The organism is Streptomyces sp. NPDC048434, from assembly GCF_043200375.1.
Classification (GTDB): domain Bacteria; phylum Actinomycetota; class Actinomycetes; order Streptomycetales; family Streptomycetaceae; genus Streptomyces.
Map to the genome: position 1 here is coordinate 1 of NZ_JBICXQ010000009.1, position 112,111 is coordinate 112,111.

The 112,111-nt window shown below is 70.5% G+C and carries 105 protein-coding genes, 1 pseudogene and 1 riboswitch (1 of these 107 cut by a window edge); of the genes and pseudogenes, 41 read left to right on the forward strand and 65 right to left on the reverse strand.

Features of this window, described 5'->3' with window-relative positions; all coding sequences use genetic code 11:
• Positions 1-391: 391 nt before the first annotated feature.
• From ACGFWI_RS12700 to ACGFWI_RS12715, 4 genes are all read right to left on the reverse strand, one after another.
• Positions 392-1,426: an NUDIX domain-containing protein gene (locus tag ACGFWI_RS12700; RefSeq protein ID WP_393905968.1), complete on the reverse strand. Its 1,035-nt coding sequence runs from the start codon at positions 1,424-1,426 to the stop codon at positions 392-394.
• 352 nt (positions 1,427-1,778) lie between these two features.
• Positions 1,779-2,696, reverse strand: a complete 918-nt coding sequence (locus tag ACGFWI_RS12705) for a carbohydrate ABC transporter permease (RefSeq protein ID WP_393905969.1) — start codon at positions 2,694-2,696, stop codon at positions 1,779-1,781.
• Entirely contained in the window at positions 2,693-3,604 is a 912-nt protein-coding gene (locus tag ACGFWI_RS12710) for a carbohydrate ABC transporter permease (protein ID WP_393905970.1), read from the reverse strand. Before ACGFWI_RS12710 ends, ACGFWI_RS12705 begins: the two co-directional genes overlap by 4 nt.
• 43 nt (positions 3,605-3,647) lie before the next feature.
• Positions 3,648-4,904: an ABC transporter substrate-binding protein gene (locus ACGFWI_RS12715; RefSeq protein ID WP_393906162.1), complete on the reverse strand. Its 1,257-nt coding sequence runs from the start codon at positions 4,902-4,904 to the stop codon at positions 3,648-3,650.
• 269 nt (positions 4,905-5,173) lie between these two features.
• On the opposite strand from ACGFWI_RS12715, the gene ACGFWI_RS12720 reads away from it, so the two are divergent.
• Positions 5,174-7,231, forward strand: a complete 2,058-nt coding sequence (locus ACGFWI_RS12720; RefSeq protein ID WP_393905971.1) for an NPCBM/NEW2 domain-containing protein — start codon at positions 5,174-5,176, stop codon at positions 7,229-7,231.
• Between the two features lie 83 nt (positions 7,232-7,314).
• Here ACGFWI_RS12720 and ACGFWI_RS12725 read toward each other — a convergent pair whose 3' ends face one another.
• Together ACGFWI_RS12725 and ACGFWI_RS12730 are read right to left on the reverse strand one after the other, a co-directional pair.
• The gene (locus ACGFWI_RS12725; protein WP_393905972.1) at positions 7,315-9,621 is read right to left on the reverse strand and encodes a protein kinase; all 2,307 of its coding nucleotides are present in this window, start codon (positions 9,619-9,621) and stop codon (positions 7,315-7,317) included.
• Positions 9,622-9,729: 108 nt separating this feature from the next.
• Entirely contained in the window at positions 9,730-10,686 is a 957-nt protein-coding gene (locus tag ACGFWI_RS12730; RefSeq protein WP_393905973.1) for an ROK family protein, read from the reverse strand.
• A gap of 141 nt (positions 10,687-10,827) precedes the next feature.
• On the opposite strand from ACGFWI_RS12730, the gene ACGFWI_RS12735 reads away from it, so the two are divergent.
• Positions 10,828-11,868: a LacI family DNA-binding transcriptional regulator gene (locus ACGFWI_RS12735; protein ID WP_393905974.1), complete on the forward strand. Its 1,041-nt coding sequence runs from the start codon at positions 10,828-10,830 to the stop codon at positions 11,866-11,868.
• A gap of 65 nt (positions 11,869-11,933) precedes the next feature.
• Here ACGFWI_RS12735 and ACGFWI_RS12740 read toward each other — a convergent pair whose 3' ends face one another.
• Together ACGFWI_RS12740 and ACGFWI_RS12745 are read right to left on the reverse strand one after the other, a co-directional pair.
• A complete protein-coding gene (locus tag ACGFWI_RS12740) occupies positions 11,934-12,158 on the reverse strand; it encodes a hypothetical protein (protein ID WP_393905975.1) in 225 nt (74 codons plus the stop codon).
• Positions 12,155-12,481, reverse strand: coding sequence for a hypothetical protein (locus tag ACGFWI_RS12745; protein ID WP_393905976.1), 327 nt, complete (start codon positions 12,479-12,481; stop codon positions 12,155-12,157). The genes ACGFWI_RS12740 and ACGFWI_RS12745 overlap by 4 nt, the downstream gene beginning before the upstream one ends.
• A 72-nt stretch (positions 12,482-12,553) precedes the next feature.
• Here ACGFWI_RS12745 and ACGFWI_RS12750 point away from each other — a divergent pair, with 72 nt between their 5' ends.
• A complete protein-coding gene (locus tag ACGFWI_RS12750) occupies positions 12,554-13,180 on the forward strand; it encodes a TetR/AcrR family transcriptional regulator (protein WP_393905977.1) in 627 nt (208 codons plus the stop codon).
• Between the two features lie 119 nt (positions 13,181-13,299).
• On the opposite strand, the gene ACGFWI_RS12755 is transcribed toward ACGFWI_RS12750, so the two are convergent.
• Positions 13,300-14,610, reverse strand: a complete 1,311-nt coding sequence (locus ACGFWI_RS12755; RefSeq protein WP_393905978.1) for a DUF6986 family protein — start codon at positions 14,608-14,610, stop codon at positions 13,300-13,302.
• Positions 14,611-14,806: 196 nt separating this feature from the next.
• Here ACGFWI_RS12755 and ACGFWI_RS12760 point away from each other — a divergent pair, with 196 nt between their 5' ends.
• Positions 14,807-15,325: a DinB family protein gene (locus ACGFWI_RS12760; protein ID WP_393905979.1), complete on the forward strand. Its 519-nt coding sequence runs from the start codon at positions 14,807-14,809 to the stop codon at positions 15,323-15,325.
• Positions 15,326-15,430: 105 nt separating this feature from the next.
• Here the strand turns inward: ACGFWI_RS12760 and ACGFWI_RS12765 are convergent, their stop codons facing one another.
• The 4 genes from ACGFWI_RS12765 to ACGFWI_RS12780 form a co-directional block, all read right to left on the reverse strand.
• The gene (locus ACGFWI_RS12765; RefSeq protein WP_393905980.1) at positions 15,431-16,393 is read right to left on the reverse strand and encodes an electron transfer flavoprotein subunit alpha/FixB family protein; all 963 of its coding nucleotides are present in this window, start codon (positions 16,391-16,393) and stop codon (positions 15,431-15,433) included.
• Positions 16,394-16,442: 49 nt separating this feature from the next.
• Positions 16,443-17,228: an electron transfer flavoprotein subunit beta/FixA family protein gene (locus tag ACGFWI_RS12770; protein ID WP_393905981.1), complete on the reverse strand. Its 786-nt coding sequence runs from the start codon at positions 17,226-17,228 to the stop codon at positions 16,443-16,445.
• 212 nt (positions 17,229-17,440) lie between these two features.
• Positions 17,441-17,947 (reverse strand): flavin reductase family protein, encoded by a 507-nt coding sequence (locus ACGFWI_RS12775; RefSeq protein WP_393905982.1) that lies wholly within the window; start codon positions 17,945-17,947, stop codon positions 17,441-17,443.
• Between the two features lie 224 nt (positions 17,948-18,171).
• Entirely contained in the window at positions 18,172-18,591 is a 420-nt protein-coding gene (locus ACGFWI_RS12780) for a TlpA family protein disulfide reductase (RefSeq protein WP_393905983.1), read from the reverse strand.
• A gap of 75 nt (positions 18,592-18,666) precedes the next feature.
• On the opposite strand from ACGFWI_RS12780, the gene ACGFWI_RS12785 reads away from it, so the two are divergent.
• Positions 18,667-19,083 (forward strand): DUF4395 domain-containing protein, encoded by a 417-nt coding sequence (locus ACGFWI_RS12785; protein ID WP_393905984.1) that lies wholly within the window; start codon positions 18,667-18,669, stop codon positions 19,081-19,083.
• A 158-nt stretch (positions 19,084-19,241) separates the two neighbouring features.
• A complete protein-coding gene (locus ACGFWI_RS12790) occupies positions 19,242-19,958 on the forward strand; it encodes a lysophospholipid acyltransferase family protein (protein WP_393905985.1) in 717 nt (238 codons plus the stop codon).
• Between the two features lie 59 nt (positions 19,959-20,017).
• On the opposite strand, the gene ACGFWI_RS12795 is transcribed toward ACGFWI_RS12790, so the two are convergent.
• From ACGFWI_RS12795 to ACGFWI_RS12815, 5 genes are all read right to left on the reverse strand, one after another.
• Positions 20,018-20,743, reverse strand: coding sequence for a B3/4 domain-containing protein (locus tag ACGFWI_RS12795; protein WP_393905986.1), 726 nt, complete (start codon positions 20,741-20,743; stop codon positions 20,018-20,020).
• Positions 20,744-20,755: 12 nt separating this feature from the next.
• Positions 20,756-21,334 (reverse strand): transglutaminase family protein, encoded by a 579-nt coding sequence (locus ACGFWI_RS12800; protein WP_393905987.1) that lies wholly within the window; start codon positions 21,332-21,334, stop codon positions 20,756-20,758.
• Between the two features lie 77 nt (positions 21,335-21,411).
• A complete protein-coding gene (locus tag ACGFWI_RS12805) occupies positions 21,412-22,500 on the reverse strand; it encodes a threonine aldolase family protein (protein ID WP_393905988.1) in 1,089 nt (362 codons plus the stop codon).
• On the reverse strand, positions 22,479-23,303 hold the full coding sequence (locus ACGFWI_RS12810) for an SDR family NAD(P)-dependent oxidoreductase (protein ID WP_393905989.1): 825 nt from the start codon (positions 23,301-23,303) through the stop codon (positions 22,479-22,481). Before ACGFWI_RS12810 ends, ACGFWI_RS12805 begins: the two co-directional genes overlap by 22 nt.
• Complete coding sequence (locus ACGFWI_RS12815) at positions 23,300-24,697, reverse strand: DUF6421 family protein (RefSeq protein WP_393905990.1); 1,398 nt, start codon at positions 24,695-24,697, stop codon at positions 23,300-23,302. Before ACGFWI_RS12815 ends, ACGFWI_RS12810 begins: the two co-directional genes overlap by 4 nt.
• A gap of 509 nt (positions 24,698-25,206) precedes the next feature.
• On the opposite strand from ACGFWI_RS12815, the gene ACGFWI_RS12820 reads away from it, so the two are divergent.
• The 4 genes from ACGFWI_RS12820 to ACGFWI_RS12835 all read left to right on the forward strand — a co-directional run bounded on the left by ACGFWI_RS12820 (position 25,207) and on the right by ACGFWI_RS12835 (position 28,644).
• Entirely contained in the window at positions 25,207-25,890 is a 684-nt protein-coding gene (locus tag ACGFWI_RS12820; RefSeq protein WP_393905991.1) for a glycerophosphodiester phosphodiesterase, read from the forward strand.
• A 164-nt stretch (positions 25,891-26,054) separates the two neighbouring features.
• On the forward strand, positions 26,055-26,936 hold the full coding sequence (locus tag ACGFWI_RS12825; protein WP_393905992.1) for an ABC transporter substrate-binding protein: 882 nt from the start codon (positions 26,055-26,057) through the stop codon (positions 26,934-26,936).
• Positions 26,933-27,835, forward strand: a complete 903-nt coding sequence (locus tag ACGFWI_RS12830) for an amino acid ABC transporter permease (protein WP_393905993.1) — start codon at positions 26,933-26,935, stop codon at positions 27,833-27,835. Before ACGFWI_RS12825 ends, ACGFWI_RS12830 begins: the two co-directional genes overlap by 4 nt.
• Positions 27,832-28,644 carry an amino acid ABC transporter ATP-binding protein gene (locus ACGFWI_RS12835; RefSeq protein ID WP_393905994.1) on the forward strand — a complete coding sequence of 271 codons (813 nt, stop codon included), beginning with the start codon at positions 27,832-27,834 and terminating at the stop codon, positions 28,642-28,644. The genes ACGFWI_RS12830 and ACGFWI_RS12835 overlap by 4 nt, the downstream gene beginning before the upstream one ends.
• 76 nt (positions 28,645-28,720) lie before the next feature.
• Here ACGFWI_RS12835 and ACGFWI_RS12840 read toward each other — a convergent pair whose 3' ends face one another.
• Together ACGFWI_RS12840 and ACGFWI_RS12845 are read right to left on the reverse strand one after the other, a co-directional pair.
• Positions 28,721-29,158, reverse strand: coding sequence for a VOC family protein (locus tag ACGFWI_RS12840; protein ID WP_393905995.1), 438 nt, complete (start codon positions 29,156-29,158; stop codon positions 28,721-28,723).
• A 1-nt stretch (position 29,159) separates the two neighbouring features.
• Positions 29,160-29,741 (reverse strand): DinB family protein, encoded by a 582-nt coding sequence (locus ACGFWI_RS12845; RefSeq protein ID WP_393905996.1) that lies wholly within the window; start codon positions 29,739-29,741, stop codon positions 29,160-29,162.
• 61 nt (positions 29,742-29,802) lie between these two features.
• Between ACGFWI_RS12845 and ACGFWI_RS12850 the strand changes: the two genes are divergently transcribed.
• The 5 genes from ACGFWI_RS12850 (at position 29,803) to ACGFWI_RS12870 (ending at position 33,478) form a co-directional block, all read left to right on the forward strand.
• The gene (locus ACGFWI_RS12850) at positions 29,803-30,762 is read left to right on the forward strand and encodes a helix-turn-helix transcriptional regulator (protein ID WP_393905997.1); all 960 of its coding nucleotides are present in this window, start codon (positions 29,803-29,805) and stop codon (positions 30,760-30,762) included.
• A 16-nt stretch (positions 30,763-30,778) separates the two neighbouring features.
• Positions 30,779-31,591: a TetR/AcrR family transcriptional regulator gene (locus ACGFWI_RS12855; RefSeq protein ID WP_393905998.1), complete on the forward strand. Its 813-nt coding sequence runs from the start codon at positions 30,779-30,781 to the stop codon at positions 31,589-31,591.
• 91 nt (positions 31,592-31,682) lie between these two features.
• Positions 31,683-32,306, forward strand: a complete 624-nt coding sequence (locus ACGFWI_RS12860) for a VC0807 family protein (RefSeq protein ID WP_393906163.1) — start codon at positions 31,683-31,685, stop codon at positions 32,304-32,306.
• Complete coding sequence (locus ACGFWI_RS12865; protein ID WP_393905999.1) at positions 32,303-32,725, forward strand: SDR family NAD(P)-dependent oxidoreductase; 423 nt, start codon at positions 32,303-32,305, stop codon at positions 32,723-32,725. Before ACGFWI_RS12860 ends, ACGFWI_RS12865 begins: the two co-directional genes overlap by 4 nt.
• A gap of 276 nt (positions 32,726-33,001) precedes the next feature.
• Complete coding sequence (locus ACGFWI_RS12870; RefSeq protein ID WP_393906000.1) at positions 33,002-33,478, forward strand: polyketide cyclase; 477 nt, start codon at positions 33,002-33,004, stop codon at positions 33,476-33,478.
• A 249-nt stretch (positions 33,479-33,727) separates the two neighbouring features.
• On the opposite strand, the gene ACGFWI_RS12875 is transcribed toward ACGFWI_RS12870, so the two are convergent.
• A complete protein-coding gene (locus ACGFWI_RS12875; RefSeq protein ID WP_393906001.1) occupies positions 33,728-34,279 on the reverse strand; it encodes a GNAT family N-acetyltransferase in 552 nt (183 codons plus the stop codon).
• Positions 34,280-34,455: 176 nt separating this feature from the next.
• Between ACGFWI_RS12875 and ACGFWI_RS12880 the strand changes: the two genes are divergently transcribed.
• From ACGFWI_RS12880 to ACGFWI_RS12900, 5 genes are all read left to right on the forward strand, one after another.
• Positions 34,456-34,842 (forward strand): VOC family protein, encoded by a 387-nt coding sequence (locus ACGFWI_RS12880; RefSeq protein ID WP_393906002.1) that lies wholly within the window; start codon positions 34,456-34,458, stop codon positions 34,840-34,842.
• Between the two features lie 234 nt (positions 34,843-35,076).
• A complete protein-coding gene (locus ACGFWI_RS12885; RefSeq protein ID WP_393906003.1) occupies positions 35,077-35,712 on the forward strand; it encodes a DUF5134 domain-containing protein in 636 nt (211 codons plus the stop codon).
• Between the two features lie 139 nt (positions 35,713-35,851).
• Entirely contained in the window at positions 35,852-36,787 is a 936-nt protein-coding gene (locus tag ACGFWI_RS12890) for a M56 family metallopeptidase (protein WP_393906004.1), read from the forward strand.
• A gap of 97 nt (positions 36,788-36,884) precedes the next feature.
• Complete coding sequence (locus tag ACGFWI_RS12895) at positions 36,885-37,628, forward strand: phosphatase PAP2 family protein (RefSeq protein ID WP_393906005.1); 744 nt, start codon at positions 36,885-36,887, stop codon at positions 37,626-37,628.
• A complete protein-coding gene (locus tag ACGFWI_RS12900; protein ID WP_393906006.1) occupies positions 37,625-38,323 on the forward strand; it encodes an HAD family hydrolase in 699 nt (232 codons plus the stop codon). The genes ACGFWI_RS12895 and ACGFWI_RS12900 overlap by 4 nt, the downstream gene beginning before the upstream one ends.
• A gap of 15 nt (positions 38,324-38,338) precedes the next feature.
• Here the strand turns inward: ACGFWI_RS12900 and ACGFWI_RS12905 are convergent, their stop codons facing one another.
• The 6 genes from ACGFWI_RS12905 to ACGFWI_RS12930 form a co-directional block, all read right to left on the reverse strand.
• Positions 38,339-38,737: a VOC family protein gene (locus ACGFWI_RS12905; protein WP_393906007.1), complete on the reverse strand. Its 399-nt coding sequence runs from the start codon at positions 38,735-38,737 to the stop codon at positions 38,339-38,341.
• A 51-nt stretch (positions 38,738-38,788) separates the two neighbouring features.
• On the reverse strand, positions 38,789-39,319 hold the full coding sequence (locus ACGFWI_RS12910) for an HAD domain-containing protein (RefSeq protein WP_393906008.1): 531 nt from the start codon (positions 39,317-39,319) through the stop codon (positions 38,789-38,791).
• 183 nt (positions 39,320-39,502) lie between these two features.
• Positions 39,503-41,722: an NADP-dependent isocitrate dehydrogenase gene (locus ACGFWI_RS12915; RefSeq protein WP_393906009.1), complete on the reverse strand. Its 2,220-nt coding sequence runs from the start codon at positions 41,720-41,722 to the stop codon at positions 39,503-39,505.
• 777 nt (positions 41,723-42,499) lie between these two features.
• A complete protein-coding gene (locus ACGFWI_RS12920; protein ID WP_393906010.1) occupies positions 42,500-43,048 on the reverse strand; it encodes a hypothetical protein in 549 nt (182 codons plus the stop codon).
• Positions 43,049-43,316: 268 nt separating this feature from the next.
• The gene (locus tag ACGFWI_RS12925) at positions 43,317-44,141 is read right to left on the reverse strand and encodes a DUF3761 domain-containing protein (protein ID WP_393906011.1); all 825 of its coding nucleotides are present in this window, start codon (positions 44,139-44,141) and stop codon (positions 43,317-43,319) included.
• Between the two features lie 364 nt (positions 44,142-44,505).
• Positions 44,506-45,093: a hypothetical protein gene (locus ACGFWI_RS12930; RefSeq protein ID WP_393906012.1), complete on the reverse strand. Its 588-nt coding sequence runs from the start codon at positions 45,091-45,093 to the stop codon at positions 44,506-44,508.
• A gap of 374 nt (positions 45,094-45,467) precedes the next feature.
• Between ACGFWI_RS12930 and ACGFWI_RS12935 the strand changes: the two genes are divergently transcribed.
• From ACGFWI_RS12935 to ACGFWI_RS12965, 7 genes are all read left to right on the forward strand, one after another.
• Entirely contained in the window at positions 45,468-47,000 is a 1,533-nt protein-coding gene (locus ACGFWI_RS12935) for a hypothetical protein (protein WP_393906013.1), read from the forward strand.
• A gap of 1,124 nt (positions 47,001-48,124) precedes the next feature.
• Positions 48,125-49,069 (forward strand): hypothetical protein, encoded by a 945-nt coding sequence (locus tag ACGFWI_RS12940; protein ID WP_393906014.1) that lies wholly within the window; start codon positions 48,125-48,127, stop codon positions 49,067-49,069.
• A gap of 72 nt (positions 49,070-49,141) precedes the next feature.
• A complete protein-coding gene (locus ACGFWI_RS12945) occupies positions 49,142-50,680 on the forward strand; it encodes an amino acid permease (RefSeq protein ID WP_393906015.1) in 1,539 nt (512 codons plus the stop codon).
• 585 nt (positions 50,681-51,265) lie between these two features.
• Positions 51,266-52,945 (forward strand): nucleic acid/nucleotide deaminase domain-containing protein, encoded by a 1,680-nt coding sequence (locus ACGFWI_RS12950; RefSeq protein ID WP_393906016.1) that lies wholly within the window; start codon positions 51,266-51,268, stop codon positions 52,943-52,945.
• Between the two features lie 70 nt (positions 52,946-53,015).
• On the forward strand, positions 53,016-53,645 hold the full coding sequence (locus tag ACGFWI_RS12955; RefSeq protein WP_393906017.1) for an SUKH-4 family immunity protein: 630 nt from the start codon (positions 53,016-53,018) through the stop codon (positions 53,643-53,645).
• A 12-nt stretch (positions 53,646-53,657) separates the two neighbouring features.
• Positions 53,658-54,497 (forward strand): nucleic acid/nucleotide deaminase domain-containing protein, encoded by an 840-nt coding sequence (locus tag ACGFWI_RS12960; protein WP_393906018.1) that lies wholly within the window; start codon positions 53,658-53,660, stop codon positions 54,495-54,497.
• A 36-nt stretch (positions 54,498-54,533) separates the two neighbouring features.
• Positions 54,534-56,294 (forward strand): hypothetical protein, encoded by a 1,761-nt coding sequence (locus ACGFWI_RS12965; protein ID WP_393906019.1) that lies wholly within the window; start codon positions 54,534-54,536, stop codon positions 56,292-56,294.
• Positions 56,295-56,634: 340 nt separating this feature from the next.
• Here ACGFWI_RS12965 and ACGFWI_RS12970 read toward each other — a convergent pair whose 3' ends face one another.
• Positions 56,635-58,680 (reverse strand): FAD-dependent oxidoreductase, encoded by a 2,046-nt coding sequence (locus ACGFWI_RS12970; protein WP_393906020.1) that lies wholly within the window; start codon positions 58,678-58,680, stop codon positions 56,635-56,637.
• 1,055 nt (positions 58,681-59,735) lie between these two features.
• Here ACGFWI_RS12970 and ACGFWI_RS12975 point away from each other — a divergent pair.
• Both ACGFWI_RS12975 and ACGFWI_RS12980 read left to right on the forward strand, forming a co-directional pair.
• The gene (locus tag ACGFWI_RS12975; protein WP_393906021.1) at positions 59,736-60,482 is read left to right on the forward strand and encodes a class I SAM-dependent methyltransferase; all 747 of its coding nucleotides are present in this window, start codon (positions 59,736-59,738) and stop codon (positions 60,480-60,482) included.
• The gene (locus tag ACGFWI_RS12980) at positions 60,479-61,009 is read left to right on the forward strand and encodes a DedA family protein (RefSeq protein WP_393906022.1); all 531 of its coding nucleotides are present in this window, start codon (positions 60,479-60,481) and stop codon (positions 61,007-61,009) included. Before ACGFWI_RS12975 ends, ACGFWI_RS12980 begins: the two co-directional genes overlap by 4 nt.
• Positions 61,010-61,654: 645 nt before the next feature.
• Here the strand turns inward: ACGFWI_RS12980 and ACGFWI_RS12985 are convergent.
• Positions 61,655-62,077, reverse strand: a complete 423-nt coding sequence (locus ACGFWI_RS12985) for a hypothetical protein (RefSeq protein WP_393906023.1) — start codon at positions 62,075-62,077, stop codon at positions 61,655-61,657.
• A 180-nt stretch (positions 62,078-62,257) separates the two neighbouring features.
• Positions 62,258-62,611, reverse strand: a complete 354-nt coding sequence (locus tag ACGFWI_RS12990; protein ID WP_393906024.1) for a hypothetical protein — start codon at positions 62,609-62,611, stop codon at positions 62,258-62,260.
• On the opposite strand from ACGFWI_RS12990, the pseudogene ACGFWI_RS12995 reads away from it, so the two are divergent.
• Positions 62,591-62,806, forward strand: a pseudogene (locus ACGFWI_RS12995) (hypothetical protein); the annotation flags it as partial. The gene ACGFWI_RS12990 and the pseudogene ACGFWI_RS12995 overlap by 21 nt on opposite strands.
• Before the next feature lie 186 nt (positions 62,807-62,992).
• On the opposite strand, the gene ACGFWI_RS13000 reads toward ACGFWI_RS12995, so the two are convergent.
• On the reverse strand, positions 62,993-64,396 hold the full coding sequence (locus tag ACGFWI_RS13000) for a peptidase C39 family protein (protein WP_393906025.1): 1,404 nt from the start codon (positions 64,394-64,396) through the stop codon (positions 62,993-62,995).
• Between the two features lie 204 nt (positions 64,397-64,600).
• Here ACGFWI_RS13000 and ACGFWI_RS13005 point away from each other — a divergent pair, with 204 nt between their 5' ends.
• Both ACGFWI_RS13005 and ACGFWI_RS13010 read left to right on the forward strand, forming a co-directional pair.
• Positions 64,601-65,185, forward strand: a complete 585-nt coding sequence (locus ACGFWI_RS13005) for a uridine kinase (protein WP_393906026.1) — start codon at positions 64,601-64,603, stop codon at positions 65,183-65,185.
• Between the two features lie 476 nt (positions 65,186-65,661).
• Positions 65,662-67,557 carry an AAA family ATPase gene (locus ACGFWI_RS13010; RefSeq protein ID WP_393906027.1) on the forward strand — a complete coding sequence of 632 codons (1,896 nt, stop codon included), beginning with the start codon at positions 65,662-65,664 and terminating at the stop codon, positions 67,555-67,557.
• Between the two features lie 76 nt (positions 67,558-67,633).
• On the opposite strand, the gene ACGFWI_RS13015 is transcribed toward ACGFWI_RS13010, so the two are convergent.
• From ACGFWI_RS13015 to ribD, 10 genes are all read right to left on the reverse strand, one after another.
• Entirely contained in the window at positions 67,634-68,761 is a 1,128-nt protein-coding gene (locus ACGFWI_RS13015) for a hemolysin family protein (RefSeq protein WP_393906028.1), read from the reverse strand.
• Entirely contained in the window at positions 68,758-70,131 is a 1,374-nt protein-coding gene (locus ACGFWI_RS13020; protein WP_393906029.1) for a hemolysin family protein, read from the reverse strand. Before ACGFWI_RS13020 ends, ACGFWI_RS13015 begins: the two co-directional genes overlap by 4 nt.
• A 174-nt stretch (positions 70,132-70,305) precedes the next feature.
• Positions 70,306-70,758, reverse strand: a complete 453-nt coding sequence (locus tag ACGFWI_RS13025) for a PH domain-containing protein (protein WP_393906030.1) — start codon at positions 70,756-70,758, stop codon at positions 70,306-70,308.
• 58 nt (positions 70,759-70,816) lie between these two features.
• The gene (gene hisG, locus ACGFWI_RS13030; RefSeq protein WP_393906031.1) at positions 70,817-71,665 is read right to left on the reverse strand and encodes an ATP phosphoribosyltransferase; all 849 of its coding nucleotides are present in this window, start codon (positions 71,663-71,665) and stop codon (positions 70,817-70,819) included.
• Positions 71,666-71,718: 53 nt separating this feature from the next.
• Positions 71,719-71,991 carry a phosphoribosyl-ATP diphosphatase gene (locus tag ACGFWI_RS13035; protein ID WP_086720687.1) on the reverse strand — a complete coding sequence of 91 codons (273 nt, stop codon included), beginning with the start codon at positions 71,989-71,991 and terminating at the stop codon, positions 71,719-71,721.
• A 34-nt stretch (positions 71,992-72,025) separates the two neighbouring features.
• Positions 72,026-72,511 (reverse strand): 6,7-dimethyl-8-ribityllumazine synthase, encoded by a 486-nt coding sequence (gene ribH / locus ACGFWI_RS13040; RefSeq protein ID WP_393906032.1) that lies wholly within the window; start codon positions 72,509-72,511, stop codon positions 72,026-72,028.
• A gap of 62 nt (positions 72,512-72,573) precedes the next feature.
• Complete coding sequence (locus ACGFWI_RS13045) at positions 72,574-73,947, reverse strand: bifunctional 3,4-dihydroxy-2-butanone-4-phosphate synthase/GTP cyclohydrolase II (protein WP_393906033.1); 1,374 nt, start codon at positions 73,945-73,947, stop codon at positions 72,574-72,576.
• Entirely contained in the window at positions 73,944-74,597 is a 654-nt protein-coding gene (locus ACGFWI_RS13050; RefSeq protein ID WP_393906034.1) for a nicotinamide riboside transporter PnuC, read from the reverse strand. Before ACGFWI_RS13050 ends, ACGFWI_RS13045 begins: the two co-directional genes overlap by 4 nt.
• Positions 74,594-75,229: a riboflavin synthase gene (locus ACGFWI_RS13055; protein ID WP_393906035.1), complete on the reverse strand. Its 636-nt coding sequence runs from the start codon at positions 75,227-75,229 to the stop codon at positions 74,594-74,596. The genes ACGFWI_RS13050 and ACGFWI_RS13055 overlap by 4 nt, the downstream gene beginning before the upstream one ends.
• A gap of 1 nt (position 75,230) precedes the next feature.
• Positions 75,231-76,325 carry a bifunctional diaminohydroxyphosphoribosylaminopyrimidine deaminase/5-amino-6-(5-phosphoribosylamino)uracil reductase RibD gene (ribD, locus tag ACGFWI_RS13060; protein ID WP_393906164.1) on the reverse strand — a complete coding sequence of 365 codons (1,095 nt, stop codon included), beginning with the start codon at positions 76,323-76,325 and terminating at the stop codon, positions 75,231-75,233.
• Positions 76,326-76,510: 185 nt separating this feature from the next.
• Positions 76,511-76,641: riboswitch (FMN riboswitch) on the reverse strand.
• Positions 76,642-76,812: 171 nt separating this feature from the next.
• Between ribD and ACGFWI_RS13065 the strand changes: the two genes are divergently transcribed.
• Positions 76,813-77,592 carry an SDR family oxidoreductase gene (locus ACGFWI_RS13065; protein ID WP_393906036.1) on the forward strand — a complete coding sequence of 260 codons (780 nt, stop codon included), beginning with the start codon at positions 76,813-76,815 and terminating at the stop codon, positions 77,590-77,592.
• Between the two features lie 168 nt (positions 77,593-77,760).
• Here the strand turns inward: ACGFWI_RS13065 and ACGFWI_RS13070 are convergent, their stop codons facing one another.
• The gene (locus ACGFWI_RS13070) at positions 77,761-78,993 is read right to left on the reverse strand and encodes an ROK family transcriptional regulator (RefSeq protein WP_393906037.1); all 1,233 of its coding nucleotides are present in this window, start codon (positions 78,991-78,993) and stop codon (positions 77,761-77,763) included.
• Positions 78,994-79,063: 70 nt separating this feature from the next.
• Here ACGFWI_RS13070 and ACGFWI_RS13075 point away from each other — a divergent pair, with 70 nt between their 5' ends.
• Entirely contained in the window at positions 79,064-80,293 is a 1,230-nt protein-coding gene (locus ACGFWI_RS13075; protein WP_393906038.1) for an MFS transporter, read from the forward strand.
• Positions 80,294-80,320: 27 nt separating this feature from the next.
• Here ACGFWI_RS13075 and ACGFWI_RS13080 read toward each other — a convergent pair whose 3' ends face one another.
• The gene (locus tag ACGFWI_RS13080) at positions 80,321-80,809 is read right to left on the reverse strand and encodes an acyl-CoA thioesterase (protein WP_393906039.1); all 489 of its coding nucleotides are present in this window, start codon (positions 80,807-80,809) and stop codon (positions 80,321-80,323) included.
• Positions 80,810-81,097: 288 nt separating this feature from the next.
• On the opposite strand from ACGFWI_RS13080, the gene ACGFWI_RS13085 reads away from it, so the two are divergent.
• The 3 genes from ACGFWI_RS13085 (at position 81,098) to ACGFWI_RS13095 (ending at position 84,411) form a co-directional block, all read left to right on the forward strand.
• The gene (locus tag ACGFWI_RS13085) at positions 81,098-82,471 is read left to right on the forward strand and encodes a uracil-xanthine permease family protein (RefSeq protein ID WP_393906040.1); all 1,374 of its coding nucleotides are present in this window, start codon (positions 81,098-81,100) and stop codon (positions 82,469-82,471) included.
• 257 nt (positions 82,472-82,728) lie between these two features.
• On the forward strand, positions 82,729-83,364 hold the full coding sequence (locus ACGFWI_RS13090; RefSeq protein ID WP_393906165.1) for a DUF5995 family protein: 636 nt from the start codon (positions 82,729-82,731) through the stop codon (positions 83,362-83,364).
• A gap of 99 nt (positions 83,365-83,463) precedes the next feature.
• Complete coding sequence (locus tag ACGFWI_RS13095; RefSeq protein ID WP_393906041.1) at positions 83,464-84,411, forward strand: TIGR03619 family F420-dependent LLM class oxidoreductase; 948 nt, start codon at positions 83,464-83,466, stop codon at positions 84,409-84,411.
• Here ACGFWI_RS13095 and ACGFWI_RS13100 read toward each other — a convergent pair.
• From ACGFWI_RS13100 to ACGFWI_RS13110, 3 genes are all read right to left on the reverse strand, one after another.
• Complete coding sequence (locus tag ACGFWI_RS13100; RefSeq protein WP_393906042.1) at positions 84,299-85,999, reverse strand: flavin monoamine oxidase family protein; 1,701 nt, start codon at positions 85,997-85,999, stop codon at positions 84,299-84,301. The genes ACGFWI_RS13095 and ACGFWI_RS13100 overlap by 113 nt on opposite strands.
• Positions 86,000-86,098: 99 nt before the next feature.
• On the reverse strand, positions 86,099-86,914 hold the full coding sequence (locus tag ACGFWI_RS13105) for a carbon-nitrogen hydrolase family protein (RefSeq protein WP_393906043.1): 816 nt from the start codon (positions 86,912-86,914) through the stop codon (positions 86,099-86,101).
• 256 nt (positions 86,915-87,170) lie between these two features.
• Entirely contained in the window at positions 87,171-87,596 is a 426-nt protein-coding gene (locus ACGFWI_RS13110) for a MarR family winged helix-turn-helix transcriptional regulator (protein ID WP_393906044.1), read from the reverse strand.
• A gap of 117 nt (positions 87,597-87,713) precedes the next feature.
• Between ACGFWI_RS13110 and ACGFWI_RS13115 the strand changes: the two genes are divergently transcribed.
• Positions 87,714-88,226 (forward strand): MarR family winged helix-turn-helix transcriptional regulator, encoded by a 513-nt coding sequence (locus ACGFWI_RS13115; RefSeq protein WP_393906045.1) that lies wholly within the window; start codon positions 87,714-87,716, stop codon positions 88,224-88,226.
• A 32-nt stretch (positions 88,227-88,258) separates the two neighbouring features.
• Here ACGFWI_RS13115 and ACGFWI_RS13120 read toward each other — a convergent pair whose 3' ends face one another.
• A complete protein-coding gene (locus ACGFWI_RS13120) occupies positions 88,259-89,194 on the reverse strand; it encodes a LysR family transcriptional regulator (protein ID WP_393906046.1) in 936 nt (311 codons plus the stop codon).
• 54 nt (positions 89,195-89,248) lie between these two features.
• On the opposite strand from ACGFWI_RS13120, the gene ACGFWI_RS13125 reads away from it, so the two are divergent.
• Both ACGFWI_RS13125 and ACGFWI_RS13130 read left to right on the forward strand, forming a co-directional pair.
• Complete coding sequence (locus ACGFWI_RS13125) at positions 89,249-90,715, forward strand: MFS transporter (RefSeq protein ID WP_393906047.1); 1,467 nt, start codon at positions 89,249-89,251, stop codon at positions 90,713-90,715.
• A gap of 18 nt (positions 90,716-90,733) precedes the next feature.
• Entirely contained in the window at positions 90,734-91,207 is a 474-nt protein-coding gene (locus ACGFWI_RS13130) for a nuclear transport factor 2 family protein (RefSeq protein ID WP_393906048.1), read from the forward strand.
• A 38-nt stretch (positions 91,208-91,245) separates the two neighbouring features.
• On the opposite strand, the gene ACGFWI_RS13135 is transcribed toward ACGFWI_RS13130, so the two are convergent.
• The 9 genes from ACGFWI_RS13135 to fmt form a co-directional block, all read right to left on the reverse strand.
• Complete coding sequence (locus ACGFWI_RS13135) at positions 91,246-91,701, reverse strand: Lrp/AsnC family transcriptional regulator (RefSeq protein WP_393906049.1); 456 nt, start codon at positions 91,699-91,701, stop codon at positions 91,246-91,248.
• A 10-nt stretch (positions 91,702-91,711) separates the two neighbouring features.
• Positions 91,712-93,184 (reverse strand): amino acid permease, encoded by a 1,473-nt coding sequence (locus ACGFWI_RS13140; RefSeq protein ID WP_393906050.1) that lies wholly within the window; start codon positions 93,182-93,184, stop codon positions 91,712-91,714.
• Positions 93,185-93,563: 379 nt separating this feature from the next.
• The gene (locus ACGFWI_RS13145) at positions 93,564-95,027 is read right to left on the reverse strand and encodes a GuaB1 family IMP dehydrogenase-related protein (RefSeq protein WP_393906051.1); all 1,464 of its coding nucleotides are present in this window, start codon (positions 95,025-95,027) and stop codon (positions 93,564-93,566) included.
• A 177-nt stretch (positions 95,028-95,204) separates the two neighbouring features.
• Positions 95,205-95,648: a barstar family protein gene (locus ACGFWI_RS13150; RefSeq protein WP_393906052.1), complete on the reverse strand. Its 444-nt coding sequence runs from the start codon at positions 95,646-95,648 to the stop codon at positions 95,205-95,207.
• The gene (locus ACGFWI_RS13155) at positions 95,645-96,112 is read right to left on the reverse strand and encodes a ribonuclease domain-containing protein (protein WP_393906053.1); all 468 of its coding nucleotides are present in this window, start codon (positions 96,110-96,112) and stop codon (positions 95,645-95,647) included. Before ACGFWI_RS13155 ends, ACGFWI_RS13150 begins: the two co-directional genes overlap by 4 nt.
• A 120-nt stretch (positions 96,113-96,232) precedes the next feature.
• Positions 96,233-97,249: a sugar-binding transcriptional regulator gene (locus ACGFWI_RS13160; RefSeq protein ID WP_393906054.1), complete on the reverse strand. Its 1,017-nt coding sequence runs from the start codon at positions 97,247-97,249 to the stop codon at positions 96,233-96,235.
• A 212-nt stretch (positions 97,250-97,461) separates the two neighbouring features.
• Complete coding sequence (gene rpe, locus ACGFWI_RS13165; RefSeq protein WP_393906055.1) at positions 97,462-98,145, reverse strand: ribulose-phosphate 3-epimerase; 684 nt, start codon at positions 98,143-98,145, stop codon at positions 97,462-97,464.
• Between the two features lie 632 nt (positions 98,146-98,777).
• Positions 98,778-100,211 carry an RsmB/NOP family class I SAM-dependent RNA methyltransferase gene (locus ACGFWI_RS13170; protein WP_393906056.1) on the reverse strand — a complete coding sequence of 478 codons (1,434 nt, stop codon included), beginning with the start codon at positions 100,209-100,211 and terminating at the stop codon, positions 98,778-98,780.
• A gap of 151 nt (positions 100,212-100,362) precedes the next feature.
• On the reverse strand, positions 100,363-101,301 hold the full coding sequence (fmt, locus tag ACGFWI_RS13175) for a methionyl-tRNA formyltransferase (RefSeq protein WP_393906057.1): 939 nt from the start codon (positions 101,299-101,301) through the stop codon (positions 100,363-100,365).
• 250 nt (positions 101,302-101,551) lie between these two features.
• On the opposite strand from fmt, the gene ACGFWI_RS13180 reads away from it, so the two are divergent.
• Entirely contained in the window at positions 101,552-102,106 is a 555-nt protein-coding gene (locus ACGFWI_RS13180) for a hypothetical protein (RefSeq protein ID WP_393906058.1), read from the forward strand.
• A 311-nt stretch (positions 102,107-102,417) separates the two neighbouring features.
• Here ACGFWI_RS13180 and ACGFWI_RS13185 read toward each other — a convergent pair whose 3' ends face one another.
• From ACGFWI_RS13185 to carB, 9 genes are all read right to left on the reverse strand, one after another.
• The gene (locus ACGFWI_RS13185) at positions 102,418-104,556 is read right to left on the reverse strand and encodes a primosomal protein N' (protein ID WP_393906059.1); all 2,139 of its coding nucleotides are present in this window, start codon (positions 104,554-104,556) and stop codon (positions 102,418-102,420) included.
• A gap of 111 nt (positions 104,557-104,667) precedes the next feature.
• Positions 104,668-105,876 (reverse strand): methionine adenosyltransferase, encoded by a 1,209-nt coding sequence (gene metK / locus ACGFWI_RS13190; RefSeq protein ID WP_093644722.1) that lies wholly within the window; start codon positions 105,874-105,876, stop codon positions 104,668-104,670.
• A 253-nt stretch (positions 105,877-106,129) separates the two neighbouring features.
• Complete coding sequence (gene coaBC / locus ACGFWI_RS13195) at positions 106,130-107,365, reverse strand: bifunctional phosphopantothenoylcysteine decarboxylase/phosphopantothenate--cysteine ligase CoaBC (RefSeq protein WP_393906060.1); 1,236 nt, start codon at positions 107,363-107,365, stop codon at positions 106,130-106,132.
• Between the two features lie 101 nt (positions 107,366-107,466).
• Positions 107,467-107,739: a DNA-directed RNA polymerase subunit omega gene (gene rpoZ, locus ACGFWI_RS13200; protein ID WP_005319902.1), complete on the reverse strand. Its 273-nt coding sequence runs from the start codon at positions 107,737-107,739 to the stop codon at positions 107,467-107,469.
• Positions 107,740-107,811: 72 nt separating this feature from the next.
• On the reverse strand, positions 107,812-108,432 hold the full coding sequence (gmk, locus tag ACGFWI_RS13205; protein ID WP_393906061.1) for a guanylate kinase: 621 nt from the start codon (positions 108,430-108,432) through the stop codon (positions 107,812-107,814).
• A gap of 38 nt (positions 108,433-108,470) precedes the next feature.
• Positions 108,471-108,794: an integration host factor gene (locus ACGFWI_RS13210; protein ID WP_006607450.1), complete on the reverse strand. Its 324-nt coding sequence runs from the start codon at positions 108,792-108,794 to the stop codon at positions 108,471-108,473.
• Positions 108,795-109,009: 215 nt separating this feature from the next.
• Entirely contained in the window at positions 109,010-109,843 is an 834-nt protein-coding gene (pyrF, locus tag ACGFWI_RS13215; RefSeq protein ID WP_393906062.1) for an orotidine-5'-phosphate decarboxylase, read from the reverse strand.
• Complete coding sequence (locus ACGFWI_RS13220) at positions 109,840-110,949, reverse strand: quinone-dependent dihydroorotate dehydrogenase (protein ID WP_393906063.1); 1,110 nt, start codon at positions 110,947-110,949, stop codon at positions 109,840-109,842. Before ACGFWI_RS13220 ends, pyrF begins: the two co-directional genes overlap by 4 nt.
• A gap of 79 nt (positions 110,950-111,028) precedes the next feature.
• Positions 111,029-112,111, reverse strand: the final stretch of a protein-coding gene (carB, locus tag ACGFWI_RS13225; RefSeq protein WP_393906064.1) for a carbamoyl-phosphate synthase large subunit. 2,229 nt of this gene lie beyond the right edge of the window; the window shows 1,083 of its 3,312 coding nt (coding positions 2,230-3,312); the start codon falls outside the window, past its right edge; the stop codon is at positions 111,029-111,031.

A 112,111-nucleotide genomic window follows, 5' to 3' on the forward strand; every position in this document is an offset into this window, starting at 1 on the left:
CCGCGGGGGGGGGTTGTGTGGACTGGGGCGTTTTCGCCCCACACCCCGGCCCCCTCCGGCCCGTCCCCTCCCGTGAGTGGGTGGGTGAAACGTGGGTGGGGGCGGGCGTTCGCCGCTGGGTTGCGTGTGAGACACAAAGGCGCACCGGACCACCTGCCGGCACCCCCACCGATGTTTCTTCCCTCCCTCAACGGGAGGGGACGGGCCGGAGGGGCAGGGGTGTGGGACGTAAAGCGCAACAGTCCCACACCCCTGCCCCGGAGGACCGTCACCGCACCCCGACAGCCCCGCGCAGCGGACCGGCCCGCCGCCAGGCGCAACGGCGAGACGAACCACGGCGGGACAGCCGACAACGTGGGCCGGGCCGCAAAGCGCAGCGGAGAGGTGGGCCTCACCCCACGGGAACCCCCGCCTCCAGGTGCAGCGGACAGCCCCGTTCACGGGCGCGCAGCGCCCAACGCAGGCGGTTGAAGCGCACCGGGGGCAGCATCTTCTCGGCCTCGGCCTCGGTGGCGAAGCGCCAGTCGCGCAGTTCGGCGCCGGGCAGCAGCAGTTTGCTGATCCGGTCGTCGGTCAGGGTGCCGCCGTCGTAGAGCAGCCGCAGACCGCCGAAGCCGGGCGGTTTGGGTGCCTCCCAGTCCAGCACCAGGAGCCGGGGCGCACGGGGCAGTTCGATGCCCAGCTCCTCGGCGACCTCCCGTATGCCGGCATGGACGGGCGCCTCGCCGCGTTCCACGATGCCGCCGGGGAATTCCCAGCCGGCCTTGTAGGTCGGGTCGACGAGCAGCACCCGGTCCTGGTCGTCGAAGAGCAGTACGCCGGCGGCGAGCGTCTCGGCGGTCGGTTCGGGTGTCTGCACGATGTCGCAGGCGCCGGCGCCGGTGCGGAGGGCCTCGGCGACCCGCTCGGCGCTCTGCCGGGGCGTGAGCCGGGTGGTGTCCACGACGTGCGCATCGCCCTTGAGCCACGGCAGCGCTTCGGCGTACGGCCCCAGGTGTTCCAGGCTCCACCGGCGCACGGACGCGGTGGCCCCGTCGTCTGCGGAGGTCTCTTCGCGGTGGGCTATGCGTGCCCGCAGGATCGTTTCGTCTGCGTGCAGCAGGACGTGCCGTACGGGTATCCGGCGGGCGGCGAGGGAGCCGAAGATCTCGTCGCGGTACTCCTGGCGCAGCAGCGCCATCGGTGTCACCAGCGGACCCGGGACTTCGGTCAGCAGTGCCGCGGCGGTGTCGACGACCATCCGCCGCCAGGCCGGCAGGTCCTGATAGTCGTCGATCTCCTCGAACCGCTTGGCCGGCAGCATCAACCGCAGTCCGCTGCCGAGGAGTTCGGGGTCGTAGAGCGTGCTTCCGGGAAGCAGGTCGAGCAATTCATGAGCCGTAGTGGTCTTGCCCGCACCGAACGTGCCGTTCAGCCAGACGATCACGGTTTCCCCTCTTCCCTAGACCCAGGTGAGTTGCCCGCCACACCCTGCCACCGAAACGCTCGGGGCCACGGGCCGCGCGCACGACCGGGAACGTTGCTCATTCGACCATCGGCGCGGCCAGGGAGGTTTCACACACCCGGGGACACGCCGGTCGCGAATTGCCTCGCGCGGAGGATGTCGGTCACCGCATCCGCCGCCGCGAAGCCCCCGGCAAACAAGCGCTCCCCCGCCCCTCCAGTACCGAAACCCTCACCCGCATACCGAGTTCCCGGGCCGCCGCCGGCCCGGGAGACGCCGCATATGACGGCGGCCCATCATGCGGCCGCCGGCATGTTCCGCGCGGCCCGGTCCGCTACCCCTTGCTCGCGCCGAGGGTCAGTCCGGCGATGAAATGCCGCTGGAGGAGCAGGAAGACCACAATCGTGGGCAGCGCGACGAGGACGGAGCCCGCGGCGAGCAGGTTGTAGTCCGTGAAGAATTGGCCGCGCAGATTGTTCAGGGCCGAGGTGACGGGGAGTTTGTCGCCGTCGGAGAGGAAGACCAGGCCCCAGAGGAAGTCGTTGTACATCCAGGTGAATTGCAGGGTGCCCAGGGCCGCGAGCGCGGGTCGGCACAGGGGAAGGGTGACCCGCCAGTACTGCGCCCAGACGCCCGCTCCGTCGACGATCGCGGCCTCCAGGATTTCCCGCGGCAGGGTGCGCATGAAGTTGGCCAGAACGAAGACACAGAAGCCGAGTTGGAATGCGGTCTGCACGGCGATGACGGCCCAGAGGGAGTCGTACATCGTCAGGGAGTCGGACATCCAGTACGGCAGTGGAATCTTGTTGAACAGCACATAGAGCGGGGTGACGATCACCTGCTGGGGCAGCAGGTTTCCGGCGGTGAAGAACATCAACAGGACGATGCCGCCGCGGATCCGCAGCCGGGAAACGGCGAAGGCCACGAACGAGGCCAGAAAAAGGGTGAGCAGCACACCGGGGACGGCGATGATGAGCGAGTTGAGAAAGTACTTGCTCATCCCGGAGTCGGCGAAGGCCTGTTGGTAGTAGTCGAAGGAGAGATGGCGCGGAAGGGAGAAGTAGCCGTATTTCGCGGTCTCTTCGTAAGGGCGCAGTGAGGCGTAGACGGCCAGCAGCAGCGGGGCGAGGAAGGCGAGCGAGACGGCGGAAAGGAAGAGGTGGACGCCGAACCGGCCGCGGCGGCGGGCCGGGCCCCTCGGCGCGGGTGCCTGGCGCGGGGCGGGCCGCGCGGTGGCGGCGGGTGCGGTCATCGCTGCTGCTCCCCTCGGAGTTCCTGGACGAGGTAGGTCACGATGAATCCCAGCGAGACCAGCAGCAGGACGACGGCGATGGCCGAGCCGAATCCGATCCGGCTCGCCTCACCGATGATGTTGTCGGTGACCAGCACGGACAGCAGCTCCAGGCCGTTGCGGCCCTTGTTGATGGCGTAGACGATGTCGAAGGCGCGCAGCGATTCGATGACGGTGATGACGCCGACGATGACATTCACCGGGCGCAGGGTGGGCAGCACGACCCGGAAGAAGGTTTGCCGTTCGCTGGCGCCGTCGAGGGCGGCGGCCTCTTTGAGACCGGGGTCGACGGATTTCAGTCCGGCGAGATAGAGGATCATGACATAGCCGGTGTGCCGCCAGCAGGCGGCCAGCAGCACCATCCAGATATTGAGTCCGGGATTTCCCAGCCAGTCGGTGGGATTCCTGCCGCCGATGACGGCGTTCAGTGCGCCCTGGTCCCGGGAGAGGACCAGTTGGGCGATAAAGCCGACGACGGCGAGCGAGAGCACCACCGGCATATAGAGCGTCGACTGGTAGAAGCGGCTGAAGCGGACACCGCGGTCGATGAGGACGGCGAGCAGCAGGCCGAAGGGGGCGGCGACCAGCCCGAGGAAGACCAGCCACAACAGGTTGTGGCGGACCGCCGGCCAGAACTGCGGGTAGTCGGTGAAGAGGTTGTCGTAATTCTTGAGGCCGGCCCACCGGATATCGCCGATGCCGTCCCAGGTGGTGAAGGACAGCCCCACGGAGGCCAGCGTCGGACCCCAGATCAGGGCGAGGTCGAGCAGGATGGGTATGCCCAGCAGCACGCCGAGGACGACGAGGTCACGGCGGGTGTGGCGCCGCGGACCCGGTCGTCCGGCGCGCCGTGCGCGGGTGTTCGGCACGGCGGTTCGCTCCCCGTCTTTCACAGCGGACTTCTGACGGCGCTCACTTGGCGGAAAAGATCTGCTTCTTCTGGCGTTCGATGTCATTGACCAGGCCGTCGATGTCATCCGGTTTGCTCAGGAACTGCTGGATCGCCTGGATCATCACGGTCGAGGCGAAATCGGGCCGGGTGTCGCGGTCCATGAACTGCGATATCTGCTTGGCGCCCGAGACGAGCTGGACGGCCTTCTTCTGCAGCGGGGTGTAGGCGGCGGTGTCCGCGCCGCTGTTGACCGCGACGTTGTTGGGGTCGGACTTCAGATAGATGTCCTCCGCCTTGGGCGTGGCGAGGAACTTCAGCAGATCCTTCGCACCGTCCTTGTCCTTGGCCTTCTTCGACATCAGAAATCCGTCGATCGGCGCCTCGACCGCGTCCTGGCCGTGGGCCGGGTCGATTTCCGGGAAGGGGAAGAAGTCCAGGTCCGCACGGTCGGCGGCGCTGAACTGCTGGCCGGGGTGCGGAAGTCCGAGCACGGTCATTCCGGCCTTCTTCTGTGCGAGGGTCTGTGCGGCCTCCTGCCAGGTGCGGCCGTTGGCGCCTTTTTGGTGATAGGGCATCAGTCCGCGCCAGAGGTCGAAAACATGCTTGACCTGCGGACTGTTCCAGGCCTTCTGGCCGCTCATCAGCGCGATGTGGAAGTCGTAGCCATTGGCGCGCATATTGAGGTAGTCGAAGGTGCCCATCGCCGGCCAGCCGTCCTTGTCGCCGAAGGCGAACGGCACCAGGCCGTCCTTCTGCATCTGCCGGGCGAGCGCGCGGTACTGGTCGAAGGTCTTGGGGATGTCGTACCCCTTCTCCTGGAACACGCTCTTCCGGTGGAAGACGGCCCACGGATAGTAGTAGTACGGCACCAGGTACTGCTTGCCGTCCAGACCCGTCGACTGCTTCTTCAGCGCCTCGGAGAACCCGTCGAAGCCCCGCCACAGATCGCTGATGTCGGAGAGCAGGCCCTTCTGCGCGAAGTACTGCATACGGTTGCCGGCGAACCACATGAAGACATCGTCCGGAGAGCCCTGGAGATAGCGGTTGATGTTCTCCTGGAAGTTCTCGTGATTGACGGTGTTGACCGTCACCGTCTTCTTCGACTTCTTCTCATAGGCCTTGAAGGCCTCGGCGAAGGCCTTCTTCGGAACGGTGTCCGAGGCATTCGAACCCATCGTGATGCCCTTCGGACCGCCGCTGCAGGCGGCGAGCAGGGACGGGAGGGCCACGGCCCCCGCGCCGAGCGCCGCGCTCCTCAGCAGCGTCCGGCGGGACATCCGACGTCCTGCCGCTTCCCCGTACGTATCCGAGCCGCCGAACGATGACTGGACCATGTCCCCCTCCTCAGGGGTGGAACCAAACAGAACCGAACGCGAGTGGTGGGATCTCACTCCGAACGGCAGGTCGAGTCAAGGGTTTTGGCAGGCAAAACAGGAACCGTTACCGCTCCTCTTCCAACAGACTCCAACAAGCCCTACCGTAAACACTCGCACGCGACCGGTACACGCCCCCACCACACCTCTCGCGAAGACGGAGGACGCGAATCATGCGCGTTCATATCCGCACCATCCACCGGCGAGGCCACCGAAGAATCGTCGGAGCGCTTTCCGCCGCCCTGTTGTGTACGGCAGGAGTGACCGCCCTGCCCGCCGCGGCCCGTACCCCCGACGCCCCGGGCGCCGGCACCGCCCGCACCACCCCCGCACCCCGGCTCCCCGACGGGCTCGCCAAGACGCCCCCGATGGGCTTCAACAACTGGAACTCCACCAACTGCCGGGCCGAGTTCAACGAGGAGATGGTCAAGGGCATCGCCGATCTCTTCGTCGCCAAGGGCCTCAAGGACGCCGGCTATCAGTACGTCAATCTCGACGACTGCTGGGCGCTGCCGGCCCGCGACGGGAACGGCAAGCTCGTACCGGATCCGCAGCGCTTCCCCCACGGCATCAAGGCGGTGGCCGACTATGTCCACTCCAAGGGACTGAAATTCGGCATCTACACGAGCGCCGGAATCAAGACCTGCAACCCGGCCGGATTCCCCGGCGGCCTGGGCCATGAGAAGTCCGACGCCCAGCAGTTCGCCGACTGGGGCGTGGACTACCTCAAGTACGACAACTGCAATAACCTCGGCGTGGACGCCAAGCAGCGGTACCGCACGATGCGGGACGCGCTCAAGGCCACCGGGCGGCCCATCGTCTACAGCATCTGCGAATGGGGCGAGAACAAGCCCTGGGAGTGGGCGTCGGACGTAGGGCATCTGTGGCGCACCACCGGCGACATCAGCGACTCCTGGTCGAGCATGCTCGGGATCGCCAAGCAGAATCTGCCGCTCGCCCCGCACGCCGGACCCGGGCACTGGAACGACCCGGACATGCTGGAGGTCGGCAACGGCGGCATGACCGACACCGAGTACCGCAGCCACTTCTCCCTGTGGTCGATGATGGCCGCCCCGCTGCTGATCGGCTCCGATCTGCGCAAGGCCACCCCGGAGACGTTCGAGATCCTGGCCAACAAGGACCTCATCGCCGTCGACCAGGACCCGCTGGGCAAGCAGGCCACGGTGCTGAAGTCCGAGTCCGGCCGCTGGACGCTGGTCAGACAACTGGCCGACGGCGCCCGCGCGGTGGCGCTGTTCAACGAGACCGGACAGCCGCAGCGGATCTCCACCACCGCCAAGGACCTGGGCCTCCCGCAGGCCGACGGCTACCGGCTGCGTGATCTGTGGCGGCACCAGGACACCCACACCACGGGCACCGTCTCCGCGACCGTCCCGGCACACGGCACCACCGTCTACCGCGTCTCCGCCGACAAGCGCTGGGCCACCTACCCACCGGCCGTCGAGACCGGCACCGACCGTACGCCGCTGGTCGAGGCCGGCTCCCCCGCCGGCCTCCGCTCCACCGTCCGCAACCTGGGCGGCACCCCCGCCAAGAACGTCACCGTGTCGCTGCAGGCCCCGCACGGGTGGCAGGCCAGCGCCACCTCCCCGGCGACGGCCCGCGCACTCCCGGGCGGCCGGACCCTCACCACCGGCTGGAAGATCACCGCACCGGCCGGTACCGAGCCCGGCGCCTACGATCTGCCGCTCACCGCCGACTACCGCTCACCCCGCGGCGAGCGGATCACCACCACGCTGCCCGGCACCGCCCATGTCGTGGTGCCACCGCCGTCCGGGACCGCGTACGCCGCCGAACTCCCCTGGCTCACCGCCGCCAACGGCTGGGGCCCGGTCGAGAAGAACACCAGCGTCGGGGAGAGCGACGCCGGGGACGGCAGGCCGATCGGCATCGGCGGCACCGGCTTCGAGAAGGGCCTCGGGGTGCATGCACCCAGCGAGGTGAGCTTCTATACCGGCGGGCGGTGCTCCGTGTTCACGGCCCAGGTCGGCATCGACGACGAGTCCGGCGACCGCGGGTCGGTGGACTTCGAGGTGTGGGCCGACGGCAAACGGGTCGCCGTGAGCCCCTCGGTGACCGGGACGGATGCCGCCGAGGCCGTCAGCGCCCCGGTCGCCGGAGCGCAGACCGTCCGGCTCGTCGTGACCGACGGCGGGGACGGTATCGACTACGATCACGCCGACTGGGCGGACGCCAAGTTCCAGTGCTGAACGTCAACCACCGCTCCTCGAAAGAGAGTTGATGACACCGGGCGGGCCCTCCGCCCGCCCGGACCCAGCACCCGGGAGGAGCGTCAGCAGGTGGGCAGCCCGGGGACGGGCTGGTCGTTCGCCCCGCCCTTGAGGTAGACCACGCTGATGTAGACACCGGAGTTGCCGCTGTCGTCATCGGTCTTGGCCCACCAGACGTTCGTCCACTTCCCGTACGTCTCCCGGTGACCCAGCTTCGCCTGGCAGTAGAAGTAGTTGGTACCCGAGTTGAGGGTGCCGACCTGCTGGAAGGACGGGGTGTACGAGCTCGCGCTGCGCCACACCTCGCAGTTGGCCTTACCGCCGCCGATGGACGCGCACGACGGCCCCTGGGTCGGGTCACCGCCGGCACCGCCCCCGCCGCCCTGGGCGCCGCCCGCACCGCTGCCACCGCCGTCGGTGCCGCCCTGACCACCACCGGTCCCACCTGAACTCCCGCCCGCACCACCGGGCTTGGGGTCCTTGGGCGAACCACCGGCCGAGGGCCGGTCCGAAGCGGACGGCGCCGCGCTCTTCCCGCCGTCCTGGCCCTTGTCCTTGTCCTTGGCGTCGGCCTTTCCGTCGGCCTTTCCGTCGGCCTTTCCGTCGGCCTTGTCGCCGTCCTTGCCGGCGGACGCGCTCGGTGTGCCCGGCCCGTCCGCTGCCCCGGCCGGCGGAGCCGACTGCCGCCCACCGCCCGCAGTTGTATCGCTCGGGCCCCCGCCCACCAGCGCATAGGTCACACCGCCGCCGGCCGCGAGCACGGCGAGCGCCGCCGCCACGGCCAGCACCACCCGACGCCGCCCGCGGGCGGGCAGCCGTTCGGTGTCCCGCTCCCCCGGGCTTCCCGGGTACGGAGGGGCGCCCGTACCGCCCACGGGCGGACCGGCCGTCACACCGGGCGGATCGCACACGGGGCCCGGGGTCGGGAACGTGAACCCGGGTCCTTGGTTCCCGGCGCCGCCCTGAGGGTGCTGCGACGCCGGGGGCGCGGGATGCCCGGCGGGCGCGGGCGGCGGCGTCGATGCCGGTGACGGTGACGGTGGTGACAGCGGCGTGGGTTGGGTCACCGGCGAGCCCTGGGCCCCGGGACCGGAAAGCCAACTGGCCGGCGCCGCAGCCGGGTTGACCGGACGGGCCGCACCCGGGTTGACCGGACGGGCCGCACCCGGGTTGACCGCGTCGCCGGGACCGGACGCCACCGCGCCCGGCTCACCCGGCTCACCCTGCCCGCCGTCGCCCGCCCCCGGGCCGGTCTCCGGCGCCGCGGACGGCGGGGCGACCGCCCGTACATCCGTCGCCGTGGGCAGATACGACGCACCGGGCGTGGGCATCGGCGCGGGTTCGCGGCCCTCCGCGACCGCTTCCAGCAGGCTCCGGGCCTCGGCGGCGGAGGGCCGGTCGGCCGGGTTCTTGGCCATCAGGGCGTGCAGCACGGGGGTGAGCGGCCCGGCCCGCCGGGGCTCGGGGAGCACCTCGGTGACGATCGCGGTGAGTGTCGACCACACCGACGTACGACGGAACGGGGCACTGCCGCCCTCGACGGCCGCATACAGGGTCATCCCGAGGGACCAGATGTCCGAGGCCGGGGTGGGGTCCAGGCCCTGCGCCCGCTCGGGCGGCAAGTAGTCGAGCGAGCCGACCAGTTCGCCGCTGCGGGTGATGTTGGTGGTCGCGCCGTCGCCCGGTGCCTCGATACTGGCGATGCCGAAGTCGGTGAGCACCACCCGGCCTCCCCCAGTGCCTGAACGGCCTGGGCGGTGCCCCCAGCCGTCCAGCAGCACATTCCCGGGCTTCACATCGCGGTGCAGCACACCCACCTGGTGGGCGGCGTCCAGGGCATCCATCACCCGGGCGCCGATCCGGGCGATCTCCCTCGGATCGAGGGGGCCCCGCTGGTCGACGGCGTCGTCCAGCGAGGGTCCGTCCACCAGCTCCATGACGATGACGGGGCGCCCGTCCTCGTCGATGACGTCATGGACGGTGACCACACCGGAGTGCCGGATACGGGCCGCGGCCCGCGCCTCGCGCTGCATACGGGTGCGCAGATCGGCCAGCTCCGGGGCGGAGGCATCGGTGTAGGCGCGCAGGACCTTGACGGCGACCTCGCGCCCCAGCACCTCGTCGACGGCGCGGCAGACCACACCCATGCCGCCGCGCCCGATCCGGCCGGTCACCCGGTACCTGCCGCCCAGCAACTGCCCGGTCAGATCGGCGTCGTTGCCCCGCCGGGGCCCGCTCGCGGCGGCGGCACCCGGCACACCGTGCCCCGCATCGCCGCCGGCGTTCCGCGGGGTGGCACCAGTCGAGCCGGACCCGCCCGCCCCAGGTGCCTCGTCCGCTCCGCCCTGCTCCCGCTCCCCCGGTGTCACCGTCGCCGATCCCCTCGATACCCGTGCCTGTGGCCATCCGCCGTGTACGCCACGGCGCACGTCGCGGTCGGCAACAGACTAAGGGGCGCACGGGGGCTCGTGGTGGCGTCAGGGCGTAGGGACGAAGGCATCGAGACGGGACCGTTGCCCGGCGGCGGCAGCAGCGCCCACCACCCCCGCATCGGTCCCCATTTGGGCCGGTACGACCGTCAGGCCCGACACGAACGACAGCGTCGCATAGTCCCGCAGGGCCGCACGCAACGGGGCGAAGAGGACGTCTCCCGCGCCCGCAACTCCCCCGCCGATGACCGCGATATCGATCTCCACGAGCGTGGCGGTGGCGGCGATCCCGGCGGCCAGCGCCTGGGCGGCTCGCTCGAAGGAGCGGATGGCGACGGGGTCACCGGCGTGCGCGGCGGCGGCGACGGCCGCCGCACTGGTGTCACCGTCGGGACCGGGCAGCCAGCCGTTGGCGAGCGCCCGGCGGGCGATGTTGGGGCCGCTGGCGATCCGTTCGACACAGCCACGGGCCCCGCACGGGCAGGGGTCACCGTCGACATCGACGCTGATGTGACCGATGTGCCCGGCGTTCCCCGTGGGGCCCGGGTGCAACCGGCCGTTGAGGACGAGTCCGCCGCCGACGCCGGTGGAGACCACCATGCACAGCGCATTGGCGTGGCCGCGCGCCGCCCCCTGCCAGTGCTCGGCCGCGGTCATCGCGACACCGTCGCCGACCAGCACGACCGGGCGCTCCCCGACGAGCGCCCGCACTCCGGCGACGAGCGGGAAGTCGCGCCAGCCGGGGATGTTGACCGGGCTGACGGTGCCGGACGAGGCGTCGACCGGGCCCGCGCTGCCGATGCCGACGGCCGCCACCCGCGCCCAGCCGGGCTCCGCGGCCAGCTCGGCGACCACTTCGGCCACCGCACGCATCACCGTCGCCCCGTCCTTGTCGGCGGGGGTGGGCCGGGCGGCCCGTGCGACCAGTCTGCCGTGGGCGTCCACCAGAGCGCCGGCGATCTTGGTGCCGCCAATGTCCAACGCTGCGCTGAGGTCCGTCTGCATCGGTGTGGAATCTCCTGGTGGGCCCGGGGGCCGAGCGTACCGGCCCGGCGTGAGAACGCCAGTCTTCCCTCGATTGACAACGTTGTCTAGAGGCTATGCTCGACGCCACACCTGACGCCGACAGAATCAGGACCGCACACCGTGACCGACACCGCGCGGGGCACCTCCCGCCGCTATGGCACCCGGCCCACGATGAAGGATGTCGCGGCGCGCGCCGGGGTCGGCCTCAAGACGGTCTCCCGGGTGGTCAACGGCGAACCGGGCGTCACCCCGGACACCGAACGACGTGTCCAGGAATCCATCACCGCTCTGGGGTTCCGCCGTAACGACTCCGCCCGGATCCTGCGCAAGGGACGTACGGCCAGCATCGGCCTGGTGCTGGAGGATCTCGCCGATCCGTTCTACGGCCCGCTCAACCGCGCCGTCGAGGAAGTCGCCCGCATCCACGGCGCGCTGCTGATCAACGGCTCCAGCGCCGAGGATCCGGCCCGCGAACAGGAGTTGGTGCTGGCGCTGTGCGCACGGCGGGTGGACGGGCTGGTCATCATCCCGGCCGCCGACGACCACCGCTATCTGGAACCGGAGATCACGGCCGGGATAGCGACCGTGTTCGTGGACCGCCCGCCCGGCCGGATCGACGCGGATGTCGTGGTCTCCGACAACTTCGGCGGCGCCCAGGACGCGGTGGCTCATCTCATCGCGCACGGCCACCGCCGGATCGGCTTCATCGGTGACCAGCCGCGGATCCACACCGCACGCGAGCGGCTGCGCGGCTATCGCACCGCCATGGCCGCCGCCGGCCTGCCCGTCGACGACTCCTGGGTGTCACTGGGTTCCACGGCGCCCGAGTGCGTACGCGCCGCCGCCACCACCATGCTGGACGCCCCCACGCCGGTCACCGCGCTCTTCGCGGGCAACAACCGGGTCACCGTCACCGCCGTACGCATCCTCGGCGAACGCCCGCGCCCGGTCGCGCTGGTGGGGTTCGACGACTTCGAGCTGGCCGATCTCGTCCGGCCGGCGATCACGGTCGTCGCCCAGGACCCGGCACGGATGGGCCGGACGGCCGCCGGTCTGCTCTTCCGTCGCCTGGAGGGCATCGAGGACCCGCCGCAGCGCAGGGAGATCCCCACCCGTCTGATCGCCCGTGGCTCGGGCGAGATCCGCCCTTCGGAGAGCTGAACTCCCCCCGGAGGCGCCGGAGACCCCCGGACCGGCGCGGCTCCGGGGAGTTCCGGGCGGGGTGATCACCGGTCGTCGCGATGCGGGGCGCGGCCGGCCTTCTTCCAGATGAGCACCATCCCCAGCACGAGCACGATCAGCGCGACGATCACGATGACACCCTTGATCGCGGCGTCGGCCAGCAGGTGCTGGACGAGTTCCGACCCGTCGCTCCCGTCGCCCCCGGCTCCGCCCCGGGCGAGGACCTCATACGCCGGGCCGTTGCCGGCCGTCGGACCGCCGCCGGTCATCGGGCCTCACCCCGTCCCGGCTCCCGTTCGCGCTGCCGTTGCCCGCGCCCGTCGTCGTCCAGGTGCCGGGCCGCGGCCCGCACCACCGCACCAGCCACCGACCCGCGTCCCCGGGACGCCCCACCACGGCCCCGCGCGGCGCCCCGGTCGTCCAGATAGCGGCTCACGGCATGAGCGGCGGGTGCCGCATACCGCCGGGCCGCACCGAGCTTCCCCCGGCGCTTGAGGACGAGCGCCACGGCGAAGACCAGCAGGGCCAGCACCACCAGGCCGCCCGCGATCACGCCGAACCGGATGAGAAGAAGGTTCAGGACATGCTCCACGATCACCCCTCCAATCGTTGTATCACAGGTGTGATACAAAACAATTTATCACAGCCGTGATACAAAGGGGCCATGCCCAAGCAGGTGGACCGAGAAGCCCGACGCCGCGACGTCGTCGACGCCCTCTTCCGCGTCGCCGTACGAGACGGCCTCCAGCGCGCCTCCCTGCGCGCCGTCGCCGACGAGGCCCGGCTCAACATCGGTTCGGTCCGGCACTACTTCGCCGGCCAGGAAGAGCTGATGCGCTTTGCGATGCGGTCGATGCTCGACCGGGTCGGCGACCGACTCCAGCGCCGCGTCGACGAGTTGGGCGATCTGGACGGACTTCCCGCGGCGCAGATCCGCCGCTGCGCGGTCGAGCTGCTCTCCGAGCTGCTGCCCCTGGACGACAGCCGGCGTGCCGAGGTCACCGTCCTCGTCGACTTCTCCACCGCCGCCCGGACCCATCCCGCGATCGACGACCTCGCCCAGGAGACCGCCACCGGCACCCGGACCCTCGTCCGCCGCATCCTCACCCGCCTCGACACCGCGGGCGGGCTGCGGCCGGGGCTCACCGTCGACACCGAGACCGAGCGGCTGACCTCCCTCCTGGACGGTCTCGCCTTCACCGCCGTACTGCGGCCCGACGTCCTGGACGCACAGACCTGCGCCACGGTCCTGCGTGCCCATATCGACGACCTCGGGCCGGCAACGGACTGAAGTACGAAGCCCCCGCCGGATCGGCGGGGGCTTCGTGGGGCCTACCTGACCGGTAAGCGGTCACGGCGGCCAACTTCCCGTGCTGCGCGGCACGTTGTACCGAACGGGCCGCTGCGCCCTCAGCCCGTGGAGGCCGGGCGGCCCGCGAGTGCGTCCAGGTCGGCGCGGGTCAGCCCGGTCAGCCGGGCGACCTCGGCGGTGTCCACGGCGCCGCAGTCCAGACCGCGCAGCAGATAGCCGCTGAGTGCCTTGGCGGTGGCGGGCTCGTCCATGACGTCGCCGCCGGCCTTGGCGACGTACGCCGCGAGCCGGGCCGCGGCCTGCTCCAGGCCCTCGCGGTAGAAGGTGTAGACCGCCGCGTAACGGGTGGGCAGATGGGCCGGGTGCATGTCCCAGCCCTGGTAGTACGCGCGGGCCAGCGAGCGGCGGACCAGGCCGTGGTGCAGCCGCCAGGCGGCGTGCACCCGGTCCGTCGCGCCGACCGGCAGGACATTCGTCGAGCCGTCGGAGAGACGGACGCCGGTGCCCGCGGCGGCGACCTGCATCACGGCCTTGGCGTGGTCGGCCACGGGGTGGTCGAGGGACTGGTGGGCGGCGCTGACGCCACAGGAGGCGCTGTAGTCGAAGGTGCCGTAGTGCAGGGACGTGGCACGGCCCTCGGCGGCCTCGATCATGCGGGCGACGGTGGCGCGGCCGTCGGCGCCCAGGATCGACTGGGTGGTCTCGATCTGGATCTCGAAACCGATCCGGCCGCTCTCCAGGCCGTGCGCCTTCTCGAAGGCCTCCAGCAGCCGGACCATGGCGGTGACCTGCTCGGCGTAGGTCACCTTCGGGAGCGTCAGCACCAGTCCGTCGGGCAGACCGCCGGCCGCCATGAGGCCGGTGAGGAAGATGTCGAGGGTGCGGATACCGCGGTCGCGGACGGCGGCCTCCATGCACTTCATCCGGATGCCCATGTACGGGGCCGCGGTGCCTCCCCCAGCCTCCGGCCGGGAGGTGCCCCCACGGTACGCGGCGGCGACCAGGGCGGCGGCACGGGCCGCGGCCTCGTCCTCCTCGGCATCCGGGCGGGGGCCGTAGCCGTCCTCGAAGTCGATGCGCAGATCCTCGACGGGCTCACGGGTCAGCTTGGCCCGGACGCGGTCGTGGACGTCCACGGCGAGTGCGTCGGGGATACCGAGGACGGCGGCGAGCGCCCCGGCGTCGGGGGCATGCTCATCGAGGGCGGCGAGCGCCTGGTCGCCCCAGGAGCGCAGGGTGCCGGCGGCGAAGACATCGCCGGGGACGTAGACCGTGTGGACCGGCTGGCGGGTGCCGGGGTCGCCCGGGTAGCGCCGCGCCAGATCCGCGTCGACCTGGGCGAGAGCGGCTCCGATTCCCTCGCGTACGGTGTCCGCGAGGCTCGTCGCCACGGTCTCCTGCTGCCCCATTCGATACCCTCCCGGTGCGCACGCCCGCCGATCGAGCGCTTTCCGCTTAACGGAATCAACAATCCGTATAGCGAAGTTATCGGCGTCGGTTGCCGAGGTCAACACCCTCACCCGCGGCGGCGCAGGTCACGGGCGTACGGCCGGACTTCGGAAACCCCGTGGCGGGGTCCACCGCGGCGCCGTCAGACTCACCCTCATGACTTGGACCGCACCTTCCATAGAACGCAGAGAACTCCCGACCGTGGCCGGCGAACGGGAGATGCTGCAGGGCTGGCTCGACTTCCACCGTGACACCCTGCTCGCCAAGTGCACGGGGCTGACGCCCGCCCAGCTCGTCGAGGCGAGCGCCGCACCGTCCACCCTCACGCTGCTCGGCCTGGTGCGCCACATGGCAGACGTCGAACGCACCTGGTTCCGGCTGCGCTTCCTCGGCCAGCGGATCAGCGATCTCTACTCCACCGAGGACAACCCGGACGCCGATTTCGACGACGCCGACCCGGCCGCCGCCGAGCGGGACTTCGCGGCGTTCCGGGCCGAGATCGAGTCCTGTGACAAGGCCGTGGCGAACCGCGGACTGGACGAGATCTTCGTGGGGCGCCGGGGGCGCACCCTGAGCCTGCGCTGGATCTACGTGCACATGATCGAGGAGTACGCCCGGCACAACGGCCACGCGGATCTGCTGCGCGAGGGGATCGACGGGGCGACGGGCGCCTGACGGCGCGGCACCCGGCCGGCCCTGCCGCCACAGCACGAGGCCCCGTACACACCGCGCGTACGGGGCCTCGTGCAAGGCCGGAGCCGGGCTCCGGCGGGACGGCGGTCAGCCCTTGCGGGTCTTGACCTCGTCGGTGAGGGCGGGGACGACATCGAAGAGGTCGCCGACCACGCCGTAGTCGACCAGGTCGAAGATCGGCGCCTCGGAGTCCTTGTTGATGGCGACGATGGTCTTCGAGGTCTGCATACCGGCGCGGTGCTGGATCGCACCGGAGATGCCCGCCGCGATGTACAGCTGCGGCGAGACCGACTTACCGGTCTGGCCGACCTGGTTGGTGTGCGGGTACCAGCCGGCGTCCACCGCGGCACGCGAGGCGCCGACGGCCGCACCGAGCGAGTCGGCGAGCGCCTCGATGACCGGGAAGTTCTCGGCACCGTTGACGCCACGGCCACCGGAGACCACGATCGCGGCCTCGGTCAGGTCCGGGCGGCCGGTCGACTCGCGCGGGGTGCGCGAGACGATCTTGGTGGCCTTGGAGGAGTCGGCGACGGTCACCGCGAGCTGCTCGACGGCACCGGCGGCCGGGGCGGCCTCCGGAGCGGCGGAGTTGGGCTTGACGGTGATGACCGGGGTGCCCTTGGTGATGCGGGACTTGGTGGTGAACGAGGCCGCGAAGACGGACTGGGTGGCCACCGGGCCCTCATCGCCGGCCTCGACGTCGACGGCGTCGGTGATGATGCCGGAGCCGATGCGCAGCGCGAGACGGGCGCCGATCTCCTTGCCCTCCGCGGAGGACGGCAGCAGCACGGCGGCCGGGGAGACCGCGTCGTAGGCGGCCTGCAGCGCGTCGACCTTGGGGGCGACCAGGTACTCGGCGAACTCGGGCGCGTCGGCGGCCAGTACCTTCACGGCGCCGTACTCACCGAGGATCTTCGCGGCGTCCTCGGCGTTCGCACCGAGGTGAACGGCTACCGGCTCGCCGATGCGGCGGGCGAGGGTGAGCAGTTCGAGGGTGGGCTTGCGGACGGCACCGTCCACGTGGTCGACGTAGACAAGGACTTCAGCCATGGGATTGCTCTCCTGCGGGAAGAATGAGGGCGGTGGAAAGGGCTGCGGCTCAGATGAACTTCTGGCCCGCGAGGAACTCGGCGAGCTGCTTGCCGCCCTCGCCCTCGTCCTTGACGATCGTGCCCGCGGTGCGGGCCGGACGCTCGGCGGCGCCGTCGACCTTGGTCCAGGCGCCCTCGAGGCCGACCTCGTCCGCCTCGATCTCCAGGTCCTCCAGGTCCAGGGACTCCACCGGCTTCTTCTTGGCGGCCATGATGCCCTTGAAGGAGGGGTAACGCGCCTCGCCCGACTGGTCGGTGACGGACACGACGGCCGGCAGCGCGGCCTCCAGCTGCTCACTGGCGGTGTCGCCGTCCCGGCGGCCGGTGACCTTGCCGTCGGCGACCGAAACCTCGGACAGCTGGGTGACCTGAGGGATGTTCAGCCGCTCGGCGAGCAGCGCGGGCAGCACACCCATCGTGCCGTCGGTGGAGGCCATACCGCAGACGACGAGGTCGTAGCCGGTCTTCTCGATGGCCTTGGCGAGCACGAGCGAGGTGCCGAGCGCGTCGGTGCCGTGCAGGTCGTCGTCCTCGACGTGGACGGCCTTGTCGGCGCCCATCGACAGCGCCTTGCGCAGCGCGTCGTTGGCGTCCTCGGGGCCGACGGTGAGGACCGTGATCTCCGCGTCGTCGGCGGCTTCCTTGATCTGCAGGGCCTGCTCGACGGCGTACTCGTCGAGCTCCGAGAGCAGACCGTCCACATCGTCACGGTCGACGGTCAGGTCCTCGGCGAAGTGCCGGTCGCCGGTGGCGTCGGGCACGTACTTCACACAGACAACGATCCTCAGGCTCACGCCGGCTCTCCTACCTGCTTCGTCTCTTCAGAACTGCCTTGTGCTGGCAGCATAGGCGCCTGTCGGGGCGGCTCCCGGTCGGATGCGGTTCCCCACGCCGACCGCCATATTACTCGCCAGTACATCGACTCTCGTGCCCCGAATCAAGGCCGCTGAAATGTGACCTTGCCAACGGCCCCGACCGGGAAACGACGAACGGCAGCGGGAACCCGTCAGTCCCGCAGCGCGTTGAAGCGGCCTTGGTGATACAGCAGCGGACGGCCGGGCCCCGCGGGGTCGCCGACGACGGGCTGGGCGAGCACGATGCGGTGGTCGCCGGCCGGCACCCGCGCCACGACCTTGCACACCAGCCAGGCCAGTACGCCGTCCAGGAGGGGCACGCCCTCGGGGCCGGTGCGCCAGGACGTGGCGGGGCCGAAGCGGTCGGCGCCGCTGCGCGCGAAGGTGGCGGCCAGCTCCTGCTGGTGCTCGCCGAGTATGTGGACGCCGATGTGCTCGGCCTCCGAGACGGCCGGCCAACTGGAGGCGCCGGTACCGATGCCGAACGAGAGCAGCGGCGGGTCGGCGGCGACGGAGGTCAGGGAGGTGGCGGTGAAACCGACGGGGCGGGAGCCGTGCGCGGTGATCACCGCAACGCCGGCGGCGTGCTGCCGGAAGACCGAGCGCAGCAGCTCGGGGGAGGCGGTGCGGGGCGTGCCGAGGCCGGGCGAGGCCGTCATGGAGTTGTCCTTCTGGTGTGGTGTACGAGCCCGGGCGGAGCCGCCGACGGCCGTGCGGCAGCCGGCAGCAAGGTGTCGTCGCTGCTCACGCACCCGGACAGCGGGCGCTGGCAGTCCGCAGAAGGTCGACGTGGGCGCGTCCGTACAGAAGGGTTCCTGGCCGCATCACGTCAGAGTGACGATTCGTGACCCACAGCGTCAAGGGGCGCCCGCCATCTGGGAGATCAATCACGGACGGCCGCACCCAGCGCAGCGATGACATCGGCCTTCCGGGGCTGTCCGGAGGCGCGGCGCACGATCGCGCCGTCCGCGTCGAGCACCAGCACCGTGGGCGTGCGCAGCACATTGAGGTGGCGTACGAGGTCCAGATGGTCCTCCGCGTCGATCTCGACATGGGCCACCCCCTCGACCATGCCGACGACCTCGGCCAAGGTGCGCCGGGTGGCCCGGCAGGGCTGGCAGAAGGCGCTGGAGAACTGCAGCAGGGTGGCCCGCTCCCCCAGCTCCGCGCCGATCTCGGCGGCGCCCAGCCGCGCCCCGTCGTCCCGCTTGCGCACCGTCGGCCTCCCCTTACGGCGTCGGTGCCACACTCCGAAAGCGCTCGCCGCCGCGAGCACCGCGATGCACACCATGAGTCCAGTCATCGAGGGATGCAGCGTTCACGAGACCGCAAAGATTCCCGGGGCCCTGTGCGACCCGGTCTGCGGGAGAGTGGGGACATGCCTGTCGACACCATTGACGTACGGGGCCCGAGGTTCGGGGCGACGCTGACGACCGTCGTGCTGGCGGCCGTGCTGATCACCGGGAGCGGTCCGCTGCTGGCCTTCCAGACGCTGGTCTTCGCCCTCGGGGCGCTGGCGGGTGTCCAGCACTCGCCCTATGCCTGGCTGTTCAGGGTGGCGGTGCGCCCGCGGCTGTCCGCACCGACCGAGTTCGAGGACGCCGCGCCGCCGCGCTTCGCGCAGAGCGTCGGGCTGTTCTTCGCGGTGGTGGGACTGGCCGGTTACTTCGTAGGGCCGCAGTGGCTGGGGCTCGCGGCCACCGGCTGTGCGCTCGCGGCGGCCTTTCTCAATGCTGCGTTCGGGTACTGCTTGGGGTGCGAGATGTACCTTGTGCTGCGGAGGGCGACCGGCTGAGCCACCCTTCACGTGACAAGAATCTCCCGGCCATGGCGGCCGGCGCGCTGGCCGCCACGGCCGACTTCGGGCACGATCTCCCGAAAGTCGCAGCTACGGCTGCGTAGGTTTCCGCCGGGAGAACCCTCCCCAGGCGTGGAAAAGGGGTCCTCCGGACAATGGCAGAGCTCGTCTATCCGCCGGTGATCGGCGCCGCCCGCACCCTCTTCAAGGCGCTCGATCTGAAATTCGACATCGCCGGGACGGATCACATTCCCCGCCGCGGCGGGGCGGTGCTGGTGAGCAATCACATCGGTTACCTGGACTTCGTCTTCGCCGGACTGACGGCGCGCCCGGCCAAGCGTCTGGTGCGCTTCATGGCGAAGGAGGCGGTGTTCCGGCACAAGGTGTCCGGACCGCTGATGCGCGCGATGAAGCACATCCCCGTGGACCGTGCGCAGGGCATGCACGCCTACAAGCACGCGCTGTCCGCACTGCGCTCGGGTGAAATCATCGGGGTCTTCCCCGAGGCGACGATCTCCGAATCCTTCACCCTGAAGACCTTCAAGTCGGGTGCGGTACGGCTGGCCCAGGAGGCCGGGGTGCCGCTGCTGCCGGTGGCTCTGTGGGGCACCCAGCGGCTGTGGACCAAGGGCCACAAGCGCGATCTGGGCCGTAACCACCTGCCGATAACGATCCGGGTGGGCGAGCCGATGGAGGCCGACCCGGCCGAGCAGGCCGAGAAGATCACCGACCGGCTGCGGGCCCGCGTGCAGGATCTGCTGGAGGCGGCACAGCGCGCCTACCCCGTACGCCCCAAGGGCCCCGAGGACACCTGGTGGATCCCGGCCCACCTCGGCGGCACGGCGCCCGCCGCGCCCGGGAGCGCCCGATAGCGGACCCGGAGGCCGGAGCGCGCCGTCGCCGTCGTGGCGGCGCGCTCCGGCGGCCCCGCTCACGGGGTCCAGATGTCGCCGATCTCGATGCGGGCGTCCGGGCAGGCCTTGTGCAGCGCCTCGGCCAGCTCGGCGCCCGCGGCGGTCAGCTCGTCGAGCGTCATGGGAGCCATCCGCTCCAGCAGGAAGAGGGCGCTGACCGATTCCTCGGTGAGGCGGGTGCGCACCCCCTGCCGCCAGTTCCAGCGGCGGCAGGTGACGCCCTCGTCGTCACACCAGATCACCTCGCCCGCGTCGGGGTGCTCGATGATTTCGGCGCCGCCGGCCGCGGTCACGAACGGTTCGTCGCCGGTGGCCCGTACGAGCCGCATGCCGCCCTGGATACGGTTCAGGTCCTCGCCGCCCACGGGGATGAGGTGGGCGACGCTGAGGGCGTTGTAGAGGTCGACGAGGCGGTTGATGCGCGGCAGCCCGCCGTCCGCGAGTGCCCGCCTGGCCAGGGCCTCGGCGGAGTTGCGGGTGCGCGACGGCTTGCTGCCGAATGCGGTGTACGCGGCGCGCCAGGCGGCGAGGTGCGGATCGTCCTGCGGGGCACGTCCGTCCAGACGCTCGGTGAGGCGGCGGGTCGCCTCGTCCAGGAGCGCCGCGCCGGCCTCGTCGCTGGGCCCGTTGGTCAGGCCGTGGGCCTCCACGGCGAGGTAGCCGAAGCCGGGCGCCAGGGCGCGCACCTCGTCGGAGACATACAGGCCACAGGTCGTGCCGGAGACATGCGAAGAGCTGGGCATCGGAGCCGTTCCTCAGAGATCGGTGGGGAGCATCTGCCAGAGGTGAGGCCGGTCGACGGCCTTCTGGAGGCATTGGAGCACGGCCGGGTGTGGTTCAGCAAACAGCACCGGTAGGTCCAGTTCGTTGTACTCAGGTCGCGCCGTGAAGGCGAGTTGTTCGCGGTCGAGGCGGAACTGTGCGTCGACGCCCGGCTTGTTGCCCCGTGGATCCTGCCGCGCCCAGCGCTCCTCGCCCGGCAGTTTGACGGCGATCAGCCCGTGGACGGTGTCGAGCTTCTGGTAGCACAGCCCGGCGGGGATGCCCTCCGCTCGCAGCAGGGCCACGAGTGCGTGCGCCTTGGCGTAGCAGATTCCGGTGCGCTGCGCGAGCACGTCCGAGGCGCGCCAGGTGACCCGCGGGTCCTCGGCGTCCGCGCTGTGCGGGATGGCGTCGCGGACGAATTCGAAGGCGGCCTTGGCGTATGCATATGCATCGGAAGCATCAACGGCGAGGGTGGCTGCGATGGCCCGGACGCGTGGATGCTCGTGGTCGATGACCTCGTCGGCCGCCAAGTAGGCGGAGATCTCCGGGGTGTTCTGGATCAGCTCCATACCCGGGGAGCGTAGCGATGCGCCCGGCCGCAAGTCAATGACTTTTCGGCCGAGCGCATAGCTATGCAGGCGTGGAGCTAGCGGCCGATCTCCTCGCGGAGTGCGGCGAGGAAGCCGTCGACGTCCTCCTCGGCGGTGTCGAACGCACACATCCAGCGCACCACACCGTCCGACTCGTCCCAGAAGTAGAAGCGGTAGCGCTTCTGCAGCCGCTCGCTGACGTCGTGCGGAAGGCGGGCGAACACACCGTTGGCCTGCACGGGGTAGAGGATCTCCACCCCGGCGATCTCCCGTACCCCGGCCGCCAGCCGCTGCGCCATGGTGTTGGCATGGCGGGCGTTGCGCAGCCACAGGTCCTTGGCGAGCAGCGCCTCCAGCTGGACGGAGACGAAGCGCATCTTGGAGGCCAGCTGCATGGACAGCTTGCGCAGATGCTTCATCGCGCGCACCCGGTCGGGGTTGAGCACGACCACGGCCTCGCCGAAGACCGCACCGTTCTTCGTGCCGCCGAAGGAGAGGATGTCGACGCCCACCGCGTTGGTGAAGGCCCGCATCGGGACATCGAGCGTCGCCGCGGCGTTGGCTATCCGCGAGCCGTCGAGGTGCACCACCATGTTGCGCTCATGGGCGTGTTCGCAGATCGCCCGGATCTCTTCGGGCGTGTAGACCGTGCCGAGCTCCGTGCTCTGGGTGATCGAAACGACCTGCGGCATGGCACGGTGCTCGTCGTCCCAGCCGTACGCCTGGCGGTCGATCAGCTCGGGGGTGAGCTTGCCGTCCTCGGTGGGCACGGTCAGCAGCTTGAGCCCGCCGATCCGCTCGGGCGCACCGCACTCGTCGACGTGGATGTGCGCGGACTCGGCGGCGATCACCGCACCCCAGCGGTCGGTCACGGCCTGCAGCGCGACGACATTGGCGCCGGTGCCGTTGAACACCGGGAACGCCTCGGCGCGCTGCCCGAAGTGGCTGCGGAAGACGCGCTGCAGGTGTGCGGTGTAGTCGTCCTCGCCGTAGGCGACCTGATGGCCGCCGTTGGCGAGGGCGATCGCGGCGAGCACCTCGGGGTGGGCGCCCGCGTAGTTGTCGCTGGCGAAGCCGCGTATCTCGGGGTCGTGGTGCTGCCGGGCGTCGGTCTTCGCTCCGGTCACGGCTCGGGGGTCAGCCACAGACGCTGTCCATTCACTTCCTGGGCGGGCCGGCTCCAGACCCCGGCGATGGCCTCGGCCAGCTCCGTGACATCCGTGAAGCCCGCGAACTTGGCGTTCGGTCGCTCGGCACGCATCTGGTCGTTGACGAGCGCCTTCACGATCAGGATGGCAGCCGCGGCGCGCGGCCCCTGCTCACCCCCCGACTTGCGGAAACCGTCCGCCATGGCGAGCGTCCAGGCCTCGGCAGCGGCCTTGGAGGCGGCGTAGGCGGCGTTGCCCCCGGTGGGCTTGCTGGCGCCGGCCGCGCTGGTGAGGAGGAAGCGGCCGTTGCCGCTGCGTTCGAGCGCTTCGTGGAAGGCGAGGGAGGTGTGCTGGACGGTGCGGACCAGCAGCTTGTGCAGCAGGGTCCAGTCGGCCAGGTCGGTCTCCGCGAAGGTCGAGGAGCCGCGCCAGCCGCCGACGAGGTGCACCAGGCCGTCGATCCGGCCGAACTCCTTCTCCGTACGGGCCGCCCATTCACGGGTCTGGTCGAGGTCGAGGAGGTCCACGGTGTCCCCTATCACCGTGGCGCCGCCGTGGGCGTAGCGGGCCGCGTCCACGGCCTCCGCCAGCCGCTCGGGGTTGGAGTCCGAGCCGACGACGACTGCACCCGCTTCGGCCAGTCGCAGCAGGGTCGCGCGGCCGGCCGGCCCGGCCGCCCCCGCCACCGCGATGACCGCACCCTCCAGCGGCCCCTGGCCGCCCGTCGAAGTAACCATCTCCGTCGCCTCCTCGTCCTGCTCCTGGACGGCCGTCCGCCGGGTGTTCCGGTCGGTCCTCATGCCGCCGCCAATTCATCGCTGTGGGCCGTGATGCCCTTGGTGGATGCGATCACAGTGCGCAGCTTCTTGGCGAGCGCCTCGTAGAACATGCTCAGCGGGAACTCGTCGGGGAGCACGTCGTCCACGAGTTTGCGCGGCGGCTGGTCGAGGTCGAGGGCGTCGGGTCCCTTGGCCCAGACCGAACCCGGGTGCGGTGCGAGGTAGGTCGAGACGAGGTCGTACGCGGCGAACCAGTGGACCAGCTTGGGCCGGTCGATGCCGTCGCGGTAGAGCTTTTCGATCTCGCCGCACAGCTGGTTGGTGACCTTGGGCGCCCGCTCCCAGTCGATGTGCAGTGTGTTGTCCGTCCAGCGTACGACGTCGTGCTTGTGGAGGTACGCGAAAAGCAGCTGTCCGCCCAGGCCGTCGTAGTTGCGGACCCGGTCGCCGGTGACGGGGAACCGGAACATCCGGTCGAAGATCACGGCGAACTGCACATCGCGGGCCTGGGAGTACCCCTCGGCCTCCAGCTTCACGGCCTCCTTGAAGGCGGTGAGGTCGCAGCGCAGCTCCTCCAGGCCGTACATCCAGAACGGCTGGCGCTGCTTGATCATGAACGGGTCGAACGGCAGGTCACCGTGGCTGTGGGTGCGGTCGTGCACCATGTCCCACAGGACGAACGCCTCCTGGCAGCGCTCCTGGTCGGCGAGCATCTCGCGGACGTCCGCGGGGAGTTCGACGCCGAGGGTCTCGATGGCGGCCTCGCTGACCCGGCGGAAGCGGGCGGCCTCGCGGTCGCAGAAGATGCCGCCCCAGCTGAAGCGGTCGGGGGCCTCGCGCACGGCGATGGTCTCCGGGAAGAGCACGGCGGAGTTGGTGTCGTAGCCGGCCGTGAAGTCCTCGAAGGTGATGCCGCAGAAGAGCGCGTTGTCGTAGCGGGTGCGCTCCAGCTCGGCGAGCCAGTCCGGCCAGACCATCCGCAGGACGACGGCCTCGAAGTTGCGGTTCGGGTTGCCGTTCTGGGTGTACATGGGGAACAGCACAAGGTGCTGGAGGCCGTCGGCGCGCTGCCGGGCGGGCTCGAAGGCGAGCAGGGAGTCCAGGAAGTCCGGCACACCGAAGCCGCCGTCGGCCCAGCGGCGCAGGTCGGCGACGACCGCCCGGTGGTAGGCGGCGTCGTGCGGCAGCAACGGGGCGAGCTCCCCGACGGCCGCCGTCACCCGGTCGACCTCAGCGCGGACCGCATCGGCGGTGGGCGCGCCCTCCGCCTCCAGGTCTATGGAACCGTCCTTGGACTGCCAGGGGCGGATGGCCTCGACCGCGCCCTTGAGTACGGGCCACGCCGGGTGCTCGACCACACGCTCTGCGGTCGTGGTGGCCTCCCGGACACCCACAGGCGAAAGAATTTCCGTCATGACTGCCCTCCGGCGATAGATCGTGCTGTCAGGCCACGGTAACCAGCCGGGGATCTCCCGCTCAAGTGCGGTCGCTGAAAATTATTCTGCCGATACCCCGCGCTCACGCATATTTTTCCTGTCAGTAGCGGCTTGGGCAACACTTCCTGCCAGCAGTACCAAGGGTTTCCGCGGTTCCTCCGGGCCGGCGGGGGCCTGGACAACCCCCTGCCGGTGTGGCATATGCCATACCGGCAGGGGGTCGGGCCGGTACCGGCCCGCTGCGGCACACCGTCAGCGCGGCAAGGACTCGCCCACGCGAGGGTGAGGCGGTCTGAAGCCGGATATGGCGGGTACCCGTACTGGACACACCGCCGTCCCGTCCGGCAGCCCTTTTTCCGCCGGTCGGTCCCGTTAGGCTGTGCGCCATTTCGTAGCGCCGTTGCCGACAGTCGACGGCCGTCACTTGTACAGAGCCGACACTTGTACCGAGCCGACAACAGCACCGAGCCGACAGAAGCGAGGCAGCCTTGTCCTTTCTCACCATCGGACACCGCGGGATCATGGGCGTGGAGCCGGAGAACACCCTGCGGTCCTTCGTGCGCGCCGAGCACGAAGGCCTCGACGTCATCGAACTGGATCTGCATCTGAGCAAGGACGGCGCGCTCGTGGTGATGCACGACGCGGATGTGGACCGGACCACCGACGGCGCCGGTCCGATCGCCGAGCGCACCCTCGCCGAGCTCCGCGAGCTCGATGCCGGCCGGGGCGAGCGGATCCCCGTCTTCGAGGAGGTCGTGGAGGCGGTCACGGCGCCGCTGCAGGCCGAGATCAAGAACGTGGCGGCCGCCCAGGCGCTGGCCGAGGTGATGCGGTCGCGCGATCTGACCGGCCGGGTCGATGTCATCTCCTTCCATGACGAGGCACTGGCCGCGATCCGGACCCTGCTGCCCGGCGTACGGACCGCACTGGTCGGCAGCCGTTACGGCGCGGACGTCGTCGACCGTGCGCAGACCGTCGGCGCGACGATGCTCTCGCTGAACATCCGACGGCTCACCCTGGAACTGGTCGAGCGGGCGCATGCCGCGCATCTGAAGGTCGTGGGCTGGACGGTCAACACCCACGATCAGCTGCGCCTCGCGCGCGGGCTCGGTCTGGACGGTGTGGTGACCGACCAGCCGGAGATCCGGCGGGCGGTCCGCTTCACGGCGTGAGGCGGCGGGTGACGAGATGAGCCGGGTGGGGCGTGCCCACCCTTGGGGCCCGCCCCGGGCAACCGGGAAATGCGCAGTTCACAGCGGTGCAATGTGCTTCCACCATGCGGACGTTTCCCCCGGTGATTTCGACAGAAGGCCTCGCGCACTGCCACTCTCCCGCCATGCGCCTCGCCAACCGCCCCCTCCGCCTTGCCGCTTGCGCCACCGTCACGCTGCTCGCCGCGGCCGTCGGCTGTGCCCCACAGGACGAGTCCCCCGGTGGTCCGCGGGCCACCGGGGCGGGCGAACAGAGCTGTGACCGCGGCAAACTGGCCACCGTGGCGGACGGCAGGCTCACGGTCGGCACCGACAGGCCCGCCTACGCACCCTGGTTCCACGACGACGACCCGGCCGGCGGCAAGGGTTTCGAATCGGCCGTCGCCTACGCCGTCGCCCGGCAACTGGGCTACGACAAGGGCGCGGTGCGCTGGCAGACCGTGCCGTTCAACAACGCCTTCGCGCCCGGCGAGAAGAAGTTCGACTTCGATATCAACCAGATCTCCATCAGCGCCACACGCAAGCGGGCCGTCGCCTTCTCCTCCGGCTACTACGACGTGCGCCAGGCGGTCGTCGCGCTGAAGGGCTCCCGGGCCGCGCAGGCGAAGAGCATCGCCGACCTGCGGAAGGTCAAGCTCGGGGCGCAGGTCGGCAGCACCAGCCTGGATGTCGTCAATGACACCGTCCGGCCGGCCCGGCCCCCTGCCGTCTTCCAGAAGAACGACTTCGCCAAGTCCGCGCTGAAGAACGGTCAGGTCGACGCGATCCTCACCGATCTGCCGACGGCCTTCTACATCACCTCGGCGGAGGTGAAGGACGCCGAGGTGGTCGGGCAGTTCGCGGCCACCGGCGCCGCCGAGGAGCAGTTCGGTCTGGTCCTGGACAAGGAGAGCCGGATCACCGGGTGTGTGACGGCCGCGGTGGATGCGCTGCGCAAAAACGGCACCCTCGCCGCGCTGGAGAAGAAGTGGCTGACCGACGCCGTTTCGGTCCCGGTGCTCAAGTGACCTACGAAGAAGGCAAGTTGAAGACCCGTGCGGCACAGGACGGGGCCGACGGCGGATATGTGCCCTCGTCGCGGCGGATCGAGCGGGAGCGTTTCCGGCGGGCCAGGGCCCGGCGCGCCACCGCCGTCGCCGCGCTGAGCACCCTGGTCACCGCCGTCGTCCTCTACCTCGTCATCACCCGCTCCCCCGGCTGGCCGCGCACCCAAGAGACGTTCTTCAGCGCCGAATACGCCCGCAAGGCGCTGCCGAAGGTGCTGGAGGGGCTGCTGCTGAATCTGCGGCTGCTGGTGGTGTGCGGGGCGGCGGTGCTGGTGCTCGGGCTGCTGCTGGCGGTGGCCCGGACGCTGCGCGGCCCGGTGTTCTTCCCGCTGCGCGCCCTGGCCACCGCGTACACCGACTTCTTCCGCGGACTGCCGCTGATCATCTGTCTGCTGATGGTGGTCTTCGGGGTGCCGGCGCTGCGACTGCAGGGCGTGACCACCGATCCCGTGCTGCTCGGCGGCTCGGCGCTGGTGCTGACGTATGCGGCGTATGTGGCCGAGGTCTTCCGGGCGGGCATCGAATCGGTGCACCCCTCACAGCGGGCCGCGGCCCGGTCGCTGGGCCTGACCAGCGGACAGGCGCTGCGCTTCGTGGTGCTGCCGCAGGCGGTGCGGCGGGTGGTGCCGCCGCTGTTGAACGATCTGGTCTCGCTGCAGAAGGACACCGGACTGGTGTCCATCGCGGGTGCGGTGGACGCGGTCTACGCGGCGCAGATCATGGCCGGCAAGGACTTCAACTTCACGCCGTACGTCGTGGCCGGGCTCGTGTTCGTGGCGCTGACGATCCCCATGACGCGGTGCACGGACTGGGTCACGGCCCGCATGGACCGCAGGCGCGCCCAGGGAGGACTCGTATGAGCACGACGGACGACACCCCGCGCCCGGCCGACGAGACGGCCGGGGAGGCGGCGCCCGGCGACGGCCCGGTGCTGCGGCTGGAGTCCGTACGCAAGACGTACGGCCGCGGCACGGTCGTCCTGCGGGAGGTGGATCTGGCGGTCCCGCCGCACACCGTGACGACGCTGATCGGCGCGTCGGGGTCGGGCAAGTCCACGCTGCTGCGCTGCGCGAATCTGCTGGAGGAGATCGACGACGGCGCGATCTTCCTGGACGGCGCGGAGATCACCGATCCGCGGGCCGACGTGGACGCGGTGCGCCGCCGGATCGGTGTGGTCTTCCAGGCCTACAACCTCTTCCCGCACATGACCGTGCTGGACAACATCACGCTGGCGCCCCGCCGGGTGCACGGGGTGCCGCGCGCCGAGGCGGAGGCGCGGGCCCGCGAGCTGCTGGAGCGGCTCGGGCTCGGCGGGCGGGCCGGGGAGTACCCGGACCGGCTCAGCGGCGGCCAGCAGCAGCGGGTCGCGATCGTCCGGGCGCTGGCCGGCCGGCCCCGGCTGCTGCTGCTCGACGAGATCACCGCGGCGCTCGACCCCGAGCTGGTCGGTGAGGTGCTCGGCGTGGTCCGCGATCTCAAGGAGGAGGGCATGACGATGGTCATCGCCACCCATGAGATGGGCTTTGCCCGGGAGGTCGCCGACCAGGTGTGCTTCCTGGACGGCGGGGTGGTGCTGGAACGCGGCACCCCCGAGCAGGTCTTCGGCGATCCGCAGCACGACCGCACCCGGCAGTTCCTGCAGCGGATCATCCAGGCCGGACGACTCTGAGCGCCGGCGCGCGCCCTGACCCGAGAAATCTCGGCCCGGACCGCGCCGATGTCGCCGGCCCCAGCCGTGCGGCCGATCAGTCGAGGCAGAACTCATTGCCCTCGGGGTCGGCCATCACGAGGTGACCGGCGCCGAGCGGCGGAGCGGGCTCGTAGCGTCTGAGCCGGGTGGCGCCGTGGGAGGCGAGCCGCTCGGCCTCCGCTTCCAGGGCGGTCATCCGCGCGTCGCCCTTGAGCCCGGGGGCGGCTCGCACATCGAGGTGCACGCGGTTCTTGGCCTGCTTGTCCCCCGGCACCCGCTGGAAGAACAGCCGCGGCCCGGAGCCTTCGGGGTCGACCACCGCCGAGGCGTCGTTGCGGCGCTCGGGCGGCACGCCCATCGCCTCCAGGGCCTGCTCCCACGACTCGAAGCCCTCGGGCGGGTCCTGCAGCCGGTGGCCGAGGGCCTCGGCCCAGAACGCCGCCAACCCGGCGGGGTCGGCGCAGTCGAAAGTGATCTGGACGTCGCGGGCCATCTCAGCTCGCCTCCCGCCGGGTCCGGTGGGTGTGCAGATGGAGGTCGCGGAGCAGGCACACCTCGGCCAGATGATGGATCAGCTCGCGGTTGATGTGCAGCACCAGCGTTGCCAGAGGCTGCTCGGCGTACGGGCCCTCCGCCTCCCCGCACGGGCGCGCGAGGTCGGTTTCGCCGAGGGACTCGACGCCGGCCAGCCACGTGGCGTACTCCGCGTCGAGCTGGGCCAGCGCCCCGTCCGCGGTCGTGGCGTACTCGAACGACCCGTAGTCGGTGGGCGTGCGACCGAAGTGCGAGGCGTTGCGCATCGCGAGCACGCCGACGATCACGTGCCCGAGCCGCCAGGCGATCGTCGCGAACGGTGGCGGGTCGGGCTCCGGCATCGCGAAGTCGATGGTCATCGCGCCGGACCCGGCCTGCATCGGTGCGGTGCCGGTGCCGCGCGGGCGCACGTTCCAGCAGCCGGGCACCGGCTCCCAGAAGTACTCGTCATCGGTGAGTCCGTCGAGGCGATCGCGCAGCTGGTGGTTCCAGTGCCAGGCGAGCTGGTCTCGGAGCAGGGGGTTCCAGGTCTGGTCGGTCATGGTCCCAGCCTTCCGCATATAGCGGACAGGATCGTTCCGTGTTCTGTGGAACGATGAGCGGGTGACCGTCGAGGCGACGACCGAGCGGGTGCTGCGACTGCTGGCGCTGCTGCAGCGGCGGCCGTCCTGGACCGCCGCCGAGCTCGCCGCCGAGCTGGGGGTCACCGACCGCTCGGTGCGCCGCGACGTGGAGCGGCTGCGCGCGGTCGGCTACCCCGTGCACGCGACGGCGGGCGTCGGCGGCGGCTACCAGCTCGGCGCGGGCACCCGGCTGCCGCCGCTGCTCCTCGACGACGAGGAGGCGATCGCGACAGCGGTTTCCCTGCTGCTGGCATCGGGGGGCACGGTCGCCGGGGCGGGCGAGGCGGCACTGCGGGCGCTCGCGAAGCTCGACCAGGTGATGCCGCCCCGGCTGCGCGCCGAGGTACGGGCGGTGCACGGCGCCACCGAGACTCTCGTCGGCCCCGGGGTCGAGATCGACGCGGAGGTGCTGGTGACACTCGCGCGGGCCTGTCGCGACGCCGTGCGGGTGCGGTTCCGGTACGCCGGCCGCGACGCCGGAGAGCGCGAGCGCACGGTCGAGCCGGTGCGGATGGTCACCACCGGCCGCCGCTGGTATCTGATGGCCCGGGACCTCGACCGCGACGACTGGCGCACCTTCCGGCTGGACCGGATGCGCGAGGTGGTGGCGACGACCTGGCGCTTCCGGGCGAGGGAGCATCCGGACCCGGTCGCCTACGTGCAGCGGTCCGTGGCCGAGGCGCCCTACCGGTATCTCGCCCGGGTGCGGTTGCACGCCCGACCCGACCGCGTACGGGAGCTGGTGCCGCCCCAGGTGGGGCGCGTCGAGGACGATCGCGACGGGTGGTGCGTGCTCGTCGTCGGCGGCGAGGACCTGGACTGGCTCGCCGCGCACGTGGCCCGGCTGGGCTTCGAGGCGGAGGTGCTGGAGCCCCCGGAACTGCGGGAGGCCGCCGCCCTGCTCGCCCGCCGCCTCGCGGCGATGGCCGGGGCCGGCTGACGGACCCCGTCAGCCCTTGCCCGACACCGTGCCGGGCGTCGCGGGCCGGCGCCGATACCCCACCGAGCGAGCCCTTGCCGAGACGGGCGGCCCGGCCGTCGGTCCTTTGACCCGCGGCCGGGCGCTGGGCGATCGAACGGGACGGACCCGGTTGTTCCCGGAGACCGCGAGCGCACAGATTGATTCATGTACGGTAACTTTGATTCGGATGGATAAAAACGAGGGCGGGGTCATGGAGCGGACGTTCACCAATGCCGCGCGGCGAGCGCAGATCGTGCAGGCAGCGATCGACACGATTGCCGAACTCGGCTACGCCAAAGCCTCGTTCGCGCGGATCACCGAACGAGCCGGGCTGCGCAGCCCGCGGATGATCTCGTACCACTTCACCGACAAGGACGACCTGATCCACCAGATCGTGAAGGAGGTGTTCGAGGCCGGAGCCCGGTTCATCGTTGCCCGCATGCAGGAGGAGGACACGACGGCCGGCAAGCTGCGCGCCTACCTGGAGGCCAACCTGCAGTTCCTGCGCGAGCACCCGCAGGAAGTGGTGGCGCTCACCGAAATCGGCCCTCATGTGCGCGACGAGAGCGGTCAGCCGTACACGTCGCAGAGCGCACAGGAGCCGGGTGTGCGGGGACTGGAGGCGCTGCTGGCCGAGGGGCAACGCAGCGGCGAGTTCCGCGACTTCGACATCCGGTCGATGGGAGTGATCATCCGCGGTGCGATCGACGCCGCCGCGCAGCGGCTGCGCGGTGAACCAGGTCTGGACTTCGACGCCTACACCCGCGAGCTCGTCGCCACGTTCGCGCACGCCACCCGGTCGTGCTGAGTCCCACTCCCAGGAGGGTTCGGAAGTGACAGAGAGTTTGGGTGCACAACATCCCGCGCAGGCCCGCGGAAGGTTCAGCCGTGTGCTGCTGATGGACGTGGTCGCCCCGCTGGCCTTGTTCTACGGTCTGCGCTGGCTGGGGGTGAACCAGTTCCTCGCGCTGCTGGCCGGCGCCGCCATCCCCGCGGTCGAGGCGGTGCACGGCGTCGTCACCCGGCGACGGATCGGCGGGGTGCAGCTCTTCATGCTCGGCACCATGGCCCTGACCGTCGCCATGTCGTTCGTCACCGGCAGCCCGCGCATGCTGCTCATCCGCAACGGCTGGGGAATGGCCGCACTCGGAGTCTGGATGCTGCTCACCCTGCTCTCCAGGCGACCGTTCCTCTACGAAGCCGCCCGGGTCGTGCTGGACGAACCCAAGCAGCGGGACTGGGAGCTGAGTTGGGACCGCCACCCGCCGTTCCGTCGTCTGCTGTGGATCTGCAGTGCGTTCTGGGGGATCGCCTGCCTGCTCGACGCCGGCCTGCGGGTCGTGATGGCGATGACCATGCCGATCGACCAGGTGCCGGCCCTTGACGACGCCCTGCTGGCCGTCACCCTCGCGGTGATCCTGCTCTTTCAGCGCTTCTACGGACGCTCCTACCTGCGCCGTAACGGGCTGCGCAGGGACGGCGTGCAGATCTCATCCGTCTCTGCCGGGGAGCCGGCCCGATGACCGGCCGCGTCGCACTGGTCACCGGTGGCGCGGGCGGAATCGGCGAGGCGACCGTAAGACGCCTGGCTGCCCAAGGGGCCCACGTCGTCATCGCCGACCTCGATGCCGCTCGCGGCACCCTCCTCGCCCGGGAGTGCGGAGGGCTGTTCGTCCGGACCGACGTTGCCGTCGTGCGGGACAACGAGCGAGCGGCGGCACAGGCCGTCGCGGAGTACGGCCGGCTGGACATCGTCGTGCTCAACGCAGGCATCGCCGGCCGGTGCGGACTGAGCGATTTCACCCCGCAGCGCTACCGGGCCACCATGGGGACCAACCTCGACGGTGTCGTCTACGGCATCCACGCCGGGCAGCCCGCCGCCCCGGTTGACCACCCCGACGTCCCGCTCGTACGGCACGACCCCCAGGACAGCACGGTCTGAATCCCCGGGCCGGACCGCCTCATCAGGCTTAGCCCGCCTTACGGCCCTGAACACCGGCATCGTGATCGCCCGGACAGGGCCCAGGCCGAAGGCCGAAAGAGACTGTCTCCCCGGCCCTCGAAACTTGACCCTTACGAGCCCGCCACGGGTGGCACGGGTGCGGGTTCGGCCCACACGACCGATGAGTTCCGCCCCGCCGCGTCGTCTCCATGGGGAAACGTCCCCCCGCCGCGCCTGCGGGAGGCCCGAGATGAGATGACAAGGAGCGTGTACGCCGTGGACCAGGAAAAGGTGAGCGCCACCCTGACTGTCGCCGTGCCCGCCGCGAGGGTGTTCGCGGTGCTGGCGGATCCGACGGCCCATTCTGCGATCGATGGCACCGGCTGGGTTCAGGAAGCTGTCGACCGGGCGCCGCTGACCGAGGTGGGGCAGGTCTTCCGGATGGGCATGTACCACGCCAACCATCCAGACGGTGACTACCAGGTGGCCAACAAGGTCCAGGTGCTCGACCCGCCGCGCGCCATCGGCTGGCTGACGGGGGAGGAGAAGGGCGACGGTCACCTGGAGTTCGGCGGCTGGATCTGGCGTTACGACCTTGCGCCGCTCGGTCCGTCGGAGACCGAGGTCACGCTCACCTACGACTGGTCGGCGGTGCCGCAGTTCATCCGGGAGTACATCCAGTTCCCGCCGTTCGGCCCTGAGCATCTCACCAACTCGCTGCACCACCTTGCCGGGCTGGTCTCCGATAGGTGATGTCGTCGACCGAGATGACCGTCAGTACCGGAGACCTCGGATGCAGACGAACGGGCCGGCGCCCTCTTTGATCCGACCGACGCCCGGTGGGCGGTGCTCGAACCGCTGCGGCCGGTCACGCGCGGTCACGCGGTCGACTGCGGGATCGACATACTCAAGCGACACCGCGCGGTGGCCACGAGGTACGACAAGCCGTCCGCTACGGGGCCTCCACCGGCAGATCGCCGCCCTCATTGACCGGTGAGGACGTCACTGTGCAGACACGGCCTGGGCGAGCGGCTTGACCAGCAGCTCGAACTCCAGGTCGGCGCGCTGCGGAATGCCGAACCGCTCATCGCCGTACGGGAACGGGGTGAACTGCCCGGTGCGCCGGTAGCCACGGCGCTCGTACCAGGCGATCAGCTCCGCGCGCTGCCGGATGACGGTCATCCGCATCTCGCGGGCGCCCCAGAGGTCCTGGGCGGTCCGCTCGGCCTCCGCGATGATCACCTTGCCGAAGCCGCCGCCCTGGAGCTCCGGGCGCACCGCGAACATCCCGAAGTACGCATGATCCCCGCGGTGTTCGAGCTGGCAGCAGGCGATCATGCTGCCGTCCCGCTCGGCGATGAGCAGCCGTCCGGTCTCGTTGCGGACCACGGCGGCGACGCCGTCCGGGTCGGTGCGCCGGCCGTCCAGCAGGTCCGCCTCCGTCGTCCAGCCGACCCGGCTCGCGTCCCCCCGGTACGCCGACTCGATGAGCTCGACGAGCCCGGGGATGTCGGCGTCGTGGGCGGTACGGAAGGTCAGCTCGCTGGTGGGCATGGTGCGCGGAGTCCTCTCGGTGCCGGATGAATGGCTGGAAGGAGGCTAACAAGCGGTATGTACGCCCTGTCAGGGCCATGCGTCACGGAAACGGCACGACCTACGGCACGGTCCTGTGTCAGGGGCATCCGACGTGGCCTTTCGGCGGCGGGGAGCCCACGGCGTAGGGTCCTGGCATGGTGCACGTACTGAGCAGCAGGGTGCTGTTGCGGCCGTCCGACCCCGAGCGGTCGCGGGCGTTCTACGGCACGGCGCTGGGTCTGGAGATCTACCGGGAATTCGGTACGGGACCCGAGCGCGGCACGGTCTACTTCCTCGGCGGCGGCTTCCTGGAAGTCTCCGGCCGCGCCACGGCTCCGGCCACCGACACCCTCCAGCTGTGGCTCCAGGTGGCGGACGCGGCAGCGGCGCACGAGGAGCTGCTGGCACACGGGGTGGAGGTGCTGCGGCCGCCCGTGCAGGAGCCGTGGGGGCTCATCGAGATGTGGATCGCCGACCCGGACGGCCATCGGATCGTGCTGACGGAGGTTCCGGCGGACCATCCGCTGCGCTACCGGGCCTGAGGAACCTCCCGCCCCGCGGCCGTCGGCGATCCGGCCGGCGAAGGGGGACGCGCCTCGGGCGTCCCCGGCACCGGCCGGGTCCCGGCGACCGGCCACGCCGCGTCCGCCGGTCCGGCGGTTCCGGCGCACCGCCCGCGCTCCCCCTCCGTGCGTCCGTGCGCTCCCGTGTGCCGGGTCCCGGCCGGGCATTCTGCACCCGATCCGTGCGACAGGCGGTACTCGGGGAGGTGCGCCGTGCACGAACCACCGTTGGTCGGCTGGCTGCTGGTGCTGCTGTGTGCCGCGGCCGCCACGTACTGCCTCGTCCGGGCGCGTACCTGCCCGGCCGCGCACCGGGGGGACGCCCGCGGCGAGGGGCTGATGGCTCTGGGCATGGCGGCGATGGCGCTGCCCGCGTCCGCCGTGACTCCGCCTCAGTGGTCGCCCTGGCTGTTCACCGCGGCCTTCGGAACGGCCGGCGTCTGGGCGCTGGCGCGGCGGCATCTGCATCACGCGGTGGGCACGTTCGCCATGGTGTACATGGCGCTCGCGATGGCCGTGCCGTCGGATCACATGAACCCGACGGGCTCGGCGAGGCCCTCGGGTTCGCTGAGCTCGATGAGTTCGATGGGGCCGACGGGCTCGATGGATGCGATGGAGCACGCCGGGCCCGGCGGGGTGCCGCTGCTGACGGGCCTGTTGCTCGCCTACTACACGGTGTACGTGATCGCCGCCGGGATCCGGCTGGTGCCGGCGAGCGGAGGGGCGGCGGGCCCCGTGACGGAGGGGACGGCGGCGGACGAGCCCGCGGACGCCGGGCCGCCCGGCGTGCTGCGAGCCTGCCGGGTGGCGATGGGTATCGGCATGCTGGCGATGCTGCTGACGCTGTGAGCTGCGGCGATGCACTTCCGCACGGGTCCGCGCCGTCGGCCCGCTGCGGCAGCGGGTCACACCTGCGACGAGGGTGCTATACGTCACATCCGACTCCCGGCCGTACCAACGAGTAGCGGTGCGCTCATAGGCTGACGGCATGATGGTCCCTCTCGCGCTGATGATTCTCGGCGTGCTGGCCGCGGCAATGGCGCCACGGCTGATGGCCCGTTCCGACTGGCCCGACCGTGAACCGGTGCTCGCCCTGTGGGTGTGGCAGTGCGTGGTAGCCGGTGTTCTGCTGTGCTGTGTGCTTGCGATGTCGCTGAGCGCGTCCGCCGCCTGGGAAACCGTCCGCAGCCCGGTGTTCGGCTTCGCCCCCCGGGTCGTCGTCGAGGCGTATGCGCTCAAGGGGTACGGGCCGTGGGCCGGGGTGCTGGCCCTGCTCCTGGCGGGCGGCGGCGCCTGGACGGCCGTCACGCTGACCCGCGAGGTACGGGCGGCGCGCGCCCGCCGTCGGCAGCGTCGGGCCGAACTCCTGCGTCGCGCACCGCTGTTGCCCGGCGAGGAGCCCCTCGGAGAGCGCCTGGTCGTCCTGGAGGGTGACCGCCCGGAGGCCTGGTGGCTGCAGCACACCTCGCCGCAACTGGTCATCACGACCTCGGCGTTGCGGCGCCTGAAGGGGCGTCAGCTCGATGCGCTGATCGCACACGAGCAGGGCCATGCGCGGGCCCGGCACGACCTCCTGCTGTACAGCGCCTCCGCGCTTGCCGTCGGCTTTCCCCAGATCCCGGTCTTCGCCGCGTTCCGCGATCAGGTGCACCGGCTGGTCGAACTGGCCGCCGACGATGTGGCCTCGCGCCGCTTCGGCCGGCTGACGATCGCCCTGGCCCTGGTCGAACTCAACGAGGATCGCGGGGTGTTCGGCCCCTGCCCGGCGCAGCTCGCCGAGGTTCCGCAGCGGGTGGACCGGCTGCTGTCCCCCGCGCCCCGCTTCACCCCCGGCCGCCGGCTCCGGATGACGGCGGTGGCGGCGCTGGTGCCGGCCGTGCCGCTGCTGGTCACCTTCATCCCGGGGCTGAGGGCACTGGCCTAGGGCGTGTCTTCCGGCCGGGCCCCGGCCATGATCCATCGGACAGGCCCCGGGGCGCGGCTCCTCGCCCGGGACGCCATTCGTGGGTAAGGATCGCCCCATGCCATCGACGCCGCTCCCCACCACCCGTACATCCGCCGTGGACGACGACAGCCGCCGGGCATCGGCCCCTCTTCTCCCCTCCCTCTCCTGTGCCTTGCTGTGCACGCTCCTCTTCGGATTGCTGCTCACCCTCGTCGTCGTGCGCTGGGGCCCCTTGGTGTCCCTGGACACCGACCTCGCCGGCACACTGCACCGGACGGCCGTCGCCGCGCCCGGCTGGACCCGGCTCAACCGGGTGCTCACCGACTGGGTATGGGACCCGTGGACGATGCGCGCGGTGCTCGCGGTGACGGTCTTGCTGCTCGTACGGCGTGGTGAACGCCGGCTCGCCCTCTGGGTGGCGGCCACCGCGCTCATCGGTACGGGGCTGCAGCAGGCGGTGAAGGCGCTGGTCGGCAGGGCCCGCCCCGTCTGGCCGGATCCGGTGGCCTCCGCGCACTACGCGGCGTTCCCCTCCGGGCATGCGCTGTCCGTACTGGTCGCTGGGGCCCTGGTCCTGTGGCTGCTGCGGCTGGTCGGGGCGCGTCCCCTGTGGCGCCGGACGGCCGGGACGGTGGTGGTGGTCTCGGTGGTCGGTGTCAGCTTCACCCGGCTCTACCTCGGCGTGCACTGGCTGTCGGATGTCATCGGGGGCTGGCTGCTGGGCGGGGCCCTGGTGGCCGGGTCGGCGGCGGTGTACGGCGCCTGCGCGTCCCGGCTGGATTGGCCCGCTGCCGCGCGGCGGACAGGATGGCGGTCATGACGGTGATCAAGGGTGTGCTGTTCGACTTCTCCGGAACACTGCTGCGCATCGAGTCGGCCGAGTCATGGCTGCGCGCGGCGGTCGCCGCGTCCGGCACGGTCATGGACGACGCCGAACTCGCCCGCTCGGCAGCCGCACTGGAACGGGCCGGCGCACTGCCCGGCGGCTCCTCGCCCGTCGAGATCCCCGCCGATCTGGCCGCTCTCTGGGAGATCCGCGACCGCGACGCCCGCCACCACCGCGCGTTGTACATCGGACTCGGCCGCCAAGTCCCGCTCCCCGACCAGCAGTTGTACGAGGCGCTCTACGACCGCTCCAGGGCGGCGGAGGCCTGGCAGCCCTACCCCGACGCCGCCGAGGTGCTCGCGGAGCTGCACCGGCGCGGCATCCGGATCGGCGTACTGAGCAACATCGGCTGGGATCTGCGGCCGGTGCTGCGCGCCCACGGCCTGGACCGCTATGTCGACAGCTATGTGCTGTCCTACGAGCACGGCCTTCAGAAGCCGGACCCGCGGCTCTTCGCCCTCGGCTGCCGGGAGTTGGGGCTCGACCCGGCGGCCGTCCTGATGGTGGGCGACGACCGCACGGCGGACGGCGGCGCCACGGCGCTGGGTTGCTCCTTCATGCCGGTGGACCATCTGCCGGTGGACCGGCGCCCGGCCGGGCTGCGGCCGGTGCTGGATCTCGTGCGCTGAGGACCCACGGCGGGGTCAGACCGTTTCGCGCAGCTCCAGCCACTGCTGGAGCTCGACGATGTTCCCGTCGGGGTCCTTGAGGTGGGCGACCCGCATCCGGTCCGTCATCGCAGCCGGGCCGTGGACGAGGACGGCGCCCCGCCCGATGATCTCCGCGCAGCAGCCGTCGAGGTCATCGACCCGCAGGACGACCAGGGACCGGTATCCGTCCGGCGCCGTCCCCAGCTCGCCGAGGACCTCGGCCAGCTGTGCGCGTTCCTGCAGCGCGAGGCCCGCCGAGCCGCCGTCGAAGCTGAACTTGGCGTACGGACCGTCCGGGGCCTCGAACTGCGGGTCGAGGCCCAGCACCTGCCGGTAGAAGCGGTAACAGCCGCGGAAGTCCGTGACGAGCAGGCGGACTTGGGCGAACTCCATCGATACCCCCGTGAGCGATCGTCAGTCAGCGTGCAGGCCGACGCTACCCCTTCACGGGGCTCCGCCCTCCAGCAGGCCCGCTGCCCACTGCCGCAGCGTCGTGAAGTCCTCCGGGAGCAGCCCCTTCGCCGGATCGACGCGGTGCGGGAGGGCCCGGCCCCGGTGGTGGCGGGCGATCCATGCGTGGTCCCGGGGGCCGATTTCGTCGTCCACCCAGGCGAACGGCCGGCCGGCCGCGGAGGCGACGAGGTGGCGGGTCTTCCAGTGCACGCCCTCCGGATCGAGGTGGTGCATCCGCGGCCACTCCAGTGCGGGCAGCTCCGGCAGGCCCAGCACGGGGGCGATCCAGGTGTTGGCCTCCGTCTTCCATGTCGTCGCCCAGACGATCCGGAAGCCCAGGCCCAGCAGGAGCGGGCCGTGGGCGGGATTGAGCCATACCCGCAGGGCCGGGCGCGGCGGCTCCCAGCCCGTGGGCCGCATCCGCAGCGTGGTGTAGCCCTCGGGGCGTCGCTGCGGCTTCGCCCGCCAGGGGTTGAGCGGGCCGTCGACGTCGAGGAAGAGGAGAGGCACGGTGGGTTCCACGGCGTCATGATGCCGCGCCCGGCGCCGGAGCAATCGCTTCCGACCGGCGGAAATCGAAGAATGGCGCCACGGCCCGTCGCCGCACCTCCGCCGCGGGCGCGGGGCGGCACGGCCCGTGAAAACGGAACCGCCCCGGCCGGCAGGGCGCCGGCCGGGGCGGAAGGGCCTTCCGCGGTGATCGCCTCAGCTGAGGGTGGCGAGGGCCTGGTTGAGGGCCGTCGACGGGCGCATGACCGCCGAGGCCTTCGACACGGACGGCTGGAAGTAGCCGCCGATGTCGGCCGGCGAGCCCTGCACCGCGATCAGCTCGTCGACGATGGTCTGCTCCTGCTCGGTCAGCGTCTTGGCGAGTGCCGCGAACGCCTCCGCGAGCTGTGCATCGTCGGTCTGCTTCGCCAGCTCCTGCGCCCAGTAGAGCGCCAGGTAGAAGTGGCTGCCGCGGTTGTCGATGCCACCCAGCTTGCGGCTGGGCGACTTGTTCTCGTTGAGGAACGTGCCGGTGGCGCGGTCGAGGGTGTCGGCGAGCACCTGGGCGCGCGCGTTGCCGGTCGTCTGCGCGAGGTGCTCGAAGCTGACCGCGAGCGCGAGGAACTCGCCCAGGCTGTCCCAGCGCAGGTAGTTCTCCTTGACCAGCTGCTGGACGTGCTTGGGCGCGGAGCCGCCGGCACCGGTCTCGAACAGCCCGCCGCCGTTCATCAGCGGGACGACCGAGAGCATCTTCGCGCTGGTGCCCAGCTCGAGGATCGGGAACAGGTCGGTCAGGTAGTCACGCAGCACATTGCCGGTGACCGAGATCGTGTCCTCGCCGCGGCGGATGCGGTCGAGGGAGAACGTGATCGCGTCGACCGGCGACAGGATCTCGATCTGCAGGCCCTCGGTGTCGTGCTCGGGGAGGTAGGCCTTGACCTTCTCGATCAGCTGCGCGTCGTGCGCACGACCCTCGTCCAGCCAGAACACCGCCGGGTCGCCGGTCGCGCGGGCGCGGGTGACGGCGAGCTTGACCCAGTCACGGATCGGCGCGTCCTTGGTCTGGCACATACGGAAGATGTCACCGGCGCCGACGACCTGCTCGAGCACGGCGTTGCCGCTCTCGTCGAGGACCCGCACGGTGCCCGTGACCGGGATCTCGAAGGTCTTGTCGTGGCTGCCGTACTCCTCGGCCTTCTGCGCCATCAGACCGACGTTCGGCACCGAACCCATCGTCGACGGGTCGTAGGCGCCGTTCGCGCGGCAGTCGTCAATGACGGCCTGGTAGATGCCGGCGTAGCTGCTGTCCGGGAGGACCGCGAGGGTGTCGGCCTCCCCACCGTCCGGGCCCCACATGTGACCGGAGGTGCGGATCATGGCCGGCATGGAGGCGTCGACGATGACATCGCTCGGCACGTGCAGGTTGGAGATGCCGCGGTCGGAGTCGACCATGGCGAGCTCCGGGCCCTCGGCGAGCTCGGCGTCGAAGGACGCCTTGATCTCCGCGCCGTCGGCCAGCGACTCAAGGCCCTTGTAGATGCCGCCGAGGCCGTCGTTCGGGGTCAGGCCCGCGGCGGCGAGCGACTCGCCGTACTGGGCGAACGTCTTCGGGAAGAAGGCGCGGACCACGTGACCGAAGATGATCGGGTCGGAGACCTTCATCATCGTGGCCTTCAGGTGCACCGAGAACAGCACGCCCTCGGCCTTGGCGCGGGCGACCTGCGCCGTGAGGAACTCACGCAGCGCGGCCACGCGCATCACGGAGGCGTCGACGACCTCGCCCGCGAGGACCGGTACCGACTCACGCAGGACGGTGGTGGAGCCGTCGTCGCCCGACAGCTCGATGCGCAGCGAACCGTCCCGGTCGATGACCGCGGACTTCTCGGTGGCGCGGAAGTCGTCGACGCCCATGGTGGCGACGTTCGTCTTCGACTCGCCCGTCCAGGCGCCCATGCGGTGCGGGTGCGCCTTGGCGTAGTTCTTCACCGACGCCGGGGCCCGGCGGTCGGAGTTGCCCTCACGCAGGACGGGGTTGACGGCGCTGCCCTTGATCTTGTCGTAACGGGCGCGGGTGTCCCGCTCCTCGTCGGTCTTCGGGTCGTCCGGGTAGTCCGGCAGCGCGTAGCCCTGCACCTGCAGCTCGGCGATCGCGGCCTTGAGCTGCGGGATCGAGGCCGAGATGTTCGGCAGCTTGATGATGTTCGCGCCGGGAGTCCTGGCCAGCTGACCGAGCTCGGCGAGGGCGTCATCGATGCGCTGGCCCTCTTCCAGGCGCTCGGGGAAGCTAGCGATGATGCGCCCGGCCAGGGAGATGTCACGGGTCTCCACGCTGACGCCGGCCGTCGACGCGTATGCCTGGATCACAGGCAAGAACGAATACGTCGCCAGGGCCGGGGCCTCGTCAGTGTGGGTGTAGATGATGGTCGAGTCAGTCACCGGGTGCTCCGCTCCACGTCTGCAACATTGCTCGACATCAAGATATCTCGTGACCGGCCCCCGCTCGACAGGACCCCGCCCCGGACAAAAGCGGAGGAACTAGTTCCGACCGTTTTCGACCGGGAAAAACGGCTACCGGTTCGGGCGGGGGGCAGCTCGGCTTCCTGGCCTGTTCTCGGCCTGGTCCCGGCCTGGGCTCGATCCCTGACTTGTCCCCGGCCTGTTCTCGGCCTGTTCCCCATCCCCCTGGCCCGTTCCTGGTCTGCTCCCGACACCCCGGAGAAGCGGCTGGGCGGGCAGGAGTGCACGTCGACCGGTTTCAGTCGGTCCACGGCGAGATCCCGCTGCCGACGGCGGACGGACCGTATCGACTTCATGACAAGCGGTATCCGGTGGCTTCGTGACCAGTGGCACCGGCCGGCTCCGCGACCAGTGGCGTCCGGCGGCTCATGGCCGGTGGTATCCGCCGGCTCCGCGACCAGTGATATCCGCCGGGCTTCGTGACGAGCGGCGGTTTGCGCCGGCGGCCGTTCGACGGGATTACCGGGCGCCTGTGCCGAGCATGATCGTCCCGGTGGGCGCCCCGGAGGACGGTGGATTCTCGGTGACGTGACGGCCGGCGGGGCCGGGGCCGAGGCCGGACGATCGGAGCCGCGAGGCGCGGCGACCGGCGCGGCCTGACGACCGGCCGGACGACCACCTCGGCGCGGCGGCCGGCGCGACCAGGCAGCTGACGGGGCGACCGCAGAAGGCAGGCGCCCGCGGATGCGCGGTCGGTCAGCCGACCTTCACCCAATCCCTGCAGCCGTTCGTCTCGAACGTCTCCCCCTTGTTGACGGTGACGCGGGCCGGGCCCTGGGGCGTGCCGTTGGCGATGATGCTGTCCATCTCACCGCTGGAGTCCTTGGCGCGCGCCCAGTAGCACAGCGGCACATCGGATGCGGCGGGACCGCGGGTCTTGTAGGTGCCGGCGGCGATGTCCTCCCCCACGAGGTAGCTGCCCTGGCCGACCGTGGCGTCCGGCCCCGCGGGCACCCCCGTCTTCTCCACGGGCTTCGCACCGCCCTTCGGCTTCTCCAGCTTGGCCTTGGCGGCCTTGGCGGTGACGGTGACCGTGATGGCGGGGGCAGGCTTCGCCTCGGCCTTCTTGGTGCCGTCACTGCCGCTTCCGACCGCGGCTCCGAGCCCGAAGACGATGAGCGCACAGACCACACCCACGGCGATCCTGAGTGCGGGGTGCTTCTTCCTCGGCGGCTGCGCGGCCGGGGGCGGCGCGTACGGAGGGGGCTGCTGACCGAACGGCGCGGGCTGCTGCGAGTGCGACATGAAGAGTCCCCCATGCGTCTGTGATGGTGTCGTGAAGACTGCCCAATGCTGTTGAAGGTTGTACGGCCATGTGCATCCCAGTGCCACGCGACCCGCCCCCCGGAGCGGCGCACGCCAAAGGGTCCCGGCCGCCGCCCGCCCGGGACCCTCCTGTCCGATACCTCCAGAGGTTCTTCCGTCAGCCCGCGCCCGATCAACGGGAAGCGCAGTTCGGCCCCTTGTTGCCCTGCTGCCCTTACGCCCTGTCGGTCGCCGGCCGGGCGGTCGCTCAGGCCGGGAGGCTCCTCAGCCAGACGGCAACCCCGTGGTGATGGCTGCAGGTACCTCGTCGGTGCTGGCTGTAGCTGTACGTCCCGTCAGTGCATTGCGCGGAGGCGCCTGCCGGAGCCTGCTCCTGCTCTCCGCCACCACGCGTAGAACTACTGCCGCCCCCGGAGTCCGCCCCTCCGGAAGAGCTGGAACCGCCGGAAGAGCCATCCTCGTCCCCACCGGAACCGCCGGAAGAGCCCCCTTCGTCCCCACCGGAACCACCGGAGGAACCGCCCTCGTCCCCACCGGAACCACCGGACGTCGCGGAACCGCCGGAGGATGCCGAACCACCGGAGGACGCGGAACCGTCACTGGTGGCCGAGCTGTCGGCGTCGGTCGGCTCATCCGTGGGCTCGGACGCTCCGTCGTCGCTTACGAACCCGGTCGCGTCAGGTTCGTCGCAGCTCTCCTCGGTCTTCACGACGGCGAACGTCAGGGTTTCGGTGTCCTGCATGACGGACCCGGCAGCCGGCTCCTGATCGCAGACCTGCCAGTTGCGGTCCCACACCTGCATGCGTTGCTGATCGGACAGATCCCGGCTCTTCAGCAGGTGGATGCCCTTACGTTGCGCTGCGTCCTGCGCTTCCTGGAGATTCTCGCCGGTGTAGTCCGGCACCGTGATGCTGTCACTCCGGCTGTCGGACGCGTCGGAGACGGACGTGGAGGCGGCCGACTTCGTCTCGTCGTCGCCATTCATCAGGTTGACGCACCCACCGACGAGCAGCACGAAGACGGCAACGACCGCACAGCCGAGCCTGGTGTTCTTCTTGTCCTGCGGCGACATCGGCCCTTGGTTTCCAGGCACGTGACCCCCCTGCCTTGCGACTGCATACTCCCCTGCATGCATGGCCCTGCCCACGGTCGCGAGCCGCCGCCCGGCTGACCCCGGAGAGGCAAGTGGTGTAAGCGTGAAGCGAGGTAAGCGTGAGCCGGCCGGCTGCCGGACGAAGAGGCGTCGAACCCGGCCACGCGGCTGACCGAACGACCGGGGCCGAGAGTCCACCGCGCCGCCCCGAACTCCTCCCTGAGACAGCCCAGTTGCGGTTCAAAAACCGCCGGCGCGCCCGGCGCCCGTCAACCACCGACGACAGGGCCCCGCCGCTCGTCGGCCGCGATGAAGCCCTCCCGCCGCTTCGGACTCAGGCCGGTCAGAAGTTGCCGTTGGCGAGGATCTCGCCCTTGGCGTCATAGATGGTGACGAGGCCGTTCTTGGAATCCTTCCAGTCGGCGAAGGCGGAGGCGATCAGCTTGCCTTCGCTCTGGTGGGGGCCCAGCAGACCGCCGGTGAAGTCGGTGTAGATGTCGACCGAGTCGAGGATGTCGTTCTGCTCTTCGGCGCCTTGGACTTTGGTGACGTGCCCGATGGCGGCCTTCTCGTTGGCACTTCCGCTTTTCGCGACGAAGGCCTTGAACCGGTCGGCCGGTGACTTGGGTGCAGCCGCCTTGGGCTTCACTTTCGGCTTGTCCTCAGCCGGTTTGGCGTCGCCCTTCGCCCTCTCCTTCACCGGGGCGGCGGCGGCTTTGCTGGGCTTGTCGGGCTTGTCGGCCTGGCTTGTGGTGTCACTGCCGCTCATTGCGGCAGCGATGACGCCGATGAGGACGAGCGCACCGAAGGCGCCGCCGCATCCGATGCCGACCTTTGCGCCGGCGCCCAACTTCTTCGGCGGCGGTGCGTACATACCGGATGGCGTCGGCGGCTGCTGGCCGGGCTGGGCCGGGAACTGCTGATACGTCATGATCCCCCCAAGGTGTCCAGGGCAGGGAGAGTATCGAGTGGTTGAACATCAAAGTAGATGAAGTGAAGAACCTGTGATGATGTCGTGACCGAAGTGCGTTGGCCGAGCCTCCGGAGCGCATGGCCAGGACTTGGCGGCGCGACCGTATCCGGCTGAGAACCGCCTTCGCTCCGCCCGGCGGCAGAACGCAAGTTGCGCCGCTCCCCCACCGCTTGGGCCGAAGCCGCTGCCGGCCGGCCCGGCCTGCTCGCCGGTGCGTACGAGGGCCCGGGTGCGGACCTCAACTACGGCTGCGAGCTGGGGAGTTCAGTGCCTCATCAGCTCACCGACCGAACGAAACGGCCGCTGTCAGTGGGCGCCCCTACAGTGACCGTATGGCCCCTGAGACACAGCCGCAGAACTCCCCGCAGCAGCTGCTCGAGACGTGGATCGGCGATCTGCCGTATCACTTGCTGCGCCTGGAGAAGGTGCTCCTTCCCGAGGGTTTCCCCTTCGACTACTCCACCGAGTCGCTGGACGCTCTGGAGGCGCGTCTGCTGGAGCACCACGACTCCGATCAAGATCCGGAGAAGCGGGTGGAGTTCGTGGAGAGTGCGATGGCCTATCTCGGCGAGGTCCTGCTCGGCACCGCGGGCGGTGCCTGGAGCTGGAACACTCGGCCGGTCGACGACCGCCCGGGACAGCCGGTCGTCTGGCCGGACCCGGAACTGGAACTCTCGCCCGTCGCGCCGATGCTGCTGATCTCGTACGCCCTCCGAGTCCGCACCGGGACCGCGTTCGCCGAGGAGATCGGGCGGCTGCGCGAGGCCGTGACGTCGCGGCAGGAGGCGGTGCCGGGGTGGGAGCCGGTCAAAGAACACTCGCCGCGCGTGGACCCCACGGCACCGCTGCCGGAGGATCCGGTGCTGACCGCGTGGCTGGCCGAGCGGGAGAAGGCACTCTCCGCCTGGGCCGAGGACGCGTTCGAGGGAGCGTGGAGGTGGAATTTCCACCCCGGCACGCTGGACTGGCTGGAAGCCGTGGTGCGGCGGCGGTTCGCCACGGTGGAGGCCTTCGACGCCTCGCGGGACGAGCCGTTCGTGCAGGGCGCCTGCTGGTACATGGGCGAGGTGATCCGGCGGAACAAGGGAGCGGTGTGGCAGTACCTCCCCTTCGATGCGGACGCCGACCCCGGGGCCCCGGGGTCGCGGGAGAGCGCATGGACCGAGGTGCCGTTCGTGGATCAGCCGGACAAGCGGGTCGGGGGCGCGGCGATACCGCTGGGGTGCCTGCGTGAGCTGCTCCTCGAAGAAGAAGTGGACGGGGAGCCGAACGTGCGGGAGGAGAGGCTGGAGGACGTGCTGTTCTGGTTCAGGCCGTCCTCGTACGCACACGTGGGCGCGCTCCTGCAGCGAATGGGCATGGTGCCCCGGGAGAAGGCCGACAGCGTCCTCGCGGAGTACGCCGAGTTCGCGCACGGTGATCTGCCACCCCACGAAGTGCCCGACGCGCTCGAAGCGTTCGGTGTGGCGATCTCGGCGCACGGGGACGACGTCGACGATCTGGAGGAGAGCTACCGGGGCATCCTGGAGCGGGCCGCGGCACTCACCGACGGCGCGGTCACCATCACCGACGTCCGGCTACGTGAGAACGAGGAGGACGAGGAGGACCACGCGATCCTGGAGTTCGCCCGCAACGGCGTCCTGGTGACCCAAGAGACCGAGCACCAGTCGGACGACTACCTCGACCACCTGGCGATCATGGAATTCATCGGTCACGTCGACCCCGACCCCGGCGGCGACACCCGCCGGTTCCACCTGGTCGATTTCGTGCGCCTCGCGAACAGCAACTACGACAGCTACTTCGTTTTCGCCACGCCCGAAGAGGCGACCGTGCTGAGCAAGGCACTCGGCCTGAAACTGCGGTGAACGAACCGAGCGGATCAGTGATCGCCCCAACGCGAGGTGCGGCCGGCCCCCGGACCCGTCATGACGCACGGGCGCGGCACGGCGGCCTCCATCCCGCGAGGGGCGCTCGATCGCAACCGGATACGGGCGACCGGATACGGGCGACCGGAGCACACCAACAACCTCACTCGTGGTGAAGTTGTGTTCGATCGAATCGTTCGACGATTGCCTTCACGGTGAATTCATAGGTTGGTGAATTCACAGGTTGTTGCCTTTCGGGATTGCCCTGTCGTGGCGCTCCCGGCGACACCGATGTCAATAGCCCCGACCGGTCCAGCCGTCGCTCGCCCCGCACCCGCAGAAGCCGCGCGCGTCCCGCGCCGCCACGGACCGGCCGATGATGCATTCGGGCGGGTCCCCCTACTCTCATGCCCTTTGAGAGGTACTACGGTTTTAGACTTCTAGGCTGGATATCCACCGTTCCCCGCGCACGCACCGGCCCGTTACCGCGGACACGGCACCGGCTGCGTCATCCGCCGGCGCGGCGGCGCCCACCGAAGCCAACTCGCCCTGCGGCAGGACCGGATGGGCGCCCAGGAGGGCGCGGGAAGCCCCGGCACGCCTTCCGGGAGGCCGAATCGCAGGAGTTTTATCACCGAAGGCATGTGCGCCACCGCGCATCAGTGAATAGTCTTCTTTCTCACGTCGGCACTTCATGAACGAAGTTGACAGTCCGCTTGCGCAGCATATGTATCCCCACGTACAGGAGAATCCGGTGATTGCCCCTCCAGGCCGAATCGGACTCTCGCCTGCGCACGAGACAACGCCACAGCACGGACCGGATGCGGGGGTCACGGGCACCGTCCCCGGTCCCCGCCGGAGTCCCGGCAGGCGTCTCACCAGCGGCCCGGGGACCGGTGTCACACCGTCCCGCCCGACGTCATTGCCGTCCCGCCCGTCAAGGACGCCGGGCACCCGAGGCCTGTCGGCCCCCTGGCCGATCACTCAGCACGACGCGCTCCCCCTACGTCGGCATCCGCCGCGGCGGGCGCCCACCCGGAGGCCTGAAAAGTGCCTGTTGACACCCCCCTTGCGCACGGTGAGGAACTGCTCCCCTCGCCCGAGAGAACTTTGACGGGACGGACGTGAGACGCCAACCGGCATTCGACCGGCATCCGGCGCGGGACGACTCCCGGCTGCGCTCGGTGGTGGAGGACGCCGCGATGGGCAGATGGGAAGGCGCACGCGAGCTGCTGGCCGCGACCGGTGCCGACTGGGACCGCCGTATCTTCCGTCTCCAGGTGCTCGCCCGCGCCGGGGCACGGCTCACGTTCGCCGACACCTGGGCACAGGCCGAACCGCGTTCGCCGCATGCCCTGGCCCTCCTCGCCACCGTCCAGGCCCTGCGCTCGATGGCCGCCGGCTCACGGGGACAGGGCAGCGGTCCGGAGATGGAAGAGGCGTGGGAGACCTGCCATGCCGCCGGTGACGCCCTGCCGGACGATCCGACGCCGTACGTCGTCATGCTCGCCCTGCTGCGCTACCACTCCCCCAACCGCGACCGGCAGTGGCGGGAGACGTTTCAGGGGGTGTGGCGGGAGGTCGAGGAACGCGACCCGTGGAACAGGGAGGCGCACCACGAGATCCTCACCTATATGTTCCCCGACTGGCACGGCGTGGCGGGCGAGATGTTCCACTGGGCGCAGGAACGGTGTGCCCATGTCCCCCGCGGGATGCCGTTGCACACCTTGCCGCTGGTCGCGCTCGCGGAGACGCACCGTATGCGGATGAAGAAGGAAGGCCACCGGTACGGCCTGACGGTCCATCCGTGGACGGACAACCCGTCGACCCAGCAGGCGTGGGTGAACTGGTGGACGTACCGGGCCCCTTCCCGGCCGCACGCCGCCTTCCATGACGACGCCAACTACCTGGCCCACGCGATGTCCTTCGCGAATCAGCACCGGGCGGCGGCCGAGGTGTTCGACGCCATCGGCCCGTACGCCACGGATGTGCCGTGGAGCTACTGCGGAGACGCCCAACAGCTCTTCACCCGTCATCGGAAGTGGGCGGTCAAGGGGTCCGGACCGTAGCACCGCCCCGAGACCGAGCGGACCGACGTCGTTCCGCAATCCGCCGCGCCACCCAAAGGAGAGGGCCCAGCCATGCCATTGGACATACCAAGCGTCACGCAGACGGAGGAGGAACGCCTCGCCGAACTCGGCATCGCCCAGACGTTGGACCGCTCGATGTCCGGGCGGCAGAACTTCGCCGTCTCGTTCACGATCATCAGCATCCTGTCCGGCTGCCTGACGATGTACGGGTTCGGCATGAACACCGGCGGGCCGGCCGTGATCATGTGGGGCTGGGTTCTCGTCGGTCTGATGACCCTGTTCGTCGGCCTGGCCATGGCGGAGGTCTGCTCCTCCTACCCGACCTCCGCCGGCCTCTACTTCTGGGCGCACAAGCTCGCCCCGCAGAAGTCCGCCCCGGCCTGGGCCTGGTTCACCGGCTGGTTCAACACGCTCGGACAGGTGGCCGTCACCGCGGGCATCGACTTCGGCGCCGCGTCGTTCCTCAACGCCTACCTGAACCTCCAGTTCAGCTACGCCGCCACCCCCGTCCACACGATCACGCTCTTCGGCGCGATCCTCCTGCTGCACGCCGTCGTGAACACCTTTCGGGTGCGCGTCGTCGGCTTCTTCAACACCATCTCGGTGTGGTGGCATCTGATCGGCGTCGTGGTGATCGTCGGTGCCCTGCTGGTGATCCCCGACAAGCACCAGTCCCCCGGTTTCGTCTTCACCGAGTTCGTCAACAACACCGGCTGGGGCTCCGCGGTCTACGTCGCGCTCATCGGTCTCCTGATGGCGCAGTACACCTTCACCGGCTATGACGCGTCCGCCCATATGACGGAGGAGACGAAGAACGCCTCGGTCGAGGGGCCGAAGGGGATCGTCCGCTCGATCATCGTGTCCTGGGCCGCCGGGTTCGTGCTGCTCTTCGGCCTGACCTTCGCCATCCAGTCGTACACCGGCGCCCTGGAGTCGGGCACCGGGGTCCCGCCGGCGCAGATCTTCATGGATGCGCTCGGCGCGAGCACCGGCAAGCTGATGCTGCTCATCATCATCGGCGCCCAGCTGTTCTGCGGTATGGCTTCGGTGACCGCCAACTCCCGCATGATCTACGCCTTCTCCCGCGACGGGGCGCTGCCCTTCTCCTCCGTCTGGCACAAGCTCCACCCGGGGACCCGCACACCGACCAACGCCGTGTGGCTCGCCGCCGGCGGGGCGTTCGTCCTCGGTCTGCCGTACCTGTTCAACACGACCGCGTACGCCGCCGTCACGTCCATCGCGACGATCGGCCTCTACATCGCGTACGTCGTGCCCACCCTGCTGCGTCTGCGCCAGGGGGAGAGCTTCCGGCGCGGTCCCTGGCACCTGGGGCGCTGGTCCAAGCCCGTGGGCCTGATCGCGGTCAGCTGGGTCGTGATCATCACCGTGCTGTTCATGCTGCCCCAGCTGAGCCCGGTGACCCTCGAGACGTTCAACTACGCACCCATCACCGTGGGTGTGGTGCTGGTCTTCGCCGGCACCTGGTGGCTCGTCTCCGCCCGCAAGTGGTTCCTCAACCCGCAGCACCCGCGGAACAACCCGTCGCCGACGCCGGTGCCGGGGCCGACGGCTTCCACCTCGCGCCAGTGACCTGAGTCAGGGATTCGCCGGCAGCGGGCGGCGACCCTGTCCAGGATCAGGTGGACCCGGAGGTCGCCGGGACTGGATCGGCGACCTCATGAACGACCGCTGAGCACACACCGGCTCGGGGAACGCGACGCATGGCGTTCCCCGAGCCGGGTGCCGCGGGATCGGCTGAGCGAAAATGCCTGGGTGCCCACCTGGCACTGCATGGCGTGCCAGGTGGACCGGTACGGCCACCTCACCCTCGACGGCACCGAGCCGCCGCCGTCAGGTCATCGACGTCGTACGCCTTGTCTGCATGGAGACGTCCAGGCTTGGAATCGGTCGCTCAGCACCGAGGAACGCCTTGTCCGCGGCGCGCCGGCCGACGCGCACGCGAGTCCACGGCAGGGAGTCGGCCTAGTGCACGCGTGAACACCCCAGCGCAGCCCGAAGGACGACGATTCCGGGTTGCAGGTCGGGAGGCGGTAGCGGCGGGTGAGGCTGCTCGTCACTGGCCTCTCGGCGGCCCAAATGCCTCTTGAGGAACCGACCCCGAGAGGACAACGTCTACCCTGACGTGCGATTTTGACTGAGGGGGGCTTGTTTCGCGTGGGTATTGTGCTGCCGGGCTGGGCGGATGAGATTCTCGATATCATCGGCGTTTCTTGGCCAAATGTGGATGAAGACGACTACCGCGACATGGCCGATGCTCTTCGTGCGTTTGCTGACGACATTGACGGCGGTGCCAACGAAGCGCATCAGGCCATCCAGAGTCTTGTCGGCTCTGCGGGCGGCTCGTTGGGGGTGCAGGCGCTCAATGCGCATTGGGGCAAAATCAACGGCAAGCACCTGAAGGGTCTTGCCGAGTGCGGGCGACTGGCCGGGACAGCCATGGACGGTGTCGCGGTGCTCATCGAGGGCGCCAAAATCGCCGCTATCGCTCAACTTGCCATCCTCGCCGCGGAGGTGATCGCTGCCCAGGCCGCGGCGCCCTTCACGTTCGGCTTGTCCGAGCTGGGGGCAGTGGCCGGGACTCAGGTCACCCGTCTTGCCGTGAAAAGGATCATCAAAGAGGTCTGTGAGCAGGTCGTCGAGCACGTGGTCAGTATCGCCTTGAGTCCGATTGAGGAAGCTCTCGGTGCGATGGTCGGCGACCTGGTTGTTCAGCTTGGCTCCAATGCCCTCGGTCTGCAGAAGGGGGTAGACCTCGGCCACGCGGCTCAGGCAGGCAAGGACGCCGGGAAGTCCGCGGCTGATGGCATGCAGTTGCTGAGCGCCGACGGCGATGGAGGCGGCGGCGGAGGCGGTGGGGGCAGCGGCGCCGGAAGCGGTGGCTTCACCTTCGACCCCGATGCCCATGACGGCGCCGTCACTGGCCTGCAGAGCGCCGGCGGCACCTTTCGCAACAAGGCAGGCGGCAAGATCGGACGGGCCAAGAGCCATCACGGACGCACCCGCGGCAAGGACGCTATCGCCAACGCTGCCGCCCCGATGATCGACAAGGTCATCGATGGGTTGGAGACCGGCGTCAAGAGGACGGCCAAGCATCTCGACGACGACATGTCCCGCGGCGTCAAGCAGATGAAGAAGAACCACCACGAGAACGATGCCGGAATCGCGACCGAGCTTCAGGGTATCCACAAAAAATCTTCCGGCGGCCCTGCACCGACGTACTTCGCTGATGACAAGGGGAAGGTCACGCGCCTGACGGACCAAGGGCATCGGGACCTGACCGATGAGGACCGCAACCGGCTTTCCCCCCTCGGGCTTCAGGGCGACAGCGTTCCGAAAAGACAGGCGTCGAAGTACCCACTGCCCGATAAGGCAGACCGAAAGAAGAAGCCCTCACAGCAGGTTGGCTTCGGGAGTACCGATCTGTCGCGTGCCACGCGGGCGGCACGCGACGCCGAAAGCGATTACGGAAGGAAAAACAAGGACAAATTCACGAGTCGGAACTATGCCGCGGCCCGGTATGGCGAGCGGGGCGCTGACGACGAATTCGTTCTTGTCGGACGCAGTAAGTGGCCGGGAGCTCATTCAGAGCGTCAGGTCGGAATTCCTTTCCTCGACGCCGGGACGACGCATGGGATGAGAGAGCTCTACACAGAACGCGAGCCGTGCACTTCAGGGAAGGGCTCGGTGGACTGTAGTGCCTGGATGTCGAAGCATCTTCCTGACGGAGTGCAGGTTTCGCATAGCGTCGAATACGGCGGAACCGAGGATTCCAAGAAACGCGGCAATGACCAGATGGAGCAATACCTCAACGGCCTCAAGCCAAAAAAGAAGTGACGATTGACGCCAAAATGCCGCTCCCGATAGGATGGCGAGCATTAATGACGAACGCGCGACAGGACAATGTATGCCACAGCTCATCAACCGCACGATGATGGAGTCGGTATTCCCTTCGGAAGAGCTCGTGACACTGCAGGAAGCCAACCTGCCGGACGAGTTGGATGAGAAAGCCCGGTCGATTCTGACCGGTGCTGGACTCCCGGACGACCGGAGCTCTTTCTTCTTCGTCGACGGGCGACTCACCGACGAGGAACCGGTCGGCAGTTTCGCCCGCTGCGCGGAACTGCCCTACTTCTCCCAGTACCAGGACATGCCGGAGGGCTGGGAAAACTGGTTGGTGATCGGAGGGATCTACGAGGACGGCGTGGTCTTGGACCCCGTCTCCGGAATGGTGTACTCCCTGCCGGACGGCGAATACCGGGCTCGTCCGCTGAACCAGAGCCTCGACTCGTTCGTCTACTTCCTCTACCTGCTGCAGTCAGAGCGTCCCAACTTCGACTTCTCGGTGTCGGATGAGATCACCGACTCGGAAGGCGTGGCGGTATCCCTCAGGGAGCGGATGATCCGCGTCGACCCGCTTCCTTTCGAAGGCGTGGAACCCGCATGGTCGGAGAATTTCGACTGGGATGCCGAGGACGCCCCTCCCCTGCCCGCATGGGACCATGTGCTCTGGGACGTTCACGAGTCGGTTGGTTAGGCGGATTCACCCATGACATATCCCGAAGACGCCCTTCGGCACTTCAGGCCCGATTCCGACAGTGACGCCGGCAGCGCACGTCCGAGCGTTCAGCGGCTTGCACAGATCTCTGTTCCCCTCCAGGTGGGACCGTACTTCGCCACGGCCCACGACGAGCCCGTGCAGTTGCACGAGTACGCCGACTCCGTCGGGCGCAGGGTGATGGACGAGAGCTGCCTGACGTGGGCACGGCTCGGGTCGGACCTCGGGTTCGAGATCTGCGCCGACCACGACGGGGCCGTGCACGCTGTGCTGCTGGGCCTGGACGAGGCGGTACGTCCGGTCAATTCGACTCCGGAGGCTTTCGCACAGTCACTTGGAGCACTGGACCAGGCTCTGGGCGCGATCCTCACCGCGGACAGCCCGCACACCGCAAAGACCGCGTTCGAGCAGTTGGAGCAGCGGCTGTGGGCGATCGACCCGGGCGCCTTCGCCGAGCGGGAATCCTGGTGGCCTCTCGTCCTCGACGACATCAGGGATACGGCGAGCACCGAGTGGTTCACGGCCTTCGAGGTCGTCAACGCGCAAGGTGAGAAGCAGATCCTCACGGGGTCCGGCGGAATCGGGATCCACCCGGAGGAAAAGCTGTGGCAGCAGCTTCGGCTGGCCGGTGTTCAGCCCGAGCAGGTGCTTCGGATCCACACGGACTTGGAGGCGTGCTTCATGCCCGGCCACTACTGCTCGTTGTGGCTTGGCGAGGTGTTCCCCGAAGCGCAGCTCACGCACAACTTCCCGTACGGAGAGACCGCTGCCTCACGGGCCGAGGGCATCCAGCAGCTGCGTGAGGCGGCTGCTGAACAGCCGTCGCAGTAGTGCCACTGACAGGAGTAGAGGGGTAGAGGGGGAACTGTGGCCACCGTCATTCCAGAACCGGACATCGCCGCCTGGCCGCACGTCGAGGGGGTGTCCGGCAGGCAGCAGCTGTTCGACTGGGCCGTCGATGTGAACGGAGACCGGCCGCGGTTGTGCCTGGCGCGTGGCGAGCAAGGCAGCGGCAAGAGCCGTCTGCTGGCGTGGTTTCTGGCGGGAGCAGCCACGGCCGGCCACCCCCGTACGACGGTCCACGCCACTGTCCCCGCCGAAGGGCTGACCGCGGATACCTTCGCCTGGGATCTCGGCCGCCAGCTGGGCTACGGGCCACTTCCCCTGGACCGCCTGCTGAACCAGGTCGCCACCGACCAGCGGCCGACGCTGCTTCTCGTTCCCGATCTGCACCGGGCTGGACGCGGGGCGGCCGACCTGGCTCAGGCCAATCCGGCGACGCTCGTCACTGCGGTGCTCGGGCCTCTCCTCGCGCTTCCTCACGTCCGGGCCGTGATCGAGGTCGGGGACTCGGGGCTGCTCGCTGATCAGTCTGCCGAGGTCATCGAGGTGCACCCCGACGGCGCTCACGAGCCGGCCGGCGCAGCGACCACCTCTTTTGTAGATCTCATCGCGGCCGTACCGCACACCGCCGCCGGCCGACCTGACTGGGCGCAGGCACCGGACGACATCCGCCGGCACGTGCTCGACCAGGCGCTGCATGAGGCCGGAGGTCGGCCGACTGCCGAGGTCCAGCGTCTGCTGGCCGACCCGGGCTTCCTCGTCTACGGGTCAGCTCGCGCCATCACCGCCGCGATGGACGACGAACGCCTCACGCTGCCCGGCGGCGCGCGCCACATCTGGCGCCGGGCAGCGCCGCAGCTCACCGCGACCGAGCACAGTCACATCGAGCGGGCTGCTCTCCTGCACGCTGCTGCCCTCGGTGACAATGACCGGCTCGCCGCATACCTCCAGCCCCTTGCCGAACAGCATCACTGGAGGGCCACCTGGGCACGGCACAACACACCGGTCGCCGCACATTGCCGGCTCTCAGGAGACGAAGACCAGCTACTGGTCTCCGACCCGCTGGGCCGACTGCGCCTTCACGACCTCAAAACAGGGCAGCGCACGGGGATGCCGTCGTCGTTGCCGGTTCGCCCCGCGGGCATCGTGGGGACCGGTCTTGACGCACTACTGGTTCTCGACGATGACGGAGTCCCCCACGCTGTCACGTCCGAGGAGGAAGGGGCAGCCGCCACGTTGCTCGGGCACATCGCCGCCCACCACACCCAGGCGCTCCTGTCCGCGGACGGCGTGCGGCCCACTACTCTCGGCTCCTGTTCCCGGTCGCCCCTGATATCAGTCGGGGACACCAGCGGAGCCGTTCATCTCTGGTCCCTGACTGCCTACTCGCCCACACCCCGGAGCTACCGCCTTCACACAGTTCCGGTCACAGCGGTCACCTGTCTGCAACTCGACGACGGCCCCACCCTGGTGTTCAGTGCCGCCTTCGACGGGTCCATCCGAATGTGTGAGACGAGCCAGGAACCGATGGAAGCCCCAGTCGACCAACGGCCCGCAATTGCCACAGCTTTGGCCGCAGCCGATACCCCCGCCGGCCCGGTGCTCGCCGCCGCGTGGAACGACGGCGAAGCTCACATCTGGCATCTGAGGAGCGGGACAGTCAGGACCGTGCCGCTGCTCTACCGCTGTCATGCGCTATCCCTCACATCGAGTGGACATCTCACCGTCAGCGGCCCTGACGGCTACCACACCATCCGTCTCAGCCTGGATCAGCTTTGGCCCTGAGCTTGTTCTTCAAGGCGTTGGGGATGGATCGTGGGGCGCCGGCCTGGCCGGCGAGCAGAGGTAGCAGACCCCTCCGGAACCGCTGACGACCTTGCCGTCGGCGTTCTTTCGCTTGGTCCGCAGCCAGATGTTCTCGGAACTGGGATGCGGGGCGACAGCAGATGTCGGGCACGGCGGCAAACGAGCCCAAGCCGGGCCGTGCCGAGCTCGTGCTGACTTCCGCTGCGCCCCGTCCGGTCCGTGGGGGGGGTGCCGTGCTCGACTGGGGCGCTGAGCAGACGGGGCCCGGTTCGGTGTTCTGGCGAGTGGGGCGCCGGACCGGGGCGCCCCATCCCCCCTGTCAGCCCGTGTGGACCCTCAACGCCGTCCGGACGGCGGATTCGAGGGCGCCTTCGATCCAGGCGGGCTTGATGGACGTGTGGTCCCCCGCGAAATGCAGCGGCCCTTCGGACACGGGGACGTCGGGGAACAGTTCCGTGTGCTGGCCGGGGAAGAGCACAGAAGCCTCACCGTAGGCGTAGTGGTCGCGCATCCACGACTGGGTCTTGCACTTGTTGGTGAAGAAGACTTCGCACCGGCGGCCGAAGACGGCCTGCACTCCAGCGAGCGCGCGCAGATACCGCTCCTCGTCGGCGAAGGCGTCCCATTTGAGGGCGTCGTCGGACCAGCTGTAGGAGGCGAGCATGATGCCTCCGTCGCTGCCCTCCAGAGGGTGCGCGTGCTCGAAGTACATGAAGCGGTTGGCGTTGTCGCTCACGGTACCGCCGCCACGGACATGAGCGGCATCCGGTTCGCCGCCCATGACGGGCCGGAAGACGGCGAAGCACTTCTTGAGTTCGTCGGGGATCGTCACCCCCAGGTCCTTCACGGACTTGTGCGCGCCGAGGTACATGCCGTGCTTGACCCCGCCCGCCTTGTACTTTTCGTAGAGCTTGTCCTCGATGGAGTTCAGCGCCTCCTTCCACTGCGCCTCGGTGAACTCCCACCAACGGTGGGAGAACTCCAGCAGCACCTTGGTCGCGGCGTCGTAGTGCAGTTCCGTGATGGCCCGGCGCTTGCCGTAGGCGAGCGGAGGGTCGAAGGTCACGTGGCGCAGTCCGGAGAAGGGGACGGTGATGATCGCCTCATCACCCTCGAAGACCTCCGTGACGCCTCCCTCGCCGGTCTGGCAGTCCTCGGAAACGGTGTGCACCCTGACCTTGCCGCCGTTGCGTTCGATGCGTAAGGCGCGCCTGTCGAGCCGTACCTTCCCCTTCACCGGCGCGTACAGCGCGTCTGCGAGCAGTGCGGTGCCGCCCTTGATCTCCCAGAACTTGGTCTTGGGGTCGATCAGCGCGGCGGACAGGAAGCTGTGCGTGAAGGAGAGGTGCAGTCGGGAGGTCAGGTTCTGGATGGTGCCGATGAGGTCGATGGTCCTGGTGTCGAGCCTGGCGACTTCCGTGAGATACCGGTACATGGACCAGTGGCCGTACTTCTTGAGAGTCTTGACCCATCCGTTGACGAGAGCCGTCCCCTCCTTGCCCCGGATGAGCCGGTGTGCGGGTTCGAGGGCGTGCGCGAGGATGGCAGCGGCGGTCTTCGTGCGGTTGGGGCCCGTGACACCGAAGGTGTCGTTGATCTTTTGGGGGTTCTTCTCGTAGTCGGCACGGCGCATGTGGATGCCATTGACGTGGATCCAGGTGCGGTTGGCCTGCTTCGTCGGGTTGTCGACCTCCACGTCCACCAGGTAAAACTCCTGGAGCGCGAGGTCGAGCTTCTTGATCAGTGCCATGAGGAGCGGGTGGCTGCCGGGCAGCCGCATGGCCCCGGCTTCGGCGTACTGTCTGGGGTCGGCGAAGGGCTGCTCCCCGTTCTCGTGGCCGCCCTTGCGGAACGTCTTGATTCGGCCGCCGACGCGGTTGCCGTTGGCCTCGATCACGACGACATCGTGGCCTGACCGGTTGAGCAGATTGGCGGCGAGCAGACCGGCCGGTCCGGCCCCGACGATCAGGACCCGTTTCGTTGCCTTCGCCCGGCTGGCGGGCAAGCCATTCTCGATGGCCTTCAGGTAGGCCGGGACGAGGGATTTGTCGTGCTCGTCGTAGACGGTGATGGCGCGGGCGACCGTGGTGTACGCCTTGGGATCGACGCCGGGCAGCACCGCGGCCGGCGCTGCCGAGGGTGCGGTGGCAGGGCTCAGCGCGGTCGCGGGCTCGACGGAGGCGGCGGTGAGCCCGGCAGCGAGCGCCGAGGCACCGGTCGCCGTGACCACGGAGCGCCGTGAGGGCAGCGCGCCGTGCGACCGAGGCGAGGGGTGCGAGGCCCGTGAAGCATCCGACGCGAGTTGCTCCTCGCTCGATGCGACGGTGTTCCTCGTGCTCGGATTGCTCACGTCTGGAGTGCTCATGTCTTGTGTACTCATCGGGCATCACACTTGGCATACGAGCGACGCAGAGCCAGTGCATTCACACGGACGAGGACCGTAAACCACTCGAACCGCTACATGACGCGGCTCCCCTGTCAACAACCGTCACCGCGCGATGGCGACGATCTCGACCGCGGCGCTCATTGCCCGCAGGCGTCGGACCGACTGGAGCAGGGACATGTGGGCGAAGGGGGGCGAACAGGGAGTCCACCGTGATGTCCTGGCCCACCTTGAGGAGGATGGCGAAGACCACCCGCACCGTGCCGAAGTCGTCAAGCAGTCGGTGGCTCGACGTGTGGGCGGCCACCTGCGCCAGGAACTGCCCACCCACACAAGCCGTACCAGGCCCCCATGTTCTGATCCGGACGCTCGGGCCTCCGAACTGCCGTATGGCGGCTTCTAGTTGGGCGACCTTCCCTGGTGTCAGTGCGATTACTTCCCGTCCGTCGAGCGTGAGACCGAACGGTTGAAGCCTTGGCTACCAGCGGACCTCTGACGCTCGCGCGTGCCACTGCCCCGTGGAGACCTTCGACACGACACGCTCGATCTTCCTCCGGCAGGAGGAGATCCCTCGCATCCGTCCGCAGGCGCCACTTTGCCCTCTGTAGGCTGCGGCGGCAACGGGGTGCAACACCACTGACGTAGCAACCACAGCGACATCGCAAGCCGTCGCCTCTATCCCCGCCCCAGCGGGCGCACGATCGGCCCGTCCTGCACTGCGCCCATCAGGATATGGGCAAGCAACTCGGCGTCCAGGTCGGGGCGTTCTTGGGCGAGCAGCCCGCTGATGTGGCCATGCTCGCTCTCCGCGCCCGCTGCGCATCAGTCAACGGCACATCCGGACCAACGACCACCTGTTCCCAACGAAGCCGCCTAGGTCCCAGGGTGGGGGGCCGTCCGTCCAGAGAATGACGGCCCGGGCCAGTGGTGGCACTTCAGGACGGTCCGGCTTTGCGCCCCTGTGGGGGAGGACGGAGCTGACCTGTGCATTCGAGGATGGGGACGTCGAATCCTCCGACCCTTTTCCAGGAGTCCCCATGTCCTACACGGCAGCCGATCCGGATTCCCCGACTCACAGCCGCGGCCGGGCTCAGCGTGCGACCGAAGGATGGGCCTTCTTGGTTGAATCGATACGGAACCATCGCACGGTCGGTTCCATCGCGCCCAGCGGCAAGTCACTGGCCAACCTGCTGGCTGACCCGTTGCTGGAACGAGCGCCGCGGATTTCGAACGTCCTGGAAGTAGGAGCGGGTACCGGCTCGGTCACACGAGTCCTGCTCCCCCGGATACCTCGGGGGAGCCGACTGGACATCGTCGAAGCTAACGCCCATTTTGCCGCACACCTGCGTCGCCTGGTTCGCGGCTGCCCGAACCTGCCTGAAAAGCAGGAGCAAGTGCGCGTCCATAACGCATATGTCGAACAACTCACCACTGGCCACCGCTATGACGTGATCGTCTCTGGCCTGCCGTTCGCCAACTTCTCCCCCCGGCAGGTTGAGGAAATCATGGGTCGCTACTTTGATCTGCTCCGCCCCGGAGGCATTCTCACCTACTTTTCCTATTGCGGCAGTCGCTGGGTCCGCACCTTCCTGACGTCACGCCCAGAAGCCCACCGTCAACGCGAAGTCAAAGATCTGTTGACGCAATATCACAACCGTTACGCGATCGGCTGTTGGACCGTGTGGGGAAATCTGCCACCCGCGAAGGTGTGGTACCTGCGCCGGCCAATCGATGCTGTCGATGCCTCCGGCGCGTTGACCGTCCAGCCGGACCTATCGCGATGAACACCCTCCCCGGTCTGTTCAACGAGATTCCCCCTGCCATCGCCTACACGGTGCTGGCCACAGCAATCATTGCAGAAGCCATTTTGGTGGTGGGTGCCCTCGTCCCCACTCTCGCTCTTATGCTCACCGCGGGAGCCTTGGCCCGTACTGGCAGCATGAATCTGCTGTGGGTCATCGCAGTCGCCGCCGGCGCTGTGATGATCGGGGACGCTCTTGGCCATCGAACCGGTCGCCTGCTTGGCAAACGCCTACGCACCGGGAAGCTCGGCCGCCGAATTCCTGCCTCAGCGTGGCAGCGCGTTGAATCCCTCATGAACAAGCGCGCCGGCCAAACCCTCCTGATCTTCCGTTTTGTGCCTGTCATGCGGACCCTTGCCCCGCACCTGGCCGGCATCGTTGGCCTGCCTTACCGTCATATCGCCCCGTACAGTGCCCTGGCCTCGGTCACGTGGGCGAGCTTGGAAGGCGGCGCGGGCTACACAGCAGCCATCTCCATCCAGCACATCTACGCGATCGGAAGCCCGTAGCCGGTCAGAATCGCCTTGTTGGTTCCCGGACGCCGGCCTGGGCGAACTCCGGTGCCAGAGAAGGCGAGCCGCAGTATCCCGCGTGGGCAGCAGATGCGCACGGGCCGCTTGTCGATCTTCCCGTCGCCGGGGGTGGCGCCCGACCGGTCTGCACGAACCACGTGGCGAGCTCGCTGCTTCGCCTGGGCAGTTTCGTTGGATCAGCCGGTCGTTGGTCCGGTGTGCCGCTGAGCGAAAACGCCAACTTTCAGGGGCGAGGAACGCTGCTCGGTCAGGGACCTGTCCGAGCCTGGCCGGCCGTGACCGATGGCGCGCCCTCGTCACCACTCGGCGGACACAGCTTCGCGCTACCCCCTGAGCCAACTTCGGGAGGCTGGGCTGCGAGAGAGTGGCAGGGGCTGCACTCATGCGACTGCGGCATGCATATGGCGTCGTGTGGGCGTCACGGAAGCCGACGCCGGCGATCAGCGTTTGCCGTGAGCTGCGCGAGGCCCGCGCTCAGGGTGAGCTCCTGCAACCGCTCGGCCACCGAGGACGAGGAGGCCGTCCTCATCCTCCGCGACCGCGCAGAAGTGCACACGACCATCTACGGCAGCCGCTGCGACTACGTTGCGGTGAGAGCTGAGGAGCTTGGTTCGACGCCGCTCAGCTCTTCGCACGCCCCGTCAGGTGGTGCGCCACGTTGTCGAGAGACAGGAGCCCCCCGACAGCCACCATGGCGACGAGCAACGGGACCGGCAGGTGCGTGCTAGGCGTGTACTTGATGTAACTGAGGTTGTAGCCGGCTCCGAACAGCCAGGCCAGGCTGCCGCCGATGACGAGCGCGTAGTTGTCCTTCTCTTGCATGATCCGCATGCCTATCCACAAAATCAGAGGCATCACGATCACGAGCCCCAGAGCGAAGGTTGCCAGGAGTAAATCGGCATCCGCCCAGGCACTGCTCGGGTTTGCGCGCTTCTTGGCCCTCGCGGCGGCATATCCGACGCTGAGGATGACGTGGCAGACAAGGATGGCGAACGCAGTGACTGCCGCTCCCTTGAGGGGCCGTGCAGCTCGGGAACTGGTCATAGGACACATACTTTCGAGAGAGGTGGTAGGGGTCCTGAGTATTTGTACTCAGGACCCCTACCACCTCAGAGCGGTCAGAGGAGGAGCGGGAAGGCGGCCATCTTGCCGTTTCGGGCGGGTCGGGACGGCTGTCCGTTCGTCATGCTCCCGTGGTTCCCAACCTTTCTATGACGAGGGCAGCTAGCGCTTGAGGGTGCTCTCGAGGGAGTCTGCGTAGAGGCGTGCGCCTGCGGGCTTCGGATGGAACGACTGCATCGAGGGTGCTGGTGCGTCGTTGTCCGCTTGCGACCGCCCTGTCATCACGATGCCGTGTACGGACTCGGGGTCGCCGCAGATCGCCTTGCCGGCGAATGCTGCGCGTGGATCGGAGAAGACCGACTTCGCACCGTACTTGCTGTTGGCGTCGTCGGCCGCGCCCTTCATCTCGGTGGCGAGGGTGTCGGCAACGGTGTTGATCCACTGCCCCTCGCTTTGTTCGATGGCTGGGATGCATGAGCCGTTGTCCGCGGCCGCGTGAACCTCAGCGCACTCCACCGCCGGCTCCTGGCCGACGTCCTCGCCATCGGCAGCCCCTACCCCCTGGTCATCACCGGCGGCTACGCCGTCCAGGCCCACGGACTGGTCAACCGCCTCAGCCAGGACCTCGACGTCGCCACCGAGAACCCCGCCCCCATGGCCGACATCGTCCGCACCCTCCAGCAGGGCCTGTCCGAACGAGGCTGGCACGTCACGGGCACGCGGATCCATCGATCACACTCCGGATCTACGCCCACATGATGCCCGAGGCTGACGGCCGCGACAGGGCGGCGATGGACGCCTGGTTCGAGGCCGACTCTGAGCCATTCTCCCCAGCTCCCCGAAGTCGCGTAAAAATAGGGCCCCGATCGATAGGCGATCGGGGCCCTTCGCGTGCCGTCAGCGCACGCCCACCGAGGCGAGTGCACGCCTCTGAACTGCGGACATGCGTGCCGGGAAGTAGAGGTAGCAGACCCCTCCGGAACCGCTGACGACCTTGCCGTCGGCGTTCTTTCGCTTCGTCCGCAGCCAGATGTTCTCGAACTGGCGGCGCTTGTAGACGCGCCGGACCGCGGCGTTGTCGGGCGAGGCCGGGTCATTGGCGATGATGTCGCCGGTCTTGGTGAAGCCGACGATGGTCATCAGGTGGCCGGCGGTGCCGTAGCCCGCGCCGTCGAGTTCGGTCTTCAGGAAGGACTGGGACGTGATGACCGGGATGCCTGCGTGGACGAGGCGTTCGGCGTCCGTGAGGGAGGACAGGCGGGTGACGACGCTCTGCAGGTCCTGGTAGGTGGCGGCATAGGCGGCGTTGAAAGGCCAGTTGCCGCAGCCGTCGTACTGGTAGTCGAAGGTGTAGCGGGCGGCGTGGCAGACCTGGGGGTCGGCGTAGTCGGGGTTGACCCAGGACAGCTGCTGCTGGGAGGGCTTGCGGCCCCAGTATTCGACGATCATCTGGGAGGAGGTGGGGCTGCACCAGGCCTCGCCCCCGTTGTCGTACTCCGGGTACTGACCCTTGTGGATCTCCTGCGAGTAGCGCGGGACGACCAGCTCACGGCCGACCGTTCCGGGCACGGATGCCGGCACCTCGAAGCGGTCGGGGATGTCCGAGCCCATGGCGCCCAGCCGCCAGACGGTGGGGGTGAGGGTGCCACCGGGCTTGCGGTAGAGGGTGGCGCGGAGCTCGTAGGAGGTCAGGCGGAGGCCGCTCGCCGGGGTGTCGATGGCGAAGGTGTCGGTCGAGATGCTGCTCTTGCCGTCCTTCTGGTCGTCGACGGAGGTACGCCGGATGTCGGCGTCGCTGTCGCCGGCGGTCCAGCGGCCCATGACGTACCAGGGGGTGCGGCCGCCGTCGCTGTAGGTGCCGCGCAGTTCGACGGCGATCCACGTGCCGGACGGGGTGTGCGCGTTCCAGGAGGCGACCACTTCGGTGGCCGGGGCCTTGAGGTGGTGGACCGGAGACGTCCAGGTGGCGTACTCCCAGGTGGCGGTTCTGCCGGTGTGCGGATCCTGGTAGTCGAAGGTGCCGGCCGGGTGCGCCAGGCGGATGCCGGGCCGGGCGCCGTGCGCGAGGGCGGTGCCCTTGGCGTGGCCCTTGGTCCAGTCGGCTGTGGTGGTCCAGGCGTGATAGTCCACGAGGCTCTTCGATCGGCGCGCGGGAGCGTCCGGGGTGGTGACGGTGGCCGGGGCCGCGGTACCGGCGGGTCTGCGGGTGGCGTCGGCGGCCTGCGCCGAGGGGGTGGCGACACCCGCCGCGGCGGCAAGAGCGGCGGCCAGGACGGTGCGCCGGGGCGCGGAGCTGGTCATGGTGGAGGTCCCCCAGTCGGATGCGTACGAGCGGGTGCGAAAGGTCGGGCCGGGGCCGCGGGTGGGCACGGGCGGATCAGCAGTGGCTCAACTATTCCCGTTCCGGGCCTGCTTCGGAAGGCGCTACGACGCGCGTCGCCGCACGAATATTGGTGTGGACCACTGGCATGAAGAGGGCATGGTCCCCGCGCGTACGCTGGCGCAATGGACCGTGATCTGGCTTCGCTCGCCGCTCGGCTGCGCGCCGTGCCGCCGTCCTGCGGGCCGGTGCGGCTGATCGCGGTGGACGGGCACGCGGGGTCGGGCAAGAGCACGTTCGCCGGGCGGCTGGCCGATGCGCTGGGTGGTGCGCCGGTGGTGCACACCGACGATCTCGCCACCCATGAGGAGCTGTTCGCCTGGAGCGAGCGGTTCGGTGCCCAGGTCCTGGAGCCGCTGTCCCGGGGGGAGACGGCGCGGTACGGCGTCTATGACTGGGTACGCGGCGGGTTCACCGAGGAGCGTGAGCTGGCGCCCGCGCCGCTGGTACTGGTCGAAGGTGTGGGGACGGGCCGGCGGGCGCTGCGCCCGTATCTGGCGAGCCTGCTGTGGATGGAACTGGCGAGCGAGCACTCCTGGGAAAGGGGACGACTCCGGGACGGACCGGGGCTCTCCGCATTCTGGAGTGGCTGGATTCCAGCGGAGCGCGCGCACTTCGCAGCGGATCCTTCGCGTCCGTATGCCGACTTCCTGGTGCACCAGAAGCAGGTGGGGTACGAGGTGCTCATGGGACCTTCCGCGACGCTCTGAGCGGCCCCACATCTCACGCTCTGTAGCGAACCCCGGCCGACGGCCCGAGCGGCGCCGACAGGGTCCCGCCGAGTGCCCCAACTCGGCTTGACCTGGGGGGCGTACAGGACTTACGTTCTTAATGTGCGGTTCTATGGACCGCCCGCAGACGCGAAGCCCCCGGTTGTTCCCCCGTGATCGGGGGCTTCGTTCTGTGCAAAACCCTCTCTTATCGCCGCTCGGCGCCGCCTCTCCCTCACCCTGGGTCACCGCATTCTTCGCGCCGCCGCGCCGCGTCCCGTCGCCCGCTCTTGCCCCGTACCGCCCTCTACGACCTGCACCGATCCCGCAGGTACGATGCCAGTCCGTGCCACCGCAAGCCGGGACCGATGTGCGCGCGGACAAGGTCAACTCCCGCCCGCCGTACGCCGGTTCGGGAGGCCGCGGCCCGGCACTCGCCCGGCGGCACTCGGGGGGACGTTTTGTGGGGGGACGGGATGGATGTCGGCACTCAGGGTTCGCCCGCCCCGGCCGAGCTCGCGTGGCTGCGCGCGGTCGACGCCTACACCGTGGGCGCCTATCCGCAGGCGGAGGAGGAGTTCCGGGCGGCGGTACGCCTCGACCCGTCGATGGCCGACGCCTGGCTCGGCCTGCACGCACTGCGCGCCGACACGTCCATCGCGCTGCTGCGGATGCACCGGCACCGCGACCGCTTCGGTGAGATGCGCGCCCGCCACCGACGCACCCTCAACTCCTGGTACTGGCTGGGCTGGTGGGTGCAGCCGGTGCTGGAGACCGGCCGCGATCTGCTGCTCGCCCACGCCTCCCACTGGCTCGACGGCCGCCATGTCGCCGAGCTGGACCAGGCACTGGCCGGCTGCCCGCCGGTCGACACCGACCCCCAGGTGCGCTTTCTGCACGCCTGCCGCGCCTATCTCGTCAAGGACTGGGACCAGCTCGTACGGCACACCGAACCGCTGCTCGGCGATCCGGTGCTGGGCATCGAGGCGGGGCTGTTCGGCGGGATGGCGCGGGTGCGGCTGGAGATGTTCGGGCAGGCCGAGCCGCTGCTGTCGGCCGCATTGATGCGCTGCCGCAGCGAGCAGCCGCAGCGCAAGGAGCTGCGCTACTGGCTCGCCCGCGCCCATGAGGGCACCGGCCGCAGCGCCGCGGCACTCCCCCTCTACCGCGCGGTGCACCGCGTCGACCCGGCGTTCATGGACACCGCGGCGCGGCTCGCCGCCATCGCGGAGGGGGACGGCCTGGACGAGGGCGTCGATCTCGCGACGGTCTCCGCATCCGGCCTCGGTCAGGAGGCCGGCGGCGATCTGGCCCCGCTCGATCCGCTCGACGGCCGTGACCTGCTGGTGACCGGCGAGGCGGACGGGCCGGAGGGGGAGTTGGGCGGTGTGCCGGCCGGGAGCGATGCCGCGGCCCGGGTCAAGGCGACGGCGCCGATGCCGCGCGGCGCCGAGCGGCTGCCCGCCGTGCCCGCCGATCCGGTGCTGCTGGAGAAAGCCCTGGCGGAACTGGAGCGGATGGTCGGCATGGAGCCGGTCAAACGTCAGGTGCGCGCGCTGTCGGCCCAGCTGCGGATGGCTCGGCTGCGCGCGAGCCAGGGGCTGCCGGTGCAGCCGCCGAAACGACACTTCGTCTTCTCCGGTCCCTCCGGCACCGGCAAGACGACCGTGGCCCGGATACTGGGGCGGGTCTTCTACGCTCTGGGACTCCTGGGCGGCGACCATCTCGTGGAGGCCCAACGGTCCGACCTGGTCGGCGAGTTCCTCGGCCAGACCGCCGTCAAGGCCAATGAGCTGATCGACTCGGCGCTGGGCGGGGTGCTGTTCGTCGACGAGGCGTACAGCCTGTCCAACTCCGGCTACAGCAAGGGCGACGCCTACGGCGACGAAGCGCTGCAGGTGCTGCTCAAGCGCGCCGAGGACAACCGCGACCGGCTCGTGGTCATCCTGGCGGGCTACCCGGAGGGCATGGACCGGCTGCTGGCCGCCAACCCCGGCCTGTCCTCCCGCTTCACCAGCCGCGTCGACTTCCCCAGCTACCGGCCGCTGGAGCTCACCGCGATCGGCGAGGTGCTGGCCGCCGAGAACGGCGACCGCTGGGACGAGGAGTCCCGCGACGAGCTGTGCAGCATCAGCGGCCATGTCGTCGACCAGGGCTGGATCGACGAACTGGGCAACGGCCGCTTTCTGCGCACCCTCTACGAGAAGAGCTGCGCCTACCGCGATCTGCGGCTCTCCACCTGGCACGGCACCCCCACCCGCGACGATCTCGCCACCCTCCGGCTGCCCGACCTGATGCAGGCCTACGGCGAGGTCCTCTCGGGCCGCGGCCCGGACATCCAGGGACCGCCGCCGAAGGGGCTGGATCTCTAGACACCGGGACCGCGCCTCCGGCCCGGCCCATCCGCCGTGGAGGCGGACAGACCGGCTCGGACGCGCTCCGGCCGGCTCAGCGGGCCATGGCACGGTCCTCGGCCGGCAGCGCTGCCTCCTCGCGGGGTTCGCTGACCCGGTCGCCCGCCCTCCGGTGGACGCGGGCGGCGGGGGCCCGGCGGTGGGCCGGGTCGCGGACCTCGCCGACCAGCGTCTCCAGGACGTCCTCCAGCGCGACCAGGCCGAGCACCCGGCCGGTCGCATCGGCGACCGCCGCCAGATGGGAGGCGGCCCGGCGCATCGCCGTGAGGGCGTCGTCCAGGGGCAGCTCGGCGCGGAGCGTCGTCATGGGGTGCCAGATGCGCTGAGGCACCGCGCGGTCGCGTTCCTCCAGGTCGAGAACGTCCTTGACGTGCAGATAGCCCATGTACGCGCCGCCGGGCGCACACACCGGGAAGCGGGAGTAGCCGGTCCGTACGGTCAGCTCCTCCACCTGGCGGGGCGTCACGGTCGGTTCGACGGTGACCAGGCCCGCCCGGTCGAGGAGGACGTCCGTGACGGGCCGGCTGCCCAGTTCCAGCACATCGGAGAGCTGTTCCTGCTCGGCGGGTTCGAGCAGGCCGGCCTGGCCCGAGTCCTCGACGAGATGGGTCAGCTGTTCACTGGTGAAGACCGCCTCGACCTCGTCCTTCGGCTCCACCCCGAAGATCCGCAGCACCCCGCGGGCGCAGGCACCGAGCAGCGCGGTGACCGGGCGGCACAGCCGTGCGAAGGCGACGAGACCCGGGCTGAACCACAGGGCGGTCTTCTCGGGTGCCGCCATGGCCAGGTTCTTGGGGACCATCTCGCCGATGACGAGGTGGAGGAAGACCACCAGCGCCAGGGCGAGGACATAGCCGAGCGGGTGGACGAGCGCCTCGGGGAGTCGGACGGCCTCGAAGACCGGCTCCAGGAGGTGGGCGACGGTCGGCTCGGCGACCGCGCCGAGCGTCAGGGAGCAGACGGTGATGCCGAACTGGGCGGCCGCCATCATCTGCGGGAGGTTCTCCAGGCCGTGCAGCACCTGCCGGGCCCGTGTGGAGCCTTCGGTCGCCAGGGGTTCGATCTGGCTGCGGCGTACGGAGACCAGGGCGAACTCGGCGCCGACGAAGAATCCGTTGGCGAGTACGAGCAGAACCGCGAAGAGCAGCTGGGCCAGTGTCATCGGGCCACCTCCGCGCCCACCACGACGGGCTCACGGGGTGCCTCAGCGGCGGCGGGCACCGTGACGGTGGCGGTCCGTACGATCCTTATCCGCTCGGCGCGGTGGTGCGACACCAGCCGCACCCGCAGCCGCCAGCCGTCGAGTTCCGCGATATCGCCGGGGGCCGGGATCCGGCCGAGTATGTGTGCCACCAGTCCTGCCACCGTCTCGTACGGTCCTTCCGGGGCTTCCAGACCGATCCGCCGCAGGGTGTCCACCCGGCAGCCGCCGTCGGCGTCCCAAGCGGGGCGGCCCTCCTCGGGCGGGGCCTGGCCCAGTTCGGGCAGATCCACCCCGTCGTGCTCGTCGCGGACCTCGCCGACGAGCTCCTCGATGATGTCCTCCAGGGTGACCACACCGGCCGTGCCGCCGTACTCGTCGACGACCACCGCTATCGGCTGTTCGCTGCGCAGCCGCTCCAGCAGCGCCTGCACCGGCAGGGTCTCGGGCACCAGCAGCGGCGGCACCGCGATCCGTCCCGCCGGGATGCGCAGCCGGTCGTGCGCCGGGACGGCCAGCGCGTCCTTGAGGTGCACCATGCCGACGACCTCGTCGAGACGGGTGTGGTAGACGGGGAAGCGGGAGAGTCCGGTGGCACGGGTCAGGTTCACCACGTCCTCAGCGGTCGCGGACGCCTGCAGGGCGCTCACCCGTACCCGCGGCGTCATGACGTTCTCTGCGGTCAGATCGCCCAGCGAGAGGGTGCGGACGAACAGGTCCGCGGTGTCCTGCTCCAGGGCGCCCGCGAGGGCGGAGTGCCGGGCGAGCGAGACCAGTTCGCCGGGCGTGCGGGCGGAGGCCAGCTCATCGGTCGGCTCCACCCCCAGGCTGCGCACCAGACGGTTGGCGACGGTGTTCAGCAGGGTGATCACCGGGCGGAAGAAGCGGGAGAAGGCCCGCTGGGGGCCCGCCACGACACGGGCGACGGGCAGTGGCTTGGAGACCGCCCAGTTCTTCGGCACCAGCTCACCGACGACCATCTGGACCGCGGAGGCCAGCAGCATGCCGATCACGACGGCGGTGCCGGACACCGCTCCCGTGGGCAGGCCGGTGGCGGCCAGCGGTCCGGACAGCAGCTCGGCCAGCGCGGGTTCGGCGAGCATACCGACCACCAAGGAGGTGATCGTGATGCCCAGTTGGGTGCCGGACAGCTGGAAGGAGAGTTCCCGCAGGGCGGAGACGACGGTGTGGGCGCGGCGGTCGCCGTCGGCCGCGGCCCGTTCGGCGTCCGCCTTCTCGACGGTGACGAGTCCGAACTCGGCAGCGACGAAGAAACCGTTGGCCAGGATCAGGACGAGAGCTGCGGCGAGCAGCAACAAGGGGCCGGTCATGCCGCCGCCTCCGTGGTATGCGGGGGTTGGGGAGGGGCGGCGCAGGTACTACAGGACGATCCGTCCATTGCCGGAGGGAGTCACTCCTCGGGTCGGTGTTGGCCCACTGAGGGGCAGGGCGCAGGGTGCGCCCCGGAGAACAGAGTAAACAGCGGGACCGTGATTAGGGCAGGCTCAACCGGCCGTGTGGTCGACAGCACCGTGCTTCTCGGTGAGGTCGCGCAGCGCGCGGGCATCCCGGATGGCCTGGACCTTGGCGATGCCGGGCTGGATGCCCATGGCGGGCAGGCTGGTGCCGTCGGCGAGGTCGAGATGGACCCAGGGGTCGCCCTCCCGGAGGTTGACGCGCAGGACCTGGGCCCAGGCCAGCTCGCGCCGGGTGGTGAGGTTGACCACCGTGATGCCCTCCTGCCGCGCCACCACCTTGGGGCGGCCGAGCAGCAGGAGGACGGCGAGCACCAGCAGTCCGGTGACCACGAAGCTGAGCCGCTCGCCGCCGGTCAGCTTCGGCAGCAGCAGCGCGATCGCGGTGAGGGCGGCGAGCTGGGCGATGCCGACGGTGTACAGGACGATCCGGGTGCGGGTCGGCCGGAACGTCACCGGGAGGCTGGGCAGGGGCGCGGACACGTCGTCGGGTCTTCCGTCGTGGGTGGAACGGTGCGTACGGGTGGTCGGTGGCCGCGGGTCACAGCCGGCAGGCGTGGATCCCGGTGGTCAGGATCGCGCGGGCGCCGAGGTCGTAGAGCTCGTCCATGATGCGCTGGGCGTCGTTGGACGGGACCATCGAGCGGACCGCGACCCAGCCCTCGTGGTGCAGCGGGGAGACGGTCGGCGACTCCAGGCCCGGGGTGAGGCCGACGGCCTTCTCCACGTGCTCGACCCGGATGTCGTAATCCATCATCACGTACCGGCGGGCCACCAGGACGCCCTGCATGCGGCGCAGGAACTGGCGCACCTTCGGGTCGTCGTCCGGGGCGCCGGTGCCGCGGATGACCACGGCCTCGGACTTCAGGATCGGCTCGCCGATGATCTCCAGCCCGGCGTTGCGCAGGGTGGTGCCGGTCTCCACGACATCCGCGATGATCTCGGCGACGCCGAGCTGGATGGCGGTCTCCACGGCGCCGTCGAGGTGGACGACGGAGGCGTCCACGCCGTTGTCGGCGAGGTGCTGCCGGACCAGGCCGGAGAACGAGGTGGCGATGGTCATGCCGCCGAACTCGGTGACGCCCTTGGCGGTACCCGGACGGGTGGCGTAGCGGAACGTCGAGCCGGCGAAGCCGAGCTGGAGGATCTCCTCGGCCGGCGAGCCGGAGTCCAGCAGCAGATCACGGCCGGTGATGCCGATGTCGAGCTTGCCGGAGCCGACGTAGACCGCGATGTCGCGCGGCCGCAGGAAGAAGAACTCGACCTCGTTCTCGGCGTCGACCAGGACCAGTTCCCTGCGGTCCTTGCGCTGGCGGTAGCCGGCCTCATGGAGCATCGCCGACGCAGGCTCGGACAGTGAACCCTTGTTGGGGACAGCGATGCGCAGCATGAGAGCGAGTTCCTTTGCACTGAGGGGTGTTGCGGCGGGTGCGGGGGGGTGGATCAGAGGTGGGCGTAGACGTCGTCGAGGGAGATGCCCTTGGCGACCATCATGACCTGGAGGTGGTAGAGGAGCTGGGAGATCTCCTCGGCGGCGGCCTCGTCGGACTCGTACTCGGCGGCCATCCACACCTCGGCGGCCTCCTCGACGACCTTCTTGCCGATCGTATGGACACCGGCCTGCACCAGCTCGGCGGTACGGGAGGTGGCGGGGTCGCCCGTGGCGGCCTTCTGCTGGAGCTCGGAGAAGAGCTCCTCGAACGTCTTCTTGGACATGATGATGACTACCCTACGCGGTCGACCCGTGCGATCAGCGCCAGGGCTCGGACACGGTCCGCAGGGTCGCTGCGGTGGCGACCGCGGCGGTGACCGCTTCGTGGCCCTTGTCCTCGGTGGATCCTTCGAGGCCGGCACGGTCGAGCGCCTGCTGCTCGGTGTCGCAGGTCAGCACGCCGAAGCCGATGGGTACGCCGGTGTCCACCGACACCTGGGTCAGGCCCTGGGCGACGCCCTGGCAGACGTAGTCGAAGTGCGGGGTGCCGCCCTTGATGACCACGCCGAGGGCGACGACCGCGTCATAGCCGCGGCCGGCCAGCACCTTGGCGACGACCGGCAGCTCGAAGGCGCCGGGTACCCGCAGCAGCGTGGGCTCGTCGATGCCGAGCTCGGTCAGGGCGCGCAGCGCGCCGTCCACGAGGCCGTCCATGACCTGTTCGTGCCATTGCGCCGCGATGACGGCCACCCGCAGGTCGCCACAGTTCTTCACGGTCAGTTCGGGTGCGCCCTTGCCGCTCACGGTTCTCCTCTTACGGGTGATGGTGCTGGTCTTACGGGTGATGGTGAAATCTTGCCGGGTGGCTACTGGTTGTCGCAGGTGGTGGCGCCAACAGGGGGCGCGGCGTCGGCCGCTCCGGTGAGGGGGGCCGCTCCCGGCCGCGCGGATTCGGAAGCCTGGGGAACGGTGCTTGCACCGGGGTCCAGCCAGGGCAGGTCGTGCCCCATCCGGTCCCGCTTGGTCCGCAGATACCGCAGATTGTGCTCACCGGCCTTGACGGGCATCGGCTCCCGGCCGGTGACCTGCAGGCCGTACCGCACCAGGGCGGCGGACTTCTCGGGGTTGTTGGTCATCAGGCGCAGCGAGCGCACCCCGAGGTCCTGGAGCATCTGCGCGCCCGCGGCGTAGTCGCGGGAATCGGCGGGCAGGCCCAGTTCCAGGTTGGCGTCGAGGGTGTCGCGGCCGCGCTCCTGGAGTTCGTAGGCGCGCAGCTTGGACAGCAGCCCGATGCCGCGCCCCTCGTGACCACGGAGGTAGATCACCACGCCGCGGCCGGCCTCGGTGATCCGCTGCAGCGAGGCCTCCAGCTGGGGGCCGCAGTCGCAGCGCAGCGAGTGGAAGATATCCCCCGTCAGGCACTCGGAGTGCACCCTGACCAGGACGTCCTCGCCGTCGCCGAGCTCGCCCGCGACCAGCGCGATGTGCTCGACGCCGTCGACGGTGGAGCGGTAGCCGTACGCGGTGAACTCGCCGTGTGCGGTGGGCAGCCGGGTCTCGGCCTCGCGGCGGACGGTGGGCTCGGACGACTGCCGGTAGGCGATCAGATCCTCGATGGAGATGATCGACAGTCCGTGCTTACGGGCGAACGGCACCAGCTCCGGCAGCCGCAGCATCGTGCCGTCCTCGCCCGCGATCTCCACGATGGCGGCGGCCGGGCGCAGTCCGGCGAGCCGGGCGAGGTCGACACCGGCCTCGGTGTGGCCGTTGCGGACCAGCACCCCGCCGGGCCGGGCGCGCAGCGGGAAGATGTGGCCGGGCCGGACGAAGTCGCCGGCGACGGACTCGCCGGAGGCCAGCAGCCGCAGGGTGGTGGCGCGGTCGGCGGCGGAGATGCCGGTGGAGACGCCGTGTGCGGCGGTGGCGTCGACGGAGACGGTGAAGGCGGTCCGCATCGACTCGGTGTTGTGCTCGACCATCTGCGGGAGTTCCAGCCGGTCCAGCTCCGGGCCCTCCATGGGGGCGCAGATCAGTCCGCGGCACTCGCTCATCATGAAGGCGATGATCTCGGGGGAGGCCTTCTCCGCGGCGATCACGAGGTCACCCTCGTTCTCGCGGTTCTCGTCGTCCACGACGACCACGGGGCGGCCGGCGGCGATATCGGCGATCGCCTGCTCGACGGGGTCGAGGGCGAGCGCCTCGGCGTCCTCAGTGTCGTACCAGCTCTGCAGTGCGGTCATGCCGCTGCTCCTTCCAGGACGGTGCGATCGGCGACGCGGGTGCGCAGCCACCAGTCGCGCATGCCCCACACGACGAGGGCGAGATAGACGACGTAGACGAGGCCGGAGAAGGCGAGCCCGCTGCTGAACGCGAGCGGGACGCCGACGACGTCGACCAGCAGCCAGGCGAACCAGAACTCGACCAGCCCGCGGGCCTGGGCGACCATCGCGGCGAGCGTGCCGACGAAGATGTAGGCGTCCGGCCAGGGATTCCAGGACAGCTGCGGGATCAGGGTGAACAGGGTGCCGACGGCCGCCGTGCCCACGGCGGTGCCGCCCAGCAGCAGGCCGCGCTCGCGCCAGCCGGCGAAGCGTACGGCGATGGAGCCGTCCTGCGCCTGCTGCCGGCCGCGCTGCCACTGCCGCCAGCCCCACAACGCCACGACGATGACGAGGAGTTGCTTGCCGACGCCGCCGCTGAGGTGGGCGGAGGCATAGGCGGCGACGAGGATCACGCCGGAGAGGAACTGCGCGGGCCAGGTCCAGATGGAGCGCCGCCAGCCGAGTGCCAGGGCGACCAGACCGATGGTGTTGCCGATCATGTCCGACCAGATGACGTGCTGCCCGAAGGCCGTGAAGGCCTGGCCGTTCAGCGTATCGAGGACGCTCATCGGTCCATCTCCTTGATTTCCTCGAGGTCCTCGGTCTCGGCGGAACCCCGGCCGAGCAGCCGCTCGACATACTTGGCGAGGACGTCGACCTCGAGGTTGACGGGGTCGCCGGCCTTCTTGATGCCCAGCGTGGTCAGGGCGAGGGTGGTGGGGATGAGGCTGATGGTGAAGTAGTCGTCGGCGGCGTCGACGACGGTGAGGCTGACGCCGTCGACGGTGATGGAGCCCTTCTCGACGACATAGCGGGACTGCGCGGCCGGCAGCGCGATCTTGACGATCTCCCAGTGCTCACCGGGGGTGCGCTCGACGATGGTGCCGGTGCCGTCGACATGGCCCTGGACGAGGTGTCCGCCCAGCCGCCCGCCGAGCGCCATCGGGCGCTCCAGGTTGACGCGTGAGCCGGCGGCCAGCGCGCCGAGGCTGGAGCGGTGAAGCGTTTCGGCCATCACATCGGCGGTGAACTCACCGTCGGCGGTGTCCACGACGGTCAGACAGACGCCGTTGACGGCGATCGAGTCGCCGTGCTTGGCGTCCTCGGTGACGACGGGGCCGCGCAGTCGGAAGCGGGAGGAGTCACCGAGGTCCTCGACAGCGACGACCTCACCCAGTTCTTCGACGATTCCGGTGAACACTTCAGTTCTCCTCGTGGAGGGCGTGGCGGATGGGGGTGGCGGTGATGCGCAGATCGGGTCCGAGCCGTTCGGTGTCGGTCACGTCGAGCCGCAACGCCTGGGCGATGGTGGTGATTCCGGCGTCGCCGACGGCCGCCGGTCCGGCACCGAGCAGCACCGGGGAGAGATAGCCGACGACCTTGTCGACGGCCTGGGCGGCGAGGAAGGCCCCGGCGAGCGTGGGGCCGCCTTCGAGCAGGACGGAGCGCACCTCGCGCTCGTACAGCGCATGGAGCAGTGCGGGGATGGAGAGCCCGCGTCCGTCGGCGGCGCGCGGCAGCCGGACGATCGGGGCGAGGCCTTCGAGGTGGCCGGTGTCGGCGTCCTCGGTGACCGCGATCAGGGTGGGCGCGGACCCGTCCAGCACGCGGGCGCCGGCCTTGACGGCGGTGGCGCCGGAGTCGACGACGACCCGCAGCGGCTGGCTGATCTCGTCGTCGGCGAGTCCGCTGATCCGGGCGCCGAGCTGCGGGTCGTCGGCGCGGGCGGTGCCGGAGCCGACGATGACGGCGTCCGCGGCGGCCCGCAGCCGGTGCACATCGGCGCGCGATTGGGATGAGGAGATCCAGCGGCTGGTGCCGTCGGCGGCGGCGATCCGGCCGTCGAGGGTGGCGGCGTACTTCCACAGCACGAAGGGGCGGCGGCGCAGGACCGAGGTCAGCCAGGCCTCGTTGCCGGCGGCGGCCTCGTCGGCGAGGAGTCCGCCCTCGACGTCGATCCCGGCGTCGGCCAGGGTGACGGCGCCGCCGGTGGCCGTCGGGTCGGGGTCGGAGACCGCATAGACGACACGGGCGATCCCGGCGTCGATCAGCGCCTGGGCGCAGGGGCCGGTGCGGCCGGTGTGGTTGCAGGGTTCGAGGGTGACCAGTGCGGTGCCGCCCCGCGCCCGCTCGCCCGCGGCGCGCAGCGCATGGATCTCGGCGTGCGGCCCGCCGGCCCGCCGGTGCCAGCCCTCGCCCGCCGTGCGGCCCGCGGAGTCCAGGACGACACAGCCGACCACGGGGTTGGGGCTGGTGTGCCCGAGGCCGCGCGTGGCGAGCTCAATGGCTCGGCGCATCGCCGCGGTCTCGACGGGGGCTGCGGTGGCCACCGGGTCCTCCTGCCTCTCAGGGCACGGACTCCGGGGCTGTCTGGACGACAGAAAGCGGAACAACTCCACGGGGAACACCGCGCCGGAAAGGGAGAACCCGTCCGGAAAAAATCCGGACGCGCCGCCGACGGCGGTGTACCGAAGCCGGCCCGCCGCGCACTGCCTCCCATCCGGACTTTCACCGTCGGTGCAGGAATTTCACCTGCTCAACCGGCCGCTGGCTGCGGACGGGTCGCGGACTGTTACCGCCGGTTCGGAATTACACCGACCCCGGAGTGCGCTGCTGCTTTTATGTCAGTACAGCTTCAGTCTGCCACGCCCGGTAGTCGCCCATGCGGGCGAAGCGCTGTGGGCTGCCTCACAGCGTCCGGCGCGCCGCCTGTCACAGACGGCGCGCGTGATTCGTCATAACGGAGAGGTACGCGTCCCTACTCCCCTCAAGGACTGATCCCCGATGGCGACAATTCTGGTGACCGGCGGCACGGGCACGCTCGGGCGGGTCCTGGTCGACCGGCTGCTCGACGACGGCCATGACGTCCGTTCGCTGAGCCGGCGGCCGCACACCGGCACGGCGCGGCCGCGGCCGCGGTCGTACGCGGTCGATCTGCGCGACGGCACGGGCCTGCCCGAGGCGGTGACGGGCGTGGACGCGATCGTGCACTGCGCCTCGACGCCGGCCGGCGGTGACACGGAGGCGGCCGGGCAGCTCGTGGAGGCGGCGAAGGCGGCGGGCGTGGCGCACCTGGTGTACATCTCGATCGTCGGCGTGGACCGGGTCCCGATCGGCTACTACCGCACCAAGCTCGCCGTGGAGCGTCTGATCGAGGACTCCGGTATCGGCTGGACGGTGCTGCGGACGACGCAGTTCCACAATCTCGTGCTCGACGTGATCAAGGCGGGCGCCCGGTCGCCGGTGCTCCCGGTGCCGACAGGCGTACGGGTGCAGCCGGTCGAGGTGCGTGAAGTCGCCGCCCGGCTGGCCGAGTTGGCGGTCGGCGAGCCGGCCGGGCGGGTCACCGACATGGGCGGCCCCGAGGTGCTGGACGCCCGGGATCTCGTACGGGCCACGCTGGAGGCGGGTGGGCGGCGCCGGCTGATGATGCCGCTGTGGCTGCCGGGCACCGGCGCCGCGGCACTGCGCCGCGGCGGCAACCTCACCCCTGAGCACGCCGATGGCCGGCGGACCTATGCGGAGTTTCTCGCGGAGCGCGCGGGGGACGGGGCGCGGCGATGACGGAGCGCCCGGAGCCGCCCGGAGCCGCCCGCGGTGGCCCGGAGCGGTCGGCAGCGGCGGGGCGCATCCGGCCGGTGCCCCGACGGCGGTGCCGGCTCCCCCTGCTCACGGCACCGCAACTCACCGTGTGGAGCAGGCAGTTGACGTCCACACAGGGGCCCGTCCGGCTCAACCCGCTGACGTGAACAGCTCGTTCTGAGCGGCGTCGCGCGCGGCGAGGACGGCGCCGCGCAGCACCGCCCGCCCGCCGACCGCCCCCGCGCGTACCTCGGTGCGCAGCGGGGAGAGCCGGGCCAGATGCCCGGTGACCCGGCCGGCGAGCTCCTCGCCGCCGCCACGGCCGATCTCCCCGCCGAGGACGACACACCCGGGGTCGAGCACGGCGCACACCGCCGCCACGCCGAGGGCGATCCGCGCGGCCAGCGCATCGAGGAAGGCCGCACCGGCGTCGCCGGCGGACACCGCGGCCCGTACAACGGCTTCGGCGGGCGGGGCATCGACGTCGGGCGAGGGCGCGTTCGCCGCCCCGGCCCCGGCGGACAGGCCGTGTTCCGCCGCGAGTGCGCAGATCGCGGCGGAGCCTGCCAGGGAGTGGAAGCCGCCGTCGCAGCCGCTCGCCGAGGGCAGTGCGGCGGTGCCGGGGACGGGCAGAAAGCCGATCTCGCCGGTGCCGCCCGAGGCGCCGCGCCGCAGCGTGCCGTCCAGGACCACCGCGGCACCGGTGCCATGGCCGAGCCAGAGCAGGACGAAGGTCTCGCGGTCGCGGGCCGCGCCGTCGCGCTGCTCGGCGATGGCGGCGAGATTGACCTCGTTCTCCAGCAGGACGGGTACGGCGCGCCGCGCGCGCAGCGCGCCGACCAGCGTGGCATGCCAGGACGGGATCCAGTCGGTACCGCCGAGCCGCCCGGTGGCGGGGTCGACCAGGCCGGGGGCGCCGACGGCGATGGTGTGCGGAGGGTGCCCGCCCGCCGCGGCGAGGGCCTTGTCCACGACGGCGAGGGCGGTGGCGACGGCCGCGTCGGGCGCGTCGTCCGGGCCGATGGGGACGGTGCGCTCGTCGCGTACCTCGCCGAGGAGGTCCGCGACCGCGACGGTGACGCTGTGCGTCCGCAGATCGAGGCCGACGAGATGGGCCCGGTCGGCGACGATCCCGTAGAGCCGGGCATTGGGCCCGCGCCGCTGTGCACCGCTCTCGCCGACCACCGCGATCAGCCCGGCCTCCTGGAGGCGTTCGACGAGGTCCGCCACGGTCGGCCGGGACAGGCCGGTCAGCGACTTGAGCTGGCCAGCCGTCAAGGAGCCCTCGGACTGCAGGAGTTGCAGTGCGAGGCGATCGTTGATGAGCCGTGCGGTGGCCGGGGAGGCGGTGCGGCCGGCCGCTGCCGCGCGCGGTGCATGCATGGCGGGATTCTTTCATCCTGTCGGACCGACGCCCTTATTATCAGGCAGGGTTCCTGATAGTTTACGCCTCATGGTCGGCACCGGTGTCCCCCACGACGTCACCCCACTCCCCCGCGACGAGCTGCGCCGCGCGCGCCGGTCCGTCGCCCTGGTGTTCCTCATTCATGGCTCGGTCACCGGCAACTTCGCAACCCGTATCCCGTGGATCCAGGACCACACCGGCATCTCACCGGGCCAACTCGGCCTGGCCCTCGCCTTCCCCGCGATCGGCGCGTCGCTGGCGATGCCGCTGGCCGGCCGGATCAGCCACCGCTTCGGCGCCCGCACCGCACTGCGCGGTCTGCTCGCCTTGTGGACCCTGTCGCTGGTCCTGCCCGCCCTCTCCCCCGGGCTGTACGCACTGTGCCCGGCGCTGCTGCTGTACGGCGCGGCCTCCGGGATGTCGGACGTCGCGATGAATGCGCTGGGCGTGGAGACCGAGGACCGGCTCGGCAAGCCGATCATGTCGGGGCTGCACGGCATGTGGAGTACGGGCGCCCTGCTCGGCTCGGCGGCCGGCACCGTCGCCGCGCACGCCGAGTGGGACGCCCGGCTCCATCTGGCCGGTGCGGCGCTCGTGCTGACGCTGCTCGGCGCGCTCGCCTGCCAGGGCGTACTGGATCTGCGCAGCGCCCCCGAGGAGCATCCGCCGCCGCGCTTCGCGCTGCCGCCGAAGTCGGCGCTGGTCATCGGGGCGATAGGTTTCTGCGCGGTCTTCGCGGAGGGCGCCGGTCTGGACTGGTCGGCGGTCTACCTCCGCGACGCACTGGGCACCGATGCGGGCCTGGCCGCCGCGTCGACCACCGCCTTCGCCTGCACGATGGCCGCCGCACGGCTGGCCGGGGACAAGGTGGTGGCCCGCTTCGGCGCGGTGCACACGGTGCGGGCCGGCGGGGTACTGGCCGCGGCCGGCGGCCTGTTGATCATCGCGGCCCGGCATCCGGCCCTGGCGATGGCCGGCTTCGGCCTGATGGGCCTCGGGATCGCGGTCGTGGTTCCGCTGGCCTTCGCGGCCGCCGGGCGCAGCGGTCCGGCGCCCAGCCAGGCGATCGCGGGTGTCGCCACGATCACCTACACCTCCGGGCTGATCGCCCCGTCCGCGATCGGCGGGATCGCCCAGGCGACGTCGCTGACGGTGTCGTTCGCGCTGGTGACGACGCTGGCGTGCGGGCTGGTGGTGGGTGCGCGGGTGCTGCGGGTGCCGTGCCGTACGGCGTCCGGCAGCACCCCCGCGGTGACCGGCGATCTGGAACGGTCCTGAGCCCGGCCGCGCCGGATCGCCGACGGCTCAGGCCGCGTCCGCCTCGGCACCCGCGTCCGACGCCGCCGGCCGGAGCAGCTGCGCGGCGATGCTCCGGGCGCGGTCGGACCACGGAGTGGGGCGCAGTGTCTGCGCATCGACGCGGACCAGCACCCGGTGGCCGTGGGCGTAGGTCTCGGTGCCATCCGCCGAGCAGAGCCGGAAGCCGTAGGTGAGGCCGGTGCGGCCGAGACGTTCGACCCACACGTGCGCCGTGTAGCGGCCGGGCCGGGTGACCGAACGCTCGTAGGAGACATGCATCTCCTTGATGACGTTGCACATGTCGCCCGCGGCGGCCCAGTCGCCGTCGAAGCCGAAGCCATGACCGTGCCAGTACTCCGCCCAGGCGCGCTCGACCAGCAGCGGGTAGCGGGAGTTGTGGAGCATGCCGAGCGCGTCGAGGTCATCGAAGTGGACGGTGACGGGGACCAGTTCGCCGTACGGGACGGTGGTGGTCGGCAGGGATTCGACGCTCACGGGTGGTGCTCCTGGGGTCTGGGTGCGCCGGTCGGCGCTGTTGATGCGGATAGTGCTAGTGGTGCGGGTGGTGCTCATGTGATGAGCCGGAGCCATCGTAAGCGGCTGCTTAGAATGCTTGGTCCGCCGGGATGCTGGGCGTGGTGGTCACGGGCCGGACCATGCAGCAGTGGCCATGGACCAGTGACGCAGGACATAGCGACCACGAACCGGGATGCACCGGGATGGAGCGGATTTACCCCGCACTAACATTGCCCGGTCATCACCGTGTGAAGAAGTGGAGCAGTCATGGGCCTCGGCGTGCGCTGGACCGTGCATGGCGACGGGCGCAACCCGGCCCCTGGGGCAGTGGTCAGACCGGATGAGCGGCTGTCGTGGCCGCGCACCGTGGGCCTGGGCGCGCAGCATGTCGTCGCGATGTTCGGCGCGAGTTTCGTCGCTCCGGTGCTGATGGGCCTGGACCCCAACCTCGCGATCATGATGTCCGGCGTGGCGACGGTCATCTTCCTGCTGGCCACCCGCGGCCGGATCCCCTCGTACCTGGGCTGCTCGCTCTCGTTCGTCGGAGTGGCCGCCGTGATCCGGGCGCAGGGCGGCACCAGCGCGACCGTCACCGGAGCGGTCCTGGTCGTCGGTGTCGCGCTGTTCCTCGTCGGCGTCGCGGTCCAGCGGTTCGGTGCGCGGATCATCCACGCGGCGATGCCGCCGGTGGTCACCGGCGCGGTGGTGATGCTGATCGGCTTCAACCTGGCGCCGGTGACGGCGCGTACGTACTGGCCGCAGGATCAGTGGGCGGCGCTGCTGACCATGCTGTTCACCGGGTTCGCCGTGGTCTGTCTGCGCGGCTTCTGGTCCCGCATCGCGATCTTCCTCGGGCTGGTCTTCGGCTATGCCGTCTCCTGGGTCTTCGACCGTAGCTTCGGGATGATCCACTCGGTGAACGGCGCGGGGAAGGTCACCGATCACTGGCGGCTGGACTTCTCCGCGGTCGGCAAGGCCGACTGGATCGGTCTGCCGCACTTCCACGGGCCCAGTTTCCAGTGGTCGGCGATCCTGGTCGCGCTGCCCGTCGTGATCGCACTGGTCGCGGAGAACGCCGGACACGTCAAGGCGGTCGGCGAGATGACCGGCGACCCGCTGGACGACAAGCTCGGCACCGCGATCTCCGCCGACGGCGCGGCCTCGGTGCTCTCCACCGCGCTCGGCGGTCCGCCCAACACCACCTACTCCGAGAACATCGGCGTGATGGCGGCCACCCGCGTCTACTCGACCGCCGCATACTGGGCGGCGGCCGGTTTCGCCCTGCTCTTCGGCCTGTGCCCGAAGTTCGGCGCCGTGGTTGCCGCGATCCCCGGCGGGGTGCTGGGCGGTATCACCGTCATCCTGTACGGCATGATCGGCCTGCTCGGCGCCCAGATCTGGGTGCACAACAAGGTGGATCTGCGTAATCCGCTGAATCTCGTGCCGGTCGCCGCGGGCGTCATCATCGGCGTCGGCGGGGTGAGCCTGAAGGTCAGCGACCACTTCGAGCTGAGCGGTATCGCCCTGGGCACGATCGTGGTGCTCACCGGTTACCACGCACTGCGCGCCCTTGCCCCCGCACATCTCAAGCCGCAGCCGCCGCTGCTGGACGAGGGCACCTCGTCGTACGACAAGGACTGACCGGGCGGCGTCGGGCAGGGGCCCGGGGCGGAGCGGGGAACGCGCCACAACCAGGCGCGCCGTTCGTTCCCCCGTTCCGGTCAAGGACCGCGAGCAAACCTCTCCGTCCGTAACCGAGATGTCACGCTGAGTGGATGACGACGACTCAGCGCTATGACGTCCGTGGCCGCCCGGACCCGTCCGTGGGCACCGGTGCCCGGCCCCCGGCCGGCCCGGGATCCACGGCCGCCCCACAGGTGACGGAGGTACTGACCCGGATGCGGGCGCTGGCCGCGGCGCTGCCCGCCGAGGACGGGGTGGCCGTCTTCAACGGGGTCTATCTGGCCGTCACCGAAGCCGTGGCGCGGCGGATCGGGGACGGCGCGTTCCAGGACCCGGCGGCCGCCGGCGAGCTGGATGTCCGTTTCGCGCGGCGGTACTTCGACGCGGTGGATGCCACGGCCGCCGGACTGCGGCCGCCGGCCTGCTGGCGGCCGCTCTTCCAGCTCCGCCGCCACCCGGGAGTGCATCCGCTGCAGTTCGCTCTGGCCGGGATCAACGCACACATCGGCCACGATCTGGCGCTGGCCGTGCTGGACACGTGCCGGGCGCTGGAGTGCGAACCGGCCGCGCTGGAGACCGACTTCGACCGGGTCGGCGGGGTGCTGACGAGCCTGGAGGAGCGGATCCGCGAGCGGCTGATGCCCGGCCCCGATGTGCTGGACGTCGCCGATCCGCTGACGCATCTGATCGGCTCGTGGAGCCTGGACAAGGCGAGGGACGGCGCCTGGGTGGCGGCCAGGGCGTTGTGGAGCGTACGCCGGCTGCCGGAGGTGGCCGAGGAGTTCGCCGAGCGGCTGGATGCCGGGGTGGGCCTGGTCGGGCGGATGCTGCTGACTCCGCTGCCCGGCTGATCCTGCCCACCGCCCGGCCGCCGCGTCGCGGCGAGTCCCCTGAACCTCCGTACGCCGACGCTACGTTGGCCCAGGGGGCTGATACGAAGGAGTGCAGCTATGGCCATTCGGCTCGGTCTGGGCCTTCCGCAGATGCGGCAGTACGCCATCGGACGTGACGTTCCCGGCGTGGCACGGGCCGCGGAGGAGACCGGTTACGAGAGCCTCTGGGTCTTCGAGCGGATCCTGTTCCCCGAGCCCGCCTCCCAGGGGCTGTACGGCATCCCGGGTCTCCCCTGGCCCGACGCCTACCGCTCGGTGGCCGACCCGCTGGTGACGCTGGCCCTGGCCGCGGCCGCCACGGAGCGGGCGCGGCTCGGCACCAGCGTGCTGGTCGCCCCGCTGCACATCCCCTTCCAACTGGCCCGCGCCCTCGCCTCGCTGGACGCCGCGAGCGGCGGCCGGGTGGTCGCGGGCTTCGGCACGGGCTGGTCGCTGGACGAGTACGCGGCCGCGGCCGTCGCCCCGTTCGAGAAGCGCGGCAAGGTCCTCGACGAGCTGATCGACGTCTGCCACGCGGTGTGGGGCCCGGACCCGGTGGCGTACGAAGGGGAGCTGACGACCATCGCCCCGTCCATCGTCGGCCCCAAGCCGAAGCGGCCGATCCCGATCCTGCTGCCCGCCAACAGCCCGCGCGCGCTGCGCCGTCTGGTCGACCGGGCGGACGGCTGGATGCCGCTCGGCATGGGCGCCGAGGCCCTCGCCACGCAGCGGCTGCAGGAGCTGGCCGCCGAGCGGGGCCGCAAGGAGCCGGTGCACAGTGTGCTGCGGGTGAACACACGAAGACCTCCGAGTGCGGTCTGTTCCTGGACAGCTCCACCACATCGGAGGTCTTCGCCGTTGAGCAAGACCCACGCATCCACCACGTTGCGGGTCAGGACACGAAAGACACGCCCTAGTCCTCGGGGAGTTCGACCGGCGCGATCTCGTCGTAGACGTCGCCCGGTCCCGGGTTCGTGGCATCCGTCGTCCCGCCGAAGTGGTGCATCACGCCCCACACCGCGTTGAGTGCGGTCTGCACGGCGCCCTCGGCCCAGCCCGCGGTCCAGGAGATGTCGTCGCCCGCGAGGAAGAGGCCCCGCTTGTCCTCGGGGAGCCGGTCCTGCATGAAGTGCGTGAACAGGCGCCGCTGGTAACGGTAGTGGCCGGGCAGGTTCGCCTTGAAGGCGCCCATGAAGTAGGGCTCGTTCTCCCAGGACACGGTGACCGGGTTGCCGATGATGTGCTTGCGGATGTCGACCTTCGGATAGATCTCCGACAGCGACTTCAGCATGACCTCCATCCGCTCGTTCGCGTCCAGCGGCAGCCACTTGAGGCTGTCGTCGCACCAGGTGTAGGAGAGGCAGATGACGGCGGGCTCGTCCGGTCCGTTGTCGAGCAGATAGGTACCGCGGGTCATCCGGTCCGTCAGCGTCATCGACATGACGTCCCGGCCCGTGTCCTCGTCCTTGTCGAGCCAGAACGGCCGGTCGACGGGCACGAAGAGCTTGCTGGACTCCATGTAGTGGGTGCGCTCCATCGCCGTCCAGTGGTCGATGGGGAACAGCGAATCGTCACACGCGATCTTGCTCAGCAGCATCCAGGACTGCGCGGTGAAGACGGCGGCCTCGTAGGTGCGGATGTCGCCGTCGGCGTCGGTCACCGTGATGCGGTTGCCGGCGGTGCGGTGGAGACGGGTCACCGCGGGCCGGGGCGTGCCCTCGTGCAGCGACGACAGCGAGGTGCCCGGCGCCCAGTGCACGATCTTGGCCGGCTCCCGCTCCCACAGCCGCAGCGGCAGCTGCTGGCTGCCGCCGACGATGCCGCGGTGGTGGTCGTCGGCCTCGGTGTAGACGACCCGCAGGATCTCCAGGATGGAGTTGGGGAAGTCGGTGTCCCAGCCGCCGGTGCCGAAGCCGACCTGGCCGAAGATCTCGCGGTGGCGGAAGGACTTGAAGGCCGTCGAGTCGCAGAGGTAGCCGTAGAAGGTCTGGTTGTCGAGCTTCTCGACGAGCCGGGACCAGATCTCGCGGATGCGCGGGACATCGCGCTCGCGGATCGCCTGGTTCATGTCGGAGAAGTCCGCGCCCTCTTCCAGGCAGGCGTTCCAGGCGTCCATGACCTGGTGGTAGACCTCGGGGAGATCATCGACCGTCCGGGCGTAGTGCGACTCGCCCTTGAGGTCGACGACGGTCGACGGAGTGTCCGGTGCCAGCGGGTTGGGGAACGGCTCGGTCTGCAGACCCACCAGGTCGATGTAGTGCTGGAACGCCGTCGAGGACGGCGGGAAGCGCATCGCGCCCATTTCGGCGGTCAGGCCCGCGGCGTCGGACGAGGTGCCCTCGAAGCCGACGGTGCGCAGCCGGCCGCCTATTCGGTCCGCCTCGTAGACGACGGGCTTGAGGCCCATCTTCATCAGCTCATAGGCGGAGATGATGCCGGACAGGCCGCCGCCGATGACAGCGACCTCCTTACCGTGCTCGATCGCGGGGATCTGGCCGAGGCCCGCCGGGTGGGCGAGGAAGTCGTCGTAGGCGTACGGGAAGTCCGGGCCGAACATGGTGATCGGCGGCTGGGCATCCGCGTGGTGGGCGGCGGTGGGCACCGTGGACGTCATCGGGGGCGGACTCCTTGCAGACAGGGCACAGCAGGCAGGGCAGCGCGGGCCGGGGTGCGCCGGCCTGCGGCGGATCAGTGGGGGTCGGGCGGGGTCGGTTCAGGTCAGCGGGCCGTACAGCTCCAGCCGGCGATCGTGCAGATAGGGGTTGTCGGCCCGGGATTCCTTCAGGAAGGCGGGGTCGACCTCGGCCCGCACCAGCTGCTCGGTGCGGCCGGCGCGGGTTCGGACGACACCGTCCGGGCCGGCCAGGCAGCTGAGGCCGACGAACTCGAACTCGCCCTCCGCGCCGGCCCGGTTGACGTACGCGACGTACATCTGGTTCTCGAAGGCGCGGACCGGGATGACGGACTCGGCGACGAACTGGAAGGGGTGCATCTGCGCGGTGGGCACCAGCAGCAGATCGGTGCCGGCCAGCGCATGGGCCCGGACGTTCTCCGGGAACTCCACGTCGTAGCAGATCAGCAGGCCGATCCGGAGGCCGGCCAGCTCGGCCTGGACGACGGCCTGCTCCCCCGGGGTGAAGAATTCGTGCTCGAAGCAGCCGAAGAGATGCGTCTTGCGGTAGTTCGCGAGGCGCTCGCCCTCCGGGCCGATGAGCTGCGCCGAGTTGTACACCGCGGCGCTGTCGGGCTCGTCCTGCGCGGCGCGCTCCGGGTAGCCGTAGAGCAGCGCGATGCCGTGCTCGGCGGCGATCTTCCCGATGGCCTGTGCGCTGTCACCGTCGGCGGTCTCGGCGAGGCGGTGGACCTCGTCGCCGATGGCGTAGCCGGTGAGGAACAGCTCGGGGCAGGCGAGCAGCCCGGCGCCGGTCGCCGCGGCCGAGCGGGCCGCGTCGTCGAGGACCCGCAGATTGTGCGCGACATCGCCGGGCCGGCCCGAACTCTGGAGCAGGGCGGTGTGCAGCGACGTCATGGAACCCCTCGGCGAGGACGGTGCGGGCGGACGCATTGACGGTACGGTCCGCCGACGATGCCGGACAAGCCGCCACCGTTGCGCGCCGAGGGACGATTCGTTGCGCGTTCAAGGGATGATGCGGTGATTCGTTGCGCCCCACGTCGGGAGGACCCCGTGCCGGTGCGGATCCCGGCTCCCGGTGCACGTCGAGCAGCGGGCCGCGCACGCGCCGGCCGGCGCCGCGCGTACGGCGATGCAGCCGCCCTGCCTCCCGTCAGGCCTCGGACGCCATGTTGGCGGTCATCCGGTCGAGGACGGTCACGGTGCGGAGGTAGTCGTCCTCGGTGAGTCCGCGCATCAGACGGGCGCGGCTGACGTCGACCAGGGAGGCGGCCTCGGCATGGATCCGCCGGCCGGCCGCGGTGAGCGCGAGGGTGTCACCGTCGGTGACGAGCCGGCCTCGGGCGGCCAGGGTGCGGGTGACCTCGTCGAGGGTGCGCGATCCCGGATCTCGGAAGGGTTCGAGGAGCCGGGCCAGCACCGGCCGGGCGAGCGGGCCCTGGAGCGCCAGGCTGTGGAGCACCTGCCAGTCGCGCCGGGTCAGCCCGTGTGCGGACAGGACGTGGGCGAAGTCCTCATTGATCAGGGTGTCGAGTGCCTTGAGGTAGTAGCCGATGGGCTTGAGCGGTGTGGTGGTCATGAGGGCCGCCTCTCCGGCAGATATATGCAGAATGACAAGTACCTGTCCCTGAGTATGCTTCTCCCGGAACGGCGGGGCAACGGGTTATCCGGAGCGGCAAGCGCGAGGAGAGTGCGGATGCACGACGCGGAGCGGGACGGGGCGGCCGGCGATGCCGCTGCGGAGGTTGCGGCGATCGAGCGCGCCATGGTGGCCCTGCGCCGCAGCGCCGCCCGCCGGACGCTGGCACGGCGGGCGGAGCGGCAGGCCGGGGTGCCGGTGCCGGGGGGTGCCGCGTTCGATGTGCTGGATGTCGTCGAGGCCGCCGAGGAGCGCGGGGAGGCGGCCGGGGTGCGCGAGGTGGCGGACGCGCTCCAGGTGGACCAGCCGCGGGCGAGCAAGCTGGTGGCGGCTGCCGTGCAGGCCGGTCACCTCCGCCGGGAGGCCGACCAGACGGACGGCCGGCGCACCCTGCTGGCCGTCACCCCGGACGGCCGGGAGCTGCTGGAGTCCGTGCACACCTTCCGGCGCTCCGTGGTGGCGCGGGTGACCCGGGACTGGCCGGGCGCCGAACGGGCCGCGTTCGCCCGGCTGTTCACCCGCTTCATGGTCGATTTCGGCGCGGCGGGCGGGCCGCCCGTGGACCGCTGACGGCCGTCAACACCACAGCCGCCGCGCGGCGTTCAGCCCTCGTCGGGCGGCAGGCCCCGCAGGAGCTCCCGCACCGTCTTCCGTACCGTCGAGCGCAGCCAGAGGTGCCCGGCGTCGGCCTCGTGGCGCGGGTGCCACGCCATCTCCATGGTCACCTGCGGCAGCGCGAACGGAATCGGCAGGGTGCGCAGCCCCAGCCCGCGGACCGTCGAGGCTCCGGCCCGTGCGTTGGCCAGGCCGACCGCATCGCTGTCCCTGACCATCATCAGCGAGGCGGCGAAGGTCGGGACGGTGGCGATCACCGTCCGCCGCAGCCCGCGTTCGGCGAGCGCCGCGTCGAGGGGGCCGGTCAGCCGGCCGCGCCGGGAGAAGTTGAGATGCGGTGCGCCGGCGAAGCGGCGCGCGGTGAGTTTCCCGGTCGTCAGCGGGTGCCCCTCGCGCACCACCGCAACCATGTCGTCGACGAACAGCTCCTCCCTGCGGATCTCCGGCTCGCGGCTGTCGATGACGCCGAGCTCCAGGTCCGCCGCGCCGTCCCGCAGCAGCGGCACATCGAGATGGCTCTCACCCAGGAAGCGGAGCACGACCTGCGGGGCTTCCTCGGCGACGCGGGCGACCAGCCGCGGTCCGAGGGCGGTGACGAAGAGGTCATTGGCGTAGAGGGTGAACACCCGGGCCAGTTCGGCCGGGTCGGCCGGCGCGGACGGGGCCAGCACACCGTGCGCCGCCTCCACCAGCCGGCGCACCTCGGCCCTGATCTCCAGGGCGCGCGGGGTGGGCACCATATGGCGGCCGGCCCGCACCAGGACGGGGTCGCCGATGGTGCGGCGGATGCGGCCGAGCGCGCGGCTCATGGCCGGTCCGGAGAGCCCGAGCCGGTCGGCAGCCTCGGTCACGCTCTCCTCTTCCAGCAGGGCGTCCAGCGCCGTCAGCAGGTTGAGGTCGATGCTTGCGTTTCGCGCAATCATGGAGTGCATACCTTGCATTTGAGGTCAACTCACCAGGACTCTAGCGTCCCTGCCATGACCTCGACCGTTTCTCCTCCGGACTCCCCTCCCACGCCCGTTGACGCCCCGGCCCGGCGGCGCTCGGTGACGGCCGCGATGTGTGCCTGTGTGCTGGTGGCGCAGTCGCTGGTGGCCGCGATGAATCTCGCGATACCCAAGATCGCCGCGAGCGGGCTGCACCCCTCGCCCGCCCAGTTGCTGTGGATCGTCGACACCTATGTGCTGGTCTTCGCGGGGCTGCTGATCCCGGCCGGTGCGCTCGGCGACCGGGTGGGCCGCAAGGGCGTACTGCTCACCGGGCTCGGGGTGTTCGCCGCGGGCGCGCTGCTGAGCGCGCTGGCGACCGCGCTGCCGGTGCTGCTGGCGGGCCGCGCCCTCTCCGGCGCCGGCGCCGCGCTCCTGGTGCCGGCCACCATGTCCGTACTGCTGCACTCCGCCCCGGCCGACCGCAAGGCCGGGGCGGTGGCCGCCTGGAGCACGGCGGTCGGCATCGGCGGGATGGCGGGCAACGCGGGCGGCGCGCTGATCCTGCAATACCTGCCCTGGCAGGGGCTGTTCTGGGGGTATGTACCCGTGGCCCTGGCCCTGCTGATCTGGGTCGCCACGGCCGCGCCCCGGGTTCCCCGGCAGACCGCGGCGCTCGATCTGCCGGGCTCGGCGCTGCTGGTCCTCGGCGCCGCGGCGCTGCTCTTCGGCATCATCGAAGGACCGGGCCTGGGCTGGGTCTCCGTCCCGGTGACCGGCGCCTTCGCCCTGGCGGTGGTGGTGTTCGCGGTGTTCGTACGGCACGGGCTGCGGGCCGCGCACCCGGTGCTGGACCCCCGGCTGTTCCGGCTGCCGCGGCTGCGCGCCGGCAGCATCGGTATCGCCGTCACCTTCTTCGGGATGTTCGCGCTCTTCTACGTCAATGCGCAGTTCCTGCAGTACGTGAAGGGGTACTCACCGCTGCAGACGGGCTGCGCCATCGTGCCGCTGGCCTTCGGGATGATGGCGGTGACGAAGTACGGCATGCGCGGGGCGCAACGGGCCGGCGAGGCCAGGACGGTCGGCGCCGGACTGGCGCTGATCGCGGCCGGCCTGCTGCTGCTCTCCATCACGGACGCCCACACTCCGTACGTCCGCTACCTGGTGTTTCTCCTGGTGATGTCGGTCGGTGCGGGGCTGGCGATGCCGACGCTGTCGCATGCGATCGTGGCGTCCGTACCGGCCCGGCGCTCCGGAATGGGCTCCGGACTCCAGGGCGCGGCGCGGGAGTTGGGCGCGGCGCTGGGGATCGCCGTGGTGGGCACCGTACTGTCCGTGCGCTTCGCCTCGGGTACCGGACACGGCGCCGCGGTGGCCACCGCGTTCACCGATGCCATGGCGCTGGGCTACCGGATCGCGGCGGGCGTGGTGCTGGTGGTGGGCCTCGTCGTGGTGCGCGGTCTGCACACCGGCACACGGGCCGAGCGGGATCAGGGGCTTGACCTGAAGCACGCTTGAGGTAGCAGCGTTGTCGCCATGGACACCGACACGATGCAGCGCCAACTGCGAGAACTGACCGACCGCGCGGAGCTCACCGACCTGCTGGACCGCTATCTCCGCTCACTGGACGAGGGGAGGTTCGACGAGGCCTGGGCCCGCGCCTTCCACACCGAGGACGTCACCGCCGAGCTGCCCATCGGCAACTTCCACGGCCGCGACGCACTGTCGGCACAGGTCGGCGCCGCGATGGCCCTGTTCGACCGCACCGTGCATCTGGGCACCAACGCCGTCATCGAGATCGACGGCGACCGGGCCACCGCCCGCGGCGCGCAGCTGAGCACGCATGTTCTCGCGGACGGCTCCGAGGGGGTCTTCATCTCCGCGGGCCACGCCGACCACGAGCTGGTCCGGACCGCGGACGGCTGGCGGATCGCCCACTCGTCGCTGCGCATCGTCTGGACACAGGGAACGCCGCCGCGGGTGCCGACGGACGCCGGGGCGGGTGCCTGAGACACCCGCCCCGGACGTGGACCGGGAAGAAGCAGGCCTCAGCCCGGCGCCCCCGAGCTGTACCGCCGCAGCAGCGGCGAGAGCACCAGGACGGACTTCGTCCGCTCCACGAACGGTTCGCCCGCGATCCGCTCCAGCACCCGCTCGAAGTGCCGCATGTCGGAGGCGAAGACCTGGACGACGGCGTCCGCCTCACCGGTGACGGTGGAGGCGGACGCCACTTCCGGGTAGCGCGACAGGCCGCGGTGGATCGCCTCGGGCGAGGTGTTGCGGCGGCAGTAGATCTCGACGAACCCCTCGGTCTCCCAGCCGAGCGCGGCCGGATCGACCCGCACGGTGAAGCCGGTGATCGCGCCGTCGGCCCGCAGCCGGTCCACCCGGCGCTTGACGGCCGGCGCGGACAGCCCGACCTCCTGGCCGATATCGGCATAGCTGCGGCGGGCGTCCTCGGCGAGGGCGTGGACGATGCGTTCGTCGAGATCGTTCAGTCGCACTGCGGGTGGATCACTTCTCTACGGTGGCCAATCGGGAACGGCGCATGCCGTAACCGAAGTAGACCACAAGGCCCACGGCCATCCAGACACCGAAGACCACCCAGGTCACGGCGCCGAGGCTGCCCATCATGTAGAGGCACAGCAGAAAGCCGATCGCCGGGAAGAGCGGCGAGAGCGGGGTACGGAAGCTGCGCGGCATATCGGGCCGGGTGCGGCGCAGCACGATCACCGCGATATTGACCAGCGCGAAGGCGAACAGCGTGCCGATGCTGGTGGCGTCGGCCAGCTGGCCCAGCGGCACCGCGGCGGCGAGCACCCCGCAGAACAGCGAAACGATCACGGTGTTGGCGCGCGGCGCACCGCTCTTCGGGTGCACCTTGGCGAACACCTTCGGCACCAGCCCGTCCCGGGACATCGCGAAGAGGATGCGGGTCTGGCCGTAGAGCACGGTGAGCACGACGCTGGCGATGGCGATGACCGCACCGAAGGCGAGCAGTACGGCCCAGAAGCTCTGGCCGGTGACATCCTTCATGATCCCGGCCAGCGCGGCCTCCGAGCCCTTGAACTTCTGCCAGGGCATCGCGCCCACGGCGATGGCCGCGACCAGGCAGTACAGCGCGGTGACGATCACCAGCGAGAGCATGATCGCGCGCGGCATGTCGCGCTGCGGGTTCTTGGCTTCCTCACCCGCGGTGGAGGCGGCGTCGAAGCCGATGTACGAGAAGAACAGGGTGGCGCCGGCGGCGCTGACACCCGCCATGCCCATCGGCATGAAGTTCGCGTAGTTGCCGGACCGCACACCCTGCACGGCAACGCCGCAGAACAGCAGCAGCGCAACGATCTTGACGACGACCATGATCGTGTTGGCCCGGGCGCTCTCCTTGGCCCCGCCCAGCAGGAACACCATCGCCAGCAGCACGACCAGCAGGGCCGGCAGGTTGAAGATGCCGCCGTCACCGGGCGGCTGGGACAGCGCGTCCGGGATGGTGAATCCCAGCGTGCCGTTGAGCAGTTCGTTCAGATACTGGCCCCAGCCCACGGCGACGGCCGCGACCGAGACGCCGTACTCCAGGATCAGGCACCAGCCGCAGACCCAGGCGACCAGCTCACCGAGGGTGGCGTAGGCGTAGGAGTACGACGAGCCGGAGACCGGGATGGTGCCGGCCAGCTCCGCATAGGACAGCGCGGAGAACAGGGCGGTGATACCGGCGAAGACGAACGAGATGATGACCGCGGGTCCGGCGTCCGGGACGGCCTCGCCGAGGACCACGAAGATGCCGGTGCCGAGGGTGGCACCGATGCTGATCATGGTCAGCTGCCACATGCCCATCGAGCGACGGAGCGATCCCCCCTCGCCCTTACCGCCCTCGGCAACCAGCCGCTCGACGGGCTTGCGCCGCATCAAACGGGTGCCGAGGCCTCCGGAGGAGGGGGGCCGGGGGTCGCTGGCCCCTGAGGGTGGGGCTGCGCCGTGCTCCAACACTGGGGTGGCTCCTTTATCGCTGCCGATCGGATGACGATACGGATGACGGCGACCGGCAGCGGTCGGTACGAGGGCATGCCGAAGCACCCCGCAGCAGGAGACCGCCGAGCAGACGGACTCCGTCACTCCACGTATAGCGCTTGACCTTACGGCCCGCCGCTGACCTGCCGTAATGCAGGTTCCTTGCGCAACTGCGAATGATCGTTGCGCACCCGCGCGGCGGGCGGTGGTTCATTGCGCGCTTCGGTCGATCGTACGGGTTCCGGCACGGCGGCCGAGTACCGGGCCGGGGGCCGCGATCATGCGACCGGCCCCGCACCGAGTCGGTGCGGGGCCGGTGAGCGGCGGTGCCGGGGCGGTGGTACGTCCCCGTGGGAGGTCAGTTCCAGCTGTCGTGCAGCGGCTTGCCCTCGGCGTAGCCGGCGGCGCTCTGCACACCGACCACGGCCTTGTCGGCGAACTCCGCCAGGGAGGCGGCACCCGCGTAGGTGCAGGAGCTGCGGACCCCCGCGATGATCGTGTCGATCAGGTCCTCGACGCCGGGGCGCGCCTGGTCGACGAACATCCGCGAGGTGGAGATGCCCTCCTCGAAGAGGCCCTTGCGGGCCCGGTCGTAGGCCGACTCATCGCTCGTACGGTTGCGCACCGCACGCGCGGAGGCCATGCCGAAGCTCTCCTTGTACGGCCGGCCGTCGGCGGTGTGCTGGAGGTCGCCGGGCGATTCGAGGGTGCCGGCGAACCAGGAGCCGATCATGACGTTGGAGGCACCCGCGGCCAGCGCCATCGCGACATCGCGGGGGTGGCGCACCCCGCCGTCCGCCCAGACGTGCTTGCCGAACTTCTTCGCCTCGGCGGCGCACTCCAGGACCGCGGAGAACTGCGGCCGGCCGACGCCGGTCATCATGCGAGTGGTGCACATCGCGCCCGGTCCGACGCCGACCTTGATGATGTCCGCACCGGCCTCGATCAGATCGCGGACGCCCTCGGCGGCGACGATATTGCCCGCCACGATCGGGACCTGCGGGTCCAGCCCACGCACGGCCCTGACCGCGGCGATCATCGACTCCTGGTGGCCGTGCGCGGTGTCCACGACGAGGGTGTCCACGCCGGCGTCCAGCAGCGCCTTGGCCCGGCCGGCCACATCGCCGTTGATGCCGACGGCCGCCGCGATCCGCAGCTTGCCGTTGGCGTCGGTGGCGGGGGTGTACAGGGTGGCGCGGAGCGCACCCTTGCGGGTGAGGATGCCGACCAGCATGCCGTCCGCGTCGACCGCGGGCGCGAGCTTGCGATTGGCGGCGTCGAGGCGGTTGAAGGCCTCCCGCGGGTCGATGTCCGCGTCCAGGACGAGCAGGTCCCTGGACATGACCTCGGCCACCTGGGTGAAGCGGTCCACGCCGGCCAGGTCGTGCTCGGTGACGACGCCGACCGGGCGGCCGCCCTCGACGACGATGCCCGCGCCGTGCGCCCGCTTGGGCAGCAGCGCCAGGGCGTCGGCGACGGTCGCGACCGGGGACAGCACGATCGGGGTGTCCAGGGCCAGATGGCGGCGCTTGACCCAGGTCACGACGTCGGTGACGACATCGAGCGGAATGTCCTGCGGAATGACGACCAGGCCACCACGGCGGGCAACGGTCTCGGCCATCCGGCGGCCGGCGATCGCCGTCATGTTGGCGACCACGAGGGGGATGGTGGTACCGGTCCCGTCATGGGAGGACAGATCCACTCCCTGGCGGGATCCCACGGCGGAGCGGCCGGGCACCATGAACACATCGTCGTAGGTCAGGTCGTAGGGCACCGAAGAACTCTCTTCGAGCGCGCCGTTCTTCGGATTGAGGAATCGCATACAGCCAGGATACGGGCCCTGACCAGGGCTCATATGATGATCCGAGCCATCCCTCGGCCGTGTGTGCGATCCCCCAAAGAGCGCCGCGCGGGCTGAGATGTCCACGCCAGGACGGGGGTGATCGGTACCCCGGCGGGCCGCCCGGCATCGTCGCCGGTCAGGCCCGGTACGGCGCCGCTACACGCCCTGCCGGTCCCGCCCCCTGGCCATGATCACGGCCAGGCCGGTGTCCGTGTCGCGCCAGTAGCCCACCGCATCCGCCAGGACGCCCTCGACGATGCTCCACTCCTCCGGCGCCGCGGCCGCATAGCCCTGCCAGCCCGTCACGACGAGCAGCCGGCCACGGTCGGCGGGGCACCAGGACAGATCGGTGAGGCAGTCGGCGAGCGCGTCCCAGTTGCGGCCGAACCATTCCGGCAGCCGCAGTGCGCGGGCGCACCGGTCCATGAAGTCGGCCTTGTCCACGACCCCCTCCAGATCCAGCGACGTGCCGGTCCAGCCGGCGTCCCGCGCGGCAGCCAGCGCCTCCGCCACGGAGCGCTCCGCGGGCCAGGGCAGCACCCCGGGGGGCGTACTGCCGTCGAGCACCGCCGCGAGCGGCCGGGGCACAGAACCCGTCATCGAAGCACCGCCTTGAAGGTCCGGTAGTGGTCGTCGGTGTAGTACGTCTCATGGGTCTGTCCGGTGACGAGCCGGCGGGCTCCGCGGTCCGGGGAGCCGGGGGTGGGAACCGTGTACTCGTGGTAGTAACCGCGGGGCTGACGGGGCAGCAGCCGCTCACGGTTGCCGAAGACGGTCCCGTCCTGCGGGTAGCGGAAGGGCCCGCCGGCGTCGATGAGCCGGAGGGTGTCCCGCGCCTGGGAGGGCAGCGCGCCGACCGGGACGACGGGCATGCCCTGCGCCCATTGCGGAACGCCGGAGGGGCTCGGGGCATCCGCGACGGCCGTGGCGGTGGACCGCGGCGGTCCGGGCGAACTCCCCTTGGTGCCACCGCCCGTGGCACACCCGGCGAGCACGAGGAGCAGCCCGGCGAGCAGCGCGCCGAGGACCGCGGCGGCTCGGCGCGGAGCGGAGCGGATCACCATGCGCCGATGCTGTCACAGGGCCGCGCAGGCTGCTCGTCGATGACGCCCCCGGTGTGCACGGCGCGGGACGGCGGGATGGGCACGCACGGCCGTCCGCGCCATGTTCCGCTCCGGCGGAGGTCACGCCCCGTCAGGATCCGCCCGGTCGAGTGCGGGGCGCGGGCCCGGGCCGGTCTCCAGGAGCAGATGGTCGGCGGCGGCGGTGTCCGTGACCAGGCTCGTCACCAGCCCGGAGCGCAGCACCGCGCCGATCGCTTCGGCCTTGCGCCGGCCGCCGGCGATGGCGACGACCTCCGGGATACGGCGGAGCCGGTCCGCCTCGACGGTGATGCACCGCTCGCCGAGGTCCCGGCCGATGCGCCGCCCCTCGGCGTCGAAGAGGTGCGCCGACATCTCGGCGGCCGCACCCAGCGAGGCGTAGTGCTCCCGCTCCTGCTCCGACAGCATGTCGTAGACGGTCGAGACGCCCGGCTCCCAGGAACCGATGGAGACACAGGCCACGGTGACCTTGTCGAAGTACTCGAAGGCGCGGGCGATCCCGGTCTGGCGGCGCAGCGCCTCGGCGGTCGCCGAGTCGGGCAGCAGCATCGGCGCATAGATCGGATGCGCCTCGCCCCCGGAGACATCGGCCGCGCGGCGCACCGCCTCGACCGAGCCGCGGTCGGCGGTGCCCGCGTCGTAGACACCGGTCAACTGCACGACGGTGCACGGCGGGAGGCGGTGCAGCGCGGCCGCCATATGGATGGTCGACCGGCCCCAGGCCAGCCCCAGCACATCGCCCTCGGCGACCAGCTCGCCGAGGAGATCGGCCGCGACCTCGCCGAGGTTCTCCGGGTCGGCGGCATCCTCGGGCGGCGTCTGGCCGCCGAAGGCGGGGGGAGCGTCCGCGGGCGACTCGACGACCACCGCGTGCCGCAGGCCGTAGCGGGCCCGCAGGGCGTCGGAGCGCTCGGCGTCCAGCTCGGAGGGCACCCGGATCTCGATCCGCACAAGATCGCGCTCCAGGGCGGTCTCCAGCACCCGGGCGACCTTGAACCGGCTGACGCCGAACTCCTCCGCGATCTGGATCTTCGACTTGTTCTCAAGATAGAAGCGGCGGGCCATGGCCGCGGCCTGCACCAGCTCGGCAGGGCCCATTCCGGACTGTGGGCGGCTGGCTACCACGAAATTCTCCCCTTTTGCGCATCTGATCGAGTCTTTGCTCATCCTTTCAGAAACCCGGCGGCAACGGGGACCATCACTCCCCCGACCCTCGTGAACGCTCGGTTGCGCCCCACACAACTGGCGGCGCGGCCCAGCCCACACGCGGATTCCCGTGGCGTGAAACAGCCGGGCCCCGCTCACCGCACTCAGTGCGCGCAGCCCCAGCCCGCCGCGGTGGTCGCCGACTCGGCCTTCTCGCGCAGGTCCCGGACCGCCTTGGCCGGGTCGTCCGCGCCGTACACCGCGGAGCCCGCCACGAACACATCGGCTCCCGCCTCCGCGCACCGCTCGATGGTGGCCGCCGAGACCCCGCCGTCCACCTGGAGCCACAGCTCCAGACCGTGCCGGGAGATCAGCTCACGCGTGCGGCGGATCTTGGGGAGCATGATGTCCAGGAACGGCTGGCCGCCGAAGCCGGGCTCCACGGTCATGATCAGCAGCATGTCGAGCTCGGGGAGCAGATCCTCGTACGGCTCGATCGGCGTGGCCGGCTTCAGCGCCATCGACGCCCGCGCACCCTTGGCCCGGATCTCCCGCGCCAGCCGAATCGGCGCGGCCGCCGCCTCCACGTGGAAGGTCACGGACCCTGCCCCGGCCTCGATGTACTGCGGCGCCCAGCGGTCCGGGTCCTCGATCATCAGATGCAGATCGAGCGGGGTGTCCGTCGCCTTGCTCAGCGACTCGACAACCGGCACACCGAGGGTGAGATTCGGGACGAAGTGGTTGTCCATGACGTCGACGTGCAGCCAGTCGGCGCCCTCGACGGCCCGCGCCTCCTCGGCGAGGCGGGCGAAGTCTGCGGACAGGATGCTGGGGTTGATCAAGGCCATGCCCCCAGTATGGCGTGCGGGCCGGGAACGGCCGGAGGCGGGACGGAACGGGGCCGGACGGGGAGCCGGAGCGGGCCGAGCGGGGCGCCGAAGAGGGCGGAGCGGGGCACCGAAGAGGGTCCGGTCGCCGACCGTCGCGGCTCCGCTTCCCGAGGCGAGCGTGAGGCGAACGTGTACGGCCAGAGGCAGCGGATGCCCCCTCCGCTCACCTTGTTCGTGCCCGCGTAGATGCCCGGAAACAGGCAGACCTCGTGGGCATCGCGGTCTGCTCGATGCTGTTCCCCTTCGCGCTGGGCCGGGCATCCGGGCATCCGGTGGACCCCGGCAAATCCCAGGCGAGTCCGCTGAGTTCGGAGCCGTTCACGGGGCTCGCGCTCTCGGTGACGGCGTGCCCCGTACTCGCGTGGATCATCGAGAGCCGCGGCATCTCCCGGACACCGCTCGGCCGGACAGCCCTGGCGGCCGGAGCACAGCACGCCGATGCCTCTCCCCCTCCCCCGGCGCCCCGAGCTGACGCCGGGCCGGCCGACGGGGCCGCACCAGCCGACTTCGGCCCGGTAGGGCGGCGACCGACGGAACCCATCAGCCCTGCGACGACGCTTCCGGCTCCGCCTGCCGCCCCCGTACCGCCCTCAGCCGGTCCGTCGCAGCAGCGCCAGATACATCGCGTCCGTGCCGTGCAGATGCGGCCACAGCTGGACGTCCGGGCCGTCACCGAGTGCCGGTACGCCGGGCATCAGCGGCCGGGCGTCGATCCACTCCACCTGCACCGGCTCGCCGCCCCGCCCCTTGAGGACGTCGTCCACCACGGCCCGGGTCTCGGCGGGATGCGGCGAGCAGGTCGCATAGCCGACGACACCGCCGACCCGCACGGCCGCGAGCGCCTGTCGGAGCAGCTCGCGCTGCAGCGGGGCGAACCCGTCCAGATCCTCGGGGCGACGCCGCCAGCGCGCCTCCGGCCGCCGACGCAGCGCCCCCAGACCGGTGCACGGCACATCCACCAGCACCCGGTCGAAGACGCCGGGCCGCCAGGCCGGGCGGGTGCCGTCGGCGGCGATGACCGCGTACGGACCGGGGTTGCCGTCGAGCGCCCGCGCCACCAGACGTGCGCGGTGCGGCTGCTTCTCCGAGGCCAGCAGGGCGGCACCGCGCTGCGCCGCGAGCGCCGCCAGCAGCGCCGCCTTGCCGCCGGGGCCCGCGCAGCCGTCGAGCCAGGCGCGGTCGGGGCCCTCGACGGGCGCGTTCGCCAGCGCGAGGGCGACGAGCTGGCTGCCCTCGTCCTGCACCCCGGCGCGCCCTTCGCGGACCGGGTCCAGGGCGCCCGGCTCACCGCCCTCCGCCAGCCGCACCGCATACGGGGACCAGCGCCCGGGGAGCGCGCTCTCCTCGCCCACCGCCGCCATGAGCTCCTCGGCGGTGGACCGGCCGGGGCGGGCCACCAGCGTCACCTCGGGGCGTTCGTTGTCCGCCTCCAGCAGGTCCTCGATACCGGCCCGGCCGCCGCCGAGCGCGTCCCACAGCGCCGAGACGACCCAGCGGGGGTGCGCATGCACGATGCCGAGGTGGTCCTCGGGGTCCTCGTCGTACTCCGGGGCGACCCGCTCCAGCCAGCCGTCCAGGTCATGGGCCGCGATCTTGCGCAGCACCGCATTGACGAACTTCGCCCGCCCGTCGCCCAGCACCACCCGCGCCAGCTCGACGCTGGCGCTCACCGCGGCATGCGTCGGAATGCGGGTGCCGAGCAACTGGTGCGCCCCGAGGGTCAGCACGTCCAGGACCGGCGGGTCCACCTCCCGCAGCGGCCGGTCCACGCACTGCGCGACGATCGCGTCATACGTCCCCTGCCACCGCAGTGACCCGTAGACCAACTCCGTCGCCAGCGCCGCGTCCCTGGCGTCGAAGTCACCGCCCTCGCGCGCCTTGCGCAGCAACGGCGGCAACACGAGATTCGCGTACGCGTCCCGCTCGTCGACGGCCCGCAACGCCTCGAACGCGAGGATCCTGACCGGGTCCTTCTGCGGGCGGCGATAGGGCTTGCTGGGGCGACGACGCGGCTGCTGACTCACAGAAAAGGTGCTCCGGATACGAGATGAGGGTTCCGTCCCAGCCTACGCGGGCGCGCGGCCCGCACGCGCGGGGAGGAGCCGGACGGTGAACCGGGGCCGCCATCCGCCGGCCGCCGGCCCCAGGACGGGGACGGGCCCGGACGGCCGGGGCTCAGTCCCCCAGCCGCTCCCCGCTCTCGATACGCACCCCGCGCGCCCAGTCCGCCGCCTGCATCGGCTTCTTGCCCTGCGGCTGGACCCAGATGAGTTCGACGGGGTGGCTGCCGGTGCCGACGTACACCGCCTTCTTCGTGACGGCGAGTTCGCCGGGCGCCAGGACGGGCTCGGTGTGGCCGGCGGCGGAGGCCGCCGACATCAGCTTGAGGCGCTCGCCACGGAAGACCGTCCAGGCCCCGGGCGCGGGCGCACAGCCGCGGATCACCCGGTCGACCCGCAGCGCGGGCGCCGTCCAGTCCACCTTGGCGTCCTCGACCTCGATCTTCGGCGCGAGCGTGACACCCTCGGCCGGCTGCGGCACCGCCTGCAGCGTGCCGTCCTCGATGCCGTCCATCGTCGCCACGAGCAGCCCGGAACCGGCGAACGCCAGCCGGGTGAGCAGGTCGCCGCTGGTGTCCGTCGGCCGGACCTCCTCGGTCAACACCCCGAAGACCGGGCCGGAGTCCAGGCCGGTCTCGATCTGGAACGTCGAGGCGCCGGTCACCTCGTCCCCCGCCAGCACCGCATGCTGCACGGGCGCCGCGCCCCGCCACGCGGGCAGCAGCGAGAAGTGCAGATTGACCCACCCCATGGCGGGAATGTCGAGCGCGGACTTCGGCAGCAGCGCGCCGTAGGCGACCACCGGGCAGCAGTCCGGCGCGATCTCCCGCAGCCGGGCCAGAAAGTCCTCGTCGCGCGGCTTGAGGGGCTTGAGCACCTCGATGCCCGCCTCCTCCGCCCGCTCCGCGACGGGGCTGGCGACCAGCTTCCGGCCGCGTCCCGCGGGCGCGTCGGGCCGGGTGACGACGGCCACGACCTCGTGCCGGTCCGAGGCGATCAGGGCATCGAGGGCGGGTACGGCGACCTCGGGGGTGCCGGCGAAGACAAGCCTCATGGGTGGCGATCTACCTCTCACACGCAGCGGAACGACTCACCAGTCTATGGGTCCCGTCCCAGGCCATGGGCGGTGGATCCAGGGGGCGTACAAGATTTCCCGCGCCTCGTACGGAAGCTCGTGCGCCCCCATACCGTGACCAGAGCCGCTGCTGTCGCGTTGGTCAAACAGCATTGACCCGGACCGGGCCGCTTTGACGGCCCGCTCGCTTTCATCCTTCCTTTTCCACGCCGGTTCGAGAGGCTTGCTCATGGCCGACCACGCAACCCACGACGCCCAGGCGCGCGCCAGCCTGCATCTCCTGGTGCGGGACATCGAGCGGGTGCGCCGGCAGGTGGACGCACTGCGCACGCTGACCGCTCAGCTCGGCAACGTCTACCGGCCGCGGCGCACGGGCCCCTCCGCGGGCTTCGTCGTCTACGGACGCGCGCCCGCCCCGACGGTGCGCCTCGCCCAGGAGCTGCGGGACAGCGTCGAAACACTCGTCACGGCCGCGGTCGACTTCGACCGTTCGCTGGGATTCTCCTGGGACGCGGTGGGCTCGGCGCTGGGCGTCACCAAACAGGCGGTGCACCGCCGTTACGGTGCCCGCAGAGCCGCCGCCCAGCCCACCGCGGAGAACAACGGCGGTGAGCCGACGGTGCGTTCACCCGATTCCGCCGCGACCCGTGCGGTCACCATGGCCGCGGGCCTATCCGGCTCCCCGTCCGTCCCTGCCGCCCGTTCCCTGCACCCCCAGCCCTCCGCGGTCTCCCGCGACGAGCCGGCCCGCCCGGGCGCCTTCCCCGGTCCCCGCAACGGCTGAACCACCCCGGCACCGAGCGCCCTCCGCTCCTTCGTCGCTCGCCAACGCCCCGGGACCACCCGCCACATCGGGGTCCCGGGGCGGCGCCATGTCCGGGAGCGCCGGACGCGGGGTGTCGGGTGTCACCGGGTCAGGGCGTCGTGGACCTGCGGCGTCACGGCACTACGGCGTCACGGCATCACGGCTCCATGGCACGCCGCGTCGGGGGCACAAGCCTGGGCAGGCACGCTTCCTCACCACGGTGCGGCGAACTTCGCCCGAGCCGGACGAACGCCCCTCCCCTTCGGGCGGCTTCGCCCACCCCTCGAGCCTCACCCCAGATCGGGCGGATCGATCCGTACCCGTACCGCCTCCCCCTCCCGCTTGACCAGCCGGGCCGCGCGGGCCGCCTTGAGCGCAGCGGCGAGGGCGGCGCCCTGGCCCGGGCGAACGCGGACCAGCGCACGTTCCCACTGCTCACCCGGCGGAGGGTCACCCGGCCGCCGCGGACGGGCGGGGTCCGGTACGGGCAGTGGTACGGGCCCCAACACCTCGGCCCCTTCGGGGAGTTCGGCATCCCTCAGCAGCTCGATGACATCCTCCGCACGGCCGGCCACGGACGCCATCCGCGATACCGGAGGGAATCCCAGCTCGGCCCGCTCGGACAGCTCGCGGACCGCATGGCCCACCGGATCCCAGCGCACCAGCGCCTGCACCGGCCGCAGCGTCGGCTCCGCGATCACCGCGACGGTGCCGCCCTCCGCCTGGCCGCGGACCAGCGCGGCGGCGCCCAGCCAGCGACGCAGCGCCTCCTCCCCCGCCCGCAGGTCCGGCCGCCCCAGCAGCGCCCAGCCGTCCAGCAGCAGCGCCGCCGCATATCCGCCGTCCTCGGCCACCGGCTCCGCGCCCGGTGTACTGACCACGAGTGCGGGAGCGCCCGGAACCGCTGCCAGCACATGATCACGCCCCGAGGTGCGCACCGGGACCGACGGGAACACCCGGCCCAGCTCCTCCGCCGTCCGCCGCGCCCCCACGATCTGGGCCCGCAGCCGCGCACCGCCGCACTCGGCGCAGTGCCAGTCCGGCTCCGGCCTGCCGCACCACGCACAGGCCAGCTCACCCGCGTCCTGCGACTCCAGCGGGCCCGCGCAGGCCCGGCAGCGCGCGGGGGTACGGCACCGTTCGCAGGCCAGCCGGGGCGCATAGCCCCGGCGCGGGACCTGGACGAGCACCGGTCCGTGCTTGAGGCCCTCGCGCACCACCTGCCACGCCATCGTCGGCAGCCGGGCGGCGCGCGCGGCGGCGTCCCGCGCCTCGTCACCGTCGCTGACCGTACGCACCAGGGGCGCCGCGGTCCGCACCTGCTCGCGCTCGGCGGTCAGCGGACGCGCCCAGCCCGTCTCGACCAACTGAGCCGCCTCGACCGTGCAGCTCAGCCCGCCCAGCAGAAATCCGGCGTGCTCATTGACCGACCGCTGGATGAGGACCTCACGGGCATGCGGCTGGGGTGCATGCGGATCGCTGTGGCTGGCGTCCCCGTCGTCCCACAGGGCGACCAGGCCCAGATCGGCGACCGGCGCGAACATCGCCGCACGGGTCCCCACCACGGCGCGCACCGCGCCACGGCTGACCGCCAGCCAGCGGCGGTAGCGCTCCTCGGGCCCGGCATCGGCGGTCAGCAGCACATGCCGGCCCTCCCCGATCAGCTCGCCGAGGGCCGTGTCCACCCGCGCCGCTGCGCGCCCGTCCGGCACCACCACCAGGGCGCCGCGCCCGCCCGCCAGCGCCGCGGCCGCCGCCCGCGCCAGCTCCTGCGGCCAGGTCGCCCCGGGCAGCGCCGTCCACACCGCCCGCGGCGCATCCCCCCGCGTCAGCGCCGCCAGAAACCCGGGGCCCGCCCCGTAGCGCTCCCAACTGCCCGGCTCCGGCGGCGCGTTGGGTGGCAGCGGCGCGGGCGACGGCTTGGCCTCCGCCCGCGCCCGGCGCGGCGGGACGGCCAGCTGCACCACATCCGCGAGCGTCCCGGCATAGCGGTCCGCCACCGCCCGGCACAGCCCCAGCAGCTCGGGCGTCAGCACCCGCTCGGACGACAGCACCTGCGCGATCGGGGCGAGCACCCCGCGATAGTCGCTCTCCGCGACCCGCTCCACGATGAACCCGCTGACCAGCTTGCCGCCCTCACGGCGGCCGCCCTTCTCCCCCGCCCCGAACCGCACCCGCACCCGCACCCCGGGCTGCGCCTCGGCATCCATCGCCGCGGGCACCGCGTAGTCGAAATACCGGTCGAGGTGCACCAGCCCCTTGTCGACCAGCACCCGCGCCACCGGCAGCTCGGCGGCCAGCTCGGCTCCCCGCCACGTCCGTGGCTTCGCCCGCTCCGCCTTCGTCTCCCGCACGGCCTCCCGGATGAGGGCCAACTGCTCACCCGCACCCGACGCCCCCGCCTCCGGTCGCCCGTTCTCCCTGCTCACAGCATCAGTCTTAGCAGATGGCACCGACAGCGAGGGGCCCTGTGGACAGCCGACGGCCCCGGACCGCCAAGCGGTCCGGGGCCGTGGGTCACTTCACGGGCCGTGGGGGACTTACAGCCCCGCAGCCTTCTTCAGCGCCTCCACCCGGTCCGTGCGCTCCCAGGTGAAGTCCTCCAGCTCACGGCCGAAGTGGCCGTAGGCGGCGGTCTCCGCGTAGATGGGACGGAGCAGATCGAGGTCGCGGATGATGGCCGCCGGGCGGAGGTCGAAGACCTCGCCGATGGCCTGCTCGATCTTGTCGGTGTCGACGGTCGCGGTGCCGAAGGTCTCGACGAAGAGACCGACCGGCTCGGCCTTGCCGATGGCGTAGGCGACCTGAACCTCGCAGCGGGCCGCGAGGCCGGCGGCGACGACGTTCTTGGCGACCCAGCGCATCGCGTAGGCGGCCGAGCGGTCGACCTTGGACGGGTCCTTGCCGGAGAAGGCGCCGCCACCGTGGCGGGCCATGCCGCCGTAGGTGTCGATGATGATCTTGCGGCCGGTGAGGCCGGCGTCACCCATGGGGCCGCCGATCTCGAAGCGGCCGGTCGGGTTGACCAGCAGCCGGTAGCCGTCGGTGTCCAGCTTGATGCCGTCCTCGACGAGCTGGTTGAGGACGTGCTCGACGACGAACTCGCGGATGTCGGGCGCCAGGAGCGAGTCGAGGTCGATGTCGCTGGCGTGCTGCGAGGAGACCACGACGGTGTCGAGGCGGACGGCCTTGTGGCCGTCGTACTCGATGGTGACCTGGGTCTTGCCGTCGGGGCGGAGGTAGGGGATGGTCCCGTTCTTGCGGACCTCGGAGAGACGGCGGGAGAGCCGGTGCGCGAGGTTGATCGGGAGCGGCATCAGCTCCGGGGTCTCGTCGCAGGCATAGCCGAACATCAGGCCCTGGTCGCCGGCGCCCTGCTTGTCCAGCTCGTCGTCATCGCCCTCGACACGGTTCTCGTACGCGGTGTCGACACCCTGGGCGATGTCCGGGGACTGCGCGCCGATGGACACCGAGACGCCACAGGAAGCGCCGTCGAAGCCCTTCTTGGACGAGTCGTACCCGATGTCCAGGATCTTGTTGCGGACGAGGTTGGGGATGTCGGCGTACGCCTTCGTCGTCACCTCGCCGGCCACATGCACCAGGCCGGTGGTGATCAACGTCTCCACGGCGACCCGTGATGTCGGGTCTTCCTTGAGGAGTGCGTCGAGGATGGTGTCGCTGATCTGGTCAGCGATCTTGTCGGGGTGGCCCTCGGTGACGGACTCCGAGGTGAACAGGCGGCGGGACACATCGCTCCCTGGGGTTGCAGCGGCTGCTGGCTGATCATTGGCGGAAGGGCCGAGAGCTGCGCTCGGCCCGATCCACTCGCCAGTTTATCGGTCGTGTGCGGCGTTCGGGCACGCGGTCTCGATTTATGGACCCCCAGTGACCTGGGACACCACGGCCCACGGTAGGACGATCACCTTGAGCATGGGCCGGGTCAAGGGGATGGGCCGGATTTTAGGGGGCCGGTGGGGTGATGCCGCGGTCCGTACGGGCACGTCAGGGGCGGATCTCGGCCAGACGGGGCGCGACCAGGTCCCAGACCGTTTCGGCCAGGGCTTCCTTGGGGCCGTACGGGACCGGGGTCTCGGTTCCGTCGGCCGCCAGGATCACCGCCTCGTTCTCAGCCGAACCGAACGCCTTGTGCTCCCCGACCTCATTGACGACCAGCAGGTCACAGCCCTTGCGGGTGAGCTTGGCGCGACCGTTGGCGAGCACGTCGTCGGTCTCCGCCGCGAAGCCGACCACGAGCTGGCCGGGGCGGGCCCGCTCGGCGGAGAGCTCGGCAAGGATGTCCGGATTTCGGACCAGAGTGACCGGTTCCGGCTCCTGGCCCTCGACCTTCTTGATCTTGCCGGTGGTGTAGACGGCGGGCCGGAAATCGGCGACCGCGGCGGCCATGACCACGGCATCGGCGTCGGCGGCGGCCTTCAGCACGGCTTCCTGGAGCTGACGGGCCGTGCCGATGCGGATCATCTCCACCCCGGCCGGATCGGGCAGCTCGGTGTTGCCGGCGACCAGCGTGACCCGGGCGCCGCGGGCCGCCGCCGTACGGGCGAGCGCATAGCCCTGCTTGCCGGAGGAGCGGTTGCCCAGGTAGCGGACGGGGTCCAGCGGCTCGCGGGTGCCGCCCGCGCTGACCACGACATGGCGGCCGGCGAGATCCAGCTCCGTCGCCCGTGCGCCGCGGGCCAGCACCCGGCGGCAGAATTCGAAGATCTCGACCGGGTCGGGGAAACGGCCCTTGCCGGTGTCGACGCCGGTCAGCCGGCCGACCGCCGGGTCGATGACGAGGGCGCCGCGGCGGCGCAGCGTGGCAACGTTCTCCTGAGTGGCGGGGTTCTCCCACATCTCGGTGTGCATCGCCGGGGCGAAGACCACCGGGCAGCGGGCGGTGAGCAGAGTGTTGGTCAGCAGATCGTCGGCGAGGCCGTGGGCGGCCTTGGCGAGCAGATCGGCCGTGGCGGGGGCGACCACGACGAGATCGGCGGCCTGGCCGATCCGGACGTGCGGGACCTCGTGGACGGATTCCCAGACCTCGGTGCCGGCCGGGTTGCCGGACAGCGCCGACCAGGTGGCCTCGCCGACGAAGTGCAGCGCCGAGGCGGTCGGCACCACCCGTACGTCGTGTCCGGACTCGGTCAGCCGCCGCAGCAGCTCGCACGCCTTGTACGCGGCGATCCCGCCGCTCACCCCCAGGACGACCCTGGGCCGCTCCCGCTCACGCCTGTCCATCGCTTCGCCGCTCCCCGGGCCTAGGTCCGTACGTATGCCCCTATGACACACCAAGGGCCCGGCGGTCGCGCCGCCGGGCCCTTGGTGAAATGTTCCGCTGCTTACTGGGCCGGGCCCTCGATGGCCTCGGAGGTCAGCAGACCCGCGTTGATCTCGCGGAGCGCGATCGACAGGGGCTTCTCGTGGACGTGGGTGTCCACGAGCGGGCCGACGTACTCAAGCAGGCCCTCGCCGAGCTGCGAGTAGTACGCGTTGATCTGACGCGCGCGCTTGGCGGCGTAGATCACCAGGCTGTACTTCGAATCGGTGGCCTCGAGAAGCTCATCAATGGGCGGGTTGATGATGCCCTCGGGTGCAGTGATGGAAGAGGACACTCTCTACCTTCCGAAGGGGGATGAAGCGGGGGTGTAACGCAAAGTCTTGGACGGTCCGGGGGAGCTGCGCGGTCAGGCGCCGGTGTTCTCGTCTCCGGATCGATTCAGCATCAAGGCTAGCAGCTCACGGCTGACGTCCTCGACGGAGGTGTTGACAAGGGTCATATCGAACTCTTTCTCCGCTGCCAGTTCGATCCTGGCGGCGGCCAGCCGGCGCCCGATGACCTCCGGCGCCTCCGTGCCCCGGCCGGTGAGCCGGCGGACCAGCTCGTCCCAGCTCGGCGGGGCCAGGAAGAGCAGATTCGCCTCCGGCATGGACTCGCGGACCTGGCGGGCGCCCTGCAGATCGATCTCCAGCAGGACCGGCTCCCCGGCCTCCAGGCGGTCCAGCACCGCCTTGCGGGGGGTGCCGTACCGGTTGCCCGCGAATTCGGCCCATTCGAGCAGCTCACCGTTGGCGATGAGCTTGTCGAACTCCTCGCCGTCGACGAAGAAATAATGGACGCCGTGCCGCTCCCCGGGGCGCGGCTTGCGGGTGGTGGCCGAAACCGAGAGCCACACCTCGGGGTGGACCTTGCGCATATGCGCGACGACCGTGCTCTTGCCGACCCCGGAGGGGCCGGAGAGCACGGTCAGTCGCGGTTGTCTGGCCGGGGGCGCGGGGGTCGTCCCCCCGGAGACTGCAGAACTCATGCAGCGATTATTCCAGCTTCCCGGTGATGCCGGAAAATTCAGGAAGCTGTGCTGCCGAACTCGCGCTCCAGCGACGCGATCTGGTTGGAGCCAAGGCCCCGGACACGGCGGCTCTCGGAGATCCCGAGTCGCTCCATGATCTGCTTGGCGCGGACCTTGCCGACGCCCGGCAGGGACTCCAGAAGGGCGGAGACCTTCATCTTGCCGATGACGTCGTTCTCCTGGCCCTGCTTGATGACCTCATGGAGGGAAGCACCGGAGTGCTTGAGCCGATTCTTGACCTCGGCGCGCTCCCGGCGAGCCGCGGCGGCCTTCTCGAGCGCGGCTGCGCGCTGTTCAGGGGTAAGGGGCGGAAGAGCCACGCCTACGTCACCTCGGATGTCGAACTGTCGGATACGGACCGGTGTGGAACCTAGTCGCCCCGCACCTGCGGAGCAACGAGCAACGCGCTTACGTGCAGTGCTCTCGTCGGAGACTAGCGCCAGAGGGCGCCTGAGTCAGCGAGAACAAGCGAAAAGTCCTGGTCAGACTCTGCTGACCAGGACAATTCGGGACCAAAGTCCCCGTCGGGAGGCTCTTAACCGAGCGCGATGCGCACTTCGTCGGCGAATCGGTCCGCCGCGGCACGCAGCGCCGCGGCGTCCGGGCCGTGCCGCAGCACCCCCCGGCTGACGCTCGGCACGACATTGCGTACGGCGTCCCCGAAGACCTTCGGGAGGTCGGCGGGGGTGGCGCCCTGGGCGCCGATGCCGGGTGCGAGCAACGGGCCGTTGATCGCCAGATCGAACGAGGAGAGATCGCCGAGCGTGGCGCCGACGACCGCGCCGAAGGAGCCCAGCGGCTCGGCACCGGCGTTCTCGGCGGCGAGGTGGCCGAGCATGGTCGCGGCGAGCGTGCGGCCGTCCTCGCGCACCGCCCGCTGGACCTCGGCACCCTCCGGATTGGAGGTGAGGGCGAGGACGAAGAGCCCGGCACCGTTCTCGCGCGCCATGTCGGCGGCCGGCTTCAGCGAGCCGTAGCCGAGGTACGGGGAGACGGTCAGCGCGTCGGAGAACAGCGGCGAGTCCTTGCGCAGGTAGGTCTCCGCGTAGGCGGTCATGGTCGAGCCGATGTCACCGCGCTTGGCGTCCATCAGGACCAGGGCGCCGCGCTCGCGCGCCTCCTCGACGGCGGTCTCCAGTACGGCGACGCCGCGCGAGCCGAAGCGCTCGAAGAACGCGGACTGTGGCTTGAAGAGTGCGACCGTCTCGCCGAGGGCCTCCACCACGGTCCTGGTGAACCGCGCCAGGCCCGCCACATCGTCGTTCAGGCCCCAGTCGGCCAGCAGCGAGGCGTGCGGGTCGATGCCGACGCAGAGCGGACCGCGCTCGTCCATGGCGCGGCGCAGGCGGGAACCGAAAGGCTCGGTCATGCGGACACCTTCTTGTGCTCGGCGCCGACCGCGTCGGCGAGGGTGGCGTACGGACTGTTGCGCAGCCGGGCGGCGAGGCCCTTGTGGATCGCGCGGCACCAGAACGGGCCCTGGTAGATGAAGGCGCTGTAGCCCTGGACGAGGGTGGCGCCGGCGAGGATGCGCTGCCAGGCGTCCTCGGCGTTCTCGATGCCGCCCACCCCGATGAGGGTGATCGTGTCGCCGACGCGGGCGTAGAGGCGGCGCAGCACCTCCAGCGAGCGCTCCTTGACGGGCGCGCCGGACAGCCCGCCGGTCTCGGCGGTCAGCCAGGGGTCGGAGGTCAGGCCGAGGCCCTCGCGGGCGATGGTGGTGTTGGTGGCGATGATCCCGTCCAGGCCCAGCTCCACGGCCAGGTCGGCGACCGCGTCCACATCCGCGTCGGCGAGGTCGGGGGCGATCTTGACCAGCAGCGGGACCCGGCGGTCGGTCACCGTACGGTCGGCGGCCTCGCGTACGGCCGTCAGCAGGGGGCGGAGGTGGTCGACGGCCTGGAGGTTGCGCAGCCCCGGGGTGTTCGGGGAGGAGACATTGACGACCAGGTAGTCGGCGTGCCGGGCGAGCCGCTCGGTGGAGGTGACGTAGTCGGCGTTGGCCTCGGCCTCCGGTACGACCTTGGTCTTGCCGATGTTGACGCCGAGGGTGGTGGGGAAGACCGGGTGGCGGGCCGCGAGGCGGGCCGCGACGGACGCGGACCCCTCGTTGTTGAAGCCCATCCGGTTGATCAGCGCGCGGTCCGGTACGAGCCGGAACAGGCGCTTCTTGGGGTTGCCCGGCTGCGGCTGGGCGGTGACCGTACCGATCTCGACATGGTCGAAGCCGAGCATGGTCATCCCGTCGATCGCGACGGCGTTCTTGTCGAAGCCGGCGGCCAGGCCGAAGGGGCCGTGCATCCGGCGGCCCAGGGCCTCGGTGCGCAGCTCCTTGTAGCGGGGCGCGAGGGCGGCCGCCACGAAGGTGCGCAGCACGGGGATGCGCACGGCCAGCTGGATCCAGCGGAAGGCCAGGTGGTGGGCCTGCTCGGGGTCCATGCGCTTGAAGATCAGGTGGAAGAAGAGGCGGTACATCGTCGGGTGTGCCTTCCGCGGTGAGGAGTGAGGGGCTCACGAAGAGGGGGACACCGCGTCGGTGTCCCCCTCCTCGTCGCTACTCCTCGCGGGCCGCGGTGAGATGTTCGGCGTGTTCCTGGAGGGAACGTACGCCGACGTCTCCGCGGGACATGGCCTCGATGCCCTGTACGGCCGCGGCCAGCGCCTGGACCGTGGTCAGGCAGGGGATGCCGCGGGCGACGGAGGCGGTACGGATGTCGTAGCCGTCCAGCCGGCCGCCGGTGCCGTAGGGGGTGTTGACGATCAGGTCGACCTGGCCGTCGTGGATCAGCTGGACGATGGTCTTCTCACCGTCCGGCCCCTCGCCCTCGGACTGCTTGCGCACCACGGTGGCGTTGATGCCGTTGCGGCGCAGCACCTCGGCGGTGCCGGAGGTGGCGAGCAGCTCGAAGCCGTGCGCGACCAGTTCGCGGGCCGGGAAGATCATCGAGCGCTTGTCGCGGTTGGCGACGGAGACGAAGGCGCGGCCCTTGGTGGGCAGTGCGCCGTACGCGCCGGTCTGCGACTTGGCGTAGGCGGTGCCGAAGACCGAGTCGATGCCCATGACCTCGCCGGTGGAGCGCATCTCCGGGCCGAGGATGGTGTCCACCCCGCGGCCGTGGATGTCGCGGAACCGCGACCAGGGCATCACGGCTTCCTTGACGGAGATCGGCGCGTCCAGCGGCAGCGTGCCGCCGTCGCCGGACCTGGGCAGCATGCCCTCGGCGCGCAGTTCGGCGATGGTCGCGCCCAGCGAGATACGGGCGGCGGCCTTGGCCAGCGGCACCGCGGTGGCCTTCGAGGTGAAGGGGACCGTACGGGAGGCGCGCGGATTGGCCTCCAGGACGTACAGGATGTCCCCGGCCATCGCGAACTGGATGTTGATCAGGCCGCGGACGCCGACGCCCTTGGCGATGGCCTCCGTGGAGGCGCGCAGCCGCTTGATGTCGAAGCCGCCCAGCGTGATGGGGGGCAGCGCACAGGCGGAGTCGCCGGAGTGGATGCCGGCTTCCTCGATGTGCTCCATGACGCCGCCGAGGTAGAGCTCGGTGCCGTCGTAGAGCGCGTCGACATCGATCTCGATGGCGTCGTCGAGGAACCGGTCGATGAGGACCGGGTGCCGGTCGATCAGGCCGGCGTG

Bases quoted from the DNA above. Each gene is read 5' to 3' on its own strand.
- ACGFWI_RS13150 (WP_393906052.1), bottom strand. From the start codon at position 95,648: ATGACGGGTTCTGTGCCCCGGCCGCTCGCGGCGGTGCTCGACGGCAGT.
- ACGFWI_RS12925 (WP_393906011.1), bottom strand. From the start codon at position 44,141: ATGTCGCCGCAGGACAAGAAGAACACCAGGCTCGGCTGTGCGGTCGTT.
- ACGFWI_RS12730 (WP_393905973.1), bottom strand. From the start codon at position 10,686: ATGCAGACGGACCTCAGCGCAGCGTTGGACATTGGCGGCACCAAGATC.
- pyrF (WP_393906062.1), bottom strand. From the start codon at position 109,843: ATGACCGAGCCTTTCGGTTCCCGCCTGCGCCGCGCCATGGACGAGCGC.
- ACGFWI_RS13085 (WP_393906040.1), top strand. From the start codon at position 81,098: ATGGGCCTCGGCGTGCGCTGGACCGTGCATGGCGACGGGCGCAACCCG.
- ACGFWI_RS12775 (WP_393905982.1), bottom strand. From the start codon at position 17,947: ATGACGGCCTCGCCCGGCCTCGGCACGCCCCGCACCGCCTCCCCCGAG.
- ACGFWI_RS13220 (WP_393906063.1), bottom strand. From the start codon at position 110,949: ATGTACCGCCTCTTCTTCCACCTGATCTTCAAGCGCATGGACCCCGAG.
- ACGFWI_RS12860 (WP_393906163.1), top strand. From the start codon at position 31,683: ATGGACGTGGTCGCCCCGCTGGCCTTGTTCTACGGTCTGCGCTGGCTG.
- ACGFWI_RS13180 (WP_393906058.1), top strand. From the start codon at position 101,552: ATGGCCGACCACGCAACCCACGACGCCCAGGCGCGCGCCAGCCTGCAT.
- ACGFWI_RS12835 (WP_393905994.1), top strand. From the start codon at position 27,832: ATGAGCACGACGGACGACACCCCGCGCCCGGCCGACGAGACGGCCGGG.
- ribD (WP_393906164.1), bottom strand. From the start codon at position 76,325: ATGCGCCGAGCCATTGAGCTCGCCACGCGCGGCCTCGGGCACACCAGC.
- ACGFWI_RS13000 (WP_393906025.1), bottom strand. From the start codon at position 64,396: ATGACCAGCTCCGCGCCCCGGCGCACCGTCCTGGCCGCCGCTCTTGCC.
- ACGFWI_RS13160 (WP_393906054.1), bottom strand. From the start codon at position 97,249: ATGGGCCCTGCCGAGCTGGTGCAGGCCGCGGCCATGGCCCGCCGCTTC.
- ACGFWI_RS13105 (WP_393906043.1), bottom strand. From the start codon at position 86,914: ATGACGTCGCTGCACACCGCCCTGCTCCAGAGTTCGGGCCGGCCCGGC.
- ACGFWI_RS13115 (WP_393906045.1), top strand. From the start codon at position 87,714: ATGCACGACGCGGAGCGGGACGGGGCGGCCGGCGATGCCGCTGCGGAG.
- ACGFWI_RS12985 (WP_393906023.1), bottom strand. From the start codon at position 62,077: ATGACCAGTTCCCGAGCTGCACGGCCCCTCAAGGGAGCGGCAGTCACT.
- ACGFWI_RS13005 (WP_393906026.1), top strand. From the start codon at position 64,601: ATGGACCGTGATCTGGCTTCGCTCGCCGCTCGGCTGCGCGCCGTGCCG.
- ACGFWI_RS12955 (WP_393906017.1), top strand. From the start codon at position 53,016: ATGCCACAGCTCATCAACCGCACGATGATGGAGTCGGTATTCCCTTCG.
- ACGFWI_RS12715 (WP_393906162.1), bottom strand. From the start codon at position 4,904: ATGTCCCGCCGGACGCTGCTGAGGAGCGCGGCGCTCGGCGCGGGGGCC.
- ACGFWI_RS12935 (WP_393906013.1), top strand. From the start codon at position 45,468: ATGGCCCCTGAGACACAGCCGCAGAACTCCCCGCAGCAGCTGCTCGAG.
- ACGFWI_RS13015 (WP_393906028.1), bottom strand. From the start codon at position 68,761: ATGACACTGGCCCAGCTGCTCTTCGCGGTTCTGCTCGTACTCGCCAAC.
- ACGFWI_RS12905 (WP_393906007.1), bottom strand. From the start codon at position 38,737: ATGGAGTTCGCCCAAGTCCGCCTGCTCGTCACGGACTTCCGCGGCTGT.
- ACGFWI_RS12930 (WP_393906012.1), bottom strand. From the start codon at position 45,093: ATGACGTATCAGCAGTTCCCGGCCCAGCCCGGCCAGCAGCCGCCGACG.
- rpe (WP_393906055.1), bottom strand. From the start codon at position 98,145: ATGGCCTTGATCAACCCCAGCATCCTGTCCGCAGACTTCGCCCGCCTC.
- ACGFWI_RS12975 (WP_393906021.1), top strand. From the start codon at position 59,736: ATGTCCTACACGGCAGCCGATCCGGATTCCCCGACTCACAGCCGCGGC.
- ACGFWI_RS13050 (WP_393906034.1), bottom strand. From the start codon at position 74,597: ATGAGCGTCCTCGATACGCTGAACGGCCAGGCCTTCACGGCCTTCGGG.
- ACGFWI_RS12800 (WP_393905987.1), bottom strand. From the start codon at position 21,334: ATGGAGCTGATCCAGAACACCCCGGAGATCTCCGCCTACTTGGCGGCC.
- ACGFWI_RS12765 (WP_393905980.1), bottom strand. From the start codon at position 16,393: ATGGCTGAAGTCCTTGTCTACGTCGACCACGTGGACGGTGCCGTCCGC.
- ACGFWI_RS12895 (WP_393906005.1), top strand. From the start codon at position 36,885: ATGCCATCGACGCCGCTCCCCACCACCCGTACATCCGCCGTGGACGAC.
- ACGFWI_RS12790 (WP_393905985.1), top strand. From the start codon at position 19,242: ATGGCAGAGCTCGTCTATCCGCCGGTGATCGGCGCCGCCCGCACCCTC.
- ACGFWI_RS13010 (WP_393906027.1), top strand. From the start codon at position 65,662: ATGGATGTCGGCACTCAGGGTTCGCCCGCCCCGGCCGAGCTCGCGTGG.
- ACGFWI_RS12890 (WP_393906004.1), top strand. From the start codon at position 35,852: ATGATGGTCCCTCTCGCGCTGATGATTCTCGGCGTGCTGGCCGCGGCA.
- ACGFWI_RS13130 (WP_393906048.1), top strand. From the start codon at position 90,734: ATGGACACCGACACGATGCAGCGCCAACTGCGAGAACTGACCGACCGC.
- ACGFWI_RS12815 (WP_393905990.1), bottom strand. From the start codon at position 24,697: ATGACGGAAATTCTTTCGCCTGTGGGTGTCCGGGAGGCCACCACGACC.
- ACGFWI_RS12845 (WP_393905996.1), bottom strand. From the start codon at position 29,741: ATGACCGACCAGACCTGGAACCCCCTGCTCCGAGACCAGCTCGCCTGG.
- ACGFWI_RS12875 (WP_393906001.1), bottom strand. From the start codon at position 34,279: ATGCCCACCAGCGAGCTGACCTTCCGTACCGCCCACGACGCCGACATC.
- ACGFWI_RS12755 (WP_393905978.1), bottom strand. From the start codon at position 14,610: ATGGGGCAGCAGGAGACCGTGGCGACGAGCCTCGCGGACACCGTACGC.
- ACGFWI_RS12825 (WP_393905992.1), top strand. From the start codon at position 26,055: ATGCGCCTCGCCAACCGCCCCCTCCGCCTTGCCGCTTGCGCCACCGTC.
- ACGFWI_RS12705 (WP_393905969.1), bottom strand. From the start codon at position 2,696: ATGACCGCACCCGCCGCCACCGCGCGGCCCGCCCCGCGCCAGGCACCC.
- ACGFWI_RS12810 (WP_393905989.1), bottom strand. From the start codon at position 23,303: ATGAGGACCGACCGGAACACCCGGCGGACGGCCGTCCAGGAGCAGGAC.
- ACGFWI_RS13070 (WP_393906037.1), bottom strand. From the start codon at position 78,993: ATGCATGCACCGCGCGCGGCAGCGGCCGGCCGCACCGCCTCCCCGGCC.
- ACGFWI_RS13035 (WP_086720687.1), bottom strand. From the start codon at position 71,991: ATGTCCAAGAAGACGTTCGAGGAGCTCTTCTCCGAGCTCCAGCAGAAG.
- ACGFWI_RS12785 (WP_393905984.1), top strand. From the start codon at position 18,667: ATGCCTGTCGACACCATTGACGTACGGGGCCCGAGGTTCGGGGCGACG.
- ACGFWI_RS12865 (WP_393905999.1), top strand. From the start codon at position 32,303: ATGACCGGCCGCGTCGCACTGGTCACCGGTGGCGCGGGCGGAATCGGC.
- ACGFWI_RS12900 (WP_393906006.1), top strand. From the start codon at position 37,625: ATGACGGTGATCAAGGGTGTGCTGTTCGACTTCTCCGGAACACTGCTG.
- ACGFWI_RS12980 (WP_393906022.1), top strand. From the start codon at position 60,479: ATGAACACCCTCCCCGGTCTGTTCAACGAGATTCCCCCTGCCATCGCC.
- gmk (WP_393906061.1), bottom strand. From the start codon at position 108,432: ATGAGTTCTGCAGTCTCCGGGGGGACGACCCCCGCGCCCCCGGCCAGA.
- ACGFWI_RS13100 (WP_393906042.1), bottom strand. From the start codon at position 85,999: ATGACGTCCACGGTGCCCACCGCCGCCCACCACGCGGATGCCCAGCCG.
- coaBC (WP_393906060.1), bottom strand. From the start codon at position 107,365: ATGGACAGGCGTGAGCGGGAGCGGCCCAGGGTCGTCCTGGGGGTGAGC.
- ACGFWI_RS12945 (WP_393906015.1), top strand. From the start codon at position 49,142: ATGCCATTGGACATACCAAGCGTCACGCAGACGGAGGAGGAACGCCTC.
- ACGFWI_RS12880 (WP_393906002.1), top strand. From the start codon at position 34,456: ATGGTGCACGTACTGAGCAGCAGGGTGCTGTTGCGGCCGTCCGACCCC.
- ACGFWI_RS12970 (WP_393906020.1), bottom strand. From the start codon at position 58,680: ATGAGCACTCCAGACGTGAGCAATCCGAGCACGAGGAACACCGTCGCA.
- ACGFWI_RS13120 (WP_393906046.1), bottom strand. From the start codon at position 89,194: ATGATTGCGCGAAACGCAAGCATCGACCTCAACCTGCTGACGGCGCTG.
- ACGFWI_RS12760 (WP_393905979.1), top strand. From the start codon at position 14,807: ATGACTTGGACCGCACCTTCCATAGAACGCAGAGAACTCCCGACCGTG.
- ACGFWI_RS13020 (WP_393906029.1), bottom strand. From the start codon at position 70,131: ATGACCGGCCCCTTGTTGCTGCTCGCCGCAGCTCTCGTCCTGATCCTG.
- ACGFWI_RS13095 (WP_393906041.1), top strand. From the start codon at position 83,464: ATGGCCATTCGGCTCGGTCTGGGCCTTCCGCAGATGCGGCAGTACGCC.
- ACGFWI_RS13090 (WP_393906165.1), top strand. From the start codon at position 82,729: ATGCGGGCGCTGGCCGCGGCGCTGCCCGCCGAGGACGGGGTGGCCGTC.
- ACGFWI_RS12840 (WP_393905995.1), bottom strand. From the start codon at position 29,158: ATGGCCCGCGACGTCCAGATCACTTTCGACTGCGCCGACCCCGCCGGG.
- hisG (WP_393906031.1), bottom strand. From the start codon at position 71,665: ATGCTGCGCATCGCTGTCCCCAACAAGGGTTCACTGTCCGAGCCTGCG.
- ACGFWI_RS12720 (WP_393905971.1), top strand. From the start codon at position 5,174: ATGCGCGTTCATATCCGCACCATCCACCGGCGAGGCCACCGAAGAATC.
- ACGFWI_RS12960 (WP_393906018.1), top strand. From the start codon at position 53,658: ATGACATATCCCGAAGACGCCCTTCGGCACTTCAGGCCCGATTCCGAC.
- ACGFWI_RS13045 (WP_393906033.1), bottom strand. From the start codon at position 73,947: ATGACCGCACTGCAGAGCTGGTACGACACTGAGGACGCCGAGGCGCTC.
- ACGFWI_RS13125 (WP_393906047.1), top strand. From the start codon at position 89,249: ATGACCTCGACCGTTTCTCCTCCGGACTCCCCTCCCACGCCCGTTGAC.
- ACGFWI_RS13155 (WP_393906053.1), bottom strand. From the start codon at position 96,112: ATGGTGATCCGCTCCGCTCCGCGCCGAGCCGCCGCGGTCCTCGGCGCG.
- fmt (WP_393906057.1), bottom strand. From the start codon at position 101,301: ATGAGGCTTGTCTTCGCCGGCACCCCCGAGGTCGCCGTACCCGCCCTC.
- ACGFWI_RS13110 (WP_393906044.1), bottom strand. From the start codon at position 87,596: ATGACCACCACACCGCTCAAGCCCATCGGCTACTACCTCAAGGCACTC.
- ACGFWI_RS12740 (WP_393905975.1), bottom strand. From the start codon at position 12,158: ATGACCGGCGGCGGTCCGACGGCCGGCAACGGCCCGGCGTATGAGGTC.
- ACGFWI_RS13075 (WP_393906038.1), top strand. From the start codon at position 79,064: ATGGTCGGCACCGGTGTCCCCCACGACGTCACCCCACTCCCCCGCGAC.
- ACGFWI_RS12780 (WP_393905983.1), bottom strand. From the start codon at position 18,591: ATGACTGGACTCATGGTGTGCATCGCGGTGCTCGCGGCGGCGAGCGCT.
- ACGFWI_RS12750 (WP_393905977.1), top strand. From the start codon at position 12,554: ATGCCCAAGCAGGTGGACCGAGAAGCCCGACGCCGCGACGTCGTCGAC.
- ACGFWI_RS12795 (WP_393905986.1), bottom strand. From the start codon at position 20,743: ATGCCCAGCTCTTCGCATGTCTCCGGCACGACCTGTGGCCTGTATGTC.
- ACGFWI_RS13145 (WP_393906051.1), bottom strand. From the start codon at position 95,027: ATGCGATTCCTCAATCCGAAGAACGGCGCGCTCGAAGAGAGTTCTTCG.
- ACGFWI_RS13065 (WP_393906036.1), top strand. From the start codon at position 76,813: ATGGCGACAATTCTGGTGACCGGCGGCACGGGCACGCTCGGGCGGGTC.
- ACGFWI_RS12920 (WP_393906010.1), bottom strand. From the start codon at position 43,048: ATGTCGCACTCGCAGCAGCCCGCGCCGTTCGGTCAGCAGCCCCCTCCG.